The sequence below is a fragment of the Paracholeplasma brassicae genome (assembly GCF_000967915.1).
Taxonomy (GTDB): Bacteria; Bacillota_I; Bacilli_A; order Acholeplasmatales; family UBA5453; genus Paracholeplasma; species Paracholeplasma brassicae.
This window is the reverse complement of the sequence record NC_022549.1, coordinates 1730140-1845482: the sequence shown is the minus strand read 5'-3', so window position 1 is coordinate 1845482 and position 115343 is coordinate 1730140. Positions and strand designations below refer to the sequence as shown.

Annotated in this window: 112 protein-coding genes, 2 tRNA genes, 1 pseudogene and 2 riboswitches (1 of these 117 running past the window's edge); of the genes and pseudogenes, 91 read left to right on the top strand and 24 right to left on the bottom strand. The window is 36.0% G+C overall.

Annotated elements, in window-relative coordinates; genetic code table 11:
- Window positions 1-199: 199 nt before the first annotated feature.
- Together BN853_RS08595 and tnpA are read right to left on the bottom strand one after the other, a co-directional pair.
- Window positions 200-1300: an RNA-guided endonuclease InsQ/TnpB family protein gene (locus BN853_RS08595; protein ID WP_052591405.1), complete on the bottom strand. Its 1101-nt coding sequence runs from the start codon at window positions 1298-1300 to the stop codon at window positions 200-202.
- A complete protein-coding gene (gene tnpA / locus BN853_RS08590) occupies window positions 1284-1697 on the bottom strand; it encodes an IS200/IS605 family transposase (RefSeq protein ID WP_052591504.1) in 414 nt (137 codons plus the stop codon). Before tnpA ends, BN853_RS08595 begins: the two co-directional genes overlap by 17 nt.
- 194 nt (window positions 1698-1891) lie before the next feature.
- On the opposite strand from tnpA, the gene BN853_RS08585 reads away from it, so the two are divergent.
- The 11 genes from BN853_RS08585 to BN853_RS08535 all read left to right on the top strand — a co-directional run bounded on the left by BN853_RS08585 (window position 1892) and on the right by BN853_RS08535 (window position 12118).
- Entirely contained in the window at window positions 1892-2224 is a 333-nt protein-coding gene (locus tag BN853_RS08585; protein WP_030005548.1) for a hypothetical protein, read from the top strand.
- A 494-nt stretch (window positions 2225-2718) separates the two neighbouring features.
- Complete coding sequence (locus BN853_RS08580) at window positions 2719-3333, top strand: hypothetical protein (RefSeq protein WP_030005547.1); 615 nt, start codon at window positions 2719-2721, stop codon at window positions 3331-3333.
- A 68-nt stretch (window positions 3334-3401) separates the two neighbouring features.
- The gene (locus BN853_RS08575) at window positions 3402-4214 is read left to right on the top strand and encodes a hypothetical protein (RefSeq protein WP_030005546.1); all 813 of its coding nucleotides are present in this window, start codon (window positions 3402-3404) and stop codon (window positions 4212-4214) included.
- Window positions 4201-4866 (top strand): ABC transporter ATP-binding protein, encoded by a 666-nt coding sequence (locus BN853_RS08570; protein ID WP_030005545.1) that lies wholly within the window; start codon window positions 4201-4203, stop codon window positions 4864-4866. The genes BN853_RS08575 and BN853_RS08570 overlap by 14 nt, the downstream gene beginning before the upstream one ends.
- Window positions 4867-4939: 73 nt before the next feature.
- A complete protein-coding gene (locus BN853_RS08565; protein ID WP_030005544.1) occupies window positions 4940-6061 on the top strand; it encodes a hypothetical protein in 1122 nt (373 codons plus the stop codon).
- Entirely contained in the window at window positions 6058-7374 is a 1317-nt protein-coding gene (locus BN853_RS08560; protein WP_030005543.1) for a DUF214 domain-containing protein, read from the top strand. The genes BN853_RS08565 and BN853_RS08560 overlap by 4 nt, the downstream gene beginning before the upstream one ends.
- Window positions 7371-8312 (top strand): CPBP family intramembrane glutamic endopeptidase, encoded by a 942-nt coding sequence (locus BN853_RS08555; RefSeq protein WP_030005542.1) that lies wholly within the window; start codon window positions 7371-7373, stop codon window positions 8310-8312. Before BN853_RS08560 ends, BN853_RS08555 begins: the two co-directional genes overlap by 4 nt.
- A 209-nt stretch (window positions 8313-8521) precedes the next feature.
- Entirely contained in the window at window positions 8522-9184 is a 663-nt protein-coding gene (locus tag BN853_RS08550; protein WP_030005541.1) for a DUF6273 domain-containing protein, read from the top strand.
- A gap of 483 nt (window positions 9185-9667) precedes the next feature.
- Window positions 9668-10654: a retron St85 family effector protein gene (locus BN853_RS08545; protein WP_030005540.1), complete on the top strand. Its 987-nt coding sequence runs from the start codon at window positions 9668-9670 to the stop codon at window positions 10652-10654.
- Entirely contained in the window at window positions 10645-11604 is a 960-nt protein-coding gene (locus tag BN853_RS08540; RefSeq protein ID WP_030005539.1) for a retron St85 family RNA-directed DNA polymerase, read from the top strand. The genes BN853_RS08545 and BN853_RS08540 overlap by 10 nt, the downstream gene beginning before the upstream one ends.
- A gap of 307 nt (window positions 11605-11911) precedes the next feature.
- Window positions 11912-12118 (top strand): hypothetical protein, encoded by a 207-nt coding sequence (locus tag BN853_RS08535; RefSeq protein ID WP_030005538.1) that lies wholly within the window; start codon window positions 11912-11914, stop codon window positions 12116-12118.
- 17 nt (window positions 12119-12135) lie between these two features.
- Here BN853_RS08535 and proC read toward each other — a convergent pair whose 3' ends face one another.
- A complete protein-coding gene (gene proC / locus BN853_RS08530; protein ID WP_052591400.1) occupies window positions 12136-12987 on the bottom strand; it encodes a pyrroline-5-carboxylate reductase in 852 nt (283 codons plus the stop codon).
- Between the two features lie 134 nt (window positions 12988-13121).
- Here proC and BN853_RS08525 point away from each other — a divergent pair, with 134 nt between their 5' ends.
- The 6 genes from BN853_RS08525 to BN853_RS08500 all read left to right on the top strand — a co-directional run bounded on the left by BN853_RS08525 (window position 13122) and on the right by BN853_RS08500 (window position 18763).
- Entirely contained in the window at window positions 13122-14075 is a 954-nt protein-coding gene (locus tag BN853_RS08525) for a sensor domain-containing diguanylate cyclase (RefSeq protein WP_030005536.1), read from the top strand.
- 120 nt (window positions 14076-14195) lie between these two features.
- A riboswitch (adenosylcobalamin-variant (AdoCbl-variant) riboswitch) is annotated at window positions 14196-14270 on the top strand.
- Between the two features lie 81 nt (window positions 14271-14351).
- Window positions 14352-15524, top strand: coding sequence for a ribonucleotide-diphosphate reductase subunit beta (locus BN853_RS08520; protein ID WP_030005535.1), 1173 nt, complete (start codon window positions 14352-14354; stop codon window positions 15522-15524).
- Between the two features lie 104 nt (window positions 15525-15628).
- Window positions 15629-17302 carry a ribonucleoside-diphosphate reductase subunit alpha gene (locus BN853_RS08515; protein ID WP_030005534.1) on the top strand — a complete coding sequence of 558 codons (1674 nt, stop codon included), beginning with the start codon at window positions 15629-15631 and terminating at the stop codon, window positions 17300-17302.
- An 80-nt stretch (window positions 17303-17382) separates the two neighbouring features.
- Window positions 17383-17997, top strand: a complete 615-nt coding sequence (locus BN853_RS08510) for a YdeI/OmpD-associated family protein (protein WP_030005533.1) — start codon at window positions 17383-17385, stop codon at window positions 17995-17997.
- Window positions 17994-18407: a DUF1801 domain-containing protein gene (locus BN853_RS08505; RefSeq protein WP_030005532.1), complete on the top strand. Its 414-nt coding sequence runs from the start codon at window positions 17994-17996 to the stop codon at window positions 18405-18407. Before BN853_RS08510 ends, BN853_RS08505 begins: the two co-directional genes overlap by 4 nt.
- Window positions 18404-18763, top strand: a complete 360-nt coding sequence (locus BN853_RS08500; RefSeq protein WP_030005531.1) for a DUF2200 family protein — start codon at window positions 18404-18406, stop codon at window positions 18761-18763. The genes BN853_RS08505 and BN853_RS08500 overlap by 4 nt, the downstream gene beginning before the upstream one ends.
- A gap of 41 nt (window positions 18764-18804) precedes the next feature.
- Here the strand turns inward: BN853_RS08500 and BN853_RS08495 are convergent, their stop codons facing one another.
- From BN853_RS08495 to ppdK, 3 genes are all read right to left on the bottom strand, one after another.
- A complete protein-coding gene (locus BN853_RS08495) occupies window positions 18805-19044 on the bottom strand; it encodes a DUF2249 domain-containing protein (protein ID WP_030005530.1) in 240 nt (79 codons plus the stop codon).
- Window positions 19045-19191: 147 nt separating this feature from the next.
- Complete coding sequence (locus tag BN853_RS08490; protein WP_030005529.1) at window positions 19192-20343, bottom strand: lamin tail domain-containing protein; 1152 nt, start codon at window positions 20341-20343, stop codon at window positions 19192-19194.
- A gap of 160 nt (window positions 20344-20503) precedes the next feature.
- Window positions 20504-23131 carry a pyruvate, phosphate dikinase gene (gene ppdK / locus BN853_RS08485; protein ID WP_030005528.1) on the bottom strand — a complete coding sequence of 876 codons (2628 nt, stop codon included), beginning with the start codon at window positions 23129-23131 and terminating at the stop codon, window positions 20504-20506.
- 174 nt (window positions 23132-23305) lie between these two features.
- Here ppdK and BN853_RS08480 point away from each other — a divergent pair, with 174 nt between their 5' ends.
- The 17 genes from BN853_RS08480 to BN853_RS08400 all read left to right on the top strand — a co-directional run bounded on the left by BN853_RS08480 (window position 23306) and on the right by BN853_RS08400 (window position 37019).
- Window positions 23306-24253, top strand: coding sequence for a DHH family phosphoesterase (locus BN853_RS08480; protein ID WP_030005527.1), 948 nt, complete (start codon window positions 23306-23308; stop codon window positions 24251-24253).
- Window positions 24250-25194: a DHH family phosphoesterase gene (locus BN853_RS08475; protein ID WP_030005526.1), complete on the top strand. Its 945-nt coding sequence runs from the start codon at window positions 24250-24252 to the stop codon at window positions 25192-25194. The genes BN853_RS08480 and BN853_RS08475 overlap by 4 nt, the downstream gene beginning before the upstream one ends.
- A 7-nt stretch (window positions 25195-25201) precedes the next feature.
- Window positions 25202-26077 (top strand): tRNA lysidine(34) synthetase, encoded by an 876-nt coding sequence (locus BN853_RS08470; RefSeq protein WP_030005525.1) that lies wholly within the window; start codon window positions 25202-25204, stop codon window positions 26075-26077.
- Window positions 26070-26594: an MgtC/SapB family protein gene (locus tag BN853_RS08465; RefSeq protein WP_030005524.1), complete on the top strand. Its 525-nt coding sequence runs from the start codon at window positions 26070-26072 to the stop codon at window positions 26592-26594. The genes BN853_RS08470 and BN853_RS08465 overlap by 8 nt, the downstream gene beginning before the upstream one ends.
- Window positions 26595-26611: 17 nt before the next feature.
- Window positions 26612-27139: a peptidylprolyl isomerase gene (locus BN853_RS08460; protein WP_030005523.1), complete on the top strand. Its 528-nt coding sequence runs from the start codon at window positions 26612-26614 to the stop codon at window positions 27137-27139.
- 134 nt (window positions 27140-27273) lie between these two features.
- Window positions 27274-28623, top strand: a complete 1350-nt coding sequence (gene mnmE, locus BN853_RS08455) for a tRNA uridine-5-carboxymethylaminomethyl(34) synthesis GTPase MnmE (RefSeq protein ID WP_030005522.1) — start codon at window positions 27274-27276, stop codon at window positions 28621-28623.
- 52 nt (window positions 28624-28675) lie between these two features.
- Entirely contained in the window at window positions 28676-30418 is a 1743-nt protein-coding gene (dnaX, locus tag BN853_RS08450) for a DNA polymerase III subunit gamma/tau (RefSeq protein WP_030005521.1), read from the top strand.
- A gap of 5 nt (window positions 30419-30423) precedes the next feature.
- A complete protein-coding gene (locus tag BN853_RS08445; RefSeq protein ID WP_030005520.1) occupies window positions 30424-30714 on the top strand; it encodes a YbaB/EbfC family nucleoid-associated protein in 291 nt (96 codons plus the stop codon).
- Window positions 30714-31307, top strand: a complete 594-nt coding sequence (gene recR, locus BN853_RS08440) for a recombination mediator RecR (protein ID WP_030005519.1) — start codon at window positions 30714-30716, stop codon at window positions 31305-31307. Before BN853_RS08445 ends, recR begins: the two co-directional genes overlap by 1 nt.
- Window positions 31308-31321: 14 nt before the next feature.
- Window positions 31322-31600 (top strand): hypothetical protein, encoded by a 279-nt coding sequence (locus tag BN853_RS08435; protein ID WP_030005518.1) that lies wholly within the window; start codon window positions 31322-31324, stop codon window positions 31598-31600.
- Window positions 31597-31941, top strand: a complete 345-nt coding sequence (locus tag BN853_RS08430) for a DUF1934 family protein (protein ID WP_030005517.1) — start codon at window positions 31597-31599, stop codon at window positions 31939-31941. The genes BN853_RS08435 and BN853_RS08430 overlap by 4 nt, the downstream gene beginning before the upstream one ends.
- A gap of 62 nt (window positions 31942-32003) precedes the next feature.
- Window positions 32004-32516, top strand: coding sequence for a DNA-directed RNA polymerase subunit delta (rpoE, locus tag BN853_RS08425; protein ID WP_030005516.1), 513 nt, complete (start codon window positions 32004-32006; stop codon window positions 32514-32516).
- A gap of 124 nt (window positions 32517-32640) precedes the next feature.
- The gene (pyrG, locus tag BN853_RS08420) at window positions 32641-34254 is read left to right on the top strand and encodes a CTP synthase (RefSeq protein WP_030005515.1); all 1614 of its coding nucleotides are present in this window, start codon (window positions 32641-32643) and stop codon (window positions 34252-34254) included.
- 84 nt (window positions 34255-34338) lie between these two features.
- Window positions 34339-35205: a class II fructose-1,6-bisphosphate aldolase gene (fba, locus tag BN853_RS08415; RefSeq protein WP_030005514.1), complete on the top strand. Its 867-nt coding sequence runs from the start codon at window positions 34339-34341 to the stop codon at window positions 35203-35205.
- A gap of 146 nt (window positions 35206-35351) precedes the next feature.
- Window positions 35352-35906, top strand: coding sequence for a hypothetical protein (locus BN853_RS08410; protein ID WP_030005513.1), 555 nt, complete (start codon window positions 35352-35354; stop codon window positions 35904-35906).
- A 274-nt stretch (window positions 35907-36180) separates the two neighbouring features.
- Window positions 36181-36804 (top strand): DUF6088 family protein, encoded by a 624-nt coding sequence (locus BN853_RS08405; RefSeq protein ID WP_030005512.1) that lies wholly within the window; start codon window positions 36181-36183, stop codon window positions 36802-36804.
- Entirely contained in the window at window positions 36801-37019 is a 219-nt protein-coding gene (locus BN853_RS08400) for a hypothetical protein (RefSeq protein ID WP_030005511.1), read from the top strand. Before BN853_RS08405 ends, BN853_RS08400 begins: the two co-directional genes overlap by 4 nt.
- 139 nt (window positions 37020-37158) lie before the next feature.
- Here BN853_RS08400 and BN853_RS08395 read toward each other — a convergent pair whose 3' ends face one another.
- The 6 genes from BN853_RS08395 to tilS all read right to left on the bottom strand — a co-directional run bounded on the left by BN853_RS08395 (window position 37159) and on the right by tilS (window position 45194).
- Window positions 37159-39507, bottom strand: coding sequence for a M6 family metalloprotease domain-containing protein (locus BN853_RS08395; protein ID WP_030005510.1), 2349 nt, complete (start codon window positions 39505-39507; stop codon window positions 37159-37161).
- Between the two features lie 96 nt (window positions 39508-39603).
- The gene (gene lysS / locus BN853_RS08390) at window positions 39604-41091 is read right to left on the bottom strand and encodes a lysine--tRNA ligase (RefSeq protein ID WP_030005509.1); all 1488 of its coding nucleotides are present in this window, start codon (window positions 41089-41091) and stop codon (window positions 39604-39606) included.
- A 67-nt stretch (window positions 41092-41158) separates the two neighbouring features.
- Window positions 41159-41413: an RNA-binding S4 domain-containing protein gene (locus tag BN853_RS08385; RefSeq protein WP_030005508.1), complete on the bottom strand. Its 255-nt coding sequence runs from the start codon at window positions 41411-41413 to the stop codon at window positions 41159-41161.
- A complete protein-coding gene (gene ftsH, locus BN853_RS08380; RefSeq protein WP_030005507.1) occupies window positions 41400-43358 on the bottom strand; it encodes an ATP-dependent zinc metalloprotease FtsH in 1959 nt (652 codons plus the stop codon). The genes BN853_RS08385 and ftsH overlap by 14 nt, the downstream gene beginning before the upstream one ends.
- A gap of 10 nt (window positions 43359-43368) precedes the next feature.
- Window positions 43369-43917 (bottom strand): hypoxanthine phosphoribosyltransferase, encoded by a 549-nt coding sequence (hpt, locus tag BN853_RS08375; protein ID WP_030005506.1) that lies wholly within the window; start codon window positions 43915-43917, stop codon window positions 43369-43371.
- 2 nt (window positions 43918-43919) lie between these two features.
- The gene (tilS, locus tag BN853_RS08370; protein ID WP_030005505.1) at window positions 43920-45194 is read right to left on the bottom strand and encodes a tRNA lysidine(34) synthetase TilS; all 1275 of its coding nucleotides are present in this window, start codon (window positions 45192-45194) and stop codon (window positions 43920-43922) included.
- A 106-nt stretch (window positions 45195-45300) separates the two neighbouring features.
- On the opposite strand from tilS, the gene BN853_RS08365 reads away from it, so the two are divergent.
- The 4 genes from BN853_RS08365 to BN853_RS08350 all read left to right on the top strand — a co-directional run bounded on the left by BN853_RS08365 (window position 45301) and on the right by BN853_RS08350 (window position 50113).
- Window positions 45301-45855 (top strand): Maf family protein, encoded by a 555-nt coding sequence (locus BN853_RS08365; RefSeq protein WP_030005504.1) that lies wholly within the window; start codon window positions 45301-45303, stop codon window positions 45853-45855.
- Between the two features lie 112 nt (window positions 45856-45967).
- Window positions 45968-46145, top strand: a riboswitch (cobalamin riboswitch).
- Window positions 46146-46248: 103 nt separating this feature from the next.
- The gene (locus BN853_RS08360) at window positions 46249-48546 is read left to right on the top strand and encodes an anaerobic ribonucleoside triphosphate reductase (RefSeq protein WP_030005503.1); all 2298 of its coding nucleotides are present in this window, start codon (window positions 46249-46251) and stop codon (window positions 48544-48546) included.
- Window positions 48536-49057, top strand: a complete 522-nt coding sequence (gene nrdG, locus BN853_RS08355; RefSeq protein ID WP_030005502.1) for an anaerobic ribonucleoside-triphosphate reductase activating protein — start codon at window positions 48536-48538, stop codon at window positions 49055-49057. The genes BN853_RS08360 and nrdG overlap by 11 nt, the downstream gene beginning before the upstream one ends.
- A gap of 315 nt (window positions 49058-49372) precedes the next feature.
- A complete protein-coding gene (locus BN853_RS08350) occupies window positions 49373-50113 on the top strand; it encodes a hypothetical protein (protein ID WP_030005501.1) in 741 nt (246 codons plus the stop codon).
- 232 nt (window positions 50114-50345) lie between these two features.
- Here BN853_RS08350 and BN853_RS08345 read toward each other — a convergent pair whose 3' ends face one another.
- The 3 genes from BN853_RS08345 to hslO all read right to left on the bottom strand — a co-directional run bounded on the left by BN853_RS08345 (window position 50346) and on the right by hslO (window position 52921).
- Window positions 50346-51173, bottom strand: coding sequence for an IS3 family transposase (locus tag BN853_RS08345; RefSeq protein WP_030004561.1), 828 nt, complete (start codon window positions 51171-51173; stop codon window positions 50346-50348).
- Between the two features lie 35 nt (window positions 51174-51208).
- Window positions 51209-51928 (bottom strand): helix-turn-helix domain-containing protein, encoded by a 720-nt coding sequence (locus tag BN853_RS08340; RefSeq protein WP_030004029.1) that lies wholly within the window; start codon window positions 51926-51928, stop codon window positions 51209-51211.
- A gap of 96 nt (window positions 51929-52024) precedes the next feature.
- Window positions 52025-52921, bottom strand: a complete 897-nt coding sequence (gene hslO, locus BN853_RS08335; protein ID WP_030005500.1) for an Hsp33 family molecular chaperone HslO — start codon at window positions 52919-52921, stop codon at window positions 52025-52027.
- 95 nt (window positions 52922-53016) lie between these two features.
- Between hslO and dusB the strand changes: the two genes are divergently transcribed.
- On the top strand, window positions 53017-54000 hold the full coding sequence (gene dusB, locus BN853_RS08330; RefSeq protein ID WP_030005499.1) for a tRNA dihydrouridine synthase DusB: 984 nt from the start codon (window positions 53017-53019) through the stop codon (window positions 53998-54000).
- A 92-nt stretch (window positions 54001-54092) separates the two neighbouring features.
- On the opposite strand, the gene BN853_RS08325 is transcribed toward dusB, so the two are convergent.
- The 3 genes from BN853_RS08325 to BN853_RS08315 all read right to left on the bottom strand — a co-directional run bounded on the left by BN853_RS08325 (window position 54093) and on the right by BN853_RS08315 (window position 58902).
- The gene (locus BN853_RS08325) at window positions 54093-54980 is read right to left on the bottom strand and encodes a cation diffusion facilitator family transporter (RefSeq protein ID WP_030005498.1); all 888 of its coding nucleotides are present in this window, start codon (window positions 54978-54980) and stop codon (window positions 54093-54095) included.
- On the bottom strand, window positions 54970-56238 hold the full coding sequence (hflX, locus tag BN853_RS08320; protein WP_030005497.1) for a GTPase HflX: 1269 nt from the start codon (window positions 56236-56238) through the stop codon (window positions 54970-54972). The genes BN853_RS08325 and hflX overlap by 11 nt, the downstream gene beginning before the upstream one ends.
- Before the next feature lie 147 nt (window positions 56239-56385).
- Window positions 56386-58902 carry a vitamin B12-dependent ribonucleotide reductase gene (locus BN853_RS08315; RefSeq protein ID WP_052591398.1) on the bottom strand — a complete coding sequence of 839 codons (2517 nt, stop codon included), beginning with the start codon at window positions 58900-58902 and terminating at the stop codon, window positions 56386-56388.
- Between the two features lie 354 nt (window positions 58903-59256).
- Here BN853_RS08315 and cdaA point away from each other — a divergent pair, with 354 nt between their 5' ends.
- The 9 genes from cdaA to BN853_RS08270 all read left to right on the top strand — a co-directional run bounded on the left by cdaA (window position 59257) and on the right by BN853_RS08270 (window position 65313).
- A complete protein-coding gene (gene cdaA, locus BN853_RS08310) occupies window positions 59257-59994 on the top strand; it encodes a diadenylate cyclase CdaA (RefSeq protein WP_030005495.1) in 738 nt (245 codons plus the stop codon).
- Window positions 59995-60005: 11 nt separating this feature from the next.
- Window positions 60006-60203, top strand: a complete 198-nt coding sequence (locus BN853_RS08305) for a hypothetical protein (protein ID WP_030005494.1) — start codon at window positions 60006-60008, stop codon at window positions 60201-60203.
- A gap of 23 nt (window positions 60204-60226) precedes the next feature.
- Window positions 60227-61801: a PAS domain-containing protein gene (locus BN853_RS08300; protein ID WP_030005493.1), complete on the top strand. Its 1575-nt coding sequence runs from the start codon at window positions 60227-60229 to the stop codon at window positions 61799-61801.
- Window positions 61794-62306, top strand: coding sequence for a 5-formyltetrahydrofolate cyclo-ligase (locus BN853_RS08295; protein ID WP_030005492.1), 513 nt, complete (start codon window positions 61794-61796; stop codon window positions 62304-62306). The genes BN853_RS08300 and BN853_RS08295 overlap by 8 nt, the downstream gene beginning before the upstream one ends.
- A 13-nt stretch (window positions 62307-62319) precedes the next feature.
- Window positions 62320-63435, top strand: a complete 1116-nt coding sequence (gene ispF / locus BN853_RS08290) for a 2-C-methyl-D-erythritol 2,4-cyclodiphosphate synthase (RefSeq protein ID WP_030005491.1) — start codon at window positions 62320-62322, stop codon at window positions 63433-63435.
- Window positions 63436-63437: 2 nt separating this feature from the next.
- Complete coding sequence (locus BN853_RS08285) at window positions 63438-63704, top strand: YutD-like domain-containing protein (protein WP_030005490.1); 267 nt, start codon at window positions 63438-63440, stop codon at window positions 63702-63704.
- 63 nt (window positions 63705-63767) lie between these two features.
- The gene (locus tag BN853_RS08280; RefSeq protein ID WP_030005489.1) at window positions 63768-63995 is read left to right on the top strand and encodes a NifU family protein; all 228 of its coding nucleotides are present in this window, start codon (window positions 63768-63770) and stop codon (window positions 63993-63995) included.
- Between the two features lie 13 nt (window positions 63996-64008).
- Window positions 64009-64446 (top strand): divergent PAP2 family protein, encoded by a 438-nt coding sequence (locus BN853_RS08275; RefSeq protein ID WP_030005488.1) that lies wholly within the window; start codon window positions 64009-64011, stop codon window positions 64444-64446.
- Between the two features lie 15 nt (window positions 64447-64461).
- A complete protein-coding gene (locus BN853_RS08270; RefSeq protein WP_030005487.1) occupies window positions 64462-65313 on the top strand; it encodes a DegV family protein in 852 nt (283 codons plus the stop codon).
- A gap of 97 nt (window positions 65314-65410) precedes the next feature.
- On the opposite strand, the gene BN853_RS08265 is transcribed toward BN853_RS08270, so the two are convergent.
- A complete protein-coding gene (locus BN853_RS08265) occupies window positions 65411-66508 on the bottom strand; it encodes a zinc metalloprotease (RefSeq protein ID WP_030005486.1) in 1098 nt (365 codons plus the stop codon).
- 114 nt (window positions 66509-66622) lie between these two features.
- On the opposite strand from BN853_RS08265, the gene BN853_RS08260 reads away from it, so the two are divergent.
- From BN853_RS08260 to BN853_RS08240, 5 genes are all read left to right on the top strand, one after another.
- Window positions 66623-66946 (top strand): S1 RNA-binding domain-containing protein, encoded by a 324-nt coding sequence (locus tag BN853_RS08260; protein ID WP_030005485.1) that lies wholly within the window; start codon window positions 66623-66625, stop codon window positions 66944-66946.
- Between the two features lie 390 nt (window positions 66947-67336).
- Window positions 67337-67864 carry an RNA polymerase sigma factor gene (locus BN853_RS08255; protein WP_030005484.1) on the top strand — a complete coding sequence of 176 codons (528 nt, stop codon included), beginning with the start codon at window positions 67337-67339 and terminating at the stop codon, window positions 67862-67864.
- Window positions 67861-69177: an anti-sigma-I factor RsgI family protein gene (locus tag BN853_RS08250; protein WP_030005483.1), complete on the top strand. Its 1317-nt coding sequence runs from the start codon at window positions 67861-67863 to the stop codon at window positions 69175-69177. The genes BN853_RS08255 and BN853_RS08250 overlap by 4 nt, the downstream gene beginning before the upstream one ends.
- A gap of 23 nt (window positions 69178-69200) precedes the next feature.
- Window positions 69201-70571, top strand: coding sequence for an anti-sigma-I factor RsgI family protein (locus BN853_RS08245; RefSeq protein WP_030005482.1), 1371 nt, complete (start codon window positions 69201-69203; stop codon window positions 70569-70571).
- Between the two features lie 185 nt (window positions 70572-70756).
- The gene (locus tag BN853_RS08240) at window positions 70757-72076 is read left to right on the top strand and encodes a glucose-6-phosphate isomerase (RefSeq protein WP_030005481.1); all 1320 of its coding nucleotides are present in this window, start codon (window positions 70757-70759) and stop codon (window positions 72074-72076) included.
- A 198-nt stretch (window positions 72077-72274) separates the two neighbouring features.
- Here BN853_RS08240 and BN853_RS09245 read toward each other — a convergent pair.
- Together BN853_RS09245 and BN853_RS08235 are read right to left on the bottom strand one after the other, a co-directional pair.
- Window positions 72275-72427 (bottom strand): annotated as a pseudogene (locus BN853_RS09245) (transposase); the annotation flags it as partial.
- A gap of 33 nt (window positions 72428-72460) precedes the next feature.
- On the bottom strand, window positions 72461-74227 hold the full coding sequence (locus BN853_RS08235; RefSeq protein WP_030005479.1) for an ABC transporter ATP-binding protein: 1767 nt from the start codon (window positions 74225-74227) through the stop codon (window positions 72461-72463).
- An 816-nt stretch (window positions 74228-75043) separates the two neighbouring features.
- Between BN853_RS08235 and BN853_RS08230 the strand changes: the two genes are divergently transcribed.
- From BN853_RS08230 to BN853_RS08070, 33 genes are all read left to right on the top strand, one after another.
- On the top strand, window positions 75044-75889 hold the full coding sequence (locus BN853_RS08230; protein WP_052591395.1) for an IS3 family transposase: 846 nt from the start codon (window positions 75044-75046) through the stop codon (window positions 75887-75889).
- Window positions 75890-76711: 822 nt separating this feature from the next.
- Window positions 76712-77161, top strand: a complete 450-nt coding sequence (gene tsaE / locus BN853_RS08225; RefSeq protein ID WP_030005477.1) for a tRNA (adenosine(37)-N6)-threonylcarbamoyltransferase complex ATPase subunit type 1 TsaE — start codon at window positions 76712-76714, stop codon at window positions 77159-77161.
- Window positions 77158-77745, top strand: coding sequence for a tRNA (adenosine(37)-N6)-threonylcarbamoyltransferase complex dimerization subunit type 1 TsaB (gene tsaB, locus BN853_RS08220; protein ID WP_030005476.1), 588 nt, complete (start codon window positions 77158-77160; stop codon window positions 77743-77745). The genes tsaE and tsaB overlap by 4 nt, the downstream gene beginning before the upstream one ends.
- Entirely contained in the window at window positions 77742-78170 is a 429-nt protein-coding gene (rimI, locus tag BN853_RS08215; RefSeq protein WP_030005475.1) for a ribosomal protein S18-alanine N-acetyltransferase, read from the top strand. Before tsaB ends, rimI begins: the two co-directional genes overlap by 4 nt.
- Window position 78171: 1 nt before the next feature.
- A complete protein-coding gene (gene tsaD, locus BN853_RS08210; protein WP_030005474.1) occupies window positions 78172-79170 on the top strand; it encodes a tRNA (adenosine(37)-N6)-threonylcarbamoyltransferase complex transferase subunit TsaD in 999 nt (332 codons plus the stop codon).
- A 266-nt stretch (window positions 79171-79436) separates the two neighbouring features.
- Window positions 79437-81065, top strand: coding sequence for a glutamine--tRNA ligase/YqeY domain fusion protein (locus BN853_RS08205; RefSeq protein ID WP_030005473.1), 1629 nt, complete (start codon window positions 79437-79439; stop codon window positions 81063-81065).
- A gap of 41 nt (window positions 81066-81106) precedes the next feature.
- A complete protein-coding gene (locus BN853_RS08200; protein ID WP_030005472.1) occupies window positions 81107-83200 on the top strand; it encodes an ATP-dependent helicase in 2094 nt (697 codons plus the stop codon).
- A 31-nt stretch (window positions 83201-83231) separates the two neighbouring features.
- Window positions 83232-84404 (top strand): UvrD-helicase domain-containing protein, encoded by a 1173-nt coding sequence (locus tag BN853_RS08195; RefSeq protein WP_030005471.1) that lies wholly within the window; start codon window positions 83232-83234, stop codon window positions 84402-84404.
- Between the two features lie 116 nt (window positions 84405-84520).
- Window positions 84521-86494, top strand: a complete 1974-nt coding sequence (gene ligA, locus BN853_RS08190) for an NAD-dependent DNA ligase LigA (protein ID WP_231857075.1) — start codon at window positions 84521-84523, stop codon at window positions 86492-86494.
- A complete protein-coding gene (gene uvrA / locus BN853_RS08185) occupies window positions 86484-89321 on the top strand; it encodes an excinuclease ABC subunit UvrA (RefSeq protein ID WP_030005469.1) in 2838 nt (945 codons plus the stop codon). Before ligA ends, uvrA begins: the two co-directional genes overlap by 11 nt.
- A 19-nt stretch (window positions 89322-89340) precedes the next feature.
- A complete protein-coding gene (locus tag BN853_RS08180; protein ID WP_052591393.1) occupies window positions 89341-89835 on the top strand; it encodes a hypothetical protein in 495 nt (164 codons plus the stop codon).
- 7 nt (window positions 89836-89842) lie between these two features.
- Window positions 89843-90787 carry an HPr(Ser) kinase/phosphatase gene (hprK, locus tag BN853_RS08175; protein ID WP_030005467.1) on the top strand — a complete coding sequence of 315 codons (945 nt, stop codon included), beginning with the start codon at window positions 89843-89845 and terminating at the stop codon, window positions 90785-90787.
- Window positions 90774-91757 carry a prolipoprotein diacylglyceryl transferase gene (lgt, locus tag BN853_RS08170; protein ID WP_052591390.1) on the top strand — a complete coding sequence of 328 codons (984 nt, stop codon included), beginning with the start codon at window positions 90774-90776 and terminating at the stop codon, window positions 91755-91757. Before hprK ends, lgt begins: the two co-directional genes overlap by 14 nt.
- On the top strand, window positions 91754-92395 hold the full coding sequence (locus BN853_RS08165) for an HAD-IA family hydrolase (RefSeq protein WP_030005465.1): 642 nt from the start codon (window positions 91754-91756) through the stop codon (window positions 92393-92395). The genes lgt and BN853_RS08165 overlap by 4 nt, the downstream gene beginning before the upstream one ends.
- A complete protein-coding gene (locus BN853_RS08160) occupies window positions 92388-93302 on the top strand; it encodes an NAD(P)/FAD-dependent oxidoreductase (protein ID WP_030005464.1) in 915 nt (304 codons plus the stop codon). The genes BN853_RS08165 and BN853_RS08160 overlap by 8 nt, the downstream gene beginning before the upstream one ends.
- A 1-nt stretch (window position 93303) precedes the next feature.
- Window positions 93304-94233: a DNA-binding protein WhiA gene (gene whiA, locus BN853_RS08155; protein ID WP_030005463.1), complete on the top strand. Its 930-nt coding sequence runs from the start codon at window positions 93304-93306 to the stop codon at window positions 94231-94233.
- A 1-nt stretch (window position 94234) separates the two neighbouring features.
- Window positions 94235-94591: a holo-ACP synthase gene (acpS, locus tag BN853_RS08150; RefSeq protein ID WP_030005462.1), complete on the top strand. Its 357-nt coding sequence runs from the start codon at window positions 94235-94237 to the stop codon at window positions 94589-94591.
- Between the two features lie 76 nt (window positions 94592-94667).
- Window positions 94668-95237, top strand: coding sequence for a hypothetical protein (locus tag BN853_RS08145; protein WP_030005461.1), 570 nt, complete (start codon window positions 94668-94670; stop codon window positions 95235-95237).
- 46 nt (window positions 95238-95283) lie between these two features.
- A complete protein-coding gene (locus BN853_RS08140) occupies window positions 95284-97461 on the top strand; it encodes a Tex family protein (RefSeq protein WP_030005460.1) in 2178 nt (725 codons plus the stop codon).
- A gap of 102 nt (window positions 97462-97563) precedes the next feature.
- Window positions 97564-97656, top strand: a tRNA-Ser gene (locus BN853_RS08135).
- Window positions 97657-97756: 100 nt separating this feature from the next.
- Window positions 97757-98059 carry a PadR family transcriptional regulator gene (locus BN853_RS08130; RefSeq protein WP_030005459.1) on the top strand — a complete coding sequence of 101 codons (303 nt, stop codon included), beginning with the start codon at window positions 97757-97759 and terminating at the stop codon, window positions 98057-98059.
- A 3-nt stretch (window positions 98060-98062) separates the two neighbouring features.
- Window positions 98063-98548, top strand: coding sequence for a DUF1700 domain-containing protein (locus BN853_RS08125; protein WP_030005458.1), 486 nt, complete (start codon window positions 98063-98065; stop codon window positions 98546-98548).
- The gene (locus BN853_RS08120) at window positions 98545-99426 is read left to right on the top strand and encodes a DUF4097 family beta strand repeat-containing protein (RefSeq protein ID WP_030005457.1); all 882 of its coding nucleotides are present in this window, start codon (window positions 98545-98547) and stop codon (window positions 99424-99426) included. Before BN853_RS08125 ends, BN853_RS08120 begins: the two co-directional genes overlap by 4 nt.
- Window positions 99427-99739: 313 nt before the next feature.
- Entirely contained in the window at window positions 99740-100717 is a 978-nt protein-coding gene (gene asnA, locus BN853_RS08115) for an aspartate--ammonia ligase (RefSeq protein ID WP_030005456.1), read from the top strand.
- A gap of 45 nt (window positions 100718-100762) precedes the next feature.
- Window positions 100763-101146, top strand: coding sequence for a hypothetical protein (locus BN853_RS08110; protein ID WP_030005455.1), 384 nt, complete (start codon window positions 100763-100765; stop codon window positions 101144-101146).
- A gap of 109 nt (window positions 101147-101255) precedes the next feature.
- Window positions 101256-101331, top strand: a tRNA-Glu gene (locus BN853_RS08105).
- A 493-nt stretch (window positions 101332-101824) separates the two neighbouring features.
- Window positions 101825-102574, top strand: a complete 750-nt coding sequence (locus BN853_RS08100; RefSeq protein WP_157869956.1) for an adenylate cyclase — start codon at window positions 101825-101827, stop codon at window positions 102572-102574.
- Window positions 102567-103229, top strand: coding sequence for a Pycsar system effector family protein (locus tag BN853_RS08095; RefSeq protein ID WP_030005453.1), 663 nt, complete (start codon window positions 102567-102569; stop codon window positions 103227-103229). The genes BN853_RS08100 and BN853_RS08095 overlap by 8 nt, the downstream gene beginning before the upstream one ends.
- Window positions 103219-103860: a hypothetical protein gene (locus tag BN853_RS08090; protein WP_030005452.1), complete on the top strand. Its 642-nt coding sequence runs from the start codon at window positions 103219-103221 to the stop codon at window positions 103858-103860. Before BN853_RS08095 ends, BN853_RS08090 begins: the two co-directional genes overlap by 11 nt.
- Window positions 103847-105676: a hypothetical protein gene (locus BN853_RS08085; protein ID WP_052591388.1), complete on the top strand. Its 1830-nt coding sequence runs from the start codon at window positions 103847-103849 to the stop codon at window positions 105674-105676. Before BN853_RS08090 ends, BN853_RS08085 begins: the two co-directional genes overlap by 14 nt.
- A 729-nt stretch (window positions 105677-106405) precedes the next feature.
- Window positions 106406-107383: a macro domain-containing protein gene (locus BN853_RS08080; protein ID WP_030005450.1), complete on the top strand. Its 978-nt coding sequence runs from the start codon at window positions 106406-106408 to the stop codon at window positions 107381-107383.
- Window positions 107384-107461: 78 nt separating this feature from the next.
- Complete coding sequence (locus tag BN853_RS08075; protein WP_052591500.1) at window positions 107462-108112, top strand: vWA domain-containing protein; 651 nt, start codon at window positions 107462-107464, stop codon at window positions 108110-108112.
- Between the two features lie 261 nt (window positions 108113-108373).
- On the top strand, window positions 108374-109411 hold the full coding sequence (locus BN853_RS08070) for a hypothetical protein (RefSeq protein ID WP_030005448.1): 1038 nt from the start codon (window positions 108374-108376) through the stop codon (window positions 109409-109411).
- Window positions 109412-109488: 77 nt separating this feature from the next.
- Here BN853_RS08070 and BN853_RS08065 read toward each other — a convergent pair whose 3' ends face one another.
- Both BN853_RS08065 and BN853_RS08060 read right to left on the bottom strand, forming a co-directional pair.
- A complete protein-coding gene (locus BN853_RS08065) occupies window positions 109489-109773 on the bottom strand; it encodes a hypothetical protein (protein ID WP_030005447.1) in 285 nt (94 codons plus the stop codon).
- 1 nt (window position 109774) lies between these two features.
- Window positions 109775-110014 (bottom strand): DUF1475 family protein, encoded by a 240-nt coding sequence (locus BN853_RS08060; protein ID WP_282430945.1) that lies wholly within the window; start codon window positions 110012-110014, stop codon window positions 109775-109777.
- A 354-nt stretch (window positions 110015-110368) separates the two neighbouring features.
- Here BN853_RS08060 and BN853_RS08055 point away from each other — a divergent pair, with 354 nt between their 5' ends.
- Both BN853_RS08055 and BN853_RS08050 read left to right on the top strand, forming a co-directional pair.
- Window positions 110369-111544, top strand: a complete 1176-nt coding sequence (locus BN853_RS08055; protein WP_030005444.1) for a GGDEF domain-containing protein — start codon at window positions 110369-110371, stop codon at window positions 111542-111544.
- 32 nt (window positions 111545-111576) lie between these two features.
- The gene (locus BN853_RS08050) at window positions 111577-111900 is read left to right on the top strand and encodes a DUF1905 domain-containing protein (RefSeq protein ID WP_030005443.1); all 324 of its coding nucleotides are present in this window, start codon (window positions 111577-111579) and stop codon (window positions 111898-111900) included.
- Between the two features lie 59 nt (window positions 111901-111959).
- Here BN853_RS08050 and BN853_RS08045 read toward each other — a convergent pair whose 3' ends face one another.
- Complete coding sequence (locus BN853_RS08045; RefSeq protein ID WP_030005442.1) at window positions 111960-112283, bottom strand: hypothetical protein; 324 nt, start codon at window positions 112281-112283, stop codon at window positions 111960-111962.
- A gap of 141 nt (window positions 112284-112424) precedes the next feature.
- Here BN853_RS08045 and BN853_RS08040 point away from each other — a divergent pair, with 141 nt between their 5' ends.
- The 3 genes from BN853_RS08040 to BN853_RS08030 form a co-directional block, all read left to right on the top strand.
- On the top strand, window positions 112425-113120 hold the full coding sequence (locus tag BN853_RS08040; protein ID WP_030005441.1) for a DUF2161 family putative PD-(D/E)XK-type phosphodiesterase: 696 nt from the start codon (window positions 112425-112427) through the stop codon (window positions 113118-113120).
- Window positions 113117-115018 carry a M13-type metalloendopeptidase gene (locus tag BN853_RS08035; protein WP_030005440.1) on the top strand — a complete coding sequence of 634 codons (1902 nt, stop codon included), beginning with the start codon at window positions 113117-113119 and terminating at the stop codon, window positions 115016-115018. Before BN853_RS08040 ends, BN853_RS08035 begins: the two co-directional genes overlap by 4 nt.
- Before the next feature lie 135 nt (window positions 115019-115153).
- Window positions 115154-115343 carry the 5' portion of a hypothetical protein gene (locus BN853_RS08030; RefSeq protein ID WP_030005439.1) on the top strand. It continues 308 nt past the right edge of the window, so only the first 190 of its 498 coding nucleotides appear in the window; the start codon lies at window positions 115154-115156; its stop codon lies off the right edge, out of view.

The window sequence follows — 115343 nt, the reverse complement described above, 5'->3', positions numbered from 1 at the left end:
ACACAACCAATGAAAAGCTTACGATTACATCTGTTAATTACGTAAGAAAACATACCGGTCTTAATCAAGGACTTTATCCCTTGATTGCTAGTAGTGAACTACCCACCACTTAATCGAAGTGGGGGCTTCCTATCCAAACCGATGTACCCACCAGTGACTCAATAGGCTATCCCCGTAGTCCCTACGGTTCTGAATCCTTTTATAACTGAAATGCTAACTTATATTGTCTTAATCCTTCTCTGTTGATATTGATCGCTGCGTTATGATCTCTATCAAGATGTAACTCACAATTTGGACAATAATAGACTCTCTCAGATAACTTCAAATCTGTTTTGATGTCCCCACAACAACTACATCTCTTAGATGATGGATACCACTGATCCATCATCATCAGGCTTTTACCCTGTGTTTCTAACTTGTACTTTAAGAAGGATACAAATCTAGTCCAACCAAATCTAGATATCTGTTTGGCGTAATATGGACTTGTTTGAGACATATCTATCAGATTCAAACCTTCTACACTCACCAAATCATAACGCTTGGCTATCGCGTTAGATAGTTTATGTAGGAAGTCATCTCTTTTATGTTTGATTCTTTCATATAACAAGGCGATTTCTAATGCCTTCTTATCATAGTTACTAGACCCTTTGACTCTTCTAGATAAACTTCTTTGAAGGACTCTAAGTTTGTTAAAGTCTGTTTGTATGACTTTAGGATAGTCCATCTTGAATCCTTCACTATCGACATAAAAATGAGTCATTGAGAAATCTAGTCCTATGGCATCTTTGACTACTTGTTTCTGAATCTCTTTTTGGTATTCATATAGAATAGAGACATAATACTTACCTGTACTACTCTTTGATACAGTTACGCTTTTGAGAATCATCTCACTCGGTATGGTTCTGTGTTGTTTGATCTTCACTTCACCCAGTTTAGGTAACTTGATATAGCCTTTTAATAGAACGATATTATTATTCACTAGATTGGTTGTATACCCATAGTCTTGTTTCTTAGAACGAAACTTTGGTCGTTCTTGTTTATGATTGAAGAACTGTTTAAAGGCTTTTTCTAAATTGAGTTGGGTATTGGCTAAAGATAACGAATCGACATCTTTTAAAAAGGGATAGTCATTCTTATACTGAGCTGGTGTAAGATGAAGGCTATTTTTAGTGAGTTCATAATGTCTCTGTTTATCTTCTAACATCTTATTCCATAAAAAGCGATTATGGCCTAAGGTCATATGAATCAAAATCTTTTGAGATTCATTGGGATAGATACGAAACTTAAAGGCTTTGTTCATCCGGTTCACCCTGACTTTCGATATACTGTTTGATTACTTCAATCGGTGCACCACCCGAAGTTAACAAACAAAAACTTTGACTCCAAAAGTAAGACTTCCATAGTTGTTTACGAACGGATTCAAATTCTTGTTTGATTAATCGAGATGAAGCGGTTTTGTAAGCATTGATGAATTTGGATAATTCTGTTTTAGGATGACTTCTAAATAGAATATGAACATGATCAGAATCGTGATTCCACTCAATAAGTGTAATATGATAGTTAGAAGCGATATTTTCAAAAATCTCTTTAGCGCGATTAGAGACTTCATCATTGAAGACTCGACGTCTATATTTGGTGACTAAAATCAAGTGATACCATAACATAAAGACTGAATGTGCGTTGGTGTCTAATTTTATCATAATAAGGCCTTCTTTCATATTACATACCAAGTGTATAAGATATTTATATTATATCATATTTTATATATAATAATCAATCTCAAAAATAAAAAGAATCAATTCATCCAGCTACTTGTAGAGGAAGGGGACTTCTTGATTGTGTTGTTAAAAATGACGATGGATCGACAACACCGTCCAATTTTGACAAGTCAATGATTCTTGCTTTTGAACCGATATTTCTTAGTCAGTCATCAGAAAGAGAAATCAAGAAAATAGCTTTCTTAGAGGCTTATAAGGCGTATAGGTATTACATGGTACTAAGAAATGACATGGGGTTACAAACAGCTGAATTTAATGAAGATGAACTCTCATTATTTAGTACTGACTTTGATGCTGGGGAAATCACCGAATCAACAATAATCCATCAACTAGCTAATCAGTATTCGAAGAAGCTTCTTAGTGAAATTAGTAAGAGTAATCTGACTGCCAGTAACCTCATTAAGAATTACGACGGCTTATATAACACAAGAGAAAGAAAACACTAATCAAATCAGTATGACCACACGAAGAAATACCATCTTTGTGTGGTTTTCTTTTTATTTTAGTGATACGATCACTTCTTATTGTCAATAGCGTTTCGATAAAATGAAAATAGTGACAAATACGCCCTACCAATTTGTTTCAATTAAAGAGATAATGTGAGTATGTAAGACATATTTACAAAAAGTAATATGCACACTCGCATTAGGAGCTGCTTATTCGTTGTTGGAAAAGAGAAATAATTAGTTTATGTGCATCCAACGATCACAGAAGACGCGAACTACATATTATACGAGGAGCAATAGCCACACAATTAGATAATAAATAATAGAGGCATATGAGCTATAGTTAACATTATCAACTATGGACGTGTGTATGACGATGATTTTTACAACATTAGTTAAATGATTGGGGTGATGGATATGTCCAAATTAAGGGTAGTCTGACGAGGATGAATCTTTAAATGAATTATCAAAAATGACATAAGGGAGATTAAAAAATGAAACGTTTTTTTGATATTTACAAGAAGTTCTTTTTTACGCTTGTGATGTTATTCACATTGGTTTCTTTTGGAACCCTGATTAATAGCACAGAAGTATATGGAAATGTGCCTGCAGAAGTAGGGTCAGAAACATATTTTGACAACTATCAATGGTTGTTGATGGTTCAAAAATGGAGAGACAAGAATGTGGTCATCAAACGTAGTGACTCAACTGTAATGACTGAAGTCAACAAAAAATATATTACTTCAGGAGACAACGCAACCTCTGTAAATCAGAGTGTTGGTTATAGTTATACAGCACGTGTTGGGCATCAAATCAGTGCGAAAGTGAAAACAAAAATAAAAGTATTTGAATTAGAAGCGGGCTATACATTTTCCGCAGAAGTGTCACAAACCTATTCTGCCACATTGAATATTCCGCCAAAATCAATGATTGTCTTATACACGTACGACAAACGTGTCCGTAATACGCGTTTAACAGTTGATAAGACACAACAGCAGTATTATCTAAAAAATTGGGTTCTTGGTTGGCATGATGACGGCTATATTGGGCAATCGACAGAATATGTTTATGAATTTGATGGCGTCACATTCTTATTTGTACAATCTTAAATTAATCAGTGTTAAGAGGGGGATGATTACCCCCCCTCTTAACTCACTTTATTTGAACGGAGAAAGCTATGAAATCAAAAATAGTATTTACATCGATTATTACAATCAGTATTCTCGCTTTGATTATTACAGGTATTGCTTTGTTACAAAACGATAAAAACCCATGGACCCAAGGAATTTACTTTAGAGAGCAATTTGGATATTCTGTTTTCATTGATGAAACACCTACCATTGAAATCTACTATTTTAATGTTCAAACAGCCGAAGATCCACTTAAGAATAGAAGTGTAGTCTTGTTTACGAATCAACAAGAGCCACTTTCGACCACCTTGATTGATTCAGAAGTGATACGTGAGAATAAACATTTTGTAGAACACAAGTTAGTAGTTCAAATTGATATGGTTAATCAAGTAAAGATCATCGATAGTATACGCTTCTATCAAGGATCAAACTACGAGGATTATCCGATTGGTAACTATACAGTTCAACAGGTAGAAAGAACTGCTGAAATACCAAGGCATTTAGAGTTATCATACGGGATGTCGATGGTTGATGGGTATGACTTAAGTATTAAAAACATTTCAAATGAAACACAATCCGTCACAATCATAAGCAATCATGAGCTCTATACGCCAAAACAAATAACACTAAATATTAATGCGGATGATACCGTATTGACAACCATTTCGCTGACACAATATGCTGATAATCCCTATGCTATTTATCATCTTCGACCGCTCATTACATTTAAATCGACGACAACTGAAGTTGTTTATCAAAACACGGTGATTGTTCCAGGTATCGAGATGTCAGTGATGAATATCAAAGACGTACTAATGTTTGTGAATCAGAAAATTGAGGGAAATCATGATAAAAATTGAACGGGTCAGTCATAAATATAATCTTGGTTTAAGCAATGAAGTAAAGGCATTGAATAATGTTTCTTTTTCGATAAATGATGGCGATTTCATCGGAATTATCGGCCATTCTGGTAGTGGGAAAACAACCCTGTTAAATGTGATCAGTGGGTTATTAAAGCCCAGTGAAGGTAGTGTTACCTATGACGATAAAGAAATCTACCATCTAGCGATGAATCACACATCACAATTTCGTAATCGAAACATCGGGTTTATTTTTCAAGATTACTATTTAGAGCCTAAGTTCACAGCATTTGAAAATGTCAGTATACCGTTGATGCCACAAAAAGAATGGTCATTAAAAGAAATTGAATCTAAAGTCAATGAAGCGTTAGACTTAGTTGGACTAGCACATAGAAAACACCACAAAGCATACCAACTTTCAGGTGGTGAGAAACAAAGGGTAGCAATCGCAAGGGCGATTGTGACAGATGCGAAAGTGCTTTTCGCTGATGAACCGACAGGGAACTTGGATTCAAAGAATAGTCACGAAATTATGAATCTACTTAGAAACCTGAATAAACAGGGGAAAACCATCGTTTTAATCACACATAAAAATGAAGATACGATCGGTTTATCCAAAGTTTTGTTCCTAAAAGACGGGACAGTTCAATAACATGAGAAGACAATATTATGCAAAACTTATGCTAAGAAAACTTTTTCGTAACGCCCCTTTTCTGGTGTTTCAAATGATTACCATGATGATTCTATTTTCGTTTGGATTAGCGATTTTTTCTTTCGGTTTAAATATGGTTTCGTATACGAATGATTTTTTGTGGCATCATCGTTATTATCAATCCATTACCTTCGAGGGGTCAAATGACGCTCTAGCGTCCATCCTTTTTGATTTGAAACTATCTTCGTCTGAAGAAAAACGGATCATTTATAGCACTGCTTTTGAAGCACAAGATGGTTTAGAGATAGATTTACCTGATGATATCCATACGATCGGTGTTTTTGATAATACTACCTTTATGCTAGATGCAGAAGAAAACGAAAAGTTTTATAGCTTGGTTGATAAAACTCAATCTACTAGTCCTTATGTAGTAATTAGTTATGATATGGCATTGCTAATCAGTCATCAAATGTCTGTGTCAATAATGGATTTAAGTCAAAAAAAATTGACAATTACCAACAAAACTGAGATTAAGCACTATCCGATTCAACTAATTTTAAATGAAGATTATACACAACGTATCAGACAATTCACACCATTATCGATTTTTGTTAATGATGTTGACATTAAAGACGACATGAATTATATCACCATTCAATATCATACAATCCAAGATTTAATAGAGGCGAAACGTCACGCATCTGCCATCGATGTTGATATGCATGAGTCTGTCGATACGATACTTAACATGGCGTCTTATGCTCAAATCGTATTAATCATCACAGGCGTTGTTAGCTTTATCTTATTGATCGCCATCAGTGGTTTAATGTATACCTCAATTCATGCGAATTATATTGACGACATGCCCTTTTATACCATGTTAAAACTGTTGGGTATCTCAAATACGCAACGCACATTCTTTTTGATTTTTAAATCATACATGGCAGGATATCTATCTTTCGTGTTAGCCGTGTTTAGCGCTAGTACATTATTAAAGTGGGTTAATCACTGGGTTGATATGTCAATTTTATTTGGTGATTTGGGATATGAGATGCTATCCTTAAATTCAATAAGCGTGTTCAGTTCATTCTTACTGATTACAGTGGTATACGGCTTCCTGTTTAGAGGCGTTTATAAACGATTTGTGACAACAACAATTGATAGCTATTACATAAGTGAGTTGAGTCGATTATGAAGAAAATGCTCTGGATTTCCAAAAAAATCAACCAACGTTATAAAAAATCCACTCGTAACTTTAGCATTGGGATGATTCTATCATCAATCATGGTTTTATTGCTTATATCAATTAGCATCGCGACTAACCAAATATTTTCCCAAATCAGTGAAGATAATTTGGATGCGAAAGAAATTCGTATATTCAATACCAAAAAAGATGACTTTGGCAACACAGTCCCGTCAGAGATTGATAGACAGTTATTAGTGTCTATGAATATTCATCCAGATATTGATCAAATAGTACATCAAACCCAACTACTTGGTGAACCTTATTCTATCGGTATCGACGGATATGATATTCAAGCAGGGATCTATATTAATGGGATTGATGTAGATTATCATTCATTCACAAAAAAAGAACGGTCAAATTTAACATCCAATGTTATGAATAGTCCAATCATTAGCGGCAGAGACTTTGAGTCATTAGATACCAAAAAAGCACTTGTCGATGAAAATTTTGCAATTAGTATTGGGTATGAACAGGTTTCCTCAATCCTAGGGAAGACTTTTACATTATCAATGGGTGCTGTTGACATCACGCAAATTGAAATCATCGGGGTATATACCTATCAATTGGGTACAGTTCCAACGTTCTTAATGTCCTATAATTTGGTTGATTTTCAAAACGACATTTTAGTATATGGGTATAATAGTCCGTTCTTATATAGTGACGATATCATTCAAGAGATGAGGTTATTAGTCACTGATGAAACAACCTATAACGAACGAGCGATTATCGATGTAAAGTACATTAAACGTGTTATTAATGTGTATGAGTGGATCGATGGACAAGTAGACAACACGCTTTCTTCTATACTACAAGAAACTCAAAAAATGGTCGATCAAATGAGTATTGTGATTATCCTCTTAAGTATTGTCATTATCGCCATAGTGTTAATCTCATTATTAAGTATAATTAGCCATACGCTAGCGAAACTGATTGCACAAAGACATTTTTTAAGGATGTTAATATTGATGGGGTACAGTTTTAAACAAATTATTTTAATCTACACGTTAGAACTATTGTATGTCATGATGAAAATCATTGTGATATATACCACAATCACTTACTTATTCAGCTTAATCATAGAGTTCTTGTTAAAACCATCCTATCAAGTACTTGTTCCGAGTCTAAATAATGTATTCATTCTTGCTCCAATTTATTGGGCTTCATACACGCTATCCATAATTATATTAACGTCCACCATGATAATGTCGATTACAGCAGTAACTTTAATCCGATTTAATCGAAAGAAGGCGTATCTACAATGATAATTACTCGAGAACCCAAAATCAAAATCATCGGTTTAGTTGTCTATTTAATAGTATCCATTATAATGTCAAAATGGGTGATTCCTTTTTACCTAGATACGACAAATCCAAATAGCGACTTATCCTTCTTTACCGTAACATTCATTGGTCAAATCTTTGCATTTGGATTGCCGTTATATGTATTAGTCAAGTGGGTTAGAATAACAAGAAACCATTCGATAGAAAAAAGTCAAATATATGAGATACCGAACAAACCATTAATTAATAAGCAATCATTAAAGTATATTTTATGGGTAGTCCCCGTCTATTTGGTGGTCAAATTATTGAGTGAATCCTTGATGCTAGGTCTCTATTATTTCAATGGGTCTAGTAATCTAGCAGTCGATATACAGCACCCTAACGCTCAAAGCTTCTTCATCATTGTATTATTAGTTGCTATTATCCCAGCGATAATTGAGGAAATCACTTACCGTGGGTTATATTTTGACACTTACAGAGATGATAAGTTTAAATTTGTTTGTATTTCGACACTTGTGTTTATGTTTTCTCATAGCAATCCAATATCCATCTTTACGGCATTGATTCTTTCTAGTTATTTTAGTGTGGTAATCATTCGAACTCAAAGTATCAAACTGGTGATTATACTCCACTTCTTATTTAACTTGATTTCATTATGGGTTTCGAATTATGTGGTGTTCCCATTGTCGTTGTTAAGTGCAATCAAAAATGTAGTTACACCTCAAACAGTATTAGGTTATGGACTCATCAATTTGGGGCTTGGGTTAGGCATCATTTGGATGACGTTTCTTTTGAAAAAGAAACGTCATGTATTTACACGCATTCGATCATCAAGTAAATTAGGTTTTAAGTTTAAGTATGAGGATTTATTGAGTATTTTATTAAGCGTAATCGCAATCAGTGCTTACATTGTTTTTTAAGCGTCAAGCAAGGTCATTAATATAAGATAGAACTATCGAAAAAGGCTTATCCCTATTTAAAATGTACCCTATAGAAGGTCTTTTTTCAAAGTTTCCGTTCTATAGGGTACATTTTACATTTTAATCTTTGTGTGGTTTTCTTTTTATTTAAGTGATACAATTAGGTTATATTAGACGTTTATTTTAACAATGTCATACGGTTGCAAACCATGAGAATGAAAAATATTGATACATTTAAAAATGAAAGGATCACATACATGAACATAGGTGACGTCATCAAATTCGGTAACTATGAATGGAAAGTACTAGACATCGAGGAAGGTAAAGCACTAATAATCACAAAAGAAATCATTATGCAAATGCCTTACCACCTTAAACATGAAGCAGTTTCATGGGAGACTTCATCGTTAAGATACTATTTAAATACGGATTTTTATGAAACATTTTCGATTGATGAGAAAAGAAAAATCATCCCTACACTAAACAATAACAACGGTAACCGGTGGTATTTTCTTGAAGAGGAGAATAAAACGTTAGACAACCTATTTATTCTATCATTAGAAGAAATGGTTGGCCCTTACTTCAACGATAGTCGACACCTTTTAGATAATAAAGGTAGAAACCAACGCTATTGGTTTGAAAGAAAAGACATAAACAATGAATTAAGAAAATCAACCTACTTAGGACGTACTTGGTGGTATTGGGTAAGAACTAACGGTAGATTAAACACAAGTGCTGTTTATATTCATGGGGACGGCAATATTGGAATTCAAGGTAACAAGGCATCCAAAAAAAGCTATAACACGATACATCCGATAACAAAATCCAATGAAGGGGGCGTTCGCCCTGCGTTGTGGCTTAGAATAGAATAAGTCTATGTAATTAAACTGTGTGATATAGATCCAGAAGGATTTGTACGTAAATTGCAAATAACATGAACAAACAAAAATAACAAATCGATTGATACTGATAAAAAGATACTCTTCTAAAGAAAAAATGACAAATGATAACACTTGTGTTTAGGATTGCTTTCTGTTGTTATTAGCAAGATATGTAAAACAACTTAGTTGATTATAGATTATTTTTGAATTCATTGAACAGATAATAATTAAGTAAACGATTAAGTTTAATTGAACAAAAATAAATAATGTGATAGAATTATATTGAGCCCTAGTAATTAGATGCTGGAATCGGCACCTTGGTTTGTGTAGATCAAACTTTGCGAATTACGTTAGTAACACGGCGTGCGAACTATTAAAACTGTCATTCTTAAAACTGCAGACAGTTTCAAGAATGCCAATTTCAACATTTCGCACTAACTTTTTAAGTAGGGCTCTCCTTTATGGAGGGAAATCATGCTATCAACTAATGAAACTAGAATTGTTAAAGCGATATTGAATAATAAAAATGAAATAAAAAGCAATCATACCAGTCTAGGAAACTACTATGATTTTATTTTTTTATGTGGAGGAGAAAAATACGAAAAAGATAATAGGAGTATGCTCGTACAGCATATAAACAAGTCAAAAAAAAGGAGTTCGCTATATTCAGAGGACTTATTTTCATTTTTGAAGGACATAGATTTATTGACATTCGAAGAAATACTACTTGAAATAAGCACAGCAGTGATTATTATACTCGAAAGTTGGGGTTCTGCTTGTGAATTAGGCGCTTTTTCGTATGTGAACAGTAACATAGACAAACTTTTAGTGATAAACGATATAAAACACAAGGATTCCCAATCGTTTATTAACGATGGACCGTTACGAAAAATAGAAAAACATAGCGAAAAGAAAAAAAGAGTTTTTTTTGAAAAATTTATCGATAATAAACCAAGAAACACTTTAGTTATTTCCTCAGAATTATCAGATGAAATAGATAATATTCAACCCAAAAAGACATTCAAATCAGCTACTTTTAATGTTACAGCTTCAAAGACTATTGAGATTCTTGACATAAGTTACCTAATGTGGTTAATTGTCGATATAATTAAAATCTTTGGAACTATAAAAAAGAAAAATACCTATACCCTGATCCTAAATATATTTGAAGTAGAAACTATTATTCTAAGAACGAGCGCTGAAAACACAATATCTAATCAAAATGAAGTTAGAAATATAATCGATTTTTTAATTACCGTGTTATTGAAGTTTAAATTAATTAAGGAAGTCAAAGATAATTGCACATTAAATTTAAGCTTTCTAAGACAAAATGGAGTCAAAGTAAAAGAGTTCTCCAGTGTGTTGTTTAAAGAATCATTTTTAAGAACTAGAAATGCAATAAAAATGAAAGCGGAAATATTGAATAAAGCTAAGAAAGATGGATACATTATATGGGAATAGTTCGAGAAGATATTTCAGATACATTTAATATGGATATGAAAAGAGTAAGTATTTATGTTAATAAATCAAATCAATTCTACAAGAAAATAGCGATACCCAAAAGAAAAGGTGGAACAAGAGAGGTCTATTTACCATCTTCAGACATAAAAATGCTGCAGCATTATATTTCAGAAAAATATTTCTCAAAAATTCAATTATCATCAAATGCCACAGCGTATATCAAAAGTAAATCAATTATAGATAATGCACGACCACATATAAAAAATAAGCATTTTTTATTTACAGATATATCGAACTTTTTTGATAATATTAAAAGAAATTTATTTTCTGAAATCTTACTAAAAGAATTGCCATTTTTAAGTCCATACGATGTTGAAGATATTTTGAGTATTTGCACATATAAAAATAGATTTGTTCAGGGGGCAGTTACGTCACCAATTATTTCAAATATATATTTAAAGAGTTTTGATGAGTTTCTTCAAGGAGTCGTTAAAAACATTCCTAATGGAGTGTATACAAGGTATTCTGACGACATAACGATATCATCAAGTGAATTTTTGAATGAAAATATAACTAAAATAATTGCTGATGAACTCTCTAAATTAGGACTTTTTGTTAATAACACTAAGACATATTTTTCATCATTTGTAGATGAGATAGAAATAACAGGTTTGAAAATTTCAGGGAATCGAATTAGTTTAAGTAACAAAAAGAAAAGAGAAATTAAGAATATGATTTATCATAAATTTAACAAGAAGTCGAACTCATCGGAAACTGCCGAACAAATTATCGGACATATGTTTTATTTGAGGCAAATTGAACCTCAATATTATAACACTTTAAATTTAAAATATAAGAAAAAGAAGAAGTTACTAATTGACAGACTTTTTCTCTTAAAAAATGAAGAAAACATCCAAAAGTGTACCGCAACAAGTAATATTCAAACTTGACTATAATCTTCATAAATTCAGTTAAAGTATCAAATGACGCCTTGGGAGCTCAAAAGGTTTTGAGGATACATTAGAACGCTAAGTTCATTGCTAAAGATTACTTTTTAATTTTGTAACTTTCATTTTCCCAAACATCAGAATAATCAATTAAACTAGCTCAGTCAATCTTAATTTCATAATAATTATTTTCGTCTTGCACCACAAAGTTAAGAGAAATAAGGATATTAGTTCATAAAAGATATCTTATACAGCGAATCTCCCTTATCTAAAACTACCAACTGCATATATACTGAACGAGCTGCAGATTATGGTAGATTTTGCTTACACGCTTCCTTCTGGATTAAGTGAAGTACTACTTCAAAAGCTTTATCATAAGGGCGCATTTAGTGAATTTAAAGTCTTTATCCAAAGGCACTTAATTGTTAATGATTGGTACGACTATAAAAAACAAGCCTTTATAAAAAAGCTTGTTGAGTGGGCTGTTATAAACAACATAGAACTTGAATACGAATGAAAAAACTAGTATTTTGACTAGTTTTTTTCTTTCATCATCTCAAGAAACCGTTTGGTTGTTTTATCAAGCGCTTCTTTAACGAGGTTCTCTAAGTGGTTTTCTTGTAGTGAATTAACGCCTTCAATGGTAGATCCACCCTTTGAACAAACGTTATTGATGAGTGTCTCGATTGGAAAGTTCTGTGTGCTGACCATCTGACTTGCCCCAACCACAGAAGTCGAAATGAGCTTAACGGACTCTTCTAATGTAAATCCATTGGCGAGTCCATAATCAACAAAAGCTTTCATAAATAGGTAGCTAAATGCAGGCGATGAACCACTTAAACTGCTTAGTATTGGAAGTTTATCTTCGCTCACAATCATTACCTCACCAAAACTACTAAAGAGCTCTATAATAAGATTTAACGTCTTTTTATCCACCGTTTCTTCGTGACTAATACCAGTCATACCTAGACCGACTAAAGAAGGTGTATTTGGGATGGTTCTTATGACGTTTGTTTTATGATCAACTAAGGCGCCAAGCGTCTTTAGTGTAAAAGAAGGCGTAATTGAAATCACCGTTTTTGATTGGTCTAAAACGTCTTTGATTTCTTGAATGACTTGTTCGTATCGGTCGGGTTTCGTAGCTAAAAAGAGGATGTCTGCTTGTGCTGCGACTAAGTGGTTGGAATTTTCTATGTTTATTTGATAACGTTTCTTTAACGCTTCACGACGTTGTTCTGTTTTTGTGTGAACAAAGATTTGCGAAGCATCAACAACGTTTGATTCTAATAAACCTTTTAGAATTGCCTCGCCCATATTGCCACACCCAATAAAACCGATTTTCATAAAATCACTTCTTTCTATTCTTTGATGGTTATATTTTAACATATCAAGGCTTCTTTTATTTCATCTTTGACAGTGTTCGGTTCTTTTATGTGATTGATTAGATAGGTTTGATTTTATTTTTTAGATGACAGCTTTCTATGGTAAAATAAGTAAAGAATCAAGAAGAGGTGTATCTGATGAAATTAAATGAAAAAACCATATTGGCCTATAATAATTTTCAAGTACTAAGCGATGGCGTATTAAAACTTGCAAAAGAGATTATGCCTGATAAAATCATCTACATCAATTTTCTTAACGATGACGTACAAGTCACCATGAAAGTCTCAAAGCACGACACGCTAGTTAAACTAGACGAAGGACTAACCATTCCAGTTGAAGAAGCGATTTGTCACCGAATCAATTATGAGGAGAAAAAACCACTCGTTATCAATGATTTCGATTTAGTTGACTTTGGCTCAAACGTATCAAAAACAATTAAAAACAGCAACATGAAATCCTATTTAGGAATTCCAATCACGTTTAAAAATGGGGACCGCTTTGGTGCTTTATGTTGTGCACATCACGATAAAAGTGCCTTTGACGCACACGAAATTGAGCTTTTAGAAAAGTTAGCGGATTTATTCTCTTATTATTTAGAACTTGAACAAATGGCGTTTAAAGATAATTTGACCGGCCTTTATAACACACACTTTTTAAATCAACTTGAACAAAAGATACTGTCGATGGGTGGGTTATCGATTATGATTGACCTTGATCATTTTAAAGACATTAACGATCGCTATGGACATCATCAAGGCAACCACGTATTAAAAGAGATTGGCCATATCGTTAATGAGTTTTCAGACTCATTTATGGAAGCTTATGGCATCAGACTTGGGGGCGATGAGTTTTTCATCTTTGTCAACGACATCAAAACAAGCGATCAAGCAAAGGATGCACTTACTCGTCTTTTAACTAATTTAAACATTAGATTGAAAAAAGACGTGGATTTGAGTATTTCTGCCAGTGTTGGGGCATATTTGTATGAACCAAATCAAGTCAGTTCTTTAGAGGAATTACTGAAACGAACGGATCAACAACTCTATCAAGCCAAAAAAGATGGGAAAAACCGTTATGTGCTTCTAACTTAACAACGGATTAAATCAACTTAAACGATTAGAATAACGTGCATTTTTGCACTTTTTTCTTTTTATGTCATGAGAGACAAATGGAAAGCTTATTCGTTTGAACGGATAACGTAACGTGATATAATGTCAAATACAAGGTGAAGTTTGGTGAAAATCCAACACTGTCGCGCAACGGTAAAGTCCGATCCCTTGTAACGCCTGGATATCAAGGCGAATGATGCTCGCGTAAAGCTCTTTTTTTCTTTATGTGAGGATAATAATTGTAAGGAGAAGAAGCTAATGAAACTAGAATGGGTATTAAAAAGAGATGGCAGTTTGGTCGCATTCGACGATCAAAGAATTACACAGGCAATTTATCTTGCAGCAAAACAAACGGGTGAATTTGAACAAATTGAAGCGAGGGAGTTGGCAAATAAGGTTAAAGAAAAACTAAGAACACAAACCGCTGATGTCTTAAGTGTTGAACTGATTCAAGATTATTGTGAGGAAGTTTTATTGAGCTCAGTGTATAAGCAAACGGCAAAAGCGTTTATTTTGTACAGAGAAAAACGAAAAATAAACCGAGAAAAGAATATATTTAAACCAAGACTAAGTTTGAAACCATACGAATACAAAGATTTGGTTGAATACGTCGATGCGATTAGGCATTCGTATTGGATACACACGGAGTTTAATTACACCTCGGATATTCAAGATTTTAAAGTACTTGCGAACAACGTTGAACAAGAAGCGATTCGAAGATCCATGCTTGCAATCGCACAAATCGAGGTCTCTGTAAAAACGTTTTGGGGCGATATTTTTAAACATCTGCCAAAACCTGAAATTGGCTCTGTCGGTTATACGTTTGCAGAAAGTGAAGTAAGGCATCACGATGCGTATTCGCATTTGCTAGAATTGTTAGGATTAAATGATGCCTTTGAAACCATTAGCTCGGTACCGGCCATGATCAAACGAATAAATTACCTAGATTATATGAATCAAACCTCAAAGCAGTTTGATGAAAAAAGTTATACCATATCAATATTACTTTTTTCGTTATTCATCGAACATGTCTCACTGTTTTCACAGTTCTTGATTATTATGTCCTTTAACAAGTATCAAAATCGATTTAAAGGTATTTCCAATGTCATAGAAGCCACATCGAAAGAAGAACAAATACACGGGCTATTTGGAATTGATGTCGTAAATATCATTAAACAAGAAAATCCAACTTGGTTTGATGAGTCGATGTCTTACCGGATAAAGAAGCGTGTCTTTCTGCATTTGAAGCGGAAAAAGAGATTGTTGAGTGGATATTTGAAGAAGGTGAACTTGAGTTTCTATCAAAAGAAGTCGTCATCGAGTTCATCAAAAACCGATTCAACCAATCGCTCGTTCAAATCGGTGAACCAACCTTATTTGATATTGATGAAGCCTTGGTTAGTAAAACCAATTGGTTTGATGATGAAGTGATTGCCACCAAACATGGCGACTTCTTTGTAAAACGATCGATCAATTACAACAAACGTTCAAGAAGTATTACCGAAGATGATTTATTTTAAAAGGAGATGAGTAAAATGAGATGGTTAAACGATTTAAGTAGACAATTTTTAAGTAAAGGATATCTAAGCGAAGGACAGACGGCAGAAGACCGAGTGATGGTCATCGCAAAACACGCAGAAGAGATATTGGGGATGCCAGGATTTTCAACGAAGTTCTATGAATACATGTCAAAGGGTTTTTACTCTTTATCTTCGCCTATATGGGCCAATTTTGGTCTTGAAAGAGGCCTTCCAATTAGTTGCTTTGGCGGTACAGTGTTAGATGATATGAGTCAAATATTATATTCGGTTGGTGAAACTGGAATGATGAGTAAATACGGCGGGGGCACCTCAGGATTCTTCGGCGACTTACGTCATCGAGGTGCACCAATCAAAGACAACGGTGTCTCCTCAGGATCCGTACACTTCATGCAGTTATTTCAAAGTGTGATTGATGTGGTGTCTCAAGGATCAACGAGACGAGGTCATTACGCACCATACCTCCCGGTTGAACACAAAGACATCCATGAGTTCTTAGAAATAGGGACTGAAGGTAACCCAATCCAAAACCTAACACACGGGGTAACCGTCAGTGACCGATGGATGAAAGAAATGATCGACGGCGACGTTGAAAAACGACGACTGTGGGCAAAAATCATTCAACGAAGAGCAGAAATGGGGTATCCATATTTGTTATTCACTGATACAGTTAATCGCAACACAGTGGATTGTTATAAAGATAAACAGTTACAAATCACACACAGCAATTTGTGCACAGAAATCATGCTGCCCGATAATAGTGATTGGTCATTCGTTTGTGATTTAAGCTCAATGAACTTACTATATTACGACGAATGGAAAACAACCGATGCGGTAGAAACACTTACCTACTTTTTAGATGCTGTGATGACGGATTTCATCACTAAACTAGAGAAACTGATGAACTCAAGGTTAAAAGAAGATCAAGAAGCCTTTTTTTACATGAGAAGAGCTTACCAATTTGCCAAAGATAACCGCGCGCTTGGTCTTGGTGTCCTGGGTTGGCATTCGTATCTACAATCTAAAATGATTTCATTTGAATCACTAGAAGCAAACAAGTTGAACGTTGAAATATTTAGATTCATCAAAGAACGCGCTTATCAAGCCTCAATCGAATTAGCGACTTTGTTTGAAGAAGCGCCCGTGACCAAAGGTTACAGACGTCGAAACGCGACACTTAATGCCGTGGCACCTACAACCTCTTCTTCATTTATCTTAGGACAGGTATCACAAAGCATTGAACCGATTTGGTCTAATTGTTATGTTAAGGATATTGATAAAGTCAAGGTGACCATTCACAATCAGAAGCTAAAAGAATTGTTGAAACAAAGAGACATGGACACGAAAGAAATTTGGCAATCCATTAGAGACCATGACGGGTCTGTTCAACATTTGACGTGCCTAACAGACCAAGAAAAAGACGTTTTTAAAACGTTCGCTGAGATAGATCCTTACGTCATTATCGATCAAGCTGCGTCGAGACAACATTACATCGATCAAGGGCAATCATTAAATCTAATGATTAGTCAAAACACCTCAGCAAAAGAGATTAATCAGCTCTATATCTACGCTTGGGAAAATGGAATCAAATCGCTTTACTATCAACATGCAACAAACGCTGCTCAAAAGTTCAATCAATCTAAGTTGTGTCAACAGGCGTGCGAAGCGTAACAAAAGTTTTTTAATAGAAGTGCTTAATTGCACTTTTTTAATTTTATCGTGTATACTAACCTTAATAGGAGGAAATTCATATGATAGATAAACTAATAAAGGATAAAACACATATCATCATTGATTTTAATAAAGATGATAGTATCATTGAAGAAAAGAGATTCTATCAAGTTGTCGTTGGTTTTGTAGGCGAGTTGAGTCAAATGAAACAGGCAATTTTATATGCAAATAAATGCTTACATGAAGATGGTATGTTGTATCTAATATATCCCAAACTAAACAACAAAATCTATTTAAAAGGCATTCATAGAGACCACATTTTCCCCTATCTAATGGTCAATGAAGACTCAGGCTATGTCAACGAAACTGATTTAAGATTTAATCAAATGCGCGCTTACGATATCAATCAGACATTGTTTGGTCTCAAGAAAGATAAAACAAGAAAAGAGCGAATAAAAGCTAAGAAAGACAACGTTGATTATTCGAAAAAAATCAGTGAGGTTAGAACGCTACTTAAGGACTCTCTAAGCCTTAATTTCTTTGATTCGCTTGCCCCTGGGTATCAAAAAGCGTGGGCTAGATACGTATTCGAAGCTGCTTTAGAAGAGACTCGAAAAAGACGTATAGAAGAGATGAAGCACTTATTAAATCAAGGGATTAAATCAAAAAACTTAGAAAAGAGGCCGTCAAAATGAAACTAAACGATGATGTATTAGGCTACCTTAATACGTTAGATCCAAAAAGAAAACAAGACATGGTAGTACTCATGGAATTAACACATCAGATTACGGGCTATGATCCAACCTTAGTAGGAACAATCCTATACTTTGGACATTTGACATACAAATATAAAACAGGACGATCGGGGGTTATGCCTCTTGTAGGTATTTCTAGTCGAAAACAAGCAATCACTATCTACATGTCTTATGATATTAATCAATATGAGGATTTGAATCTACTTGGGAAATACCAAACAGGTAAAGGTTGCCTTTACATTAAGAAAACAGAAGACGTGTCACTTGATGTCTTAGAAGAACTAATGAGAAAAGCAATCAAAGATACGCTAGCGCTTGATTTCATCACAGTAAATGAGGTGAATGTATGACCAACAATGAAAAACTCTTTAACATGCCTTTTTCTAAGATCTATGACCTCTACGTTAAAAAGGTCGAGCGTAAGAATCAAGACAAAGCTAAGATCAATGAACTTCTTTTTTGGCTCTATGGGTATGAAAGTGACTCGATTGATCAATTAGTAAATTCGGACATAACGCTTGAAGCCTTTATAAGTCAAGCGCCAAACAAAAATGAATCAAGACATTTAATTAAAGGTGTCATTTGTGGCGTCAGAATTGAAGAAATAAAAGACCCGATGTATCAAGAAATCAGGTACTTAGATAAGGTAATTGATGAACTAGCAAAAGGTAGAGACATCAACAAAATTAAAAGAAAAAAAGACTAAGAAAATGAACTTAGTCCTTGACTAGGTAGCCTTTAAAAAGGTTACTTTTTTTCTACCTCTTTGATTTTTGTAATCAGTACTTCAAACGTATTTGGGCCTTCAACCAAATATTGCCAAGAAAAACAGTCTTTGTGTTTAAACAAGAACTGATAGTATAGCGGTTTAGGGTCATGGTCGTTAATCAATTTCATGGTCTCATTTACCTCTAAACCATAAAACATATCAAATATGGCCTTATGTCTATCTTTAGGCATGTAGTCTGGTGCTACAATTGTTTTCATGTTATCAACTCCTACATTTAGGATAGTCTATTTTGATAAAATAATCAAAGAAAGTCCCTTGGTACAGCTAACTAGACCAAATATTTCTAAATAAGGTGAGTCATCTAATGAAAAAACACCTCGCGATAGAGCGAAGTGTTTGTTTGACTATCTAAAGGTCAGGTCGTAATAACATGTTCCTGGTTTTAATTTATTTGTCTCATAGTTCCAACATGGATCTACTTCACCGTGTAAGGCAAACCCGTTAGCTTCTGCATAATGCTCAGCATTTTTAAGGAACCCATAATACAACACACTGCGATACTGTTGAACATAGTCACTAGCGGCTTTGGATAGACCGTTTTTTATAACAAAGTGAGAAACAAGATTACCGTCAACCCAGACATTAAATAAGTAACGTCCAAAAGTATCTTTTAGTGCTTGTCCTTCAATGCTTTGAAGCTCAATTTTTGTACCGTTAAGTATGTTAGATGTGAATAGACTGGCTGGTTTACCAAATGGTTTTTCTTGTCCTGGAATAACTTCAGGAGTATCGATATAATAAAAGCGTACTCTATGCACACCAAAGGGGATAATAATCAGCTCACCGGAAACAATGTTATCTTCAATCCTAAAGTTTGCAGTATCACCATCGCCAGTACTGGCCAGTGTGACTTCAATCACACCGCCACCACCCAGGTTAGCGTCGTTTGGATCGACAAATGGTTTGTCGTAGTCTGCTTGTGTGAGCTTAGGTCCTTTTAGTAACTCTTCTTCAAGAAGAATACCTTCGGTTGTTTTTAGCAATTGAAATGATTCGGCATGATACATCACAAAATCACTATAAACGAATGTTTTTCTTGCTTTCATTTGATCGACTTTACGAACAAGTGCTAGGTTTGTTCCAAAATCGGCGTTAAACCCAGGTGTGCCAATCGCATCAATGGTTGTTTTGCCTTTTTTTAGTAGAACTGGATCGTTTCCATTAAAGACGAGATCTTCAGATTGCATATCTGAGATGTCAATTAAGTCTTGGTTTGATGCGCTATCTCTTGATATAACAAAGTAGTCATTACCTTTAATTTCACCGGATAGTGGAATCGTAATTAGGTTGTCTGAAAATCCGTTAATGTGAATTTCAAGTTTGTAATCGCTTAATTTAACGGACTTACTTGAGGTATTATAAATTTCAATGGCGTTGTTTCCACCACTGATGGCTTCATAATACTTTGAAATAAGAAGTGGTGATTTTGAACTTGAACAAGCAGCAAGTACGCTTGTAGAGAAAACCACGAGTAGTAATACAAGTATTTTTTTCATTTGTTTTAAAACCTCTCTTTTAATATCTGTAGTTATTATACCATAGGATTTAATCAGGATTCAAAAGAATCGGGTTGATACAACTTTAAAAATTAAAGCAGAAGTGACAAGAAAAACTGCCTTTGGTCAGAAATGACGATAGGCAGTTTTTACATGGTTGTTATTTTCTTGGATTTTTGATGTTCGCTTGAGCCGCTGCAAGTTTTGCAAGAGGGACTCTAAATGGCGAACATGAAACGTAGGTTAATCCGATGTTATGGCAGAATTCGACCGATTGAGGGTCGCCTCCATGCTCACCGCAGATGCCTAGTTTGATGTCTTTACGAACACTTTGGCCTTTTTCAACGGCCATCTTCATTAAGCTACCCACACCGGTTTCATCGATGTGTGCAAAAGGGTCTGCTTCAAAGACTTTTGTCTTGTAGTAGTCACCTAAGAACTTCGCGGCGTCATCTCTACTAAAGCCAAACGTCATTTGAGTTAAGTCGTTTGTTCCAAAGCTGAAGAATTCGGCTTCTTTAGCAATGGTATCTGCCGTTAGACAAGCCCTAGGGATTTCAATCATGGTACCAACAAGATAGTCGAGTTTATGATTGTGTTCTTTTTGGACTTTTTCAGCGGTTTCAACCACAACTTTCTTGACGTAGTTAAATTCTTTAATGTCAGCAATCAACGGAATCATGATTTCTGGTGTGACGTTGCCGCCTTCTTTATTGACGGTAATCGCTGCTTCTATGACTGCTCTTGTTTGCATTTGTGCAATCTCTGGGTAGGTGACAGCGAGTCTAACCCCACGGTGCCCAAGCATTGGGTTGACTTCGTGAAGGCTATCGATGGTTTGTCTTAATTCATCAAATTCGATACCCATTTCCTCAGCAAGCACTCTGATTTCTTGGTAAGTATGCGGTAAGAATTCGTGTAGTGGTGGATCTAAGTAACGAATGGTGACGGCGTAGCCTTTCATCGCTTTATATAGACCGATGAAGTCTTCTCTTTGCATTGGAAGTAATTTATCAAGGGCGCGTTTTCTTTCAACAGCGTTATTAGATACAATCATTTCACGCATGGCTCTGATTCGATCTGCAGCAAAGAACATGTGTTCCGTACGGCATAATCCAATCCCTTCAGCACCAAAGTTATAAGCAACCTCAGCGTCTTTCGGTGTATCAGCATTTGTTCTTACTTTTAGGACTCTATGTTTATCTGCCCAAGCCATTAGGGTAGCAAAATCACCAGAGACGGTGGCATCCACGGTCTTGATTTGTTCACCGTAAACTTTACCAGTAGAACCATCAAGTGAGATGTAGTCGCCTTCTTTAAAGCGTTTGCCTTCGATTTCAAAATACTTATCGGTTTCATTTACTTTGACTTTATCAGCACCCGCGACGCAGCAGGTACCCATGCCTCTTGCAACGACGGCTGCGTGAGAAGTCATCCCACCGCGTGAGGTTAAAATACCTTTAGCGACAACCATACCTTCGATGTCCTCAGGTGAGGTTTCTTGTCTAACTAGGATGACTGGTTTGCCATCGGCTTTAAATAATTGTGCGGCACGTTCTGCCGTAAATACGACGCGACCGGTCGCAGCCCCTGGGGATGCTGGAAGCCCAGTTGTCAGTGGTGTTGCATGTAGTAGTGTTTTTTGGTCAAATTGAGGATGAAGTAGTTGATCTAATTGAGCAGGTTCTACCTTCATCAAAGCTTCTTTTTCAGTGAGTAAACCTTCTTTAACCAAATCAATGGCAATCTTTAAAGCCGCTTGCGCGGTACGTTTACCATTTCTGGTTTGTAGCATATAAAGTTTGCCTTTTTCTATGGTGAATTCCATGTCTTGCATATCATGGTAATGATTTTCTAGTTTCTTAGCGATATCTTCAAACTGTTTATATAACCCTTCGTTATCTTTTTTAAGATCTGAGATTGGTTTTGGTGTTCTAATACCAGCCACGACGTCCTCACCTTGTGCGTTAAATAGATATTCACCGAACAAGACGTTCTCACCAGTTGCTGGGTTTCTTGAGAATGCCACCCCGGTACCGGAATCGTTACCCATGTTGCCAAATACCATGGATTGAACGTTGACTGCGGTACCCCAAGAATAAGGAATTTGATTAAGCATACGGTAAGTATTGGCTCTTGGGTTATCCCAAGATCTAAATACCGCACTTATTGCCTCAATTAATTGGACTTTTGGGTCTTGCGGGAACTCTTCTCCCTTGAGTTCCTTGTATTTGGCTTTGTAAGCCTTTGTGATTAAAATTAAATCGTCAGCGTCTAAATCGGTATCAAGTTCGACACCTTTTTTGTGTTTTTGAGATTCCAAGATGGCTTCAAAGTTTGATTTTGAGATGTCCATAACGACATCGGCAAACATTTGAATAAAACGGCGATACGAGTCATAAGCAAATCTTGGGTTGTTCGTTAGTTTTGCTAAGCCTTCAACGGCCTTGTCAGTTAAACCCAAGTTTAAAATTGTGTCCATCATCCCTGGCATTGAAGCTCTAGCACCAGAACGAACCGATACTAAGAATGGATTTTCACTCGATCCAAACTGTTTTCCAGATGTGCTTTGTGTGGCCTCTAGTGCAGCAAGGATTTGCTCCACAATTTCAGGTGCAATCATTTTACCGTCTTGGTAGTACCTGGTACAAGCTTCTGTTGTTACCGTGAAGCCTTGTGGAACTGGCAAACCGATGTTTGTCATTTCCGCGAGGTTGGCTCCCTTACCACCAAGCAGGTTTTTCATGTCTGCACGTCCTTCTTTGAACAAATAAACGTACTTAGTCATATTCTCTTCCTTTCGTAAAAACGCTTTTATTTATATTATTATTATAACAATAACTTAAATAAAAGACAAACATTCTTTTTTCGTGTAATTTGTCTCTAATTCTTTATATGAATTAAAAAAAGTGATATACTAATATAAGGCACCAAAAATAGAAGAAGAAAACGAGGTATTTCTATGAGTTATCAACCCATTTTAGATAAGATTAAAGCTTATGACACCATCATTATTCACAGGCACACAAAACCTGATTTTGACGCGATTGGTTCACAGGTTGGATTAAAAGAGATTTTACAAGAGAACTTTAATGACAAGACGATTTACGTTGTTGGCGATCAAAACCGTTTTGATAAAGACAACGACATGCAAGAAATAGAAGACAATGCATTTGTTGGCGCGCTATCAATCATTGTTGATGTTGCGGTATCGCACATGGTAAGCGATGAACGTTACTTAACTGCTGCTGAGGCTATTGTCATTGATCATCACACCAACGATTCGACAATCACAAACGCAAGCTTAGTAATAAGTGACGCAAGTTTTTCATCCGCTGCGGAGCTAATCGCAACCATCGCACTGGATTTGAATTTAGTGATCAACGAAAGAGCGGCATCGTTTTTATACGCTGGTATGGTCACGGATACCGGGCGCTTTCAATGGTTAAAAAATCCAAAGCACACGTTTATGATTGCCTCAATCCTTACCGGATTAGGTGCAAAAACAACAGAGCTTTATGATTTCTTATACGTGGAATCGCTTGAACAAAAGATGATGAAGATTGATTTCCAATCCAGGTTTGTTTTTGAGGACGGGATTGCATATTTAAAGAACGATCAATCGGTCTTTGATAAATACAACGTCGATGTCTTTACTGTCTCAAGAGGTATGGTCAATTTGGCCAGTGGGATTGAAGAAATTAAAATATGGTTGAACTTCACCTACGACAAAGAAAGAGACGTTATTCTTGGTGAATTTCGTTCAAGAGGCATTAAAATTGTCGATATTGCCAAGAAGTTTGGTGGCGGTGGACACGAACAAGCGTGTGGCGCCTCATTAAAGACTTGGGAAGAAGTCGACCAAATGATTACAGAATTTAAAGCATTAGCAAAAGGAGAAAAGATATGATTAACCCAGTAATTATTAAAAAGATACACGAATACGACACCATTATTATCCACGGACATAAACGCCCGGATGGGGATTGTTATGGGGCACAGTTTGGCCTAAAAAGCATCTTAACTGAAACATTTAAGAATAAGAGAGTTTATGTTGTTGGTGAAACAAGTGACTTTGTAAGCTTTGTTGGTACACCAGATATCATTGAAGATGAGGTTTACGAAAACGCGTTATCGATTGTGGTTGATACCGCAATTGAGGACCGTATTAGTGATTCTAGATACAAATTAGGAAAAGAGATCATTAAAATCGACCACCACATCCCTGTGGATGATTATGGTGATTACCGCTGGGTAGATACAACCTACCCATCGTGTGCTCAAATGATCGCAACCTTCTATAAAAAATACAAAAAAGAATTAAAACTCGGTTACGAAGGCGCACTTGCGATGTATGTGGGTATTCTAACCGATACAGGTAGATTCAGATTCCGTGGTGTTTCAAGAAAGACACATGAGATTGCAGGTATGTTATTAGACTTTGGTGTGGACGTGGAATACGTTGATCAAAAATTATCGGTTGAAACGATGAACATGATACGCTTAAAAGGCTATGTGTTATCTAATTTTGAAACGACAAATGAAGGTTTTATCTACATCAAAGTCACAAGAGATGTGATTAATCAATTTGGTGTGACCGACGAACAAGCCGCATCGGTCGTGTCTCACTTAGGTGGGATTGAAGGTTACCCAGTTTGGGCGATTTTCATCGAATACCCAGGCGAAATTAGAATCAGACTTCGCTCAAGAGGCCCAGTTATTTCGACACTTGCCAATGAATTTGGCGGTGGTGGACATGCCAAAGCTTCAGGCGCAAAACTAAACGACTGGTCAGAATTAGAACACTTTAAATCACGCGTCGATGACGTCTTAAAAGCATACAAAGGTTAATTGATTTATGGAAATAAGACAAGAATGCGCTAGAATCGTTGTTACCGAACCCTTGTTACCTTTAGAAGACATCGAAAGAAGTTTATTAAAGACGTACCGTAAGGACGTTTGGGCAAAATTTATTAAAGCAATTAAAAACTATAACCTCATCGAGCCAGGCGATAAAGTTGCTGTTGGTATCTCAGGTGGAAAAGACTCACTTTTAATGGCCAAGTTATTTCAACAACTTCACCGTTACAGTGACATCCCATTTGATGTGGTCTATCTTGCGATGGACCCTGGGTTTGCTAAAATCAATTTAGAGTTATTAGAAACCAACTGTAAGTATTTAAATATCCCACTTGTGATCAAAAAGTCAAACGTATTTGCTGTGGCTGGAAAAATCGCAAGTGATAACCCATGCTACATGTGTGCACGTATGAGAAGAGGTTTCTTATATAACGCAGCCAAAGAACTGGGTTGTAATAAACTTGCGCTTGGGCATCACTACGATGACGTCATTGAGACGACCATGTTAAATGTCCTATATGGCGGTCAATTTAAAACGATGGTCCCTAAGATTAAAGCCGATAATTTTGAAGAGATTGAATTGATTCGTCCATTATTTTACATTAAAGAAAAAGATATCATTCGATTTACTAAATCCAGTGGCATTCAATCAATGAATTGTGGCTGTACCGTTGTTGCAAGTAGAACATCATCTAAACGAAGAGAAATCAAAGAAATGATCAATAAACTAAGAGAAATCAATAAAGAAGTCGATCAATCGATTTTCAAAGCGGCAGAGAATGTCAATATCAACGCCGTCCTTGGTTATCAATACAAAGATAAGAAATACGATTTTAACGAAATATACAAAGAAAGGAATGAACTAGATGACTGAATTAGAAATTTTAAGTCAAATTGATTTTATTGAAGTAATCTTAATGCCAGCAATCGTAACGATAGTGATATCTTCACTTCTTGGACTAGAAAGACAAAACATCGGTAAATCCGCAGGAATTTCGGCGCATATTTTAATTGGAGCCGCAACCATGATGGTATCGATCGTTCAACGTTTCTTCTTTCTTGAAACGGGTGCTACTGATGTTGCAGAAAACCAACGCTTGATTGCACAAATCTTACCTGGGGTCGGTTTTATTGGCGCCGGTGTGATTATGAAGGGTGAAAAAACCATTATTGGACTTACCACCGCAGCGACCATCTGGGCGGTTGCGATTATGGGGTTAATTGCGGGTAGTGGTTACTGGCGATTAGGTGCCGCATATGGGTTGTTCTTGGTGTTGTTTATCTACATCAGAGACTTTAAACGTGGCATTAACCCATTTGTCCCACACGTCCATTTTGACTTCACTGACAATGAAATGGTCAGAGAAGATGACAAGCGTAGACACGCCTAAGAAGGAGAATTTTAATAATGAACGCACAAACATATTTAAAAGAAACAAACCCAGTAGTCACAATTAACGTTAAAGATCACGGGTCAATTGAGCTTCAATTATTTAATGAAGTCGCGCCAAACACCGTTGCTAACTTCATCGAAATTGCTGAAAAAGGTCTTTACAAAGGCTCAATTTTTCACCGTATTATTCCAGGGTTTATGATTCAAGGTGGTGCCGTTAATCAAGCGGTTTTACCAATCAAAGGCGACTTCATCGCTAATGGTGTAAATAACCCATTATTACACACACGTGGTGTCATTTCGATGGCAAGAACCAACGTCAAGGATTCAGCGACGTCACAATTCTTTATCATGCATAAAGACTCACCGCACTTAGATGGGTTATACGCCGCTTTTGGTGTCGTTACAAACGGCATAGACGTGGTTGATGCCATCGCAAAAGCAAGAAGAGACGCCTACGACAAACCATATGAAGATATTGTCATTGAATCGGTTACGGTCGATTTGAAGGGTTCTTTGATCCCAAAAACAATTCGTTTATAGTCGAGCAGTAAGCTGATTTTAGCACTTAGATAAAACCAACGGGATTTTATTCCCCTTGGTTTTCTTTTTAGCTTATGTAATAGACTATTTTTACAGGCTGTTTAATGGTATAATTTTGACGTGGAGTTGATACGATGATATACGATACAATTGCAGCAATCGCTACCCCATTTGGGACAAGCGGCTTAAGTATTATCAGAATCAGCGGCGATGAAGCAATCGAAAAAGCAGCCGCTATTTTTAAAGGAAAGAACTTAATCAAAGCCAAATCGCATACCGTCACTTATGGACACATCATCGATCATCACAAGAAAGTGATTGATGAAGTCCTAGTCACGGTTTTTAAAGCACCGAAAACATTTACAAAAGAAGACGTGGTGGAAATCAGCTGTCATGGGGGCATTTTAGTGACTCAAAAAGTCCTAGAACGCATTTTAGAACAAGGCATTCGTTTAGCTGAACCGGGGGAATTTACCAAACGGGCGTTTATAAATGGCCGGATTGACTTGGCTCAAAGTGAAGCAATCATGGACCTCATTCACGCGAAAAACGTCAATGCGATGAAACTAGCTGTCAGCGGGCTTAAAGGTGACTTGTCGAAACTAATCAACGAATTAAGAGAAGAACTTCTTTTTCTAATCGCTCAAATTGAAGTTAATATTGACTATCCAGAATACGACGACGCAACACAAATGTCGGTCGAGTTAATCAAACCGCATGTTCTAAATTTGATCAAAAAATTAAACACATTACTCGATGATGCCAATAAAGGAAAACTCATTAGAGACGGTGTTAAAACGGCCATTGTTGGTAAACCAAATGTCGGTAAGTCTAGTTTATTAAATGCGCTACTTAATGAAGAACGTGCCATTGTTACAGACATCGAAGGTACCACAAGAGACACCATCGAAGCGCAAATCAATATTGGCGGTATTACCTTAATTCTAATGGATACCGCAGGCATCAGAGAGACCAAAGATATTGTCGAACAAATCGGTGTGAAACGGTCTAAGAAAGCGATTGACGAGGCTGAACTAATCATCTTAGTACTCGACCAAAGTAGACAGTTATCAAAAGAAGATTTAGAGTTACTAGAACAAACCAAAAACAAACGACGCATTGTCGTTGGTAATAAAAACGACCTCACTAAAGCAATCGATTTAGATATCCACATGCTAAGTTTATCGGCCCTTAACCGTCAAGGGTTAAGCGACCTCGAACATGAAATCACAACGACTTTGGGCATTACTGATCTTGAAGAAAAAGACTTTAATTACTTATCGAATGTGAGACACATCAATAAAATCAAAGAAGCCATTTCATCAATGAATGAAGTCGTTAATGCCATTGACTTAGGGCTTCCAATTGATATGGCCGAAATTGACTTAAAGAAAGCTTGGCAATACCTAGGCGAAATCACAGGTGATTATCACCCAGAAGACTTATTAAACGAACTATTTTCCAAATTTTGTTTGGGAAAATAAAGAATCCGTCATATCATTTATGATATAATGGTTTAGAAAAGGAGTGCATGCAATGTCTTATCAAGCGTTATATCGAACCTACCGACCAAAAACCTTTAGCGAAGTCGCTGGTCAAGAAGTGATTGTAAAGACACTTCAAAATGCATTAATTCACGATAAAATAGCGCATGCTTATTTATTTAGTGGACCAAGGGGGACAGGGAAGACCTCAATCGCTAAAATCTTGGCTAAAGCCGTTAACTGTGAACAATCACCAACCAAAGAAGCTTGTGGGAAGTGCCCAACGTGTTTGGCCATTCAAGCAGGCTCTATTTCAGACGTGGTAGAAATTGATGCCGCTTCCAATAACGGCGTTGATGAAATCAGAGACCTTAGAGAAAAAGTCAAGTATTTACCAAGTATGGGCAAATACAAAGTCTACATCATCGATGAAGTTCACATGCTATCGACTGGCGCATTTAATGCGTTACTTAAAACCTTAGAAGAACCACCAAAACACGTGATTTTTATTCTAGCAACGACGGAACCTAATAAGATTCCTTCAACGATTTTATCGCGTTGCCAACGATTTGATTTTAGAGGCATATCGGTAGCCGATATCGAACGAAAGTTAAAAGAAATTAAAGACCAAGAACAAATTCAAATTACCGATCAAGCCATTCGTGAGATTGCAAAGTACGCCGAAGGTGGCATGAGAGACGCGCTTTCATTACTTGACCAAGCCGTGTCGTTTTCTGATGACGTGGTGACTGAGGAAGATATTTATCAAGTCAGTGGCTCGGTTTCAAAACAAAACCTATTAAACCTCATCACATTTTTATTTGAAAAAAACACCGCCGATGCGTTTAGTCTTTTAAATGACATGGTCGAAGACGGTAAAGAAATCAGTAAAGTGGTGTCTGACTTAATCAGCTTATTAAGAGATATTTTGATTGAGAAGAATGTTGTGTTTGATAGCGACCGACCAACAAAATACTTAGAGGTTATCGCTAAGAAATTTTCAAATGAACGCATCTATTTTTACTTAGACATACTCAATCAAACCCAAAACGACATCAAGTGGAGTTCACAAAAAAGAGCTTACTTAGAACTGGCGTTTATTAAGATGATTGATCATAAAGAGTTAGACCGTGTCGTTCAAAATGAAACGATTGAACTCTTAAGTAACCGACTCAAACAATTAGAGTTTGAACTCGATAAACTTAAAAAAGAAGGCATTCAAGTCATCAGTAAAGAGGTTAAACCAACACCTAGTCAAAACGATGCTGAAAAAGAAGTAGAAACACCAATCAAAAACATCGAAAAACCAAACAAGCGAAAATACGTCAGTGCAAAAGACGTTGAGCGTATCTTAATTAATGGTAATTTAGATAAGAAGTCACTCTTGTTAAAAGGGTGGCCGCACTTAAACAAAATATCCGAACCAAAATTAGAAACCACAGCAAGCATCCTAGCCCAAGGCAATTTAGTTGCCGCAAGCGATACGGAGATGTTATTAGTCTATAAAGACCGTATGAGTTGCTTAATGATGTTAAAACCACAAACCAAACAACTGGTGTTTGAAATCTTAAATAAAAAACAACCACTGGTCGAAGACTATATTTGTATTGATGAATGTTCTTGGCAACAATTCTATCAATCGTTTATTAACCAATGGAAACAAGGTAACAAAAAACCAACCCTAGAAGAGATTGACATGGACATCTTTGAAGAACAAGAAGAAACTTGGCAACCAGGCTCTGTCGCCTTAGCAATCGACTTTTTTGGTAAAGATAAAGTAATGATAAAGGAGTAATACAAATGAACGCAAATATGATTAGAAAGTTACAAAAACTACAAAAAGAAATGCAGGAGACTCAAGAACGTCTTCAATCCACTGAATTTACCGGTACCGCTAGTGGGGTTAAAGTGATTATGCTAGGCTCACACCAAGTCGTTGACATCAAAATCGATCAAGAGCTTTTAGACGACATTGAAATGCTTCAAGACGCAATTTTAGCGGCAGTCAATAACGCAGTTGAGGTCGTTGATACGACAACTAATAGTGAAATGAGCAAATTTACCGCTGGCATGGGTATGGGCGGGTTCTAATGAAATACCCGACCCGTTTTTTAGAACTAATAGAGGATTTTAAAAAACTACCTGGTATTGGAAAGAAAACCGCGGAACGTTTGGCACTTCACGTGATTACAACAATGGACGATGAAACGGTATTGAAATTTAGCAACGATTTAACGGCCATTAAAAAAGAGATTACCAACTGTCCGGTTTGTGGGGTATTACAAGAAGCGGCATGCCCGATTTGTAGTGATACCACAAGAGACCAAGAAACACTGATGGTCTTAAGTGAAGTTAAGGACGTGTTTGTGTTAGAACGAACCAATATTTATCATGGCAATTACCACATACTTGGGGGCTCAATCGACTTTTCAAGAGGTGTCATGCCAGAAGACTTAAACATGGATGGTTTATTTAAACGTTTAGAAGGTGTTTCAGAAGTGATATTATCTTTAAACGGGACCGTTGAAGGTGAACTAACTTCTAATTACATCAAAGAGATGTTAAAAGACAAACCAATCAAAGTCACACGGATTGCCTATGGCATTCCGGTGGGATCTGATCTTAGTTATGCCGATGATCAGACGATATTTAGAGCATTAGAAAATAGACGTAAGTACGAATAGGGGAGGGAACTAAGATGGCATTTTTTGAACGTATTTGGCAATGGATTTTGGATTTATTTGGCAGTTTTGATCAGTTCTTAAAAGAAACAATTAATTACGACCAGTTGGTGCTTGATTTTTACCAAAATGTGGTTGCACCTTTACCGGAATGGATGAAAATCTTAGGGACATTGGCGCTTGTAGTCGTTTTAGTCTTTGGTATCTTCTCGATCGCAAAGAAATTACTAAAACTCGCCATATTTATTGCCGTCGTCCTACTCATTATCGTGCTTGCTAGAACACTATTGACATGATATTTCAGTTAATTAACGATGGTGTGTTAAACGAGTATCACGTAGAGGCAAGCAAGACCGCACTTGGATTGACCTTTAAAGACCCGATTGCTGATGGCGATTTTCATCTTTACTTCAAAAACGATGAAGTGATGATCAAAAGAACCGGCAACATCGAGATGCAAGAAATCTATAAAGCGGGATTAAAAACCATGGGATACTATAAACAAGAAGGCATTACGTTTAAATCCGTCATCGAAACCACTCTTTTAATCATTGATGAATCAAAAATTAAAATAGAGTATCTGCAAACCATTGAACACCATAAAAGTCAAAAAACGATGGTATTTTGGTTAAAATAAAATAATACTTGCAAAAAAAGCGAGTATCGTATACAATAATATAGTATTTTTAGGAGGGCTCTATGGCTAAACAAATAGATACAACTAAATCAATGGTTGATATTGCTGAAATCATTATCAGACAAGAAGGCAAGAAAAACATTTACGAACTTTTAGAACAAATTACAACGTTAAAAAATATCTCAATGGATGATACGGAAAAACTAACACAGTTATATTTAGATATGACAATGAGTGCAAAGTTTGTTTTTTGTGGTAACGACACTTGGGATCTTAAGGAAAATAACTTAGATCTTTGGGACAAAGATGGTTCTTACTTTAATCAAAACGATGATGTGGTTGAAGACGATGAAGACGATAACATCACAGTCGATGATTATTACATCCCAGAAGAAAATGAACTTGAATTAGATACCGACGACGAAGACGAAGACGTTGAAAAAGACGAAGAAGATGACGTGATTATTTTAGAAGATGAAGACGACATCGTAGCATTTGAAGAAGACGACATCGACTTTGATGACGACGATTATAATGAAATCATGGACGACTATGAGGACATGTACGATAAATAATCAAATTTATTATTGAGTTTGTCATAACCGTTTGATATAATAAAAAAGGGCAACTCATAAAAGGTCTCCTGTAAAGGGAGACCTTTTTTATATTTTTATACAAATTAGATGGGGTGAAAGTAAAATGAAGACAAAGTTTATTTTTGTTACTGGTGGGGTAGTTTCTTCACTAGGCAAAGGCATCATGGCATCAACAGTTGGACAGCTACTTAAAAGCAGAGGATTAAAAGTCTTCATGCAAAAATTCGATCCATACATCAACGTTGACCCAGGGACAATGAGTCCATATCAACACGGTGAGGTGTTTGTCACAGACGATGGGGCAGAAACCGATCTTGACTTAGGTCACTACGAACGCTTTATTGATGAAAATTTATCGAAGCATTCAAGTGTCACGACAGGGAAAATCTATCAAACGGTCATTGATAAAGAGCGTCGAGGCGATTATTTAGGCGCAACGATCCAAGTGATTCCACACATCACAAACGAAATCAAAGAACGATTAAAGGCGGCCGCGAAGAATTCAAAAGCAGACGTGGTCATTACCGAAATTGGTGGGACAGTTGGGGACATTGAATCGCTGCCATTTTTAGAAGCGATTAGACAAGCAAGAAGGGATTTTGGGTATGAAAACACACTCTATATTCATAACACCTTACTGCCATATTTAAAAGCAGCAAACGAAATCAAAACCAAACCAACGCAGCACTCCGTAAAAGAGTTACGCTCACTAGGAATCACACCAGATTTAATCGTTTTACGCAGTGAAGTACCGGTTAGTAAATCAATCAAAGAAAAGATTGCCTTATTTTGTGACGTTGAAGCAACGGAGGTTTTTGAATCAGTCGACGTGGATATTTTATACAAATCGATTTTAAATCTAAAAAAACAACGAATCGACGATAAAATTTTAGAACACTTTAAATTAGAAGCGAAACAAGAAGCTGATTTATCCTTGTGGGAAGACCTAATCCATAAAATCAGTGGGTTAAAAGAATCGGTCCGTATTGGTCTAGTTGGTAAATACGTCTCACTTCATGACGCCTATTTATCGGTAACCGAATCCTTAGAACACGCGGGCTATCACCTTGGTAGAAACATTGACCTTGTTTGGTTGAATGCAGAAAAAATAAGTGATGAAAATGTACATGAATCATTGAAAAATGTTGATGGGATATTAGTCCCAGGCGGCTTTGGCGAAAGAGCAACCGAAGGAAAAATCGCAGCAATCAAATACGCAAGAGAAAATAATATTCCTTTCTTGGGCATTTGTTTTGGGATGCAACTTGCGGCCATCGAGTACGCAAGAAATATGTGTGGTCTAAAAAATGCGACATCAACAGAACTAGACATAAATACAACAACACCAGTGATTGATATCATGAAAGATCAAGACTTATCTAAAGACCTTGGTGGCACACAACGACTTGGGCTTTACGATTGTGAATTAAAAGAAGACACACTTGCGTTTAAGCTTTATAATAAAAAGGAAATCAAAGAGCGTCATAGACACCGCTATGAGTTTAATCGTGTGTATAAAGCAGTACTTGAAGAACAAGGCATTGTCTTCTCAGGAATGAATAAAAAGCTTGATTTGGTTGAGATTTTAGAGCTACCTACAAACGATTTTTTCATCGCTAGTCAGTTTCATCCAGAGTTTTTATCAAGACCGTTAAGACCACACCCACTCTTTAGTGGGTTCATCGAAGCGGCAAAGAATTACAATATACGAAAATGATAAACGTTTTCATTGTTATTGATTTGTTTTTATCATATAAAAAGCGTATAATAAATATGGAATAATTACAGGAGGTAATAACAAATGGCATTAGTTTCAGCAAAAGAAATGTTACAAAAAGCAAGAAAAGAAGGTTACGGTGTTGCTCAAATCAACATCAATAACTTAGAGTGGATTAAATCTGCTTTATCTGTGGCTCAAGAATTAAATTCACCAATCATTTTAGGTGTATCTGAAGGCGCAGGAAAATACATGGGCGGCTACAAGAACGTTATGGGTATGGTTTCAAACCTTATTGAATTCTATAACATCACAGTACCAGTAGCAGTTCATTTAGACCATGGTAGCTATGAAGGTGCATACAAAGCACTAGCTGCAGGTTTCACTTCAATCATGTTTGATGGTTCACACTATCCAATTGAAGAAAACGTTGAAAAAACAAGAGAAATCGTTGCTGCTTGCCACGCTAAAGGCGTATCAGTTGAAGCAGAAGTTGGTTCAATTGGTGGCGAAGAAGACGGTGTTGTCGGCGCTGGTGAAATCGCTGATCCACAAGAATGCGCATTAATCGCATCTCTAGGTGTTGATTTATTCGCAGCAGGTATTGGTAACATCCATGGTAAATATCCAGCAAACTGGAAAGGCTTAGACTTTGAAGCTTTAGAAGCAGTTAAAGAAGTTACTAACGGAATTCCACTAGTATTACATGGTGGCACAGGTATTCCTGCAGACATGATCAAAAAAGCCATTTCATTAGGTGTTGCTAAGATTAACGTAAACACTGAATGCCAATGGGCTTTCCAACAAGCAACTAGAGAATATATCTTAGCCGGTAAAGACCTTGAAGGTAAAGGTTTTGACCCAAGAAAATTATTAGCTCCAGGTGCTAAAGCAATCGAAAACGTTGTTAGAGAAAAACTAACTTTATTCGGTTCAGTCAACAAAGCTTAATTAACAAAAAAAACAATTGAAACGTCCATACTTGCCTTCAACTGTCAAGTATGGCGTTTTATTTTTTGATAAATGACGTAATTTATGTAAATCTATTGCTAAATATCGATTAATTTGTATAATATTAATAAGTCGGAGGTGTTCGTATGAAAGACGTCGTATTTCACGATTATGCAAACTGGTTAGTTGAAATCAGTGATTTAACAGAAGAGCTTAAACAAAAAGAATCGATATTAATCGAACGTTTTAAGTATGTCTTAGATGTGTTAACTTTTTTGTATGAAAAGAAAATCAACGAGAAAGAACTGACTCAAGAAGAAGAAAACATATTTGAAACCGGCTTTTATTATGTCTTTGAACAATTTGAAAGTATCAAACTAATCTTAGAGCACGATTATCATGGGGATTTAGAGCGTATGAATGAACAAGCAAAAACAGTCATACTACTTCTAAACACCATTGAATTTCAAAACGAGATCATTGGAAGTATTGAACAACCAAACGAAGCACATATGCAATCGTTAATTGATATTGAACAGGAAATTCTTAGTTTACTAGAGAAGAAGGTGGATGCGCCTAGTGATCTGTTTGTAAAACTTGATACCGTAACAGAAGGCATATATAAAGAACTTGAACTTGATTACTACCCAATTCATGACATTTTCTTTGAAATAGCCGATGAGCTTGGCTTAATACTATAATATAAAAGGCACTTATCCAATTGGATAAGTGCCTTTTTGTTTGTACTTATTGATAATCAGCGGTTAAATCGACACCGTTTGCCGTGATTGAATGAATATTTAAGGTTAAATTCAAATATGACCCATCAGACCAGCGGTAGTTAGATAAATGGCTACCGACTTGAAACAAGTCACTGTTTTCACTATATACATACGATGAGTTTAGGCTCGAGTGCTTTTAAATAGTGTTGAATATTTGCCACAAAAAGTATATAATAAATGTGGCGGTGATTGTATGGATAAAATGAGCACAGAACAAAAAATATTACAGAGGATGGATCAAGAAAACACAGGAAGCATTTTTATTAATGCTGATTTTTTAGATATAGCAAAGTCTAATACATTAAGAAAATCTCTAAAAAGATTAGTTGACGATAATAAAATCACCAGAATTCTTGATGGAATGTATACTAAGCTTGAGTTCAGTAGATTATTGAATAAACAGATTTATCCCTCACCTGTGAGTGTGGCTCACGCGATAGCTAGAAAATTTAATTGGTACATATTTCCATCTAAAAATACCGCTTTGAATATGGTCGGACTTTCAACACAAATATCAAACACCTATGAATTTTTAAGTGATGGTCCTTATCGAAATTACACTTATATTAATAGCGAAATCATTTTTAAAAAATCGGCTAATAAGAAAATAAAAATTGACTCAGACTCATTAGTGACACTTGTTGTTGCGCTGGATTCATACGGTAAAAGCAACATTAACCTTAAGGAAATTAACATTATTACGTCGTATATAATTGAAAATAAAATCACAATTAAAATTTTAGAACAAAATAAAACAATACCTGGCTGGATGTATCAATTAATTAGCGATATCTTAAAAAGGGAAGCAGAAAAATGATAGAGATAGCCTTACTAGAATTAAATGAAAGAGATTTACTATTTAGAGAGACTGCACAGGAAAGTCGATTGAGTGAAGCAATCATAGAAAAAGATTATGGTGGAATGAAACATATGTTCTTCGATGAGATACCTAGTTTTAAACAAATCATTAATTTTCTCAAAGAAACAGAATCAATTTATAATGAAAAAATTAGATTAAATAAAAACAAATAGCGAGATAAGATAAATTCGCGCAAATAAAAAATGTACCAATTAGAAAGGACACGCTACTAAGCAGCCTTGACTAAGGGTACATTTTTACTTCAATGATGGATATATAGAATTAGGAGTATCATTGATTATTACAATAAATTTATTGAAAATCAACGGTTAAATCGACACCGTTTGCCGTGATTGAATGAATATTTAAGGTTAAATTCAAATATGACCCATCAGACCAGCGGTAGTTAGTTAAGTGGCTACCGACTTGAAACAAGTCACTGTTTTCACTATACTCACCATAGTCTGAATTTAATGTACTTTCAATATCATTACGCATATCAGCCTCTAATAGTTTTAAAAGCTTAACCGTCGTATCGGTGTTGTTTTGTCTTGGAATGCTCCACATGTTGTAGATATTAGACGTCGTGTTTAAAGTTGAATTAACGTGATAAATTCGAATACCAGGTAGTGTGAATAACCCATTATAACCTTGTTGGAGTTGGTATAAGCCAGTAGGAGTGTAGAAATCAATGATTAAATATTCTTGAAAAACACTGTTTAGTGGATTTTTAGGAATGATCAGTACATCACCAGAAGAAACATATGGTTTAAGTGTTAAGGTTAAATCCTCACCATTAGTGACGTATGGGTCAATCCAACCAAGTAAAAGCTTTGAATACGGGTTATGATCACCGACGGTCGCATCCATCATGTCAGAGCCACCAATACCACCAGCAGGTCCGTTGTTTAAATCGTAATCGTAATAATCATCTAGACCAAGTAAGTGACCAGTTTCGTGAATAAAGGTCAGTGCATTTAACTCTAAGTACACATTGTCGTTGACGACCTCATCAATGAAATCATAACCCATAAAGATATAGTAGTCGGCTTTCACACCATCAAAGTATTTAACTGGGCTACTTTCGTATTGATACGTATATGCCCACCATAAATCTGAACCGCTGTTAAATGACACAGGGGCAGTATAAACCATCATAATTGAATCAATGTAACCGTCGTTGTCGCTGTCATATTGACTGTAGTCAACACGGCTATTATGGTAATTTAAGGCCATTTCCAGTAAATCATAATCAACGTATTCATTACCGTTTTTATAATCTCTTTCGTAGTAGCCTGATGTGTTAGGCGCAACGAATGGTTCTAGCACATCCCCATCGATGGATAGATTACCATAGCTAGACTCTAAGTAGTAGCTTTGTAGGGAGTGATACCCTGTTTGTTCTTTTGTACCAAAAAGTACTTTTTCTAAGTTTGATACCATTTCATAAGGTGCAGTGTAATTCGTAAATGCGATTGGTAACACCAACATCTTAGGATTACCAGTGGATGGTAAACCTGTGGTTAAACCAAGTGATTTAGAAACGTCTTTGACTGATTGTAATGTGGTTACTTTTTCTATCTCGCCTTGGTAGTTGATGACATAAGACGATTGTTCGTCATAGATTAGGGTGTCACTAGACTTGACAAGCAAGAGTGAAAAGGTGATAATGTCTCCTTTTTTAAACTGATCGAGTAATGATAATTCGGATTCATCGAATTTGATTTGAATCGATTTTTCAAGTTTATTGATGATTAGGTAGTCACTACCAATCTCATCAATAGAGAGTGTCGTATTAATTAAAGAACCAATCATTAACGTCTGATTAAAGACGTCATTGATGTCATAGATTGGAGCTTCTATGACCCCATCGACCCCAGATTCAAAAGGTCTAAATAAAAGGTCATCGGATGTTTTCTTGTGAATAAAGGTGACTGAGTCCATAAACGATAACGTACTAAAAAAGGAAAGATGATCGTAAAACGTGTAATTTTTTTCACCTAATGTCACTAAACTGACCTGAGTTTCCGTTAATTCGTTGAAATACGCATAAGAAATCAGTGGCAGACCTTGGATGGTTTGATTATCCTCATAGGAAGATACTTCAAACGGCTGTGTATCTAAGATTGCTGAAATGATACCCTCATAGGTTTTAAATGTAAATGTAATGACCTCGTTGGCAATTTCTGCGGTGATTGAATCTAGATTTTCATCGTCAAATTCAATCGAGACATTACTTGCAGTTAAGTTACCTTTTAGAAAATTTAGTTCATCGATTTGATAGGTGCCTAAAGATTCTTTAAAGTTAGAGTCTCTAAATGCATCAAGGTCAATTAAAAATATATCCGTTAAGTAGGCGTCATAATAACTAGAATCTTTATTAATCAAACGGTAGGATTCGTCGTTATAAGCGATATAGAGCCCCTCTTGGGTTAAATACCCATGCAAAGTATCCGTCGTTGATGTGATCTTAAATTCATATTGCTCATTTAAGTTAGCTACCTCATAAGTAGAACCATCTTGTTCATAAAGATAGCTTACCCCACCGATTTTATCTAATTGATCGTTTAGGGTAACGCTTGAAACATCGCAAGCCTGTATCACAAAAAGGGTGCTTGCTAAGACAAACAAACGTAGGACAAGTTTTCGAAATTGTTTCATAAAATACCTTCTTTCATGTAGTTCTATTATAAGTGTAACTAGTAAATAAGTAAAGTAAAATAAAAGACGGCCAGCTTGGCCGTCTAACATAGGTCTTTATTTATGTTTCATGTGTGGGAATAATAAGACGTCTCTGATGTTATTGACGTTTGCGATTAACATGATGAAACGGTCAATCCCAATACCGAGTCCACCAGTTGGTGGCATCCCATATTCGAGGGCTTCAACGAAGTCCACGTCCATTTCGTTTGCCTCAACGTTACCAAGCTCTTTTTCCTTGAGTTGGTCCATAAAACGTTCTCTTTGATCGATTGGATCATTTAATTCACTAAATGCATTGGCGTATTCTCTAGCGTCAATAAAGAGTTCGAAACGATCGGTAAAACGAGGGTTTTCGTCGTTCTTTTTAGCCAGTGGAGAGACTTCAAGTGGGTGTCCGTAAACAAAGGTCGGTTGGACGATGGTTGGTTCAACGAATTCATCGAAGAAGGATTGAATGATGTGTCCAATGCCGTGATGTTTTTCTACTTTGATGTGTTTTTCTTTTGCGATTTGTCTGGCTTGTTCGATGTCGGTGATTTCTAAGAAATCAACGCCAGTCACTTCTTTAATCGAATCAACCATTGAGACACGTCTAAAGCCTGGGGCTAATGAGATTTGTTTTTCCCCATAAGTGATGTCGTAAGTACCTAAAACGTTCATGCATACGGTTGAAAGGGTATCTTCAACTAAATCCATCATCCCTTCCATATCAGAATAGGCAAGGTATGCTTCAATGGTGGTAAATTCTGGGTTATGCTTAGCACTCATGCCTTCGTTTCTAAATAGACGTCCTATTTCATAGACCGCTTCAAGTCCACCAACGATTAAACGTTTTAATGGTAATTCAGTAGCGATTCTTAGATAAAAGTCCATGTCTAGCGTGTTGTGGTGTGTAACAAACGGACGAGCGGCTGCGCCACCTAAAATCGGTTGTAAGACCGGTGTTTCTACTTCGATGAAGCCACGGGAGTCAAAGAAGTTTTGAATTTCTCTAATGATTCTTGGGCGAAGTTTTGCGATACGTCTGGCTTCTTCATTGACGATTAAATCGACGTATCTACGACGTCTAGCTTCCTCTTTATCTTGTAGACCGCTCCATTTGTCAGGTAGTGGTCTTAAGGCTTTGGTTAAATGCGTATATTTGGTTGCTTTTATGGTTAATTCATCGGTTTTTGTCCGGAAGACTAACCCAGTAATTCCAACGATATCGCCTAAGTCACCAAGTTTAAAAATTTCAAATGCTTCTTCACCAATCATGTCTTTTCTAACGTATACTTGAATGTTGGAGTCTCTATCTTGGATGCTGATAAAGCCAGCTTTCCCTTGGTCTCTTTTACGCATGATACGACCGGCAATCGTCACTTCTTGTTTCATTTCTTCGAGTTGATCGTGGTTATATGCTTCATAGGTATCTCTTATTTGGATGGTCGTGTGGGTACGAGTAAATTTTTGACCAAATGGATCAACACCTTTTTCTTTTAATTCTTTAAGTTTCTCTCTTCTGATCACTTCTTGTTCGGTTAAGTTCTCTGTATAATCCATTGTTATACCTCCTAAATATCATAATAATTATATCATATTTTCATCATTTAAAAAGCCATAACCGAAGTTATGACTTTTTTTCTTCACTAATCAGTTCATACATTAAGTAATCATCCATTCGTTTTGGTGGAATTAAGGTGGTTACCTTGACGGTAACGACCTTTAATCCAAAGTGAATCGTGATGATGTCATTTTCTTTTAGTGTTTGGGAAGGCTTAGCGATTTTATCGTTGACTAAGACACGCTGTCCATCACTTGCGTTTTTTGCAACCGTACGTCTTTTAATTAGACGAGAGACTTTTAAGTATTTATCGAGTCTCATCCAGAGGTGACTCCTCTACTTTTTCGTCAAGTGGGTTTGTTTCAATTGGCTCTTTTGGGGCTAATTTCTTTTCTTCCCACCAAGCGACTTTGCCGGTACGAACGATTTCTTCGATGTCTTGTTTATTGAGTGTTTCAATTTCTAGTAAGTAGTGCGAGATGGTATCAAGTAGGTCACGGTGTTCTAAGAGTAATGCTCTTGCTTTATCGTAACAGCCTGTGATGATGTCTCTAACTTCTTTGTCGATTTCAGTTGCGATGTGATCAGAGAAGTTTTTGTCTTTTAGGTAATCTCTACCTAAGAAGACAGAACCGCCATGACTTTCGTATTGGATTGGCCCAAGGTTACTCATACCATACTCGGTGACCATAGCACGTGCAATTTTCGTTGCGGTTTGGAAATCCCCATAAGCACCGGTAGTGATGTCTCCAAAGATTAATTCCTCAGCGACGCGTCCACCTAAATAACCAGTAATACGTGCGAGTAAGCTTTGTTTAGATTCTAAGAAAGTTTCTTCCTCTGGCATCATTAGGTTATATCCACCGGCGTTACCTCTAGCGACAATCGTTACTTTTTGTACGACGTTGGCATTTTCGAGTTTGATACCGATGACTGCATGGCCTGCTTCGTGATAAGCAATGATTTTGCGTTCTTTGTCGGTGACTTTTCTTGTGCGTTTTGCTGGCCCCATCATCACACGGTCAACGGCTTCGTCAATGTCTTGTAGCTCAATGACTTTACGGTTTGCGCGTGCGGCTAGTAGTGCAGCTTCGTTTAATAAGTTTTCAATATCAGCACCAGAGAAACCAGGGATGCGTTGTGCGACTTCATTGTATTTGATTTGATCGGATAATTTCTTGTTTCTTGCGTGAACTTTTAAGATGGCTTCACGACCGATGACGTCTGGTAAATCAATCGTGATTTGTCTGTCGAAACGACCAGGTCTTAATAACGCTGGGTCTAAGACGTCTGGGCGGTTGGTTGCAGCCATAATGATGATGCCTAGGTTTGGATTAAAGCCGTCCATTTCAACCAGTAATTGGTTTAGGGTTTGTTCACGTTCGTCGTGACCGCCACCCATACCAGCGCCACGTTGTCTACCAACGGCATCAATTTCATCAATGAAGATGATACAAGGTGAACTTTCTTTTGCGACTTTAAATAGGTCTCTGACTCTTGAGGCACCAACACCGACGAACATTTCTACGAAGTCAGAACCTGAGATTGAGAAGAATGGGACGTTTGCTTCACCGGCAACGGCCTTAGCTAATAAGGTTTTACCTGTACCAGGTGAACCAACAAGTAAGATTCCTTTTGGAATTCTAGCGCCCATTTCTTTATATTTTTTAGGAAACTTCAAGAAGTCGATGACTTCAACAAGTTCCTCTTTTTCCTCGTCACAACCAGCAACGTCTTTAAACGTGACTAGCTTAGAGTTAGATAGACGTGCTCTTGATTTAGAAAATTCAAAGGCTTTGTTGTTTGCGCCGCCACCACTCATTGACTTGAATAAGAAGAAGAGAAGCGCTAAGACTAAACCGATTGGAATAATCACTGAAATCAAGATGCTCCAAAATGTAACTGTGGATTTTTCGACGTATTGAACGGTGATGTTTGATGCGTCTGGAATGTTGCTTAGTACCTCGTCGAGTTGAGGGTATAAAATCGAGAATTCATAGATGACTTTTGAGCCTTCTAGAACGGTGACTTTATAAGCGTTTTGATCTTCGCCGCCAACTGGCGTCCATTTAATTGTGGTGCCATTAAGGCTACCATCAACAACCATGGATTGGAATTGAGATGGTGATAGTTTTTCAGGTCCTTTGGCTTCAAAGAGTTGACTTAAGAAGACAAAGCTACCAAATAAGATGATCGCAAACAGCACATAGACGCCATAATTTTTAGCGGGTCTTGGGGCTTTCTTAGGATCTTTTTGTGGATTCATTTGTTATACCTCACTTTGTATAAATTTCAGGTTTTAGGATTCCGACGTAAGGCAGGTTACGATAGATTTCTTCGTAATCAAGACCATAGCCAACCACGAATTCTTTCGGGATGGTTACGCCAACGTACTTTGGTTCAAATGGGATGACTCTGCCCGCAGGCTTATCTAAGAGTGTGACAATTTCAACGGATTTTGCCCCGCGGTGTTTTAATAACTTGACGATGGTGTCTAAGGTTCTACCGGTATCAACGATGTCTTCAGCAATTAAGATATCTCTACCTGCAACAGAGGTATTCATGTCTTTTCTGATTTTGACATCACCTGAGGATGAAATGCCGCCATGGTAAGATGAAACGTCCATGTATTCGATTTCAATTGGTAAGTCGATATGTCTTGCTAAATCCGATAAGAATGGGACACAGCCCTTGAGTAAACCAATCATGATTGGTCTTTCTTTGGATTTGTAATCGTTCGTGATTTCTTTACCCAAACGTTCACAAATTTCTTTGATTTGTTGCTCATTTACTAAGATGCTTTTGATGTCTTTTGCTAAACTCATGGTTAAATCCCCCTCTTGTAAACCAGTGTTAGTTGTTCGTTATTGGTTTCTACTTTGTTGTAATACCTACCAAGGACGGCAAGGATCTGATTGTTACAATCGGTAATGATTAAATCCGTGTCTCTTAGGTATTTTGGTATTTTATGATCAATGTAGAAATCCTTTAGTTTTTTCTTCCCGTATGGAAAGATGAGTGTATCTCCATTTTCTCTACTACGTACGTAGAGTGGTAACGCTAATTTATTATAACATAATTTTATTTCATAATTCGAAGAATTGAATTGGTCTTTTAAAAATGTGATATAACCCATATTCGGTAAGATATTTAATGCATTAAGATCTAGTTGCATTTTAAATGGTTTAGGTGAGCTTTTCTGCCTTATCTGGGCTTGGTTGTAAACCCGTTGAAGGACATAGTCTTTTGATAGGTCAAGGGACTGATTTGGTCCACTGGTGCTCAAAAAGTGAATCGCATCTTCGAGTTTCTGATTGGTAACTTCAATGTTGTTTTGTTCCATTTTCTTACTTAGAATGGCTTTTTTTAGGACCACGTCTAAGGTGTTAAATTCGGTTACATTTAACTTGTCTTTTGTGAGGTAAGGTTTTACTTGTTTAAGGATGTAATTGCTTGTTTCATTGATTAGATTAGAAAACTGTAAGGTCTTTTCTAAAAATTGATTATTTTCTTTTTCTAGCGCGACGACAATGTGGTTACGAAATCGATTCCTTGTGTAGGTGTCTGCTTGATTACTTGCATCCTCAAAATACATGAGGTCATGTGCTGTTGCGTAATCGTATAGGGTTTGTTTTTTTTCATGAAGTAATGGTTTTAGATAAGTCATCTCTTTTTCTTGATGGGCAATTTGCATACCAGCGTAGCCATAGAGGTTTGATCCTCTAGATAATTTCATTAAGATAGTTTCGGCCAAATCGTTTAGGTGGTGTGCGGTAATAATATGTGTAGATTGGTATTTTTTGGCAATTTCAATGAGGTGTTTTTTTCTTAATTTATGAGCCTCAGCTTGAAAGTTATCGTTTATTGGTTCTAATTGGATGTATTCAAAGGGTATGTTTCTTTTGGATGTGTAGTCTTTTAAGGCGTTTGCTTCTGCAAGAGACTCTAATCGTTTGTTGTGGTTAAAATGAACCACAATGATTTGGTAGTTTTCTTTGATTAAGAGATCGAGTAAGACCATGGAGTCGACACCGCCTGAGATTGAGGCAATAAGCGGGGTATTTTTAAGTTCGTTTAGACCTAAGAGTTTGATATTGTTCATTTCAATCACCTACTATCAATTAATCATTATATCATATATGATATCATTTTTTAGACTACAAAACACCTTAAGTTATGCTATAATAGATTGAACTGGAGGAAATTATATGCTTATTTTAGCCAGCAATTCACCACGTCGTAAAAAGTTATTAGAGGACGCGGGTGTGCGCTTTAAAGTGGTTTCTAAACCAACGGATGAAACCGTTAAAGAACGTTTAAAACCAGAAGATTACGTCATGCATTTATCGCTTAAAAAAGCAAACGAGGTGTTTGTCGATTACACCGAGGACGTGGTAGTCGCTGCCGATACCATTGTGGTTTATAATGGTGAAATACTAGGTAAACCCGTGGATGAAGACCACGCGTTTAAGATGTTAAAGATGCTTAAGGCGGAAAGACATGAAGTATATACGGGTGTGACGATCATGAGTAAAGACAAACAAAAGACATTTTATTCGGTGTCTGAAGTTTGGATGAAAGAATATAGTGAACTACAAATTTTAGAATACATTAAAACTGGAGAGCCATTAGATAAGGCTGGGGCTTACGCCATTCAAGGTCTTGGTGAACAACTTGTTGATCATTTCTCTGGGGATTTCTTTACGATTGTTGGGCTACCCTTAAAACAGTTGTTAACTGAACTAAAAACATTTGATTACTAGACAAAAGGCAGTTGCATGAGCAAGCGCCTTTTTTTCTTGCTTGAGTCTTAAAAAAATGTAAATTAGTTTCATTGGTATTTCATATTGACTTCATGTTGTTTAGAGTTATATAATGAATTAAACACAAATAGGTGTGCGTATTTTCACTTAATAGAGGAATTAGGTTTAAGGCCTAAGCTGTCCCAGCAACCGTAGGGTGGACGAAGTTTCATAACCACTGTGACTTGTCACGGGAAGGGAAACTAAGAATGAAACCGAGCCGGTAGACTTGCCTATTGTAAAAGTTAAGATTCTCCTGGGGTTTGAGATAGAGGTCCTTTTTTAAAACGGATATTTTCTATTTTATGCTGTCCTCATGGATAGTTTTTTTTGACGAATTTGGAGGGAAAAAGGATGAGAGAAGTATTAAAAAGAGATGGTCGGACGGTATTGTTTGATGAGGCAAAAATCAGTCAAGCGGTGTTAAAAGCCATGGAAGCAACCAATCTTGAAGAAGAAGGGCTACCGGCGTTAGTCACAAAGAAAGTCAACGAACGAATTGATGTTTTATACAAAGACAGGCTTTGTAGTGTTGAAGACATTCAAGACGAGGTAGAAAGCGTCTTAATTGAACTTGGGAAAGATAAGCTTTCTAAGAATTACATTTTGTATCGCAACGAGCGAAACCGGATCAGAGATTCAAAGTCATTATTGATGAAGCAAATCAGTGACATCACACTAAAAGACAAAGATGAAGTTGATGAAAAAAGAGAAAACGCGAACATTGATGGCGACACTGCCATGGGTGTGATGTTAAAGATGGGCAGTGAAACAGCCAAATCCTTCTATTTGCAAAGCGTGATTGATAAGCGTTTTTCAAGCGCACATAAAGAAGGGCTAATCCATATCCATGACCTTGATTTTTACACTTTAACGATGACGTGTTGTCAAATCGATTTGATTAAGTTGTTTGAAGGTGGGTTTTCTACCGGTCATGGGCATTTAAGAGAACCTAAAGACATTAGAAGTTATGCGAGCTTGGCTGCCATTGCAATCCAAGCCAATCAAAACGATCAACATGGTGGACAAAGTGTACCAAACTTTGATTATGCGATGGCAAAAGGTGTTAAAAAAACCTACAAAAAGACGCTCATTAAGAACCTCTATCATGCGTTAAGTTTAGATAAAAACACACATAAATCAAGCGTGGAATTGTTTGTTAACGGCTTAGAAGAAAAAGATATTGAGGTTTCTTTGTCATCGAATGAATACGTTGTTGAACTATTAAAAAAATACGAAAAAAACTTAGGTGTTGATGCAAAATCAAGGATTGAACGCATCATTACAATCACCAAAGAAGAAACCGAAGAACAGACCCTACAAGCCATGGAAGCGCTCGTGCATAACTTAAACACCATGCATTCTAGAGCTGGGGCTCAAGTACCATTTTCATCCCTCAACTACGGAACCGATACGTCGGTTGAAGGTCGTATGGTAATTAAGTGTTTACTAGAAGCGACACAACGAGGCTTAGGGGATGGGGAAACACCAATTTTCCCAATTCAAATATTTAAAGTTAAAGAAGGCATCAATTACGAAAAGACCGATCCAAACTACGATTTATTTTTATATGCGATGCAAGTGTCATCTAAACGTTTATTTCCAAACTTTTCTTTCTTAGATGCGCCATTTAATATCGCTAGCTACGACAAAAATGATTACGACACCGAGATTGCTTATATGGGTTGTCGCACAAGAGTCATGTCAAACAGACATGCAGAAAAGAATACCGTTGGTGGCAGAGGTAACTTGAGTTTTACTTCGATTAACCTACCAAGGCTTGCGATAGAGTCAAAGTCAAAAGAAGCGTTTTTTGTTTCTTTAAAAGAGACCATGGATTTAGTTAAAGACCAACTCTTAGAGCGGTTTAATATCCAAGCATCAAAAAAAGTCTATAACTTTCCTTTTTTAATGAAAGAACACATATGGAAAGACTCAAACAAATTAGGTATCAATGATGAAGTTAGAGACGTGATTAAACACGGTACACTCGGGATTGGCTTTATTGGTCTAGCAGAGACGTTAATCGCATTAACCGGTGATCATCACGGCAGCAATCAAAAGGTTCAAGCACTTGGCCTAGAAATTATAGCCTATATGAGGGATTTAACCGATCAGTATAGTGAGACTTATGATCTTAATTTCTCTGTGGTTGCAACACCTGCTGAAGGTTTAAGTGGCAGATTCATCAAACTCGATCAAAAGAAATTTGGTGAAATTAAAGGCATCACTGATAAAGGGTTTTACACCAACTCATTTCACGTACCGGTATATCATGAAATCGATGTGTTTGATAAAATTTCGATTGAAGCACCATACCATAATCTTACCAATGGTGGACACATTAGTTACGTTGAGGTCGATGGTGATATTTCAAAGAACTTAGAAGCCTTTGAACAAATTATAAGACACATGAAAGAAACAGGTATCGGTTATGGGTCTATCAATCATCCGATCGATCGTGATCCAATTTGTGGTTATCAAGGCATCATCGATAACATTTGTCCAAAATGTGGTAGAGATGAAACGGATTATCCGTTTGAGCGAATCAGACGTATTACGGGTTATTTAGTGGGCACACTCGATCGATTTAATGATGCAAAAAAAGAAGAAGTTATGAAACGTGTGAAGCATCTAAAACATGAAAATTAGACTCGCACAAATCTATGCTAACTCCATTGTTGACGGGCCAGGCATAAGATATGCCATTTACACACAAGGCTGTCTGCACGATTGTAAAGGCTGCCATAACCCTGGTACACACGCATTAAATCAAGGGTACTTAATGGATACCCAAGCCATTATTGATGAAATCAAAGGAAAGCCGCACCTAAACAAGATTACCTTTAGCGGGGGAGAACCACTCTTACAAGTAAAGGCAATCAATGAGATTATCGAAGGGTTAGAACCGGGCTATCAAATCATCGTCTACACGGGTTTTACATATGAATTCTTAATTTCAAGTGCGGGCGGCAATACCCATTTGATGCGGTTACTGCATCAAATCGATTACTTAATTGACGGTAAGTTTATCCTAGAACAAAGGGATTTAACGCTTTTATATCGTGGGAGTAAAAACCAACGAATCATTGATGTCAAACAATCACTTTCCAAAAGGAAGGTTGTTACAACCGAAACAATGAAAAATAATTCATCCGTTTAATGGTTTCTTACCGATGAGGCTTAGAACATAGATACATGGACTTTTTACGAGGTAATATTACTGAGTAAGAAGTCTTTTTTTCTTTATAGAATACCTTTGACCATTCATTATAAAAAATTAGAATCGATATGGTTTGTTAATTGGTTAAATTAAAATCAAATAACTAAAAAAGTAGGCAATCTGATTTGAGTATCAACGAGTAACATGAAATGTCTTTCTTAAAATAGAACAATATAAAAAAAAGATTGACATTAATAAATTAATATTATAAGATGTATATAATAATTAAGATGATTGGATCAAGGAGGGAATTAAATGAAAAAATTATTCATGAATTTATACGTCGTTCTTTTAAGTTTATTGATGTTTTCTTGTCAAACAAAGACAGTCATTCAAGAAGTACCCATTTCGAAGGTCTATCATGATACAATCATTGACAACAACAATAATTTTGATACAAATTATGTCATTTTAAGTGATATGGATGATTATCGTTCGTATAAGTTGGTTGCCGAGCGGTTTAATCGTGTCTACGATGAGTCATTTTTTGATTCTCATCAGGTGGTGTTTGTCAAAATTAATCAGCCTGGGGTAAAAAAATACGTCGATCTTCAATTAAGGGATCTTCTCGTATTTGACGGTGAGTTGATGATTACTTACGTCACACCGGCTTGTTACTTAGCCATAGAACCAGATCCGATGATTTTATTAATTGAACTTGATAAAGAAACGTATCCTTCAAGTATTGATTCCGTTAATTTGAATGGTGGATCTGACTTCTTATTCCGATATGAAAATGAGAACGACTACATTGAGGTATCCTTGATGAAATATCACAATCAAGCAAGTATTAAGCTTTATATACAAGGTGTTACAGATAGGCTTGTCGCGGATTATAAGGAAACACCTGAAACGATGGATGATTATGAATTTACGATCAAGCATTCAGATACACTAGACATTAAGGATTTTAGTATTAGAGATGGTATATTGATTGTTGATGGTACGTCCTATACGAGAGTTTATAATGAATATGAAGGTGGCTGTCTTGAATAAAGTCAACTGATCGAAATGAATCTTGTATTTCTTAGACTAACGATATAATAAAATATGCATGGGTAGCCAGTCCTAAGACCTAATTAGTTGTCAGGATTGTTTTAAACGAAAGCCACCATTTTGGTGGTTTTTGTCTTTTATATAATTAATATTAAACGTAACTGTGATAAACAACTAAAAAGCCCCCAGCGCAATTATGAACCGCCCCCTGTCAAGTAGACAGTGGAAATAATTAAATAACTGATTCAATTTTTAAGGCTTGATTCCGAAATTCCATCGGAGTTAAGCCTTTTAGTTTTTCTTGGTACCTTTGTTTATTATAAAACTGGATGTATTGATCAATCGCTACTTTGAGTTGATTGATGTCGTGAAACTGGGTTAAATAGTACATTTCTGATTTAAGTGTACCCCAAAAACTCTCCATCGGTCCATTATCAATACACCTACCAACTCTAGACATACTGACTGTCATGCTTCTAGAAGTGAGCTTCTTTTGAAACACTTTATTCGTATATTGATACCCGCGGTCACTGTGTACCATCGGTTTGGCTTCCGGATTAAGTTGGAATGCTTTCTCGAAGGTTTCATTTACCAGTTGGTTATTATTCGATATACCCATTTTGTAACTGATAATACTGGTATCACACAGATCGATGATGGCACTTAAGTATAACTTAGTATTCGATCCAATCACCTTGAACTCGGTAACGTCTGTTAACCATTTCTCATTGGGATTATTAGCCTCAAATTGTCTGTTTAAGACATTCTCTGCTGTGATCTCTGGTCTTACTTTAATATACCCCTTACGCACTCTACGGATAACCGACGATACACCTAATTTCTTCATCAATCGTCTGATGCGTTTTACATTATAGTTCGTTTGATTCCGCTTATTAATCCATAAAGTCATCCGTCTATAGCCTAAGATACCTTTAAACTCATCATGATATTCAAGAATCAATTGAGATAACTCATGATTAATCTTTTCTTCATTTGTTTCTTCATGTTTTAACCACTTATAATAGCTGCTACGAACAATCAAAAGGATTTCACATAACACCAAAATAGGATAGTTTTTTGCCTCATGAAGCCCTTTTATCGTTTTGTATTTGGCTTCTTGGCGGATCTTGCTAAAATATCCCTCCTTTCGATCTCCTGGAATTTTTTTATGACTTCAGCCTCCATCTCCAGACGTTCATTCTTCCGTCTTAGAAGCTCAACTTCACGTTTTAGTTTCTCAATTTCACTTAGATTCTCTACAGGCTTTCTCTTGCCTCGTTCGTCCTTTAAACCAGCTTCACCTTCTACGTTGTATTTTCTGACCCAGTTATACACTTGTGAGTAGGCTGTCTCAAACTTCTCCGCTGCGAGTTTATATTCAAAGTTATGTTCAATCGTCCATTTCACTATATCTAACTTTTCTTCATAACTCACTTTTCTTGATTTCGCCATATAAACATACCCCTTTGGATCATACGCTTTGATCTCGTTATGTCTATTATACTTGGAAACCCAACTCTTAATCATTGAGTCTGATGTTATTTGATATTGTTTGGCCAGTTCTGCGTATGATCCTTTGCCATCGTGGTAAGCTTTAATCACCTCTAATTTGAATGATTTCATATAACTTTGGTTTCTTGGTTTATCCTCAAATGCCATACTTCCCATCGATTCATAGTTCCTGACCCATTGTTTAACACTGGATACGTCACATCCTAATTCACATGCGATTTCTAACATTGACTTGATTCCTGTTTGATATGCTTTGATTGCTTTGATTTTTGTTTCTTTACTGAATCTTGGTGTTCTTGACATAAGAAAAATCCCCTCTCTGTACACTTCTACAAACTTTAATTATTTGTAGTGTCTACTTTAAGGGGATCATATCATTATACGCTGGAGGCTATTTATTTAGTCTGCAAGTTTTGTTTTACTACGTTTGATTTCTTCTAGGTCACATTCATTAAAGTGGTATCCTTTTTTACAGAAGTGACAAGTAACCTCAGCGCCCTTATCTTCTTTTATAAACTGATCAAGGGTTTGATCATCAAGTTTAGCTAAGGAGAAGGCAAATTTGTCTTTACTACAACTACAATGATAAGTAATTTGTCTTTCTTCCAATATTTTTGCTGTATTGTTAGAAAGAAGATTAGCAATGTCATAGATCGTGAGTCCTTCTTCAAATAGATCAGTCATGGCCTTAATGTGACTAAGCACATGTTCGATTTGTACGATGGTTTCTTCGCTTGCGCTTGGTAGTAGTTGGATGATAAAACCGCCAGCTTGTTTGACCGTTTGGTCTTCATTGACTAAGACACCAAGACCAACGGCTGATGGGGTTTGTTCACTTGAGGTAAAGTAGTAGGTAAAATCGTCACCAATTTCACCAGTTTGGAGTTCAACCGTCGAGGTAAACATATTTTTCAAGTTCAAGTCTTTAGTGACGTGAAGGTAGCCATCACCAACAGCTTTACCCACGGCCAGTTTGCCTTTTTTTGGACCGCTTTCGTATTTTAAGTAAACCTCAGGGTTTTTTAAGTCCGCACGAACTTCGCCTTTACCGTTTGCCTCAGCAAGCATAAACCCAATTGGGCCGTCCGCCTCAATCTTTAGTGTGATTGACTCATCGTCTTTGTACATTAAGCCCATCATACCGGATACGGTTAGAAATCTGCCAAGTGCGGCCGTAACGGTTGGCCATGTTTGGTGGATTCTTCTGGCTTCTTCAACCATCTCTAGTGTGTTTGTTACATAAATTCTAGCTTCATTATTATAAGCAGTTGTAATTAATACGTTGTTTGTTTTCATAAGTTCACTCCTGTCTTTTCTATTGTATCATATTGCGTATTATTGTAAAATGAATATGTTTTTGTGATAATATGGATAAGGAAAGAAGTGAGTGTATGGCATTTAAGATAGGAACAATCGAAATCGATTCAAACGTGGTTTTAGCACCAATGGCTGGTGTTTCAAATGCTGCGTTTCGTGTCATCTCAAGAGAACTAGGCGCAGGCGTTGTTTTTGCTGAGATGGTCTCAGACAAAGGTCTGATGTATGACAATGAAAAAACCAAAGACTTGCTTAAGAGTTTAAGTAGCGAACACCCTTACGCACAACAAATTTTTGGTTCGGATAAAGAATCCATGGTTAAAGCGGCAATATATATTGATCAACATACGGATTGTGACATCATTGACATTAACATGGGTTGTCCAGTCCCTAAAGTGGCTGCCCGTGCGCAAGCGGGTGCCGCATTATTAAAAGACCCAGATAAGATTTATGAGATCGTTAAAGCGATTCAAGAAGCGGTAACGAAACCCGTGACGGTTAAAATTAGAACCGGTTGGGATGATGCTAGTATTAACGCAGTAGAAGTCGCTAAAAAAATCGAACAAGCAGGCGCGAAAGCCATTACTGTTCATGGCAGAACAAGAGCTCAAATGTATTCAGGCAGAGCCAATCTTGATGTCATTAAGGCGGTTAAAGAAGCGGTATCCATCCCTGTCATCGCAAACGGTGATGTCACCAATGGAAAAGAAGCGAGATACGTACTGGATTACACGAAAGCCGATGCAGTCATGGTCGGAAGAGCAGCACTTGGTAACCCATGGGTATTTAAAGAAATTGACCGCTATTTAAAATACCAAGAAGAAACACCAAAACCAAGTTACAAAGAAATCAAAGACATGATTCTAAGACACGCGGATATTTTGATGGAACTCAAAGGTGAACACTTAGCGATGTTACAAATGCGAGGGCAAAGCACGTGGTATTTTAAAGGCTTACCACACGCGTCACACACGAAGTCGTTATTATCTAAGGTATCAGATTATGACACGTTTAGAAGTATTGTCGATGACTATTTTAATTTGATTATGACAAGTTAATCAAAAAAATGGTATTCAATCAACCAGGGTTTTATCCCTCATTGTTTGAATACCATTTTTATATATTTCTCTTTATAGAGCTATAATCTGGACTATTTTTTCTTTTTGGGTACACCAGGGTTGACGTGAACCATACAATGAAGCACGTCAAGGTAGGTTTCTTCAATCGTGTCATGGACGTTTTCTGCGATGTCATGAGCTTCTTTTAAAGATAAGCGCTCATCGACACAAATCTCAACGTCAACGTAGTAGTGTTTCATATGTTTTCTGACTTTCAAATCATCAATTCGGATCACACCTAAGACGGTTTTTATGGTTTGATTGATGTTTGAAACAACTTCTTTTTCTGCTGAGGCATCGACTAAAAATGAAATGGCTTCTTTTAATATTTCAACTGAGGAAAGTAGAATCAGTAGGGCAATTAGTATAGAGGCAATCGAGTCAAAGTAGATTAAGTTAAACTGTGCTAAGGTAATACCAATCAACGAAGCAGAGGTTGCGAAAACGTCGGTTAAGTGATTGACGCTATCGGCTTTTAACGCAGGTGCCTTATATTTTTTAGACGCTGTGATGGTCAAATAACTTAGCAGTAGTTTAAGTAGAATCGCAATGACTGCGACGTATATGGTTGAGGTGCTAGGTTTAATAAAAACACGTTTATGAATGAAATAATCGTATAATTCTGAGATGCCGTTGGCACCAATTGAAAATGCGGTTAAGACTAATACTAGACCAAGCAGAAAATACATTAATCCTTCAAATTTTTCATGTCCATAGGGATGATTCTCATCTGGTTTTTTATGTGCGATTTTTAATGTAATCAAAATCATGATTGATACGAATACGTCCGATAGTGAGTTAAAGCCATCGCTTTTTAATGAACCTGCGTTACCTTTAAAACCATAGTAGAGTTTTAAAACGGATAGTAAAATATTAATGATTAAACTAATCCATATAACGGTATTTATTTTATTTTTCATTGCTTGGTAGTTCCTTTTGAAGTAATTGATTTTGATAAGTCACTAGTTGAGATTCTCTAATGATGGATTTCACTCTAATTTCATCTTCTAAGTAACTGATATCAATGATCTTTGAGGACTGATAAAGCGCATTAATCAGGGATTTTTCTTCGTAGGTAAAGGATAAATCAACTTCGACTTTTTGTCCAAACAATCGTGTATATATTTCATCAATTAAAAAGTCAAGATTTGTCTTTGTTTTATTAGAAATACTTAGGTATTTGAAATCGGTTATTGGGGTTTGATTAATCATTAAATCTAACTTCGTTAAAACGTTGATTGTTTCAATATGACTTGCTTCAATTGAATCTAAGACGTCGTTGGTGGTGGTCATTTGATGTTGGTAATTTGGGTTTGAACCATCAATGATATGCAGAATTAAATCGGCTTGTTTAACCTCTTCTAGGGTCGATTTAAATGAATTGACTAAATCGTGAGGAAGGCGAGATACAAATCCAACGGTGTCGGTTAAGATAAAGCTTGGTTCGTTATAGTAGTTGATTTGTCTGGCTTGTGTTTGTAGTGTCGCAAACAGCATGTTTTTCTCGAAGACCTTTTTTTCTTCGTTTCGCATTAACTTCATGAGTAAAGAATTCATGGTCGAGGATTTGCCGGCATTCGTATAACCAACCAGGGCGACGATTGGGATTTGATTGGATTGTCGTCTCTTTTGATTGACTTTCTTTTCTAGATGGACTTTTTTGAGTTGATCTTCTAGTTTTGTGATGTTTGATTCAATGCGTCGTCGGTCTAGTTCTAGTTTTTTTTCACCAGGCCCTTTGGAGTTAAACGAACCACCACCCTGCCTAGAGAGGCTTGAGGAAAGACCGATCAGTCTTGGTAGTAAGTATTTTTGTTGAGCCAAATCAATTTCTAAGCGAGCTTCTTTTGTTTTTGCTCTTTTCGCAAAGATTTGCAAAATTAAAAAACCGCGATCAATGACTTGCGTGTCTAAGGCTTCTTCGAGATTTCTAATTTGAGCAGGACTTAGTTCGGTATCAAACACACAAACATCTATTTTGAGAACGTCAACCGTTTTCTTGAGTTCGACTACTTTCCCACTACCGATGTAATAATTACTGGTCGGTTTATCGAGTTTTTGTGTCATTGAGTCAAGGACATTCAGTTCTGCAGCAATTGCTAAATTTTCGAGTTCTTTTTTAGATTCGGCAAGATCGTAAAGTCCGAGATCTAAAAAGACTAGTAATGCGTTATCCATAATAATCCTCTTTTTCTTTAGTGTCTTTATAAATTATACTACAAATAAGATAAATCATAAAACGTAAACCACGATTTTATGTAGAAGTTTTCCTAATACATAAAAAATAACACGAAGGCAACTTGCCTTCGTGTTGAATCAAATTAATTATAAACCACACTTTAACTGTGCACCACAGTTAGTGCAGGTATGACAGCCACCGATGTCTTGGACAATGCCTTCACGACATACTGGGCATAGGTTTCCAACCTCAGCCCCGATTTCGCGGTCTTGTCTATCGCCTCTTAAAGGCGTTTTGATTTCATCGTTGTGTGTCGGTGTTTGTTTTTCGTCTAGTTTAATACCAAGGTCAGTAATGTCGACTTGGACTTCTTTAGACTCTTTTTTGAGTGATAAGACTTGAGAGTCTCTTGAGCCATCAACGTAAACTGTACCACCTTTAGCGCCACCTTTATAAAGACGCATGTAAACACGTTCAACGTCTTCGACGGTATAACCTCTTGGGGCATTAACGGTCTTAGAGATAGATGAGTCAACCCAGTTTTGAATGATGCATTGCACGTCTGCGTGTTCCTCTGGTTGAAGTTCCATAGCAGCTACAAAGATGTCTGGTAGATTTTCTCTAGTGTGTTGTGGGTTTAATTGTAAGTAGGTTTCTACGATTGGGGCATTTACTTCAATGAATTTGCCTAAACGGCCACTTCTAAAGTAGGTAAATGCAAAGTATGGTTCTAAACCAGTAGAAACACCGACCATGGTACCAGTCGAACCGGTTGGTGCGATGGTTAGAAGATGCGAGTTTCTAATGCCATACTTAAGAATGTCTTGTTGTAAGGATTTTGGTAATTTTTGAATGAACTTACCTTTGACAAAGGCTTCTCTTGAACCAAATTGCTCAAGGAAAGGGAAAGACCCTTTTTCTTTGGCAATTTCAACGGACGTTTCGTAAGCTTTGATTGCAATAAAACGGAAGAGTTCATTGACTAAAAGGTTACCCTCAAGCGAACCATAGCGTTTGTTTGCGTAAATTAATAAATCATGTAACCCCATGACACCCATACCGATACGGCGTTCGCCAAGGGCTTGTTGTTTGTTTTGTTCAAGGAAGTAATAGGTTTGATCAATGACGTTGTCTTGCATACGTACGGCATTCTTGATGGTCGTTGCTAGTTGATCCCAAAGCACTTCATGGGTATGTTTGTTTACCATCGTTGCTAGGTTAATAGCTGCGAGGTTACAAACTGAGTATGGTGCTAGTGGTTGTTCGCCACATGGGTTCGTACAAACGACACTTTGGCCGTATGAAGTGGCGTTGGTGTAGTCATTGGCGTTATCGATAAAGAAGATGCCAGGTTCTGCTGAATAGGTGGCACAAACGTTAATTAGGTTCCACAAATCTTTGGCTTTGATTTGGCGGTAAACCTTACTTGGATAGCCAAGGGCTTCGAATTTTCTAACGTCACCGATGTTTTTCCATTCCTGATCATAAAACGCTTTTTGTTCTTTGGTGTAACCATCTAAGTCCGGGAACTTAAGGTCATACATGGCGTCGTTTTCTACGGCATCCATAAAGTCTTTAGTGATGGCAACAGAAATATTTGCACCTGTTAGGAAATCTGGATTGTTAACTTCATAGCGTCCACCATCCGATAGAAGACGTCTGGCTTCATCAATGCTAGATGAGTTAAACGCTTGTGGGTTTTGTTCACTGATTTCAATGATTTTTTCATACATTTGGAACTCATCAAAAGACAGTGGTTTGAATTTTAGCTTTTCTTTTGCAAGTGACTTAATGAAGTCATTATCCGTTTGTTCGATGATGAATCTAAGGATTCTTGGGTTTTGCATTTTTGAGATGATGAACTCAATGATGTCAGGATGCCAATCGGCAAGCATGATCATTTGTGCGCCTCTTCTAGAGCCGCCTTGTTCAACTAAGTGTGTTAATTGGGCTAAATCGTGAAGCCATGATACGGAGCCGCTTGATTTACCATTCACACCTTTAGCAAGTGCGTTTTTTGGTCTTAGTGTGGAGCCGTTGGTTCCAACACCACCACCTCTAGCCATGATTTCCATGACTTCTTTTCGGTGGTTTGCTAAGCCTTCTCTTGAGTCTTCAATAAAAGGCATGACATAGCAGTTAAAGTAAGTCACTTGAGACTGTGAACCAGCCCCATACAAGACACGTCCGGCAGGGATTAACCTTAAGTTTTTAAGTTCTTCAACAAATGCGTTTTGACGGTCCATTGGTTCGCCTTCGCCTAGGTTTTTACCGACACGTTTTGCGATTTGTTCATAGTAAATTTCAAGTGGTTTTTCGATTTCTCTATAATTACGTTTGATGACACCATCCACGTGATCATCGCCGATTTGTCCAATGAATTCATCCTCTACTTTGATTGTAACAGAATCTTTTTCAAGGGCGATCACATAACCGATCCCGCGTGCTGGGAATTTTGGGTCGTGCTTGATAACAGCAACGACTAAGTCACCAACCGATAAGGTTTTTAGTGAAAGGTCTTTTTGAGTGTATCTATCAAGCATTACAAGTCTAGAAACACCTTCAAAACGCATGTGCATGTCAGGCGTAATCGGGTGTAGGTGTTTAAAGTGAGTGGTAATATCTTGATTCAGTTTATCTACTAATTTATCTTCGTATTTCATCTTACAACTTCCTTTCCTTGTAATATGCATTATATCGGTAATAGGTCTTAATTACAAGGGCTATTTTGTAAAAATTAATACCGTTTTATAAGGACATAAAGTCGATAATTTCTTATGTAAGCCATTAATCGAACGTTAAGGTCTAGATTAGATTAATTTTAAATTGAGTATTTCAATTCATAAGCGAATTTTTAGCAATTAGTCAATCAATTCGCTTTGCTAATTTTTTATTTTTTAAGCTTGATGCTTATAAAACGTTTTGGTTTTATGTAAGCATAAGTCAGTTGATTTCAATTAGTTTGTGGCGATATTCACAAATAACTATGTTATAATATTTTAAAAGGATGTGGGCGTATGACCGAATGGGTAAAAATTCTACTCGATGGGTATATCGTGTGGATTGTCGTTTATTTTTTAATTAGCTTTTTTATCGGTAGTAAGCGGGTTTTTAAAATCTTCTTATCCGTTGTTTTTATTTATTTGATTACATTCTTTGCCAAACACTTTAAACTTGAGGCGAGTTATGAGATATTGACCTATGTAGAAACGTGGTTACCACTGGCGCTAATTGTCATTTTAGCACCAGACATTAGACGCAGTTTTGAAACGGCATGGTTACTTGATAATAAAAAAGATATGGCGGTCTTGGGTTCTCAAGAGACAAAAAACCACATCGTTGAAGCGGTTATGTATTTGTCGAGCCAAAAAATTGGGGCACTGATTACAATTGAAAAACACAATTCGCTTGATCAGTACGCGGATCGTGCGATTATCATGAACTCGTTAGTTTCCAAAGAGTTACTCATTAATATATTTACACCACTCACACCACTGCATGACGGTGCGGTTATTATTCGAGGTGATTCCATCAGATGTGCTGGGGCTTATTACGTATTATCCGAATCAACCAAATACGATAAGACGATGGGTTCAAGACACCGAGCTGCACTTGGTATCTCTGAGGTTACGGACTCATTTACGATTGTGGTTTCAGAAGAAACAGGGACCATTTCAATTGTAATGGAAGGTATTATGTTGAAGATAAATGACCGTGAGAAGATTTATGAGTATTTAAATATGTTTATGAAATAAGGAGGCCAAGTATGTTAAGAAAAGTCATTATCAATTTGGGGGCATTATTAATGAACCCAGTGAAAAAAGCAGGCAATGCTGATTTATCCGAAAAAATAGTTAATTTTTCTAATAAGAATCCTTGGTTTAAAGTACTGTTGTCGTTTTTTGTGACTGCTATGGTATTGGTTGCGGTTTACTATCTAAATAAAGTCATTTCGATTGGTTAGTTTAAAAAGAAGGGCGTGAGTCTATGGGTATTGAATTGATTTACCCGATGATTGTTTCACTACTGGGATTGTTGTTTTTACTTTTAGTGGCGATCATGGATGAAAAAAATTATAAAGTGTTTTTCATCATATTAAGTCTTAATGTGATTTTGTTTGTTGGTTTGGGCATTTTCTATGAACAAATCAATCAAATCGTATCACTTAACGATATTTATCCGATTGTGGCCTACATCAATTTAGGCATATTCTTGATCATTTCAATGATTTCTTTCTATAAAGGAATTTTTTCTAAGAATCACTACCAATTGTTCATTAAGTCAATTAAAAAGACCAAATGGAATGCGTATTACGTAGTTGATAAAAAATCAAGAATTAAAGAGATGTCTGATGGGTTATGTATGGAGTTGGGTTTTACAAAAGACCAAGTCATCGGTAAGCCACTTTTTGATGTTTTTAACCGAAGCATCAGAATCACCTCGTTTAACGGTGTCGATACAAACAACCGGGCACTTGAGACGTATTACGATGAATACGAAAAAAACGTACGCTCGGATCAAAAAGACGAGAATGAAATTCTGTTTCAAAATTATAACGGCAAGACGGTTATGCTTCATACGGTCGAACAACCGGTATTCATTTTTGGGAAATACAAAGGACGAATTAGCATCGGTGAAATCCGTAGCGACTTTGACTTGTTGAGTGTTGAGAAAACACTTAAAGAAAAACAAGATGAACTTGAAAGTTTAAGGTTAAAATACATTGCGACACTTGAACTGGTTGAGGATGGGCTATTCTACATTGATTTGGATCAACGCTACCTTTGGGGAAGCCAACGATTTGTTCAAATGACAGGGCTACAAGACCAAACCATCGATATCACGGATTATCATAAATACATCCATGAGGATGATTTAAATGCGTATTTGGCTGTTTTAAGTAGCTTAACACAGCGAAAACAAACCTATAAAATGACGTATCGTTTCTTATATCAAAACAGGTACATTTGGATTAAAGAAACCGGTAAACGAATTTTTGAGGATAAAACCTCTAATATCATTTTAGGTAGTCTCAGTGTCTTAACGCAATCAAGTTATCAAAAAACAGGCGTTGAGGAAATGGATCAGTTACTTGGTGAGAGTGAACTCTATGTACATTTAGACGGCTTAATTGAAAAAAAGAAACACTTTCAGCTGGCGCTTTTTGAACTTTCGAACATACCTCAAATTAATAAAGAGGCAGGGCGTGTGGTTGGTAATATGTTAATGGGTGAGTATTTAAAAAAGATGCGTCAAACATTCATGAGTGAATCTTCATCAATCTTTCGAATTTCAGGGTTGGTATTTGCAGTAACGTTAATCGACCCAAGAAAAATGGAAATATTAAGACAAGGGGTCAATTCGAATAACACGTTTTTAAATTTGACAATGAACTATGGTTCAATTAAAACCGAGCTTGAAGTGATGCTTGGGGTTTCTGCCTCATACAAAGACGCAAAGACATCTAAAGAGATGGTTGGTTGCGCCTTAGAAGCATTGAATGTTGCAAAAAATCCGAATTACAACAAGAATAGTTGTTACTACATGGACATTCATGACTAAAGAATCAATTAGAAGAGATATGCTTTTAAAACGAAAAAGCTTGGATCATACTGAACTTGAGGTCCTAACAAACGAGTTATTAGAACGCATTGAATCACACCCAAGGTTTACTAAGGCCACAAGGATTGGTCTTTACTATCCAATCAATCAAGAGCCAAATTTGCTCAGATTAATGACAAGACATAAAGACAAGCGGTTTTATTTTCCAAGGGTAGTTGACAATCAAATATCGTATTTTTTAGTCAACGATTTAAATGACCTAGAGAAAACAGTATTTCAATTATTTGAACCGAAGTTGACCTTACCTAAGTCGAACGACTTAGACCTCTACTTAATCCCGTGTGTTGCAACCACGGGGTGTTACCGTATTGGTTATGGTAGGGGCTATTATGATCAGTATTTAAAACGAAATAAAGGGTATACGATTGGGGTAACGATGCCTTTTGCAAAATTTCAACAAGGGTATGAAGAATCACACGACATCGCTCTTGATGAAATCTTATAATGGAGGATAAATTATGTACAGTAGTATTGTGTTATGCGCAGGTTTGGGGTCAAGAAGCGAACTTGGGTATAATAAAGTAACGCATTTATTTAACGGAAAACCAATCTTTTTACATTCCGTTGATGTTTTCTTAAAACGAAGCCACGAGGTAATCGTGGTCATCAATCCAAACGATGAAGCCTTTATGAAAGAGGCATTACCAAAAGAAGTTAAGATTACTTATGGTGGTAATACCAGAGGCGAATCCGTTTTATCGGGTTTGAAGTTAGTAACCAACCCAAATGTGTTGATTCACGATGGGGCAAGACCATTTATTAATGAAGACATGGTCATTCAGATTGAAGACCAACTACTTGAATATGATGCCGTGATGTTAGCCAAATCGGTAATCAACACGATTTATGAAAAACAAGACGATGGACTACATGTCTTAGAAAGAAACAAGCTGTTTGAGGCCGAAACCCCACAAGGATTTAAGACCGATAAAATCAAGCTTGCTTATGTCAAACAACAAGGCTTATTTACGGATGATATATCACTTTATCAGGCGTGTTATAAAGACGAGGTTGGGCTGATTTTTCATGGTTATGACAACCATAAAATCACAACCAAACAAGATTTGTTGAACTTAGATAAAAAAGGAAATGGTGTTATGTATAAAATCGGACACAGTTACGACATTCATCAAACAGATAGCAATCGAAAATTAATCTTAGGTGGCTTAGAAATCAAAGCGGATAAAGGATTGATGGGTCATAGCGATGCCGATGTCTTATTGCATGCGGTAGCCGAAGCCATCTTAGGCGCGTTGGGGCTTGGTGATTTAGGCACGATTTACCCTGATACGGATCCAAATAATAAGGACTTAGATTCAAAAGTGATTGTTGGGTTTGTCGTTGATAAAATGAAGCAAACAGGCTATCAAATTTCAAATCTAGACGCGACGGTTTTTTTAGAAAAACCCAAACTAGCACCGCACATTGATGACATCAAGCAAAGCGTTGCAAGACTCTTAGAAACGGAGTTAAGTAACGTCAATATTAAAGCAGCAACCAATGAAAAATTAGACGCCATCGGCGAAGAAAGAGCCATTGCCGCTTCTGCGACGGTGCTTATAAAGAAGGGATAATTATGATCATTGAAACCCAATTTGGTAATTTTACGTTAATCGATCAAACCAAAGACGCGTTTGATATTGTGAAATTTCAAGAACGCTATGTACCAGAAACGTTTGATAAATACGACTACATCGTTGGTGATGTGGCCTCAGACCTACTTCGAATCAAAGGTTTTTTTGATAATACCAAAGAAAAAAGAAACCTAAAAACCATTCCAGATTACATCAACGAAACGTGTAATTTCGCGTGTGGTTATTTCATACTAAAACGCATCAAATAGTAATATGATTGATAATATTTGACGTATCAAGTATACTTATATCGAAAGAAGGAGGGGATTTCTATGGATGAAACAACGAAATTAGTTCATGAATTAATCGATAGAGTTAGACCATACCTACACCGTGACGGTGGGGACATTGAAATCGTATCAGTTGAAGATGGGATTGTCTATGTAAAAATGTTAGGCGCTTGTGATGGTTGTGGCTTAATTGACGTGACTTTAAGACAGGGTATTGAAACCATGTTACTTGAAAATGTGCCAGGCGTTATCGCAGTAATTAACGTATAATAAGGAGTATTTTATGAATCATGCAAACCAAATCATCTTTGATTCTCTTTTTGCGATGACGTTAGCTCAACTGCTTAAATTTGTCATCAGCAGTTTTAAGAATCGAAGCATTTACACAAAAGCATTAGTGTCAACCGGAGGGATGCCTTCTTCTCACAGTGCGCTTGTCTCAGCGATGAGTTTTAGCATATACCTATACGAAGGGGTTAATCTCTATTTTGCGATTGCACTTGTTTTATCGCTTGTGGTCATTCATGATTCAATGGGCATCCGTTTAGAAGCATCTAAACACGCCATCCTACTTAATAAAATAGCAGAAAAAATAGAATTACCAACCGATGAAATTAATGAGGGTAGACCGTTAAAAGAACCACTTGGCCATCTACCGATTGAAGTACTAGCTGGGGTTATCCTCGGTATAGTCATATCCTTATTCAATTTTTACGTATAAGGAGGTAAAGAAAAAATGAATAATAAGAAAATCGGAATCGTTGTGGATTCCACATTTAAATTAGACAAGGACTTTCAAGAAAAAGAAGCCATCGAGGTGGTTTATCTTGATATTATTGTCGACAACCAGGTCTTTAAAGATGGCGAGGTCTCAAATGAAACAATCTATGAGGCAATGAGCCATAACAAAAAAGTGACGACAACACAACCAACCCCGGCAAGGTTTAAAGATGCATTTGATAAATTGCTAAATGAGGGGTACGAACATGTGATTTGTTTAACGATTTCTGCTTCGCTTAGTGGGACAAACAACAGCGCCAACCTAGCGAAATCAATGCTTGATGATCCAAATCGTGTGACCGTGATTGATACAAGAACCGCAATTTGTGGTTCAGAGTACATTGCAGAGTCGTTAGTAAAACTAAGAAGTCAAGAAACAGAGCTTAACGTTATCTTAGAAAAATTAGAACAAAAGATGGCACAAGGCTCTGTGATATTTACCGTCGATGATCTTGGAATTTTAGTCAAAAGTGGACGTTTATCGAAACTTTCAGGCATGATCGGTAATTTATTAAAAATCAAACCGATTTTACGATTTGATCAGGGTAAACTTGAGGTTGAACACAAAGTTAGAAGTAGCGACAACGTGATCAAGTACTTAGTTCAAGAAGTCGGTAAGTTACAAGAAAAAGCAAAAACAATCGTTAAGATCGCCTACACCACCACAAGTGATTTAGGACTCCAACTAGAAAAAGAAATTAAAGCTAAGTTTGAGGACGTTAAAGTCAGCTTTAGTGGAAAAATCAGTGCGGTTGTCGCGGTTCATGTGGGAAGTGCTGGTTTAGGTATTTACTTGACCAACGAGTAATCATCAAAACATAGAAACAAAATCCTTCAAAACTAAAAAAAACAGTTCACTATATTAGTAACTGTTTTTTCATTTTATTATTAGGGCATCATGCAATCTATATTGATTGTTCTATTGATTCTTGTTTCTTTATCACGTCATCAATCAAGAATGATTTGAATGCTAAGTATGGCTCAATGACACCCTTATTTGGTGAATTTTTCAAGTTCTTTTGAAAAAGTTCATCCAAATCCGTTGGGTATTGCCCAGTATTCAAATAGGTGATGTAAAAATGAAATAATGCGATGCCGGGATCGGTGTTTTTATCAGAAAAAATGAGTTTAAGTCGTTTGTCTTCTGTTTTTTCGGCCACTTCAAAGTAATAATCTTGAAAATGCTTGTTAGCTAACCACATGCTACCAAGAATGGATTGCTTGTGAGGGTAGTTCGTTTCAATCGAGTCAACGAGCGTTTTTGCTTTATCCATTTGAAAGGTCAGGTGATAATATAAAACCAAAAACATGGCGTAGTTCACTTGTATGTTCTTTGATAAATCAAGACTATCTTCAGCAATAGTAAATTCAACGTTTCTAAGATCATCGCCATTTGATAACAAATGGTTGATCCTAAGCAGTTGGTAGTAAGACGCTTTAGATGTTGGATGCTTTTTTAGTTCACGATAGTTATTGCCATCGTTCGTAAGACCTGGTGTCTTTGCCCAGTTGATATAGGCAAAAAGCAAATTAAGAACAATCGTAAATAGTAGTGGTAGAAATAAGAGATTGCTTTTTACAAAAAATAACAGTGGAATCAAAGAAAAAAAGATGATTAGATTGAAGAAAACACCACCAAAATTATACCAAAAAGGATGATTAAGTGACTTTTCGGTGGGCAATAGTAAACATTGTCCAAGTGTACCTTTCAAACTGAATTTTTTAATAACTAGCCTGTCATCTTCTTTTTTTATCAAACGGTTAAGCACACGAAAACTAACAAACTCATAACCAGTGAGTAGACCAAGGATCAAGTGACCAAGTTCGTGGAAGAAAACGGTAAGGAATAATGCGGGTAAGAACCACAATAGCATCATCAAAAAGCCAGACAATGCAAAAGGGTTCTTTACAGGCAGATTAAGCCTAGCAAAACCAAAACCGATTAAAAACCCAAAGACTAACAAGAGAAGATAGACAAAAAAAAGTTTTAATAATTTTTTCATAACGATTTACCTCGATTAATTTATTAATGATAGAATAACACAGAATAACGGATTTGTCTATTTATTGGGCAGATGAAAGGAAATTTGATATAATACTATTAATGAGGTGGTTTTATGCATAAAAAAGGACAAATCGTCGATTGTGAAGTAACCGGAGTTGTCCCTTATGGTGTGTTTGTCAAAGTTGGCGAGTGCAGCGGGTTGATTCACATATCAGAGATTTCGGATAAATACGTTAGAGACATTCAAACGTTTGCTTGTGTGGGTGACATCATCAAAGCTCAAATTATTGAGTGTGACGAAGAAACCAATCAGCTAAAGTTGTCTTATAAGAAATGCCAAAGAGCCAAGCGCATCATCGTAGCGAAGCCTGAAATCGGCTTTGACTCACTTAAAGCGGCAATGCCTGGTTGGATTTCTAAGAAATACACTAAGTAGCACTTTTACTCAAAATAAGTATAAAAGTAAATCGCGAAATAAGGGCATTAACCAATCAATCATCCATGGATTTCTTATGAAATCTTTGGGTGATTTTTTTTGTATAAGTCAATATAGAAACAATAAACTATTTCTTAGCGTAAAGCATTTAGATGACAAAAACTTAAGCAGACAATATTATGTATTGAACTTGCAAATACTACATGTGCGTGAATAAAAACAATTAGAGGTGAAAAAATTATATTTAAGTATGTGTTTAAGCAAGTCTTATTTTTATTATCTTCGTTCACGCGTATAATATAGGTAAGTAATAAAATTCTAATTTTACTGTTCAAACAGGCACCTTCAATTGTTATATAGGTGCAAGAAAGAAAAGCTAGGTGATGTTTAATGTTTGATAATCAAAAATTATCAAAAGCGATGAACAGCCTTAAAAAGGGAAACAAAGACGCCATTGAGGTTATCTATGACCAAACCAATCGTTTGGTATATTATCAAGTGTATCAGATCTGTCACGATCACAATTTAACCGAAGACTTGATGCAAGACGTCTATATGAAGGTAGTGAATCGAATTGATTCGTATCAAGACCAACAGTCCCCAAAGGCCTGGATTTTAATGATCGCTCGAAATGAAGCACTGAATTTAATCAAAAAAAGACAAAGAGAAGTGATCATTGAAGACAACAAGATCAGTTTTATTCAGGCAGAGGAAGTTGAACAAACACCGCTGATTAATCTTGCACATGAGGTATTAGATGAGCAATCATTCCTCATTGTGATGTACTGTGTCGTTGAAAATAAAACCAGAAGAGAAGTGGCTGAAATTTTCAATTTATCGACCTCAGGCGTCACATTTAAACTAAACGAAGCCTTAACAAAATTAAGGGGTTACTTGGAAGGAGGTGCCAATCAATGAACAACAGAAAATTAAAGAAGATGTTAAAAGCTGAAAAAGCGTATTTCGTTAGAGATACCAAAAACCGCGTTCTTTCTTGCATACAAGAACCCATCACTAAAAGGCGATTCTCATTTTCTTATAAGCTCGCACTCATGGGGGTATTAATTGTTCTTGGGGTGATTGGCATTCTCCAATCAAGACCAGATGAACCTGTTAATTATTATAATAGTTATTTATTAATCGACATTAACCCATCCATTGAATTTGAAGTTGATAACGACGGGTTATTGGTTGCCTATACCCCATTAAATGAAGATGCCGTTGTCTTATTATCAGGCATTCAATTGACACTAAATTCACCATACGACATTGAAGTAAATAAAATAATTGAAGAAGCGAAAGTCTATGGTTATTTGGTTGACAAACAAGTGACCATCAATGTCATTAATGACAATCAAACAATTGAGACAAACCTACGACAAGAACTCATTGAACGATTTTTAAATAATCCCAAAGTGACTGTTAATGAGAAACCAAGTAATATCGAACAAATCTCTACAGGAAAACTTGTGCTCATTGAACGTTTACTTGAAAGACAACCTAACTTGAGCTTTGATCAACTTTCAAAAGAATCGGTTAGTAATCTAACGAAGATGTTAAGTGCACTTGATCAAGATAAGATGAGGCTAGTTAAAGAAATGATTGATCAGTTTAAAGATGAACAAGAAATCGAAAAAGAACAATTGATTGAATCTATTGAAACAATAGAGAAGGACGTAAAAACGTACTTAAAAGCACTTGAAAAATCCATTGATGAAGATTTTGATGAAGCCTTAGAAAACTATGAAAAACTAAGAAGTCTTTTTCCATCACTAGAGATAGTAGAATCAAAAGAGATGTTAGAAATAATCATTGAAACGCTAGAGGATGATTTAGAGGACTACCTAGAAGAGCGAATAGATGAACTCGATAACGGATTTGATATGGATATTAAATCAAGCATTGATTCGTGGAAAAACCTCAATTATGAGGGAGAACTTACGATTAAATCAAACTATAATGAATCGTTTGTTGATCAAGTCAAGGCGGGATTTAGACCTGCTCAAACGACTTCAAAAAATGATCGAGCATTCTATATTTTATTAAACCGATTAGAAAATCATTTAAGGGTTTATGAAAAAACAGGGTCGTTCATTCATCGAAGCTTAGTTCAATCAATCCACAGTGAGATACAAAGTTATATTGACTCTGAACTTGTCTCAGAAGACATATTAGAGAGCGACTATTACGAATCAGTCATGGATTTCTATGAAGATTTGATGGAAGATTGAGTTTTAAAGGAGGTAACATAAGTATGAAAAAGTATTTTATGATAGCAACACTTGCTTTAATTGTGTCTGTTGGTTTGACGCTTTTATCGGCTTGTCAAACAAGCGAAGACACCAACTACGAGAGTTATGTTGCAGTAGACATTAACCCATCTTATGAACTTATGGTTAATAGCGAAGGTAAAGTAACGGGTTTTTATAAAACCAATGAAGACGCACTTGTCGCTATGAACGAAAAGACAGTGGTTGGGATGTCTATTGATTTAGCAGTCGTTACGTTGATTGATGAGGCTGAACAACAAGGGTATTTTAAAGGCGATGAAAAACACGTTTTAATCACTACTTTAGCTGAAGATGAATCAATCAAAAATAGGGTTGAAGCTAAAATTGAGAAAAAAATACAATCGTATGAAAATGAACACCAAGCGGCTATTGAACTTTCAAAAGATCACCAAGAACCAAATGCGTTTGAGATAAATAGAAGTGTTCAACTTCAAGTATCCATTGGGAAACTAAGACTTATTGAGGCGTTAATGGCATTTGAAATTGAATTAACTTATGAAGAAGCAAAAGCAATGAGCGTCAATGAGATTATGTCTCGCTTAAGTACTCATCAAACGCAGTTAAGTGATGGATTACCAAAGAACTATCAAAACATGTATCAAGCTGTCATCGCAAGACGCTACATGACCTTTAGATTAGCAAAAGTGAATTTGATTGCTGCACTTGCTCAGTCAAAGCTATTATTAGAACCCACGTTTTATGACGATTACTTAAAAGAAACCAGTCTGACAAAGACCGCTTTGGTTGATTTATATAAAGACTATCAAAACGATTTGCGTCTAATCGATACGACTTCTAGCATTACCGCTGAAACAGAAATTAATCAAATGATTTTACTTGATACGGTAATCATAGAGAAGACGGATGCGCTAAACGCAATTGATTTAGAGATAAAAGCATTGTTTGATTCTTATCATCAAGAGAAAAAAGCACAGGTTATCACTGAATTAAAAGCGAAGTTAGTCCTTAGAACTGAAATTCTTGATCAACTCAACGAACGTGTTTATGAACTCATAGAGACGAATTATGAAGCCTACCTTGATTACTACATCTATGTGAATTTTGAGGTAAAACTATTAACGTCAAAAGAAATGGCATTAGAGTATAAAGCAATTTATGAGACACATAATGAAATCTTTAAATCCTATGGGTTATCGATTGAAGGCTTTGAAGCACTTTTTGAATGGAGCTTAGAAGAGCAAATGAACACCATTAGAAATCAACTCTTAACACAAATACAACAAACAAAAGAAACGATATTTGAATTAAAAAATAGTGTTTCAGTTCGAATTAATATCGAAGTTGAGATGCGTAAACAACATGGGAGTAACTAAAACATAATTAGACCGTGTCTTAAGTCAAAGACAGGGCAGAAATCAGTATTTATAAAGTAGTGAGATGTTTTTGACATCACACTACTTTTTTGATATCTTGATCGATTGTAAACGGTTCAAACAATAAACGGTTTTGATAATGCGGATTAAGTGATATAATAAATAAATGAAAAGGATGTGGAACAATGATTAAAGTAAATGATAAATACGCGTTACCTTTTTTGACAGGTGATGAGCAATCACTCAATGAACGTGTGGCTAAAATTCACAAACAAATTCATGAAAAAACAGGCAAAGGTAATGACTTTTTAGGCTGGTTAGATTTGCCTAAAACCTACGATAAAGAAGAGTTCTCAAGAATCAAAAAGGCAGCACAAAAAATTAGAAACCAATCACAAGTTTTAGTGGTGGTTGGGATTGGTGGCTCATACTTAGGTGCTAAGGCAGCACTTGAAATGTTGAATTCACCGTTTAAGAAAAAAGGCGATGTTGAGGTTATTTTTGTCGGCCATCAATTATCCGCACAATACACGAATGAACTGCTTTCATATTTAGAAGACAAAGAGTTTTCGATCAATGTGATTTCAAAATCAGGCACAACGACTGAACCAGCAATTGCGTTTCGAATTATGAAGAACTACCTAGAATCACGCTATGGTAAAGTGGCTTCTAAAGAACGTATTTTTGTGACAACCGATCAATCTCGTGGGGCACTTAGAAGCCTAACCACAGAAGAAGGCTACGAATCTTTTGTTATTTCAGACGACATTGGCGGTAGATTCTCAGTGCTTACGGCTGTTGGTCTATTACCAATCGCAGCTAGTGGTGTAGATATCGATCAAATGATGCAAGGGGCACTAGATGCTTACAATCACATGCTATCGCTTGATAATGAAGCGTACAAATACGCGAAATTAAGATACCGTCTTTACAAGAGTGGTAAAAAGATTGAAATTTTGGTGAACTATGAACCAAGCTTAAGTTTCTTATCCGAATGGTGGAAACAATTGTTTGCTGAATCTGAGGGTAAAGAGAATAAGGCACTATTTGCAGCAAGCGCTAATTTCTCAACCGATCTTCACTCAATTGGACAACTCATTCAAGAAGGTGAACGTAACCTATTTGAAACGGTGATAAAAATTGGAAAAACCGAGAAAGACCAACAAATCCCAAGTGATCCAAACGACTTAGACGGTCTAAATTATTTAGCGGGTAAATCCATTCAGCACGTGAATGATAAAGCATTCTTAGGGACGCTACTTGCCCACGTGGATGGCGGTGCACCAAACATCATCTTAGAAGTGCCTACCATTAATCCTTATTACTTTGGCTACACGGTTTATTTCTTTATGAAAGCCGTGGCTATGTCCGCTTACCTACTTGATGTTAATCCATTTGACCAACCAGGGGTTGAAGCCTATAAGAAGAACATGTTTGCACTACTGGGTAAAAAAGGGTTTGAAGAGTTAAAAGAAACCTTGTTAAATAAACTAGAAGAAAAATAGTTCAAACAATTGTTTTCTTATTGGATAATAAAGAAAATAGAACAATATAAGGATCTGTAACGAAATGAGGATTAAAAGACTTTATAAAATCTAGGTTGTGATTGGGGTTTTCGACCTGTCAAATCTAGGTTGTGAATAAAAAAAACACAGAAAATCATTAGATTTCTGTGTTTTTTTATGTGTCCACACACAATATCCTTACCCTTTGATAGGCGTATCTTTGTTTAAACTGTATAAGATTCGATTTCTTAATCTTCTGAAATCTTTATAGCCATTTGATGTTTTAATAATCGTCTTTATTTGAGAGTTCATATTTTCTATCGGGCCATTCGATAAACGCCTTTTATCATATTTTTCTAATAGATTTTCATTCTAAAGTATTATTTACTTATAATTATTAGCTTGTAAGTTATACATTTCAGCATACTTACCTCCTGACATTTTTATCAACTCTTTATGATTACCTTGCTCGATAATATTACCGTTTTCTATCATAAATATCTTGTCAACGTTTTTTGTGATTGACAATCTATGAGATATAATAATTACGGTTTTATCTTTAAAACTATCTAAAAGCATATTATTAATCTTATGTTCTGTATATGGATCCAGAGCGCTCGATGCTTCATCTAAGATCACAACATCTTTATTGATTGAATAAAGTCTAGCAATTGCAACTTTTTGTTGTTCCCCACCAGATAAAATAGTGCCTTGTTCACTAAATTCTTTTGATAAAATAGTTTTTTCCTTCAAAGGTAAACTGTTTACTTTGTCTGCTAACTCTACTAAGTTTAATGATTCCCATAAAACGTCGATTCTTTCGTCGCTATTAATAGTTCTTAATAATATATTTTCTTCTATTGATAATGAATAAACTTGATAGTTTTGGAAAATAACCCCAAAGTGATTACGGTAACTATTTGCATTATATAATTTTAAATTTTTATCATTTATTAGTATAACACCAGTTACTGGATCAAAAAATCTTAAAATCAATTTGATTAAAGTGGATTTTCCCGCCCCATTATGACCAACAAGTGCAATTTTACTACCCTTATGGATAGTAATATTGATATTATTTAGTGAATTTGATTGAGTATTTGGATAGCAAAAAGATACATCTTTAAATTCAATTTTGTCAATTGTCGTTAAATTTTCGCCGTTATTAGTTTCTATTTCACCTTTATACTCTAAGAAGCTTTTCATATCATTAATATACCTATTGTGTTCCTTTAAGTTTGGTATAATTAATAGAAAAGACACTAATGACATCCCTAATTGTTGCGTTGAGTTCATTAATGCTGCAAAATCACCGACACTACTTCTATTGTTACCGATTTCAATAACTAAGAAAATAATAACGAATCCCATAAAAGATACATCTATAACATTATTTAATACATTATATATATTTTGTTTACCTTTAAATTTCATCTTCATTAATAATCGTTGGTTACTTTCATCTATATGTTTTTGTCTAATAACGTCCTCTAAAGGAAATAACTTGATTTCATTAATGAAAGTCGGTAATCTAAATAATCTAGTAAAATAGTCAATGTATCGATTACTTCTTGTCAAGCTGATATACTCATCAAATGTTAACTTCTTTATTAATGAGGAGATTATTATTTTAAGGACTACAAAAATCAGTACAGAATATATTAACGTTATATTTAATACTATGATTAGTGAGGTTAACCCAGTAATCACCAAAATACTTCCGAAAAAATTAAAGAATGTATCCGATACAGCGATATATCTAGAATCCCCATTTGCCATAGTTCTAGTCATTACATTGTAATACTCGGGGTTTTCATAAGCTGAGTTGTCAATATGTTTGACTTTGTCACAAAATTTTAACTTTAACTTATCCTTTAATTTTGTGGATAAAATCTCGTTTAAGTATTTTCCTAGTATTGTTTGTAGTATCTCTATTGAAGAAATCAATAGGAGATAAAGTAAAATTACATTTAAATTTTCCCTTAACTCAACATCTTCAATTAACCCATCTATTACAATTTTTATTACTAAGGCTGAACTAATAGGCTTCATGGAAGCAAAAACCACGTAAAAAAAATTAACAACCAAATATGATTTTTGTAATACATATATTTCCTTTAAAACGAACAAGAAATTTTTAATTGTTCTCACTATTTTACCTCCTATTTGTTATTAGAAAATTATCCACAATATTTATATAGTATTGTGGATAATTTTTATGATTTCCTAGCTATATGTACATAAACATTTTAAAACGTTTATCTCACAAGAGCATTTTGGTACTATATTTATTCCCATTGGTCGCATCAATCCAGAAAAATTTTGCATACTTTCACCTCCTTTATTTAATAATACTAATTTATAATACTTCTAAATACAGCCTACATTTGTCGTCCCACCACATCCAGGGAATGCATTTATTGTGCAATCACATACAGGATAAAAGTTTACAAATTCTTTTGGTGACACAATGTTAAAATTGTTCATATATTCTCCCTCCTTTCCATTTTGAATAATTATATGAACTTAGAAATATAGCGATATTAATCTTAAAAAATATCTTCTATTGTGAAATATTGAGTAATTTAAGGGCATTCAGTGCACTTAGGTTGCATAAAGGATAAGCATTTATGAATTGGATATCATCGTTCGATCATTAATAGTTAACCAAATTACTGACTATAGGACAAAAAAAACGTTTAACAACACTATATTTACTGACTTAGTATAGATAGGTTATACTTAGTTGGACAGTTTTAGAATAGACATGTTAAAATTAAACAAACACTAGAAGAGATTATCATGTGACAAGAACAACGATTCATAAGTGGATTAAAGACTCAAACACTACAGGTTCATTTGAGACCAATGATAATTTAACCGATGACAAAGAGAGCTAAAAGCACTTAAGAAACGCATGGCAGAGCTTTAAGATGGAAAATGATATTTTAAATCAAGCAGCGCTGAATGTGGGTGTTAATCCAACTCATAAGCCGCAATACCCATAAGTATTCAATCACAAAAATGTGCCTTCTTTTAGGTGTACCAAGATCAAATTATTACTATGAGATTAACCGAATCCAAACAGAGGTAGAGACAATAGAAGATAAAGAAATCATTCAAATATTTGAAGAATCAACAAACCGTTATGGTTCTAGAAAAATCAAGTTTGAATTATCTAAGAAAAATATCATAATGTCTCGGAAGAAAATACGAAAGATTATGGAAAGAAACGGGTTAGTAAGCTGTTATATAGTCTTTAGGTATAAGCCAACCAAATCTTCAACTAATGAACAAAAAATTGAAAGTATCGTATCCAGATCATTTGACAACTACGAAAAACATGAAGTCGTTGTCAGTGATTTAACCTACGTTAACGTGGCTGGTAAGTGGAATTATATTTGTATACTAATTGACTTATTCAATCGTGAAATCATCGGTTATAGCTATGTAAAACATAAGGATGCAAATCTAGTTCAAAAAGCATTTTATAGTCTAAGTATTCCCATAAAGAATATCAATATATTCCATACCGATCGAGGAAAAGAATTTGATAATCAGATCATTGACGAGATACTAAGTGTATTCGAGATTATAAGATCATTATCTCGTCCAGGCAATCCTTATGACAATGCAGTAGCTGAATCAACGTTTAAATCATTTAAAATCGAGTTTGGTAGGAAAAGATTCGATTCATTTGAACAATTAGAAACAGAACTATTTGAATATGTTTACTGGTTTAACAATAAAAGGATTCATGGCAGTTTAGGGTATTTATCACCCGTTGAATATAGAAATGCGATGTCTATTTAAATTTTTTTTCTAAAAAACAATTGCCGTTTCAACACTTATAAATTGAGTTGCACGAAATTTAAATTCATCTCCACGAGAAAATGCTTACATCATTCTATTAAAATATATCATACAAAATATAAATTGTAAACACATTATTCAATATAAATATATAAATTATGTTTTTCTTTAAAAAATAAAAAATTGACATGTAATTTAATTGATTTTGTGAACGTAATGCAAGTATTAATAATGTTTTTGAAGATGATTTATATTCTGAACACGATTTTATATGAAATTTTATAATTTTATAAATAGTTTAGAATAAACTAATCAATAGTTACTATAAAATTAGAGAAGCTACAATAAATATCAGGATTTAATATGTATAAAAATGGTAGTCGAACACATCAAGTTAGTATTTTCAGATTTAATTAACAGGCCATATATTATTTCGTATAAAAAGGTATTCAAAGTAAGACTAATTTATGCACGAAACATCAGTCTAATTTTATTATTTATCCAAAACAGCAAAATTAATAGAGGTTTAATCACTTGAAATCAAATCTCAATAATTATTATGCTTGGCACCAATGGTTAATTCCTATCATATTTGTCAATGCTTTATCAATCTTTGGATTAGATTAAATCGTGAGAGTTTGTTCTCAAAAATTCAGTCCCTGGTTGATTATTCACAATGATTAGATTAAAACGTATTATACAGGTGTTTTCTACTTTAAAAAAGGCGATGATTGTAGTATACTATCTAAGTTATTAGCGAAAAAACACAAGCGAACTATTATACATTTTTGTCAAAAATGTTAAAATAGATGAGGTGATGATATGATAAGAGAAAAATACACATACAACTCAAAAGAAACCGAACATTTAGGGTTTCAAGTGGGGTTGTTACTACAAAAAGGCATGGTGCTATTATTAGAAGGGGATTTGGCAGCGGGGAAAACGACGTTTACCAAAGGCATTGGTAAGGCGCTTGGTATTTCGCGTACGATCAATTCGCCAACCTTTACAATCTTAAAGCGTTACGTCCATGATGAGAATAAGTTATACCATATCGACCTATATCGTTTAGATGATGAAGGGTCTGATTTTGATTTAGAAGACTACATCAATTCCGATGGGGTTTCTGTGATTGAATGGCCGTTTAAATTAAAGTCTTTATTGCCATCGTCTTATTTACTAATAAAGATAGAGACCTTAGGTGAGAATGAGCGTAAGTTTAGCTTTGAGGCCAAAGGCTTAATATATGAGGGTGTGGTGAAGTACCTATGAATCAATTAATGTTTGATTCGTCAACCGGGGTTTTAATTGTTGCTCTTGCCAAAGATGGACGAATGATTGATTATTCGGTTCGCATTGGCAAGAAGGATCATGCAAAACACATTGTCGATCGTATCGCTCAAGTACTTGAGAGAAGACACATGACGCTTGATCAAATCGATGAGCTCGTTGTGGGCAGTGGGCCAGGCAGTTACACAGGTATTCGAATTTCTGTGATGGTTGCTAAAATGCTAGGATACACTAAAAAAATAAAAATAAAAGAAGTTTCAAGCCTTCTATTTCTGACAAGTGGCTATGAAGGTGTGGTTGCGCCAATGATTGATGCTCGAAACGGTAATGTATTTGGCGGGATTTATTCTAAAGAACGTTGTCTCTTAGACGATAGGTTAAGAAGTTTAGAAGAGATGAGAGAACTTGCAAAAACATATCAAGCAAGACCTGTTATGATCGATGAATATCATTATGAAATTGACACTAAAGTGATTCAATTATTTTCAACCGACGTGCTTGATGTGATGCGGTTTATTCCTAATTATTTACGAGTTACTGAGGCAGAAAGAAACCTAGAAAAATGATTCGATTAATGACAACAAAAGACATTAAAGCGGTTGTGTTGCTTGAAGAAGAGGCCTTTAGCGAGAGTTTAGGCTATGATTTTATCGAAAAAGAAATCAAAGAACATCCGTTTGCCTATTATTATGTATTAGAAGAAAACCATGAGATTAAAGGGTATATCGGGTTATGGATTAACGATGAGGTTGGACAGGTCGTTAATTTCTTAGTTAAAAAGGCGTATCAACGTCTAGGGTTTGGCAAAGAATTACTAACGTATGCCATGGGTGTGTTTAAAGAACACAGGGTTGGTGTGATTACCTTAGAAGTTAGAGAATCAAATCACAAGGCAATTTCGCTTTATGAGTCGTTTGGCTTTCATCAAAGTCATAAACGAAAGAACTATTACAAGGACGAAGACGCACTGGTCTTGTTATGGAGGGATTAAATTGATAATTTTAGCGGTAGAAAGTAGTTGTGATGAAACGAGCGTTGCGCTAGTAAAAGACGGTAAAGAAGTCTTAAGCAACGTGGTGTTATCACAAATCAATATACATACGCTTTATGGTGGTGTGGTTCCTGAGATTGCCTCAAGACACCACGTTGAAAATATGACGATTGTGTTTGATGAAGCAATTAAAGAAGCAAATGTGACAATCGATGAAATTGATGCGGTCTCGGTGACGGAAGGTCCGGGTTTGATTGGTTCGCTTTTGGTAGGCATTAACGCAGCTGCAGCATTTGCGTTTGCAAACAATAAACCACTGATCGGAGTCAATCATTTGGCTGGTCATATTTACGCGGCAAACATTGAAAATGATATTCAATTTCCACTGGTGGCACTTCTTGCCTCAGGTGGGCACACGGAACTCATTTACATGAAAGATCATATGAGTTTTCAACTACTAGGTGAAACCTTAGACGATGCGGTTGGTGAAGCGTATGATAAGGTTGGTCGTATGATGGGATTGCCTTACCCAGGCGGGCCAATCATAGACGAACGTGCTGTGCTTGGTAAAGATACGTATCATTTACCAAGACCTTACCTAGACATTAATGGGTATGACTTTTCATTTTCTGGGTTAAAGAGTGCCGTTAATAACTTAATCTATCATGCCAATCGTAAGGGTGAAACCATTGATGTGAATGACCTGTGTGCGTCTTTTCAAGCAAGCGTAATTGACGTACTAAGTTTTAAGTTAGAAAAAGCAGTGAATGACTTTAAGGTTGATCACATTGTTCTAGCTGGTGGTGTGGCAGCAAACCGTGGCTTAAGAAATAAAGTCAACGAACGATTTAAAGATAAGCATGTTTTAATACCAAGTTTGAAGTATTGTACCGACAATGCAGCGATGATTGGGGCAGCAGCCTATTTCACTTATTTGAAAAAAGGCGCATTAAAGGATTATCGCCTTGGGGGACATTCTTCACTTGATTTAGAAGAATAAGCGCTAACGAAAACGATTAAATTACAACCATAGAAAACCGCATAAAAAAGCGGTAATTCGATGGTTTTTTTCTTTATCTGACAACGTTGTTTTTCAAGCATCATGCTTGCAGCTTATAACGGTTGTGAATTAATTAAAATTAAAAGAGACCACTTTGATGACTAGAAAGCATTCCAAGAGCAGAACAGAGGACTTAAGAGTTCTTGATTTTTCTTGTTGTTGGACCGATATTATAGTATAATATTACAAGAATAGGATGTGAATTTATGGAAAATCATTCGAATTTTATTAAGACGATTATGATACAGGATTTAGAATCAAAGAAACACGATGAAATTATCACGCGTTTCCCACCAGAACCCAATGGCTATCTACACATCGGCCACGCCAGAGCCATTGTGAATAACTTTGAGTTGGCTGCCTCTTTTGGTGGTAGAACAAACCTACGATTTGATGACACAAATCCAGGAAAAGAAGACGTTGAGTACGTCAATTCAATTAAAGAAGACATCGCATGGCTTGGGTACACACCAAACCAAATTTACTACGCATCGGATTATTTTCAAGAAATGTTTGATCGTGCAATCATTCTAATCAAAAAAGGAAAGGCGTTCGTTGATGATCAAACGGCGGATGAAATTTCAAAAGGTAGAGGCAGTTTAACTTCTAAAGGCATTGACTCACCGTTTAGAGACCGAAGCGTTGAAGAGAACCTAACACTCTTTATGAATATGAAAAATGGTTTATACAAAGAAGGCGAAAAAGTGTTAAGAGCGAAGATTGACATGAGCTCACCTAACATGAACATGAGAGACCCAGTCATCTACCGCATCAGCTTTGCACATCATCACAACACAGGGGATAAATGGTGTATTTATCCAATGTATGATTACGCACACCCGTTAGAGGATGCGATTGAAGGCATCACACATTCACTTTGTAGCTTGGAGTTTGAAGACCACCGCCCACTCTATGATTGGGTAGTCAGAGAAACAGAAATGCCTCTCGTACCAAGACAAATCGAGTTTGGAAGACTAAACATTGAAAACACCGTCATGTCCAAACGTTATTTAAAAGAACTTGTGGATTCAAAGCTTGTCGATGGATGGGATGACCCAAGAATGCCAACACTTTCAGGGATGAGAAGAAGAGGTTACACGCCATCGGCCATCAGAAACTTTATTCTAGGTACTGGTTTATCAAGAATGAATTCAACGGTTTCAACTGAAATGCTTGAATCGTTTGTTAGAGATGACCTACAAGCACATAGTGCTAAAATGATGGGTGTTATTAACCCACTTAAAGTGACGGTTTTGAATTACGACAAAGGCTTAGAAGCCATTGAAGTACCTCTAGATCCAAACGACGCCTCTATGGGGACAAAGACAATCTACTTTTCAAAACATTTATACATAGATCACGATGACTTTATTGAAGAAAAGCCAAACAAACACTGGAAACGTTTAGCAAAAGGCATTGAAGTAAGGTTATTTCACGCGTATTTCATAAAATGTGAAGAAGTGATTAAAGATGATGAAGGAAACATAATTGAACTTAAAGTTACTTACGATGAAAAAACAAAGAGCGGAACCGGATTTGATGAAAGAAAGCCAAATGGCACCATTCATTTTGTTGAAGCCACGACAGCGGTAAAGGCACAGTTTAATCTGTTCGGTCCACTGGTTTTTGATGGTGATGCACCACTTGTTGAGCGTCTTAACAAAGACTCTTGGGAAAAACGTATGGGGTATGTTGAACATGCCTTTAAGCAATTAGAATTAAAGGAAGGCATTCAATTAATGCGTGTGGGCTTCTTTAAAAAAGATAAACACAGCACCGATGAAGTCATCCACCTAAACCGAATTGTGGAGCTCAAAAGCTCATTCAAAAAATAGAACAAGGGGATTTCCCCTTTTCTAATTTCTAAGGAGGGACTATGGATTTAAGCATCTTAAATGACAATCAATTAAAAGCCGTAAAACATATCAAAGGTCCACTTTCGGTGGTGGCAGGTGCCGGTTCAGGAAAAACCCGCACCCTAACGTATCGTATTGGTTATTTGATTAACCAAGGGGTAAATCCGTTGTCCATTTTAGCGGTCACGTTTACGAATAAGGCAGCAAGAGAGATGAGAGAGCGCGTTGTAGAATTGGTCGGTCCAAAGGCACTTGACGTAACCTTATCCACATTTCACTCCTTTTGCGCAAGATTTCTAAGAAGTGAAATTGAGTATTTAGGTCAAACCTATAACCGAAGGTTTTTAATCATCGATGAAGACGATAGTAAACAAATCATTCGCGACACGGTAAAAGAACTCAATTACGACCCTAATCGTTACAATTCTAATCGATTGAAATCACTCTTTTCAAAATACAAGAATGGACAGTACGATGAACTTGAAACGATCGAACAAGAAATATATCTAAAATACAACGACTACTTAGCATATAACAACTCACTTGATTTTGATGACTTGATTAATTATACAATCAAGATACTAAAAGAAAATCCCAGTGTGTTAGCTTATTATAATCAATATTACGAGTACTTATTAATTGATGAGTTTCAAGACACCAACAGTGTGCAGTACGATTTAATAAAACTGTTATCAAATAAGGAAAAGAATGTGTTCATCGTTGGTGATCCTGACCAAAGTATTTATGCATTTCGTGGGGCAAATTATGAGAATCACGAACGCTTTGTTAGAGAGTTTAAGGCAGAAGTGGTCATCTTAGATCAAAACTACCGTTCGACTAAAAATATCCTAGATGCTGCCAATCAGTTGATCGGACATAATAAAAATAGACAAGGTGAGAAAAACTTAAGAAGCAGCTTTGATGAAGGACCAAAAGTGATTTACGAACAAAGAGACTCAGATAAGGATGAAGCTTATTACGTTGCACGAGCGATTGAAATCATTCACCAAGGGCACACACCTTATCAAAACATTGCGGTACTGTATCGCTCAAATGCGCTAAGCCGAATTTTTGAAGAAGCGTTTTTGAGGTATAACATTCCTTATACCGTTTATGGCGGGATCTCCTTTTTCCAACGGAAAGAAATCAAAGACATGCTATCCTACGTTAGGGTATGTTTGTTTCCACAAGACAACATCTCCTTGAAACGTATCATCAATGTTCCAAGACGTAAAATCGGTCAAACGACAATCACTAAGATTGAAACCTATGCGACGATCCACAAAATTTCAATGTGGGATGCGATTGACCAAATGGACATCAAAGGAACCACAAAACAGAACCTGCTCGATTTTAAAGAGATTATTATAAAAATGCAAAATGAAATTGCCCGCTTAGATGATTTAATCTACGTCGTCGATTTGGTTTTAGCCATCTCAGGGTATAAACAAATGTTAAACGACGAGGGTAACGAAGGCAAAGATCGTTATGAAAACATACTCGAATTAAAAAGCGTCTTTTATAATGGCGCAATCGACTACAAAGGAACCAATCTTGAAAAAATCGAACAAATCTTGGACGACATGGCATTAAAAACCGACCAAGACATCGTTGAAGATAAAGACACCGTTAAGCTCGCGACGATTCACCAAGTCAAAGGGTTGGAATTTGATTGTGTCTTTGTTGTGGCACTTGAAGAAGGCATTTTTCCAAGCGAAACAGCGTTTAATTCAGGCGAAATAGACGAAGAAAGACGCATCTGTTATGTGGCAACCACCAGAGCGAAAAAAAGGTTGTTGTTATCCTGTAGTAGACAACGGTTCCGTTTTGGTCAACTTCAAATGAACGCGCCATCAAGATTCATTGAAGAAATGAACTTAGAAGACGATCGCATTCAAAAAAGAAAACAAGTCATTGTTAAAGAGGTCGCGCCAAGTGACTTTATGACAAGTTCAGATGACATTAAAATTGGCGATAAAGTGACGCATGAGAAATATGGGTTTGGTACGGTCGTCCAAAAAGACGACAATGTAACACGTGTCGCATTTTCGATTCATCATGGGATAAAACTATTTACGAATGGGCATCCGGCATTAAAAAAAGTAATTAATTGATACTGGGGTAACATAAGTAGAGGTGATCTACTTGTTAAATAAAGAACAACAGCAAGCGGTCGATGCCAACGACCGCTTTATTTTTTTGCTTGCAGGTGCAGGCTCAGGTAAAACGACCGTATTGATTTCTAGAGTTAAACGGCTAATCGAATCAGGCGTCAATGAAAAAGACATGTTACTCATCTCTTTTACGAGAAAAAGCGCACAACAACTAAAAGCACGTTTAGGAACAAATAACCAAGTAACAGCCACGACGTTTCATGGGTTATGTTATCAGCTATTAAGAACGATTCGTGAGGTTTCATTAGTCACTGAAGATGAGCTGATTAAGGCATCTTTTTCTAAAGAAGTGATTATGAAAATTGGCCTAAACAAGCAGTTTAACAAAAATAGAAATAATGAACTGAATAAAAGATACGATACGTATTTACAAGAAAAAGGGCTTATGGATTTCATCGATTTAGAACAACAAACGCTAAACGCTTTTAATGACAATCGTTTTTGTGAAGTAAAGAATTTTCACTATATTTTCATTGACGAATTTCAAGATACATCCTTAGTTCAGTTTGAACTGCTTAAATGCTTGATTCAACCTTCTTCACATGTTTTTTGTGTGGGTGATCCTGATCAAAGCATTTATGCGTTTCGTGGGGCGTCTAAAGAAGTCATTGATCATTACATAAAGACGTATCAGGCAACACGCTACACGCTGTTTAATAATTACCGATCAAAAGCATTCATCATTAAGTACGCCAACCGATTAATCGATAAAAACCCTAAAAGACTTAAAAAGGAACTTCATGGTATCAAAAAAGAACAGGGGTCATTGAGTTTTAAAAGTTACGATACCACATTTGAACAAATGGTCACAGAGGAAGTGGGGCGTTTTTATAGCATGGGTTATCAACCACATGAAGTTGTCGTGCTTTATCGAAGCCACCATCAGGTCGCAAAATTAATCAATCAAAAATCAGGGTTTAGAGCACTTAATACAATGAGCATTCACCAATCCAAGGGGCTTGAATTTCCATGCGTTCTTGTGGTGGGATTAGAAAAGCATCAGTTTCCGCTAAAAGATGAACCAGTACCTGAAGAACGTCGCTTATTTTTTGTGGCTATGACTAGAGCAGAAGAACACTTGGTGCTGTTTTTTCCAAAACAAAAGAAAAAACGCTCATTGTTCTATGAGGATTTATTAAGATAGATTACTTATCTAATCAAGCAAACTTTTAATAACATAGAGTCTAAATAGTATAAAAAGCACGGGTCTTTGTGTTACAATATTCATGGTGATTTGATATGGAAATGATAAGAAAAAGAATGATAGAATTAGAACAAATCATAGATCAAGCTAACTATGATTATCACACCCTAGACCAGCCCACAATGAGTGATCGCACTTACGATGAGTTGTTAAAGGAATTAATCGAATTAGAACAACAATACCCACAATATAAAAGTCTGTATTCGCCTACCTCTAAGGTTGGCGGTCTCGTGTTAGACGGCTTTAAAAAAGTGGTTCATGACCAACCAATGATGAGCTTGTCAAACGCATTTGATGAGTCTGATTTAAGCGAGTTTTACGAACGCTTAAAGAAGACAACCGAACAGTTTGACTTAACCACGGAACTCAAAATTGATGGACTTGCGATTAACATCAAATACGAACAAGGGATTTTTAAAAGCGCGTCAACGAGAGGTGACGGACTCATTGGTGAGGACGTGACTGAAAACGTAAAGACAATCAAAAGCTTACCTAATAGACTAAAAGAGCCAGTGACGCTTGAGGTTAGAGGTGAGGTTTTTATGCCTTACAAGAGTTTCCTTAAAGCTAATGAGGAAAGAGAACAACAAGCAGAAGAGCCATTTAAAAACCCTAGAAATGCCGCAGCAGGCACGCTAAGACAGTTGGATTCCAGTGTGGTATCTAAACGTGGTCTTGACGTGTTTTTGTATACGTTAGTTAAACCAGAATCTTATGGGATAAGTACTCAAAAAGAGGCACTTGACTACCTTAGAAAATTGGGGCTAAAAGTTAACCCACATGAAGCGATTATCTCTAGTTTTGAGGCGCTTGTAGCTAAAATAGAAGCTTATGACAAGCTTAGAAAAGAATTAAGCTACGACACCGATGGCGTCGTAATCAAGGTGAATCAATTAGCCCTTTATGATGAGATTGGTTATACCGCTAAATACCCAAAATGGGCAATTGCGTATAAGTTTTCACCAGAAGAAGTTGAAACTAGACTAAAGGCAATTACCTATCAGGTTGGACGTACAGGTGTAATTACACCGGTAGCGGAATTAGAACCGGTACTCATTTCTGGTTCGATGGTATCACGTGCAACACTACACAATGAAGAGTTCATTAAGCAATTAGATATTGAGTTAAATGATGTCGTTGTGGTCCGTAAAGCAGGAGAAATCATCCCAGAAGTTGTCAGACCAGTGCTTGAAAAACGAAAAGACACTACGGTGATTCATATGATTGATACATGCCCGTCCTGCCAAACCAAACTGTATAAAGATGAAGCGTTTGCGGATTACTATTGCATCAATCCAAATTGTGATGCACAACAAGTTGGCAAGTTAATTCACTTTTCGTCTCGGGTCGCGATGAACATTGATACCTTAGGTGAGAAAGTCATCACTCAACTTTATGACATCGGTCTATTAAAAGACATCAAAGACATTTATTTGTTAAAAGAACATAAAGATGCGTTATTGAAACTAGAACGTATGGGCGAAAAGAAAATCGAGAATTTACTTTTTGCGATTGAAGAGTCAAAGACAAGAGAATTAGATAAGTTAATTTTTGGTTTAGGTATTAGACACGTTGGTCAAAAGGTGGCTAAAACCATAGTCAAAGAATTTGGATCATTAAAGGCACTAAGTGTTGCCTCCTACGATCAATTAGTTCAAATTAATGAAGTAGGCGACCGAATCGCTAGTTCGCTTGTGACCTATTTTTCTACCGATTATGCAAAAGAGTTAATCGATTTTTTTGAAGCTGCTGGCTTGACTCTAACGAGTGACAAACCATTAATCAAATACAATGAAAACTTCAACGGGAAAACATTTGTTTTAACGGGGAAATTAGAAATATACACAAGAGAAGAAGCTACCCTTCTGATTGAATCCTTAGGTGGCAAAGTCAGTAGTTCAGTCAGTAAGAAAACAGACTATGTGCTTGCTGGTATTGACGCAGGATCTAAACTAGATAAGGCAAGAACATTAGGTATTAACGTATTAGACGAAGCGTCTTTTAAGGAGATGAGCAAAGATGGCGAATAATGATTACATTGTCATTCGTGGGGCAAGAGAAAACAATTTAAAAAACGTGGATATTGATATTCCAAAAAATAAACTGGTTGTCATGACTGGCTTATCAGGCAGTGGAAAATCATCTTTAGCGTTTGATACACTTTATCAAGAAGGACAACGTCGTTATGTGGAATCTTTGTCGTCCTATGCGAGACAGTTTCTAGGGTCATTTGAAAAACCGAACGTGGATAAAATTGAGGGCTTAAGTCCGGCAATTTCAATTGATCAACGAACGACCTCTAAAAACCCACGATCAACGGTGGGAACAGTCACGGAAATCTTTGACTATTTAAGGCTGTTATACGCAAAAGTCGGTAAGGCGTATTGCCCAGGCACTGACATTGAATTAAGCAAACAAACGGTTGAAGAGATGACCAATCGTGTGCTTGATTTAGAGGTAGGTTCTAAGGTGATGATTTTATCGCCGGTGGTCAAACTACAAAAAGGGTCTCATAAAAAATTAATTGAACAGTTCATGAAAGACGGGTTTATCCGAGCGAAAATCAACGATGAAATGGTCGATTTAGAACCAATCATCGATTTGGATAAGAATAAAAAGCATTCCATTTCACTGGTCATTGACCGTTTAGTCATTAAAGACGACATACGTTCACGATTGTTTGATGCGATTGAACTCGCCTCAAATAAATCAGGTGGTTTTGTTGATGTCGAGGTTATTGGCAAAGAGACGCTTCATTTCTCAGAGCACTACAGCTGTCCTGATACCGATTTTGTGATACCAGACTTAGAACCAAGATTGTTTTCATTTAACAGTCCGATTGGGGCATGTAGTGAATGTAATGGGCTTGGTAATAAACTTAACGTTTCTGAGGATTTGGTTTTAAACATGGATAAACCAATTCTAAATGGGGGGATTATCCCATTTAAGAATTTCGATGATAATAACCTTCAAGGTGCAGAGATTGAACAAACGTGTCAGTACTACGGGATTGCCTTAGATAAACCACTAAAAGAATTGTCTAAAGAACACTTAGCGATTCTTCTTTATGGCTCGAAAGACATCATCCACTACAAGATGAAGTCCTCTAGTGGCAGAGTTCATGAGTCAAAAAAGAGTTTCGAAGGGGTAATTAATAATTTAAACAGACGCTACATCGAAACCACCTCTGCGTGGATTAGAGAGTGGATTGAAGGCTTTATGTCGGAACGTACATGCCCGGTTTGTGAAGGCAAACGCCTAAATGAATCGGCATTATCGGTGCGTGTGGGCGGTCTTCACATTGCAGCGCTAACTAATTTGTCGATTGAAGATGAAATTGCGTTTTTTAACGGTCTAACGTTAAATCAAACCGACACCATCATCGCACAAAATATTGTCCAAGAGATTAAATCAAGGTTATCGTTTTTACACGACGTCGGACTGGATTACTTAACCTTATCTAGAGAAGCGGCCACGCTTTCCGGTGGTGAGGCACAGCGTATCCGCTTAGCCACACAAATCGGCTCTAGACTCTCAGGTGTCTTATATGTCCTTGATGAACCATCGATTGGTCTACATCAAAGAGACAATCATAAGTTAATTGATACCTTAAAGAAAATGAGAGACTTAGGTAATACACTGGTGGTCGTTGAACATGATGAAGAGACGATGATGGCTGCGGATTATTTAATCGATATTGGGCCAGGAGCCGGGGTGCATGGGGGCAATTTAATTGCCTTTGGGACACCACAAGAGGTTAAAAATAATCCTAAGTCGATTACAGGCTTATATCTGTCTGGTAAACTTAGAATTGACGTACCAGAAAAAAGAAGAACTGGCAATGGTGAGGTCATCAGCGTCATTGGCGCAAGAGAAAACAATTTAAAAAACATCAGTGTGGATTTTCCACTTGGAAAAATGATTTGTGTGACGGGTGTTTCTGGTAGTGGTAAATCCACCCTGGTTAATGAAATCTTATACAAGGCGTTACATAAAAAGCTTTATAAGACTAAAGACGAACCAGGCAAGCACGATAAAATTCATAATTCGAAACTCATTAAGCGAATCATTGATATTTCACAGTCACCAATTGGTAGAACACCTAGAAGTAATCCGGCGACCTATACTGGTGTATTTGATGACATTAGAGATGTATTTGCGATGACGAATGAAGCGAAGATTAGAGGTTATCAAAAGGGTAGATTCTCATTTAACGTCCGCGGTGGTCGTTGTGAGAATTGTAGTGGTGATGGGGTAACGAAAATTACCATGCACTTCTTACCAGACGTCTATGTGGCTTGTGAGGTGTGCGGTGGCTCAAGATACAACCGTGAAACATTACAAGTGAAATACAAAGGCAAGTCGATTGCCGATGTGTTAAAGATGAAGGTTGAAGACGCCGTCGTTTTCTTTGAGAATGTACCAAAAGTGAAAATGAAGCTTCAGACGTTATTCGATGTGGGTTTAGGCTACATTGAGCTTGGACAATCGGCAACCACCCTTTCTGGTGGGGAAGCACAACGGGTAAAACTGGCCTCAGAACTTTATAAAAAGATTTCACCGGATACGCTCTATATCCTAGATGAACCGACCACTGGTTTGCACATTGATGACGTTAAACGGTTAATGGAAGTGGTTAATCGTATCGTGGATGAAGGCGCAACTGTGATCATTATTGAACATAATTTAGACGTTATCAAATGTGCTGATCATATCATTGATTTGGGCCCTGAGGGCGGCGATAAAGGTGGAACAATCGTTGGGGTTGGAACACCAGAAGAGATTATTAAAATCAAAGAAAGTTATACTGGGGCGTATCTTAAGAAAATCATGGACGGCTCTTATTACAATAGCTAATTAAAAGGAGGTCTTATTTTTGAGGGATGACGACGATAGAAATCAAGAAGACATTGAAAAAGAGTTGCATGATTTGATTGAACAATTAAAGCATCAGCAAAAAAAAGATAAGCTTTTAAGTGTGACAACTTATGGGCTTCATAAGAACTTCGGGCTAAACGTTCTATTGATGTATTTGGTCAATTTACTTCTCTTTATGGTCACCACAGGTCTAACCTCTTTATTAAAAGTAAGTGAAGTGCCTGGGTTCTTTATTGGTGTGTTGCTGTTTACATTATTGGAAATAATCGTTAAAATGATGGTATTCAGGTATTTATTAAAATACGTCTTACAGTCGTTTGGGTTACTCTTATTGGTGCTGTCGGTTGTGTTAATGTATGCATCAGTGAGTGTCACACCTGGACTTGCGTTTATCAAAGTAACGGATTTAATCGGATTTTCGATTGTGTTTTTAGGTCTTCGTTTTATGTTGACCTATTACGTTAAGATGCATCAATTTAAACTAAGAAAGTAGGGCTAGGATGAGAGGAATTAAAGTCGCGCACTTGGCAAAGGATAATCAACTCGAGTGTGTCTCAGGACACGCCGGCATGAGTTCGTTTATCACGGAACAAATGATATCAAGACCAGGCATTGAGCTGGCGGGATTTATGGATTTTTTTGACAACAACCGTGTCATTTTAATTGGGAGTAAGGAAAATTCGTTTTTCTTATTATTCGATCAAAAGATTCAAGAGGTACGTTTAAGACAAATTATGAAGTTAAAACCACCGGCAGTCATCTTTTCAGTTAACGTTGATGTCCCTGAGGTTTATAAAAAATTAGGGGATGAGTATGGGGTACCGATTCTAAAAAGTCAGCTTAGAACCACGGCACTCAATTCCAAACTATTTTCCTATCTACAAGATTATTTATCACCAAGAAAAACCGTTCATGGGGTGTTGTTAGACATTGGCGGTCTTGGGGTTCTAATTACCGGAAAAAGCGGCATTGGTAAATCAGAAACAGCGCTTGAATTGATTAAGCGCGGGCATATATTGATTTCGGATGACCGCGTGGATATCTATCAAAAAGACGTCGGCATTTTGATTGGTCAGGCACCAAAGATATTAGAAAGATACCTTGAGATTAGAGGGATTGGTATCGTCGATGTCATTTCGATGTTTGGTGTAAGTGCGTTTAGAGAAACAAAGAAGATACGCATGGTCGTTGAGCTAGAAAAATGGGAAGAGAATCGTTACTATGACCGACTTGGGTTGGATTTAGAAACGACAAAGTACTTTGATACTGAAATCCCTAAGATTGTGATTCCGGTGTTACCTGGCAGAAATGTGGCCACACTCGTTGAGAGTGCCGCAAGAAATCAAAAGCTTAAATACATGGGGTATCACGCGGCGTTTAACTTAACAAGAGAAATCACAAGAAGTATGAAACGGAATGAGAGGGAAGAAAATGAATCAAATTAAAGCACATTTCTTTAAATATCGCATGGGTTATGGTTTAGGGTTTGGCATGGTCCTTTGGTTTTTATTCTTACTTTTAATGGCAACCATTGGGCAAGAACCGCCATTTGATAGCGTAGCAATCGCCATTGGTGGTTTTAGTATTGCCTGGTACGCCGTCTTTATTATTTCTGGTATTGTGTTTGCCTCGATCTTGGGGTTTTATGAAATCAAATTTATTGGGATAAACAAAGACGATTTGTATGATGGGATATTATTTACTGTCCCTCTAGCCATTGTTGGCGCTAGACTTTACTATGTGATTTTTGACCCACATAACAACTACACTTCTATTGCAGAGGTATTTGATATTGCTGGTGGTGGCCTAGCTATCCACGGTGCGGTAATCACCACCATTCTCTTTTTAATCTTCTTTACAAGATACAAACAGATGAATCTATGGAAAGTATTAGATATTTTAGCCCCAGGATTTTTGATAGGACAGATTATGGGTCGTTGGGGAAATTTCTTTAATCAAGAAGCGCATGGCGGAGAAACCACAAGAACCTTTTTAAAAGACACACTTCACCTACCTGAGTTCATCGTTGAAAACATGAACAAAGGTGGCGTTTATTATCACCCAACCTTCTTATATGAAGGGTTATGGAATTTATTAGGTCTTGCGATCATCTTAGTGCTTAGACGAAAAAAAGTCTTTAAGATTGGCGATTTAATTGGTGTTTACTTAATCTGGTATGGGTTAGGTAGAGGTTTCTTAATTGAACCTTTTCGTACAGACCCTCTTTGGATTGGAAAGCCAGTCGAAGGGGCTGCGTTCAGCTTATTTAAAGTCAACATATTAATGAGTTTATTATTGTTTGTTGGTGGTGGTGTGGTCTACTTAGTCTTGAAAAACTTAGTATTCTTCAAAGAACTACCTTATTACATTGACGTCTATAATGATGGAAAAAAAGAACTAGAGGCAAACAAGTGATAGATACTGTGTTATTTGATTTGGATGGGACTTTGGTTGATACGAATGAACTCATCATTGATACTGTGGATCATGTGTTTAAAACGCATCTTAAACAACATCAATTAGAACGAGAAGACTATATCAAATTTATTGGTCCTACCTTAAGAGAATCGTTTCTCAATTACGCTAAAAGCGAAGCGGAAATTGATTATTTAATCAAAGCTTACAAAGAAAAAAACTTAGAACTTCACGATCATTACGTCAAAGCTTTTGAGGGGGCATCGTTACTGCTATCCGAACTAAAAAAAGAAGGTTATCAGTTAGCCATCGTTTCTTCAAAGATGAATCATATGGTCAGACGCGGGTTAGCGGTGACCAACCTTATTTCTTTTTTCGATGTGATTATTGGGTCAGATGACGTTATCAAACACAAACCAGACAAAGAACCGATTCTAAAAGCATTGAGTTTCTTTAAAGAAGTCAAAAAAGCAATTTACGTGGGGGATCATCCAAACGACATCATGGCGGCAAAGAATGCCAATATCATGAGTTGTGGGATGAACTACTCACTACATAAAGAAGCGTTACTAAAAGCAAACGCGGATTTTTATATTGATTCGCTAATCCAATTAAAAGAGGTGCTACAACATGTATGATTTAATAATTATTGGTGCCGGTCCTGCGGGGATGACGGCAGCGATTTATGCTAAAAGAGCCAACTTAAATGTGGTTCTAATTGAAAAAGGCGCACCAGGTGGTCAAATGGTGAACACGTGGGAAATTGAAAACTACACAGGCTTGAAAAAGCAAAGTGGCGCGGATATTTCGATGGCCATGTTTGATCACGTGATGAGTTTAGGTGTTCAATATGAGTATGGCAACGTTCTAAAAGTAGAACAAGAAGGCAATGTTAAGAAAGTAATTACAGAGGATAAAACCTATGAAACCAAGTCAATCATTGTTGCCTCAGGTATGTTACCAAGACGCCTAGGGTTAGAACACGAAGATATGCTTGCCTCTAATGGGGTCAGTTGGTGTGCCATTTGTGATGGACCGATTTATAAAGGCGAAGACGTGGTGGTTGTTGGTGGCGGCAACAGTGCGGTTGAAGAAGCAAGTTATCTTGCCACGTTATGTAAGCACGTGACTGTGGTTCAAAACTTAAAAGAGTTAACGGCCGATAAAAAGGCTCAAGATATTTTAAGAAAACAAAAAAACGTGACCATTCATTTAGAAAGCGTCGTAACCGAATTCATCATTGACGAGAAAGACAAACTTAAAGCGGTTAAGATTAAGTCGGATCAAGGGGATGAAAACGTGATTGAAACCAAAGCGGTCTTTGAATACATTGGTGCAATTCCAGTGACTGATTTCTTAAAGGAAACGGGCGTTTTAAATGCGTATGGGTTTATTGATACCAATGAAAAAATGGAAACCAAAGTCGAAGGCATCTATGCGGCTGGAGACGTTAGAACCAAACAAATTAGACAAGTGGTTACGGCAACCTCTGATGGGGCAATTGCGGTACAAAACTGTTTAAAATATTTAGAAACTTGGGAATAATATGTCGTTTGCGAAAAGTGTTAAAGATGAACTTATTAATTTAAAATCAAGTGACGCTGAACAGCTTGCAGAGCTTTCGGCGCTTCTTCATTTACACACATCGATTTCGATTAATAATGAGGGAATGAGCCTTCAGTTTACAACGAATAATGCAGGGATTGCCAGACGCTTTGTCGTCATTCTAAAGCATTTGTATCAAAGTGAAATTGAATTGCTTTCAAAGTCATCTTCAAAGCTTCGAAAACGAGGTTACATCGTTAATATTAAAACGAATGTTAAAAAAATCGTAGAAGATCACTCGATGTTTGATCAAAACATTGGGGTATATGAAAAAATGACTCAAACGGATGTTGAGAAGAGAGCCTATATTAGAGGGTGCTTCTTATCAAGTGGATCGATTAATGACCCATCCAAACCAACATACCATCTTGAGATTTTCACGGAAGATAAAATTGAAGCGATTTTCATACAACGTTTGATGAATCACTTTGATTTAAATGCGAAAATTACAAAGCGACGTAAAGGGTTGATTATTTATTTAAAGGAAGCAGAGGCAATCAGTAATTTCTTAAGCGTCATTGGCGCCAATGAATCGATGTTTCGCTACGAAGATATACGAATCAAACGGGACTTTAATAACTCAATTAATCGCTTAATCAACATTGAGATTGCCAATGAAAGAAAAACCCTGACGGCAGCAAATAAAATGCTAAAAGACATTGAGTTCATTAGAGAAAACCGTGACTTTGACCTATTAGATCAAAAGTTAAAGGACACCATCGTTCTTAGGGAAAGTTTTCCGGATGCGTCTTTGAACGAATTAATCATCGAATATAAAAAAATGACCGGCGAACCCTTATCTAAGTCTGGGATGAATCACCGCTTAGTAAAGATTAAAGAACTTGCTGATCAAATAAGAGAAGGGCGATAATGTGTTTGAAGTTGGCATTGATTTGGTGGATTTAAAGACACTGGAATCGAAAATAAGTGAAGCGTTAATTCATAGACTTTTATCGGTTGATGAATTTAACATCTATGAGGGTATTACTGACAAGGTGCGAAAACTGACGTTCTTGGGTGGTCGTTTTGCTGCGAAAGAAGCGCTATTTAAGGCATTTAAACAAGGGGATAAAACCGCGAACTATCGTGATTTTACAGTTTTGAATGACCTCGCTGGTGCGCCTTATTTTGTGCAAAATGCTTTCTTAGAAAACGTCACAATCAAACTATCAATTACACACACAACGACTTACGCAAGTGCGGTTGTGTTACTAATAAAAAACAAATAAATTACATAATTCTTGATAGTCTTGTATAACAACCAATTTTTATGTATAATAACTAAGGAGTTAGGAGTGTTTATAAATGCCTAGAGTAGAGAAAAAAGCGGTAAACAAACAACCCGCTAAAAAGAATCAAGTGAATCAAAAGAAACAAGTAGATGCTAAAATCATTAAAATAGGTGCGGTCATTGGATTGCTTGCCATCCTTGGTGTTTTAGCGTATTTACTATTAGACAAGTACGTATTTACTGAAAAAGAACCAAACTACAATCGTTTTGAAACCTTAGAACACTTAACCTTAGATGAGTACAAATACTTAATTGGTACAAACGAAGATCAAGACGATGCAATCACAGATGTTTTTCACGACATTTATATTTTTGTATATAACGGAAATTACGATGAATGTACAACCTGTGAAGATTTAGAAGAAATTGTTAAAGATGCAGCAAGTAAAGCAAAAGAAAAAGGTTACTCTTTCTTTGTCTTAAACTATAACGAATACAATGAAATCCAAACTGAAGTATCAGGACTTCAATTACCAAGCCGTCCAGGCTTAATTCACATCGAAGGTGAAGCGATTGCAGAAACCGAAGGTGTTTTAACCGTTAAAACTCAAATCGAGTATAAATTAGCAACAATTTCAAAATAATACCAAGAGGCCGATAAGGCCTTTTCGTACGAAAAAGGGTGAAACTATGGATCAAAATTTAATTAAAGAAATCAGTCAAAATCTATCGATTAAGGGTGCACAAGTCGAGTCCGTTTTAAAATTACTTGATGAAGGCAATACCATTCCGTTTATCGCAAGATACCGTAAGGAAGTTACCGGCGGGCTAGATGAAGAACAAATCAACACCATTCACAAAGAGTGGGAATATGGCGTGAACTTGGCAAAACGTAAAGAAGACGTTATTCGTTTGATTGACGAAAAAGGCATGTTAACCGAAGCGCTTCAAATGCAAATTATGAGTTCGACCAAATTAATCGAAGTTGAAGATTTGTATCGTCCTTACAAAGAAAAGAAAAAGACCAAAGCAACCGAAGCAATTAAAAAAGGCCTTCAACCGCTAGCGGATCTGATCTTTAGCCAACCAAACCAAGTGGATATTGAATTAGAAGCACAAGCGTTTTTAACAGACGAAGTCTTAACGATTGAAGACGCGATTACTGGTGCGAAATACATCATCAGTGAATACGTAAGTGATAACGCTGAGTATCGTAAGCATTTAAGAGAGCTCGTTGAAAAAACTGGTTTGATTGTTGCAAAAGAGAAGAAGAATGCCAAAGAACTTGATGAAAAAGGCGTTTATGTCAATTACTATGACCATAAAGAATTAATCAATAAAGTCGCACCGCACCGTGTGCTTGCGATGAACCGCGCAGAGAATGAAAAAATTATTTCAGTTTCTCTTGACACGGATCAAGAAGTAATGTTACAATATCTCGGTTTGAAAGTGATCAATAACCAAAAATCACCAGTCGTCCATTTGATTAAAGAGGCGATTGAAGATGCACTTAAGCGTTTGATTTACCCAAGCATTGAAAGAGAAGTCCGTTCGGATTTAACTTCAAAAGCTGAAGATCAAGCCATTGACGTGTTCTCAATTAACTTAAGAAACTTACTCTTACAACAACCAATGAAAGATAAAATCGTTCTTGGTGTTGACCCAGCGTACCGCACGGGTTGTAAACTATGTGTGGTTAATGAGCAAGGCACTGTTTTACAAAAAGGCGTCATTTACCCACATGAGAAATACATTGGGGAAAAAATGTCGGACGAACGAGTCAAACTATCTGAAAAAATCATTAAACAGTTTATTGCAAAATATGGGGTTAACTTGATTGCCATTGGTAATGGAACAGCCTCAAGAGAAACAGAAAGTTTTATTGCGAATTTACTTAGAGAAAGCAATCTTGACGTTAAATACGTCATTGTTAACGAAGCGGGTGCTTCAGTTTACTCTGCAAGTGATTACGCAAGAAATGAATTTCCAGATTTCTCTGTTGAAGAAAGAAGTGCGGCATCGATTGCCCGTCGTCTTCAAGACCCACTATCAGAGCTTGTAAAAATTGATCCAAAATCCATTGGGGTTGGTCAATATCAGCATGACGTCTCACAAAAAAAATTAAGTGAATCACTTGATTTTGTGGTGACAAATGCCGTCAACCAAGTAGGGGTTAACATCAACAGTGCTTCACAAGCATTATTAACTTATATTTCTGGTCTGAATAAGACCGTTGCAGAAAATATTGTCAAGTATCGTGACGAATTTGGCGCATTTAAGAGTCGTAAGGACATCAAAAAAGTACCTAGACTTGGCGATAAAGCCTTTGAACAATCGGTTGGATTCTTGCGTATTGCTGATGGGTTAGAACCATTAGACATTACCTCAATTCACCCAGAGAGTTACGATTACGCAAAACAAATCATGGCGATGTATCAAATCACGCCAGAGATGTTTGGCAAACCAGAAATAAAAAAACTCATTGATGCCATTAACCGTAACGAACTGGTTAAAACACTTGGCATCGATAAGTACACCTTAAATGACATTCTAGATGCATTTATTGCTCCATTAAGAGATCCTAGAGACCAATTTGACGCACCAGTGTTAAGAAGTGATATTCTTAACCTAGAAGATTTAAAACCAGGTATGCAATTAGAAGGCACCGTACGTAACGTTGTTGACTTTGGTTGCTTTGTTGACTGTGGTTTGAAAGAAGATGGTTTAGTACATATTTCTAAATTATCAAAATCATTTGTTAAACATCCTAAAGATGTTGTCTCAGTCGGGGATATTGTTAAAGTTTGGGTATTAAGTGTAGATGAAAAACGAGGGAAAGTCTCTCTCTCCATGATCGAACCTCGTTAATATAAATAAAAAAAGCATTCTCTCTCCAAGATGCTTTTTTTATTTTTCACGGTTTTGTGTTGACAGTTTTGCTAAAATAGGTTATCATATAATAGCGCATTTGGAGTAGTACTCAAGAGGCTGAAGAGGCGCCCCTGCTAAGGGTGTAGGTCGGCTAAAACCGGCGCGAGGGTTCAAATCCCTCCTGCTCCGCCACGAAATAACGACAAAATCAAACATCATTACGAATGTTTGATTTTTTTATTGACTTTTCATACTATGCAATGTATAGTATATCGTATGAGGGGGTATCTTTATGGATGCGCAATTAAAAAAAGGGTTTCTTGAAGTACTTGTGCTTTCTGCGATGAAAGAAGAGCCTTCATACGGGTATAAAATTATCACCGACTTATCGAACTTAATTGACATTAGTGAATCGACATTATACCCAATCTTAAAGCGGTTAGAACAACAAAAGTATTTAACAACTTACCAGGAACAACACCAATCAAGATTAAGAAAGTATTACCGAATCACGGATTTAGGTATGGCCGTCATTAATGCGGCGTATAAGGATTTTAAAGAGATTGAAACCATCTATAAATACATATTGAGGTAGCTTATGACAAAAAAACAGTTTTTAAATGAATTAAAACTAGCCCTGGGAAATGACGTTGAGCAACAAGATATCCTTAAGTACTATGAGGAATTAATCGATGAAGCTGTCTTAGATGGGGAATCAGAAGAAGAAATGATCAAACGGTTGGGCAGTGTCAAAGAAATCATTCAGACGATGGGAAAAACATACCCAGCGAATTTGTCAAAAAAGCGTGAGTCAGTCACACTTTTTAAGCAAGTCTTATTAATGATTGTTTCGGTTATCGCGTTATTCTTCTTTATATCTTTGATTAGTTCAGGGGGGATCTCATTTTTTACGACATTGCTTCGTGTGGGGCAATACGAGAGCCTCTATTTGGACTTGTATTTTCTATCGGAAGCATTAATCGCTGTTGGGGTAATCTTTATCTCAAGTGCGTGTATCTATTTTACACTAAGACGTATTAAGCAACTAATGACTTATTTTGAGGAAAGAAGGAGCCGCTTATGAAACTCGTACTAAAATTTGGTATTGTATTTGTTATTCTTGGGATGATTGGGGCAGCCACATTCTTATTTCTCTCAGGCAATGATGCCGATAGATTATTAGAAGAAAAAGTACTGAAGTATGAGAGTGATCGTTTTACTAAACTCTATCTTAGTGTGGAGGATGAAAAAATCGTTCTTAAACCATCCCTAACAAACGAATTGATTATCACCATCATTTATGAAGATTATGAAACACTGACGATCAAAGAGCTTGAAAACGAACTCAATATAGACGTTCGTGCCCCATTTTTAACTCGATTTACTCGAGGCATTCAAGTCTTTAATTTGGCGCGCATGATGAACCCAAAAGAAGTCATTATTGAACTGCCAGAGGCAATTGAAGACGTGTACTTAAAAACATCAAATGGAAAGATAAGTGTCACTGGTGTAAATCTACAACAAGGCTCATTTGTCACATCAAATGGTAAAATTGAGATTCAAGAAAGTCGCATTACGCTTTTAGGAGCAGATACCTCCAATGGGGATATTTCTTTAGAAGGTGTTACAGCAACAAAAGCAAACCTCGATACCTCTAATGGTGCTATCGAACTTCAAACCATCACGATTGATGAAATAGACGCACAAACGTCTAATGGACGGATTACGGGTTCTAAAATCACAACCAATCGTCTTAAAGTACATTCGTCTAATGGCTCAATCAACTTAAATGTTTACGGTCAATTTATGGATTATAAAGTTAAAACAAAGACGTCTAACGGGACCGTTAGAATCAATGATGCGGTTTATGGGTCTTCAACCTACAACCCAAACAAAACACCATACATTGAAGCCATTACATCAAATGGCTCAATCGACTTATCCTTTTATGGGGATGAATAAGCGGTTATTAACGATAAAATTGACATTTCAAAGTCTTTTCGCTATAATGAGTTAAATCGATGATAAAGATGTGACTTGATCTGGTTTTAAAAGCGACTTAGTGAGGGTGAAAGACTAAGATAACCACCAAGAAACCAACACTTTTGATGAGGTAAAAGAACGAGCTTGCTCTAGTAGACTTACACGTAGGATGGCGTTAACATCAAATGAGCTAGTTTTGATTTACTAGAACTAAGGTGGTACCACGGAATATTTCGTCCTTAAGATTTTATGATCTTAAGGATTTTTTTTATTTAATTGGAGGATAAATCATATGTATCAAAGTAAGTTATCATTAATGCAAACCGAAGATGCCATTAAGGCAATCAAAGATCTGTTTGAAAAAGAACTTTCAAAGGCACTCAAATTAAAACGGATTTCATCGCCGTTGATTGTCGATAAAGACAGCGGTATTAACGACTATTTAAATGGGGCAGAGCCGCCCGTAGGTTTTTCATTTCAAGAACAAACCTTAGAGATTGTTCAATCCCTTGCCAAATGGAAACGCATGGCGCTTAATCGCTATGGTTTTTCTTATGATGAAGGGCTATACACCGATATGAATGCCTTAAGGCCAAATGAAGTCTTATCGCCAATTCATTCAATCTATGTGGATCAATGGGACTGGGAGAAGATCATCTCTAAAGAAGAACGACAAGAAGCTTTTTTAATCTCGGTGGTTAAACGCATTTATGAGGCGTTAAAACAGGTCGAAGATGAAATCAACAAGCGTTATGCTAAATTAACTAAGAAGCTGCCAGAATCAATCTATTTCATCTCTTCTGAGGCACTATTGATGAGGTATCCAACACAGACACCAAAAGAAAGAGAATACTTAATCACAAAAGAAAAAGGTGCGGTCTTTATTACACAAATTGGCGGGTTATTATCCAACAATGAAGCACACGATGGCAGAAGCCCAGATTACGATGATTGGTCATTAAATGGGGATTTACTGGTTTATCATGAACCACTAGACATCGCCTTAGAATTATCAAGTATGGGTATTCGAGTCGATGATCAAGCGCTATTATCACAACTAGAGTTAAGGGGAAATTTAGAACGTCTAAATTACCCATATCATCAGGCAATCATCAACAAGACATTGCCGCTAACCATAGGTGGCGGGATTGGACAATCAAGGCTATGTTTATTTTACTTAGAAAAACGCCACATCGGTGAAGTACAGGCAAGTCATTGGCCAGAAGAAATGAAAGAAAATCTAGCAAAAGAAAACGTCTATTTGTTGTAAAAGAAAAATGGGGGTATAATATAAGTGTCTGGGGGGGGGGCTTATATGAAAGCGAGAGATAATTACATCAAGATAGGCTTGTTTTATGTTTTATCTGTTTTGTTGATCCGCTTACTGTTAGGTATCTTACTTGAGCATGTGATATTTAAGTCAAGTAGTGATTCCCGTATCATCGTTGATACAACCTATTTTTTGGCTTCAATCGGTGTGGTTGGGCTCGGGTATTTCTTGCAGCGCTATAGCATCCTAGAAACCATTGAAGAGACGTATCAAATTAGTTTTTATTGGACCATGAGTCTGTTGTCACTTGAGGTTCTCGTTATGATCATTTTTAGAGACGTAACACCATTTAAAACTTTGGGGTTCTATTTTTACTTTATCTGTTTTTACTTTAGCCCGATTTTATACCGGTTCTTTAAAAGAGTCTAAGGGTTATTACGGTATTTCTAAGACACACAATAAAACGTGTGTCTTTTTTTTGAAAAAGTGTTGCAAAAAAGTTTTAAGTATAGTATACTAAAAAAGCTGGTAAAAATATGGCCCGTTGGAGAAACGGTTAACTCACATGCCTTTCACGCATGCATTCACGGGTTCGAATCCCGTACGGGTCACCAATAATGATATGAAACGCTCTTCTCACCCGTGGGAAGGGCTTTTTTTCTAGACATTTATGTAGAGTTTTTAAACTCATTATCAGGCAAATATTAGTGGAAATTTGAAATTAGGTAGGGTTTAATCAAAATGAGAAAACTTTTTAAAACTTATGTCGACATAAGCAAAAATTACACCTCTTTTTGAAAGTCCATGACAAATTATTGATTTATGCTATAAAAGCCAGTTTATATTGGCATAAGTTTTGTCATTTTTATTATTCGACTGATAAATAATAAGCCTTGTCAAGAATTTAGTTCAGTTTCCATTTACTCCAAATATAATAAACTGTGAGTCACATTGCAGTCGTTGAGAAACTTATATATCTTTAGGATATTGTGGATATATTTATATACAGTAACCTAGCAATGTAATTGAAGCTTCATGAAAATTACCAAAATTCTTAAATTAGTGCTATAATAAAAATAAATTGTACGGGTATGGGGGATAATGACATTGAAATATAAATATAAGGATGGGAAAAGTAGAGTCATTCAAATATTAGATAATGATACTTCAATAAATGAAAGAAAATCAATTCCCATTAATGACAGTGACTTTAAATATGATAACGGTATAAAAGCGTGGACTAGTGCAATATTTGTTGACTTAAGAAATTCATCACAAATGATGGAAGAAGAAGAGTTCATCGAAATGTCAAAAATATTACGATCATTTATTTCTGAGACATTAGAAATATTAAATTTGGAAAAAGATTTAGTAAGAGAGTTAGGTATTAGGGGGGATTGTGTTTACGGTATATATTCAACACCAAAAGATTCAGATGAATTGAAAATCTTTGATCTGACTATCTTAATAAATACATTGGTTTATATGCTGAATTCTTTATTTAGTGAGAAAGGATATAGGAAAATCGATATTGGTATTGGGTTTTCCTGTGATTACGAGTTTATCGTTAAAACTGGTCGAAAAGGAACAGGTGCTAATGATAAAGTTTGGATAGGAGACGCAATACATATTGCATCTAAATTATCAAATTGTATGAGCAAAGCTGGAAGAAAGGCTATCGGTATTAATGCCAACAATTTGGAATTCATTATTGACAAGATAAAAGAACGCAATCCAAATAAGAATGTTGATAGTTGGTTTTCTACATTTAATTATAAGAATAGAGAATATGTGCAATGTGGTATTGTCGATGTGGAGTTTAATAATTGGGTTGCAGGAGGAATGAAAGATGAATGATATTTTAATCAAATCTTATGACATCATTAAAGAGGAGCAAAGAAACTCAGATGCTAAGGCTAATATTTTTATAGTTATTATTTCTGCCTTTTTTGCCTTTATTTCTGACATACCAGCCACTCTTTATACTCAAGAGCAACTAAATGGAATGCAATATTTATTCTTATTTTTATTATTACCATTATTGCTGTTGGTATGGTCTTTAGTTCCTATATACTCTAACAAGTTCAACTTTAGAAAGAAAAAATCTGATGAGCTAAATATTTTTTATTGGAAATCAATAATTCAGTTTGTTGATTGTGATGTATTTATCGAAAAATACAGCGAAAAATACAATACAAAAAAATCAGAAAAAGATGAAATAGATTTATTAAAGCAAATATATGTAAATGCAAATATTCTTGAAAATAAAGTATATACACATAAAATCGCATTTTACATTTTGGGACACATTGTACTTATAACTGTTTTAGGTTTGATTGCTGAATACATTTCTGGATATAATTTCTGGATATTTTTAATATTCATTTTTTTTGAACTTGTATACACTAATAAAGTTTTTGGCATACTAACTAAGCTAAATCATATTAGTAAAAAAAAAAATTTTCCAAAAAACAAAATTAATTGTGAAAAAGGTAAGATTAATGATTTATAGAGCATTGGTTTATTTTTTTAACAAAATACATATTGGCATTTCTAGGGCAATGTTTTCTTACTGGTTTTTTTTGGTTGCTATTTTTATTATGCATATTTTGATGGCTTTTGGTGATTCCATCAAGTTTAACTTTTTAAATGACGATGAGTTGTATCTTCAAAGTGTGTTTTCTGGAATTATCACTATATCAGTGCTATCGATGACAATACTTTCAATATTAACCAATTCTAATAAAAAATATTATGGCATTGCTTTCCATAGGTATAATTCTTTTAATAGTTTTCCAATCAAGTTTAATCAGTTATCAAGTCTATCTTTTCTTACAATGCTTTTATCCTATTTAGCATTTATGACTAGTAACATTTATATTTTAGGATTATATTTTATTTATATTATTGTAGTATTAGCAGTAAGTGCAGTGATATATTTTAACTATGTTATGAACGATGATAAGATTAGGAAGTTCTTGCTCAATAAAAAGACTTTAAGTGAGAATGGTTATCTAATATTATATTCAAGCTATAATTATTTTCTTGAGGGATGGATTGATAGAAGTCTGGAAGAAAACAATCAAATTTTAGATTTTATAAAAAAAGTTAAAGAAGAGGTGGAACACGATGAAAAAGACTAACTCATTTGCCCCCTTGATATTAGAAACTGAGAAGAAAATATTCCATGAAATAGTATTTAATAAAGGATTTTCCTTTGCATTCGAAACATTCGTTAATAATATGTATAGCCAGAATGAAGATTTTAATCGAATTCGACAATTACTATTTGAAGAATTTGACACTATTGAATACAGCTCGGTAGAAACATATTTAAAAAGTAACATTATGAAACAAGTAAAAGATGTTATTTATTCTAAACAAATTAAAAGTTCTTTAAAAATAACAATTTTATACAATATGTTTAGTAGAACAGCAAGAAATATAGCCTTACGTGAATATCGAAATCAGTTTTTAAAGCAAATGATGACTGATTTATTAAATGTTTTTGATCCAAAAAACGATTATATAGAGGTTATTGTTCCTACCTTTAGAAATATTTATAAAAATTTAATCTGTTTTAATGAAAACAACGATGTAGCAAAAATTCTTTCAGAAGCAACATTGGTAAGTTTACATAATTATCCAATGACAATATCGAAAAACATTCAAAAGCTTGTATTAGCCAATATTTTAATTTTAAGTTGGGGATATACAAGAATGGATCAATCAATAGATCAGGTACATTCCTCGTTGGTATATAATACCTTAGAAAAGAAAGTATCAATTGATTTTATTGATCAAAAAGCATCCTTAATTGATTTGATGAAAAGAAATATAAAGGAGCTTTTCAGTTCTTTTCAAGATTTTGATTTTCTGAGTTCAGACCTTATGGATTTAGAGTATTATTCTAACAATTACTCAGTTCTCAAGAGTACTGTATTTACAGAACATATGATGATAGATTTGTATATTTCAATAATGTTAATTAATCCTCGCAGCAGAAATATAGAGGAATTTTTTAAGTTTAAGCAGTTAAGCATAGATAAACGAGTACTAGTTCTAAATAGAGTTCTGGAGGCTTTTACTTTCAAAAATGATGAACTCCAAATTGCAGAGACCCATATAACAAGAACGCTGGAGTTACTTAAGTTTCTCAAGTGGAATAAGAACATCGAAGCTCAGGGTTTTGTTGATTATTTCAATTATGTAAATTCTGAGTTGATTAAATTGGAAAAAGATGGACATCAATGCAACAACACATATACAATTGGATCAGACACAAAACTGGATAAAGAGTTCATTGAAGAGGATGGGATTATTTCATCAACAAAAGAAATTGATAGCGAGAAATATTTTGCTGGAAATAATTCTCTTGATGGAGAACGAAACAAGTTGGTTGTGATCAATTTTGGGATAAATAATATAACTGAAATGAACAATGAAGTTTTAATTTATCTCCTCGATACTACTTTGGAAAATCACATAGTCAACATGATATTTGAAAAACATCTTGAATCAATTAAAATTGGAACTAGTTTAGAAGAGTACGAGAAACTAAAAGAAATCATTGAAAACAATCAGTTAAATATGACTACTAATATTGAAAGTCTGAAATATGATTTAAACCCCTATATTGAAAAAGATTCTATAGGATTAGGAGAAGATGATAAATCATCAGGCTTTCATAATGTAATTATTAATAGCAATAAATTCTCTTATAAGATATTGCCACTTGAAATATATAGATATAAATTGAGTGATTCAGAGATAGTGGAACACTTAAATGAAAAAGTTAGAGTAGCAAATAATCTATACAAGATTGAAGATTTATATTATACATATGACCAAGCCTATGAGATAGTTAAACGTGATTATCGAAAAGATGAAATTCATGTTTTCTATGTAGTGAATCAAAGTGAAAAACCTGGCTTTTATTTGACTCCAAAAGAAGTTTAGAGTTGGATTAACTATGTATAATAAAAGTTTTTATTAGGATGCATCATATAAATTGCCTCGCTGAGTATCCAAAATAACACATTAACTAAAGATATCCATGCCAGACTAGACTGGCAAACACTGAAAAAAATGTGAACCCCTACGGGTCACCATAACTAATATAGAATGCTCTTCTCTTTTTTGAGAAGGGCTTTTTTGTACTTAAACATAATCGTATAAATCCTTGATATGATTAATACAAGAAAACATATAAGAAAACATACAAGACAGGTTTTTTTTGTACTCATAGATGGATTACGGCACCTTAAATATTTTTTGTAAGAATAATAAATCAAACAAAATTCGATTGAAATGAGTATACCTTCAGGCAAAATCGTATTTCTAATCGAAAGAATAGCCTCCTATAAAAAATAAGTGATCGAAGATAAAGAAATGATGATTTCGTTTAAGCTTAGTTGCCTTACATTTTTTAGAACGTTATTGCAATTTCTTATAATCTACTAGTTCATGAATTTAGCGCTAATTCATCCTAAACACCTAAGACTGAGTTCTATAGGAAGGCATGTTCGTCCTATGGGTTTAACGGTTTATTTACCTAGAGTTCATATTATGGTAAAATTATTTAAAATAAAGAAAAATTAAAAGTGCGGGAACAACTATGAAGCGATTTTTAACGATATCTATTATTAGGTTTTACATAAGCTTTCATTAGTGATTGGAGTGAGATAAATGCCTTTTGAAATTTTAAGAAGTGATATAACAAAAATGAAGGTGGATGCGATTATAAATCCATCAAGTATACATCGAAACGTTAGTGATGGTGTTGAATTCGATATTTATCAGGCAGCTGGCCCTGGTTTGCAAGAAGAAAGAAACGCCTATGGTGTAATCAAAGCTAAAGAGGCTGTTCTTACTAAAGGCTTTGATTTACCTGCAAAGCATGTGATTCATGTGGCATCACCGGTTTATAAAAACGGATCACATCATGAAACACAAGCATTACGCCAAGCGTATAAGGCTTCCTTAAAACTAGCAAGCACACACCAATTTGAGTCGATTGCATTTCCATTAATCGCCTCAGGTGCCAACAGATTTCCAAGAGGAGAAGCGCTAGAAGTAGCGCTTTCTGAAATTAAACTGTTTTTAGAAAAACACGAGATGATGATTTATTTAGTGGTTTATGATGAGGCGTCGTATCAAGTCTCTTTAGACCGCTTCAATGAGGTAAAAAATTACTTAAGTGATTTGGATGAATCAAAGACAAACAGAGTTTTCTTTAAAATGGATTTGGTGGATGCATATGAACGTCCAGTGGCTAGAAGAATTTTAAGAACTAGAAAGCTATCAGAAATTGATTTAACCTTAGACGAGACATTTAGTTCGTGTTTGTTTCGTTTGATTGATGAAAGTGATTTAACTGACGTTGACGTCTATAAAAAAGCGAACATTGATCGCAAACTATTTTCAAAAATTAAAAGTAACGACGATTACCAACCAAGTAAACTGACAGTCATTGCCTTTTCAATTGCCTTAGAACTGAATCTAGATCAGACAAAAGATTTACTGAATAAAGCGGGGTATTCGCTATCACCTAGTTCAAAGTTCGATAAAATCATTTCGTATTTTATTGAAGATGAAAATTATGATTTGTATGAAATTAATCAAGTGCTTTTCGCATTTGAACAAAAAACCATCGGAGGCATCTAATTTTATTTGTCGCTTTCTAGGCGACCAAATGGATTCAATATTCGTGTATCCTTAAGGTATGAAAGAGGGTAGATGAATATGAAAAAAGATTTAGTCGAGTTAATTTTTATCTTAGACCGCAGTGGCTCAATGGCAGGCTTAGAAAAAGATACCATCGGTGGGTTTAATTCAATGATCAAAAGACAAAAAGAAACTAAGGGACAAGCACTTGTGACAACCGTTTTGTTTGATGATCATTACGAATTAATTCATCAAAGAAAACGAATCAGTAACGTTAATGACATGACAACAAACGAATATTTTGTTAGAGGAACCACCGCGTTACTAGATGCGATTGGTCGAAGTGTCACACAAATAATTGCATGTCATAAAAAGCTAAAAAATGATGAAATACCGGAGAGAACTGTTGTTGTTATTACAACCGATGGAATGGAAAATGCAAGTAGAGAATATTCAAGTGCGAAAATTAAACAAATGATTGAGTTCCAAAAAGAAAAATACCAATGGGAATTTATTTTTTTAGGCGCCAATATGGATGCGCTTAATACCGCTAAAGATTTCGGGATTTCAGAAGACCGAGTGGCTAATTATCACGCCGATGAAGAAGGAACAGAGTTAAACTTTAGAGTGATTGCTGAAACAATCAGTGAACTTAGGGTAAAAAAATCAATCAGCTCCGATTGGAAAAATGAGATTGATGAAGACTATCAAACACGTCATAAGAAGTAGCGTTAGTTTGATTTGGCTTGGTTGACTATCCTATTGCTACCGGCTTCAAGTCCTAAGGATTATATGAACAACGATTAATTAAAAGACATTATTTAGTCAAATAAGTATCACTTGTTTGCCTTTGTTAGGTGATTTTTTTTACTCGACCTTATCAGTTTTAAAGATGATGAGCAAAAGACTTAGTTTGATTTAAATGGAAGTTCATCACTTTGACACATTTTCACGTATAATGATAAATAAAAGAGATGAGGTTGATGACAAATGAGAAAACCGATACTAGTCAAACTGACGATGGTGATTTTACTACTTTTTCTACTTTCGGCATGCGACGGTGGTAACGTTAGTTTTAAACAAAAAGCCGCTAAAATGAAGGTTGAACTTGATGGCTACAGCATCGTGACTCGAAAATACATCCAAACAAATCAAAAGAAAACGAACTTTGATGCGTTGATTATAGAGGCGCTAGACGATTTAGACATTACTTATCACAAAGACCGTTTCATTCGATACCAAGTAACATACAAAGACAAACACGTGATGTTTACATACAAACTAAGAACGGACAAAGAGGATCCAAGAAAATCACATTACGTCTTAGGTTTTATTGATACCACCTCATTAAAGGTAAGCATACTTAGAACGTTTGGCGCATATGGTGTAACTGATATACAGACGTTTGTTGATCTATTTGATCATACCCACGCGTTAATCAAAACTAAGGATGCGATAGAGTACGTCGTATTACAAACCAACGAGGTTATAAAAACCTTTGAGGTAGAACCACTAGCTAGTGATGGAAAAGACCAACGATTTGCCTACATCGATGAAGAACTAGTCGTTGTTTCATTTGATGGGCCAACCATCACAGAAACACGATACGTGACAGATGAGGTCATCTACAATCAAATCAAGGGAGACTACTTGCTTAGTATACGTGATAAAGTGGCCTATAACTATAAAACAGGAGAAACTAGTGATTACGATCAAGTGTTTAAAGACCCTTTTTATCTTGATGAGTACACCTATGAAATCACATGGCTGGGTAAGACGTATCAATACGATGATTTTATGGGACTTTCAAATTCATTAAAAGAGATTCATGGGTATGCGAAAGAAGGCCAGTTTGTCTTTAACGAGACGTATTTTGTTGAAAATTCAAATGGGTCATTTTTAGTTCTTCAGGGCTATTTTGGTGGCTTGATGTTTATGCAAAGTTATACACCGTATTATTACTTTAAATACGAGGATGAGACGTTTAAATACCTAGGGTATGGTGATTTTTTCTTTGACGCTTATTAAATGAATATCAATCAAAAAGGACGATCAAGTCGATAAAAGATGGTTTTATCTTTTAGACTTGATCGTCCTTTTGTTTGTTAGAAGCCTCTTGTTTGACCACGAAACGGTGGTTCTTTCTTTTGAATGAACTCGTCGATGCCAGGGCCTTTTAGTTTTCTTAATCGGTAGATGCCGTAGATGTAGCTAGTTACTAAGATAAGAAATAAAAGCGGATAGCCAACGACCGACGTGATGATGGCCGTATTAAGGTCAAATAAGTTTAAAGTAAGGATAAATATCAATGGCGTAATCAGTGTGTCTAAGGTCTTTCCTTTTAAGACCAACGTAAGTTCTTGAAGAAGTTCTTTAAACAATTTTTTCATCCTAAGACCGATTTTTTATGCTTTGTTTGAGCAAACGTTCTTTTTGATGACCTAAGAAAAACGATAACCAATCACCTTGACTGCGGTAGAGTTGAATTAGTACGTAGAGTGCGCCTGTGAAAAAACCGAAAACCATCAGTAGGATAAACCAAAGGATTTTCAAGTAATTTTTCTCTTCACGAAATAAAATCCATAACGCCATTAAAAAGAATCCGACGTATAGATCAATAAAGGAGATCAACCCTCAAGGGTTTGCAAGTAAAGTTTTACCATCACTAAAGAAGTTTTCATTGATAAACCCGTGAAGTAAAACGGGAGTCATTGAGATTAAGCCAAGCCATGCGATGATTTTTACGAATTTCATTTTTCTTACCTCTTTCTTATTTGTCGTGATCGTTCATACATGAGGATAAGGTCATTATACCGCCTGAAATGTTGTTTATTGATATTTGAAGCTCAAAGAATGACTTAAGAAAGAATTTTGATGTCTAAGTTCAATGAATCACATGGTTATCGTCATTGCATCTCTTAGTGATTCGTGGTATATTTTTGCTATAAAGGTAACTACCTTAGGAAGGCTGTGAGAATAAATCATATGACAACTGAACTTGAAACCGTCTTACGATTACTTGGCTCTCACGCGTTCATCGTTTATTTGATGTTGGTGATGATACCACTTAAAGAACCTGTAAGAAACAATCAACGAATTGTCGTTGCTGGGGCGATACTCATTACGGTAATCAACGCTTTTTTGATTAGCCTTTACGGGGTTAAATTCTACGTTAGGTTTTATTTTTTGACGCTGACGATACCACACGTATTCATGTTTTTGATCTTTTCTTATTATCGTGGGGCTAAAGTCATTTTTGCACTACTGTCGGTGCAAATGGTTGGTAACCTAACGATAATCAATGGGCTACTGACGTCTTATTTACTTTTTGGTAAGGATGCCCCACTATTTGATTTATTGGCTAGAATCTTGACTTATCTGATGTTGTTATCTGTGATGTTTAAATATGTAAGACCCACATACTTAAAAATGGCGAATCGTTTGGATAAGGGGTGGTGGGTGTTAAACGGGGCGATGATCCTATCATACGCGCTTCTTTATTTTATTTTGTTTGTCCCAAATGCGATATTTCAGCGACCAATCTATTTCATCCATGGCTATATAGCGATTGGACTAACGGTATTTATTTATGTGATTATGTCATTTTTATTTAAAGAAATTGAAAAGAAGATGAAAACCCTTGAAGACAAAGAACAACTTAGTGCTCAAGTAACTACGCTAGCAAAAGAGTCAAAGACAATCTCATCGATTGCCTACACGGACACCTTGACGGGAGTGAAAAATAGGTATTCACTTTATAGTGACATCGATTCTTTGATTAAAGAAGCTAGACCGTTTTTATTGGTTTTCATGGACCTCGATCAATTAAAAGAAATTAACGACCGTTATAGTCATCAAGAAGGTGATCAATATTTAAGATCGTTTGCTGAGGCGGTAAAAAGGGCCATAGGCGATTATGGTGAGTTTTACCGGTTTGCCGGTGATGAGTTTATTGCGATCGTCAAAAATCATATTGAGCAGTTTGACATCAAGTCCTGTCGTTTATTAGTTGAAGCTAACCTTGACAATGGATTACCATTTTTAGGATTTAGTTGCGGGCTTTCCTATTTTCCGACGGACGGGTTAACGAGTGATGAACTTATTAGTTTGGCCGATCAATTGATGTATTTAGAGAAAAAAGAGAAAAAACAAACACGCTAGAATAAGTGAATTCTTTAAAGGAGGAAAGACAAGTGAAACTGATTATAAAAAATGAACCGCTCATCTTAACCTACAAAGAAGGGTTTGGGGCTTGGACTTATCACCTTAGAATTCCTAACACAAAAGATTTAACGGGTACTTGGGGACGAATGAAGGTGTTTGGTAAGATTGATGATTATGAAATTAAAGAGTTAAATCTTGCCCCAAGAAAAGACGGGGATAAACTGATATCGATTAATCAAACAATTCGTCAGGCGATCAATAAAACCGGTGGCGATTGTGTGAGCGTTACGTTATACTTGATGGAATGGACCGATAGTGAAGAAATGATTAAAGAGGTCTTAGATTCGTTATAAAAGACGATAAAAAATGTGTCTCTCTTTTTAGAGAAGCACATTTTTTTTAGTAACTTTGTTTAATCTCGGTTGAGTATGGTTAGTAATAGGCTAGAAATAGAGCCTATGATCGATAAAACCAGTGCGATGATTAGGCCACTTCCAAAGAGCCAATCAATGTTTAATGGCGTAACGTTATCAAAAAGTGTGGTTGTTACGGTTGTAAATGATGGAATGAAATACAGTAAGATTGCACCAAAACTAAAAAGAATTGAAGAGAATAGGTAACCCTGTTTTGATAAGAATAAAGATAGACTTGCCAAAATAGGTAAGCCATAGGTAATTAAATTTAGAGCACTAAACTCGATTTGTGCACAAACCAGTATTTCATTAGATGCAATCATAGTGACAAAACCTTAAGCTTCACGTAGTCTATTTACCACTTCTGTTGAGGTGGTTTTCTTTATTTTTTGTGATATTAGATGTTTACAAACGAATAAAATAGGTCTACAATAGAACTAATCAATCGAAAGATAGGTGATTAAATGAAAGAAACGGACCTTTATGAACCTTGTCTGGTGCTATTAGAAGACCAAGGATTTGAGGTAAAAGCTGAGGTGGGTAGTTGTGATATCATGGCTATCAAAGACGACTATGTGGTGATTATCGAACTAAAATTAAGTATATCACTTAAGCTAATCTATCAAGCGATTGATCGCCAGAAGTTCGCAGACAAAGTTTATGTTTGCCTGCCAAAGAAAGCAACAACAAGCAATCGTTCGAGTCTTAAATCATTTATTTTATTATTAAAACGCTTAGAGATTGGGTTAATTGTGGTTGACGAAGGTTTCGCAGAGGTGAGGCTTGAAACGTTTGGCTTTGATTTTAAAAAAAGCATGGCACAGTCAAAGAAGAAAAAAGTCAAACTGTTAAATGAATTTGCCCTAAGGAAAACAAACCAAAACGTTGGGGGCACAAACGGAAAAAAGATGACCGCCTACAAGGAAAAAGTCATCGAGATTGCCAAATATCTAGAGGAATTTGGTGAAAAGTCTCCAAAAGAAATCATTAACTATACCGGGATTAAAGAAGCACCAGGGATGCTAAGAAAGAATTATTATGGGTGGTTTTTAAACCCAAGAAGAGGCAGTTACACACTATCTGAGCTTGGTAAGAAGGATTTAGACTCGTTGACAAAGGAAATTAATGATAAAATTGAAAAAGGAGAGGTGAATTTATGAACAAAGCATTAATAAAGAAGAATTTTTATGAGGCAGTCAATAAAGACTGGCTAGAAAAAGCAGAGATACCAGCGGATCAACCATCCATGTCGGCGTTTTTAGAACTGCATTTGGGCATTGAAAAAACACTAATGGATTTAACTAGCGTATGGGAGAGTAACAACAAAGAATTAAACCCACAACTAAAGAAGTACATTAAGTATTATCAAATGACTAAGGATTTTGAGAAACGTGACTTATTAGGCTCAAAACCATTTGAAGTAATCAAAAATCGAATTAATGGTCTAAAAAACCTAAGTGATCTTGAGGCCTCCTACGTGGATTTAACACTCGATGGGATTGAAACCCCATTTGGTTATTACGTCATGCAAGACTTTATGAATAGTAATAACCAAGTACTCTATTTTGGTGCCTCCGATTTATTTTTACCTGACACCAGTTACTATAAGGATGAACAATCCAAAGAACAAATGCTTGGGTTGTTTACACAAACATCAAAAGCGCTCTTAGCCCTATTTGGTTATAATGAACAAGACGGACAATCCATTATCGATGACGCAATTTTGTTTGATTCCCTTTTAGTCCCAGTAACGAAATCGAGTGTGGAGAAAGCCGATTACGTGAAAATGTATAACCCGCTTAAAAAAGAAGAGGTTAACCAAAAGATTAATTCGTTTGGTGTGATAAAAACAGCAGAGAAACTAGTTAATCAAAAAGTTGATGAGTTAATTGTTTTAAATCTGGATTTCATTAACGCATTTGATTCAATCATCAATGAAGAACATTTTAGTTTAATGAAGTCGTGGATGATTTTATCAAACGCTATGGCATTTGCAAGCGATTTATCAGATGAAATCCGAGTCGCAAGCGGTGCGTTCTCACGCGCGCTATCGGGGATTAAGGAAGCCAGAAGTAAAGAGAAGTTCGCATTTTATCAAGCCTACAACCGTTTTGGACAATCGGTTGGTCTTTACTACGGCAAGCATTACTTCGGTGAGAAAGCCAAGAATGACGTGAAGGCAATGGTTCATGAAATCATCGGAATTTATGAAGAACGAATTAGAAAGAACGATTGGTTAAAAGAAGAAACCAAAGAAAAAGCAATCAAAAAGTTGTCAACACTCTCAGTACACGTTGGCTACCCGGATGAATTGCCACCATACTTAGATCAAATTGACATCAAAAACTACGACGAGGGGTCAAACCTTGTTTTAGAAAAGATTAAGATGAACCGATTGATTAACGCATTTAATTATCAAAAATACAATCAAGCACCAAATCGTAATTTATGGGGTATGCCTGCAAGTATGGTCAATGCGTATTATAGCCCAACAAATAATCAAATTGTATTTCCAGCGGCCATTCTACAAAAACCTTATTACAGCCTTGAACAAAGCCCATCAGAAAACTACGGTGGCATTGGTGCGGTAATGGCACACGAAATTTCACATGCGTTTGATAATAATGGAGCTAAATTCGATGAATTTGGTTCATTAAACAATTGGTGGAGTAAAGAAGACTTAGACGCATTTAATCAAAAATCACAAGACATGATTAAGCTGTTTGATGGCGTTGAAACGGGGGTAGGTCCATGTAATGGGACCCTTACGGTCTCAGAAAATATCGCCGATAGTGGCGGGTTACGTTGTGCGCTAGAAGCAAGTAAGAAAAAAGACGATCATAACTATGACGAGTTCTTTCAAAACTGGGCACGTGTGTGGCGTAACAAGTCATCCAAAGAATACGCAGAACTACTACTTAGAGTAGATGTTCATGGGCCAACGATTCTAAGAGCGAATCGCCAGTTAAGTAATCTAGAAGAATTCATCAACTTCTATGAAATAAAAGAAGATGACCCGATGTATTTAAAGAAAGAAGAAATGGTGAGTATTTGGTAGAATCAACGCTAAGACATGACCGGGTGACTGGTCGTGTTTTTTTGTTTTATTACGAAAAAAATAGAAAAAATTGAACAAAGTATACGATTTTATGGTATATTAACGATAGATATCATCTAAATTGGAGGGGTTTTTTTGAAAAAAATTAGCGATAAAGTATATCACTTGATTGGCTTTGGTTCACTCTTATTGACTGGTGTGTTGTACTATCTATTAACATTAAACATTAAAGATGCGTCTTATGATCGTTTTTCAAGTGCACCCAATATTCTATATCTTTTAATCGGCTTTATGTCACTAATGACACTCATTGGATTTTCGAGTT

Excerpts from the sequence above, each read along its gene's own strand:
- BN853_RS08340 (WP_030004029.1), bottom strand. The coding sequence starts at position 51,928 with ATGTCAAGAACACCAAGATTCAGTAAAGAAACAAAAATCAAAGCAATC.
- BN853_RS08365 (WP_030005504.1), top strand. The coding sequence starts at position 45,301 with ATGCTTATTTTAGCCAGCAATTCACCACGTCGTAAAAAGTTATTAGAG.
- mnmE (WP_030005522.1), top strand. The coding sequence starts at position 27,274 with ATGATATACGATACAATTGCAGCAATCGCTACCCCATTTGGGACAAGC.
- BN853_RS08400 (WP_030005511.1), top strand. The coding sequence starts at position 36,801 with ATGATAGAGATAGCCTTACTAGAATTAAATGAAAGAGATTTACTATTT.
- BN853_RS08265 (WP_030005486.1), bottom strand. The coding sequence starts at position 66,508 with ATGAAAAAATTATTAAAACTTTTTTTTGTCTATCTTCTCTTGTTAGTC.
- BN853_RS08480 (WP_030005527.1), top strand. The coding sequence starts at position 23,306 with ATGAGTTATCAACCCATTTTAGATAAGATTAAAGCTTATGACACCATC.
- BN853_RS08035 (WP_030005440.1), top strand. The coding sequence starts at position 113,117 with ATGAACAAAGCATTAATAAAGAAGAATTTTTATGAGGCAGTCAATAAA.
- hflX (WP_030005497.1), bottom strand. The coding sequence starts at position 56,238 with ATGGATAACGCATTACTAGTCTTTTTAGATCTCGGACTTTACGATCTT.
- BN853_RS08470 (WP_030005525.1), top strand. The coding sequence starts at position 25,202 with ATGGAAATAAGACAAGAATGCGCTAGAATCGTTGTTACCGAACCCTTG.
- BN853_RS08350 (WP_030005501.1), top strand. The coding sequence starts at position 49,373 with ATGAAAAAATTATTCATGAATTTATACGTCGTTCTTTTAAGTTTATTG.
- tsaE (WP_030005477.1), top strand. The coding sequence starts at position 76,712 with ATGATAAGAGAAAAATACACATACAACTCAAAAGAAACCGAACATTTA.
- ftsH (WP_030005507.1), bottom strand. The coding sequence starts at position 43,358 with ATGAATCCACAAAAAGATCCTAAGAAAGCCCCAAGACCCGCTAAAAAT.
- BN853_RS08110 (WP_030005455.1), top strand. The coding sequence starts at position 100,763 with ATGAAAGCGAGAGATAATTACATCAAGATAGGCTTGTTTTATGTTTTA.
- whiA (WP_030005463.1), top strand. The coding sequence starts at position 93,304 with ATGTCGTTTGCGAAAAGTGTTAAAGATGAACTTATTAATTTAAAATCA.
- asnA (WP_030005456.1), top strand. The coding sequence starts at position 99,740 with ATGTATCAAAGTAAGTTATCATTAATGCAAACCGAAGATGCCATTAAG.
- BN853_RS08070 (WP_030005448.1), top strand. The coding sequence starts at position 108,374 with ATGAGAAAACCGATACTAGTCAAACTGACGATGGTGATTTTACTACTT.
- BN853_RS08280 (WP_030005489.1), top strand. The coding sequence starts at position 63,768 with ATGGATGAAACAACGAAATTAGTTCATGAATTAATCGATAGAGTTAGA.
- BN853_RS08045 (WP_030005442.1), bottom strand. The coding sequence starts at position 112,283 with ATGATTGCATCTAATGAAATACTGGTTTGTGCACAAATCGAGTTTAGT.
- BN853_RS08580 (WP_030005547.1), top strand. The coding sequence starts at position 2,719 with ATGAAACGTTTTTTTGATATTTACAAGAAGTTCTTTTTTACGCTTGTG.
- BN853_RS08145 (WP_030005461.1), top strand. The coding sequence starts at position 94,668 with ATGCCTAGAGTAGAGAAAAAAGCGGTAAACAAACAACCCGCTAAAAAG.
- ppdK (WP_030005528.1), bottom strand. The coding sequence starts at position 23,131 with ATGACTAAGTACGTTTATTTGTTCAAAGAAGGACGTGCAGACATGAAA.
- proC (WP_052591400.1), bottom strand. The coding sequence starts at position 12,987 with ATGTTAAAATATAACCATCAAAGAATAGAAAGAAGTGATTTTATGAAA.
- BN853_RS08260 (WP_030005485.1), top strand. The coding sequence starts at position 66,623 with ATGCATAAAAAAGGACAAATCGTCGATTGTGAAGTAACCGGAGTTGTC.
- BN853_RS08085 (WP_052591388.1), top strand. The coding sequence starts at position 103,847 with ATGAAAAAGACTAACTCATTTGCCCCCTTGATATTAGAAACTGAGAAG.
- BN853_RS08055 (WP_030005444.1), top strand. The coding sequence starts at position 110,369 with ATGACAACTGAACTTGAAACCGTCTTACGATTACTTGGCTCTCACGCG.
- BN853_RS08535 (WP_030005538.1), top strand. The coding sequence starts at position 11,912 with ATGGTAGATTTTGCTTACACGCTTCCTTCTGGATTAAGTGAAGTACTA.
- BN853_RS08505 (WP_030005532.1), top strand. The coding sequence starts at position 17,994 with ATGAAACTAAACGATGATGTATTAGGCTACCTTAATACGTTAGATCCA.
- BN853_RS08140 (WP_030005460.1), top strand. The coding sequence starts at position 95,284 with ATGGATCAAAATTTAATTAAAGAAATCAGTCAAAATCTATCGATTAAG.
- lgt (WP_052591390.1), top strand. The coding sequence starts at position 90,774 with ATGAATCAAATTAAAGCACATTTCTTTAAATATCGCATGGGTTATGGT.
- rimI (WP_030005475.1), top strand. The coding sequence starts at position 77,742 with ATGATTCGATTAATGACAACAAAAGACATTAAAGCGGTTGTGTTGCTT.
- BN853_RS08410 (WP_030005513.1), top strand. The coding sequence starts at position 35,352 with ATGAAAGACGTCGTATTTCACGATTATGCAAACTGGTTAGTTGAAATC.
- BN853_RS08230 (WP_052591395.1), top strand. The coding sequence starts at position 75,044 with ATGTGGGTGTTAATCCAACTCATAAGCCGCAATACCCATAAGTATTCA.
- BN853_RS08520 (WP_030005535.1), top strand. The coding sequence starts at position 14,352 with ATGAAACTAGAATGGGTATTAAAAAGAGATGGCAGTTTGGTCGCATTC.
- BN853_RS08595 (WP_052591405.1), bottom strand. The coding sequence starts at position 1,300 with ATGAACAAAGCCTTTAAGTTTCGTATCTATCCCAATGAATCTCAAAAG.
- BN853_RS08200 (WP_030005472.1), top strand. The coding sequence starts at position 81,107 with ATGGATTTAAGCATCTTAAATGACAATCAATTAAAAGCCGTAAAACAT.
- BN853_RS08475 (WP_030005526.1), top strand. The coding sequence starts at position 24,250 with ATGATTAACCCAGTAATTATTAAAAAGATACACGAATACGACACCATT.
- recR (WP_030005519.1), top strand. The coding sequence starts at position 30,714 with ATGAAATACCCGACCCGTTTTTTAGAACTAATAGAGGATTTTAAAAAA.
- BN853_RS08075 (WP_052591500.1), top strand. The coding sequence starts at position 107,462 with ATGAAAAAAGATTTAGTCGAGTTAATTTTTATCTTAGACCGCAGTGGC.
- BN853_RS08360 (WP_030005503.1), top strand. The coding sequence starts at position 46,249 with ATGAGAGAAGTATTAAAAAGAGATGGTCGGACGGTATTGTTTGATGAG.
- BN853_RS08270 (WP_030005487.1), top strand. The coding sequence starts at position 64,462 with ATGAATAATAAGAAAATCGGAATCGTTGTGGATTCCACATTTAAATTA.
- BN853_RS08490 (WP_030005529.1), bottom strand. The coding sequence starts at position 20,343 with ATGAAAAAAATACTTGTATTACTACTCGTGGTTTTCTCTACAAGCGTA.
- BN853_RS08295 (WP_030005492.1), top strand. The coding sequence starts at position 61,794 with ATGACTAAAGAATCAATTAGAAGAGATATGCTTTTAAAACGAAAAAGC.
- BN853_RS08385 (WP_030005508.1), bottom strand. The coding sequence starts at position 41,413 with ATGAGACTCGATAAATACTTAAAAGTCTCTCGTCTAATTAAAAGACGT.
- nrdG (WP_030005502.1), top strand. The coding sequence starts at position 48,536 with ATGAAAATTAGACTCGCACAAATCTATGCTAACTCCATTGTTGACGGG.
- BN853_RS08435 (WP_030005518.1), top strand. The coding sequence starts at position 31,322 with ATGGCATTTTTTGAACGTATTTGGCAATGGATTTTGGATTTATTTGGC.
- BN853_RS08510 (WP_030005533.1), top strand. The coding sequence starts at position 17,383 with ATGATAGATAAACTAATAAAGGATAAAACACATATCATCATTGATTTT.
- BN853_RS08430 (WP_030005517.1), top strand. The coding sequence starts at position 31,597 with ATGATATTTCAGTTAATTAACGATGGTGTGTTAAACGAGTATCACGTA.
- BN853_RS08130 (WP_030005459.1), top strand. The coding sequence starts at position 97,757 with ATGGATGCGCAATTAAAAAAAGGGTTTCTTGAAGTACTTGTGCTTTCT.
- BN853_RS08395 (WP_030005510.1), bottom strand. The coding sequence starts at position 39,507 with ATGAAACAATTTCGAAAACTTGTCCTACGTTTGTTTGTCTTAGCAAGC.
- BN853_RS08545 (WP_030005540.1), top strand. The coding sequence starts at position 9,668 with ATGCTATCAACTAATGAAACTAGAATTGTTAAAGCGATATTGAATAAT.
- BN853_RS08240 (WP_030005481.1), top strand. The coding sequence starts at position 70,757 with ATGATTAAAGTAAATGATAAATACGCGTTACCTTTTTTGACAGGTGAT.
- hprK (WP_030005467.1), top strand. The coding sequence starts at position 89,843 with ATGAGAGGAATTAAAGTCGCGCACTTGGCAAAGGATAATCAACTCGAG.
- BN853_RS08250 (WP_030005483.1), top strand. The coding sequence starts at position 67,861 with ATGAACAACAGAAAATTAAAGAAGATGTTAAAAGCTGAAAAAGCGTAT.
- BN853_RS08555 (WP_030005542.1), top strand. The coding sequence starts at position 7,371 with ATGATAATTACTCGAGAACCCAAAATCAAAATCATCGGTTTAGTTGTC.
- BN853_RS08205 (WP_030005473.1), top strand. The coding sequence starts at position 79,437 with ATGGAAAATCATTCGAATTTTATTAAGACGATTATGATACAGGATTTA.
- BN853_RS08445 (WP_030005520.1), top strand. The coding sequence starts at position 30,424 with ATGAACGCAAATATGATTAGAAAGTTACAAAAACTACAAAAAGAAATG.
- tilS (WP_030005505.1), bottom strand. The coding sequence starts at position 45,194 with ATGAACAATATCAAACTCTTAGGTCTAAACGAACTTAAAAATACCCCG.
- cdaA (WP_030005495.1), top strand. The coding sequence starts at position 59,257 with ATGACCGAATGGGTAAAAATTCTACTCGATGGGTATATCGTGTGGATT.
- BN853_RS08080 (WP_030005450.1), top strand. The coding sequence starts at position 106,406 with ATGCCTTTTGAAATTTTAAGAAGTGATATAACAAAAATGAAGGTGGAT.
- pyrG (WP_030005515.1), top strand. The coding sequence starts at position 32,641 with ATGAAGACAAAGTTTATTTTTGTTACTGGTGGGGTAGTTTCTTCACTA.
- BN853_RS08065 (WP_030005447.1), bottom strand. The coding sequence starts at position 109,773 with ATGAAAAAATTGTTTAAAGAACTTCTTCAAGAACTTACGTTGGTCTTA.
- BN853_RS08575 (WP_030005546.1), top strand. The coding sequence starts at position 3,402 with ATGAAATCAAAAATAGTATTTACATCGATTATTACAATCAGTATTCTC.
- ispF (WP_030005491.1), top strand. The coding sequence starts at position 62,320 with ATGTACAGTAGTATTGTGTTATGCGCAGGTTTGGGGTCAAGAAGCGAA.
- BN853_RS08560 (WP_030005543.1), top strand. The coding sequence starts at position 6,058 with ATGAAGAAAATGCTCTGGATTTCCAAAAAAATCAACCAACGTTATAAA.
- BN853_RS08565 (WP_030005544.1), top strand. The coding sequence starts at position 4,940 with ATGATTACCATGATGATTCTATTTTCGTTTGGATTAGCGATTTTTTCT.
- BN853_RS08460 (WP_030005523.1), top strand. The coding sequence starts at position 26,612 with ATGAACGCACAAACATATTTAAAAGAAACAAACCCAGTAGTCACAATT.
- BN853_RS08245 (WP_030005482.1), top strand. The coding sequence starts at position 69,201 with ATGAAAAAGTATTTTATGATAGCAACACTTGCTTTAATTGTGTCTGTT.
- dusB (WP_030005499.1), top strand. The coding sequence starts at position 53,017 with ATGGCATTTAAGATAGGAACAATCGAAATCGATTCAAACGTGGTTTTA.
- BN853_RS08500 (WP_030005531.1), top strand. The coding sequence starts at position 18,404 with ATGACCAACAATGAAAAACTCTTTAACATGCCTTTTTCTAAGATCTAT.
- dnaX (WP_030005521.1), top strand. The coding sequence starts at position 28,676 with ATGTCTTATCAAGCGTTATATCGAACCTACCGACCAAAAACCTTTAGC.
- hslO (WP_030005500.1), bottom strand. The coding sequence starts at position 52,921 with ATGAAAACAAACAACGTATTAATTACAACTGCTTATAATAATGAAGCT.
- BN853_RS08300 (WP_030005493.1), top strand. The coding sequence starts at position 60,227 with ATGGGTATTGAATTGATTTACCCGATGATTGTTTCACTACTGGGATTG.
- BN853_RS08125 (WP_030005458.1), top strand. The coding sequence starts at position 98,063 with ATGACAAAAAAACAGTTTTTAAATGAATTAAAACTAGCCCTGGGAAAT.
- tsaB (WP_030005476.1), top strand. The coding sequence starts at position 77,158 with ATGAATCAATTAATGTTTGATTCGTCAACCGGGGTTTTAATTGTTGCT.
- fba (WP_030005514.1), top strand. The coding sequence starts at position 34,339 with ATGGCATTAGTTTCAGCAAAAGAAATGTTACAAAAAGCAAGAAAAGAA.
- hpt (WP_030005506.1), bottom strand. The coding sequence starts at position 43,917 with ATGAGTTTAGCAAAAGACATCAAAAGCATCTTAGTAAATGAGCAACAA.
- lysS (WP_030005509.1), bottom strand. The coding sequence starts at position 41,091 with ATGGATTATACAGAGAACTTAACCGAACAAGAAGTGATCAGAAGAGAG.
- BN853_RS08160 (WP_030005464.1), top strand. The coding sequence starts at position 92,388 with ATGTATGATTTAATAATTATTGGTGCCGGTCCTGCGGGGATGACGGCA.
- BN853_RS08540 (WP_030005539.1), top strand. The coding sequence starts at position 10,645 with ATGGGAATAGTTCGAGAAGATATTTCAGATACATTTAATATGGATATG.
- BN853_RS08515 (WP_030005534.1), top strand. The coding sequence starts at position 15,629 with ATGAGATGGTTAAACGATTTAAGTAGACAATTTTTAAGTAAAGGATAT.
- BN853_RS08550 (WP_030005541.1), top strand. The coding sequence starts at position 8,522 with ATGAGAATGAAAAATATTGATACATTTAAAAATGAAAGGATCACATAC.
- BN853_RS08285 (WP_030005490.1), top strand. The coding sequence starts at position 63,438 with ATGATCATTGAAACCCAATTTGGTAATTTTACGTTAATCGATCAAACC.
- BN853_RS08525 (WP_030005536.1), top strand. The coding sequence starts at position 13,122 with ATGAAATTAAATGAAAAAACCATATTGGCCTATAATAATTTTCAAGTA.
- BN853_RS08255 (WP_030005484.1), top strand. The coding sequence starts at position 67,337 with ATGTTTGATAATCAAAAATTATCAAAAGCGATGAACAGCCTTAAAAAG.
- ligA (WP_231857075.1), top strand. The coding sequence starts at position 84,521 with ATGATAGAATTAGAACAAATCATAGATCAAGCTAACTATGATTATCAC.
- BN853_RS08315 (WP_052591398.1), bottom strand. The coding sequence starts at position 58,902 with ATGAAATACGAAGATAAATTAGTAGATAAACTGAATCAAGATATTACC.
- BN853_RS08465 (WP_030005524.1), top strand. The coding sequence starts at position 26,070 with ATGACTGAATTAGAAATTTTAAGTCAAATTGATTTTATTGAAGTAATC.
- BN853_RS08090 (WP_030005452.1), top strand. The coding sequence starts at position 103,219 with ATGATTTATAGAGCATTGGTTTATTTTTTTAACAAAATACATATTGGC.
- BN853_RS08095 (WP_030005453.1), top strand. The coding sequence starts at position 102,567 with ATGAATGATATTTTAATCAAATCTTATGACATCATTAAAGAGGAGCAA.
- BN853_RS08275 (WP_030005488.1), top strand. The coding sequence starts at position 64,009 with ATGAATCATGCAAACCAAATCATCTTTGATTCTCTTTTTGCGATGACG.
- BN853_RS08040 (WP_030005441.1), top strand. The coding sequence starts at position 112,425 with ATGAAAGAAACGGACCTTTATGAACCTTGTCTGGTGCTATTAGAAGAC.
- rpoE (WP_030005516.1), top strand. The coding sequence starts at position 32,004 with ATGGCTAAACAAATAGATACAACTAAATCAATGGTTGATATTGCTGAA.
- BN853_RS08405 (WP_030005512.1), top strand. The coding sequence starts at position 36,181 with ATGGATAAAATGAGCACAGAACAAAAAATATTACAGAGGATGGATCAA.
- BN853_RS08305 (WP_030005494.1), top strand. The coding sequence starts at position 60,006 with ATGTTAAGAAAAGTCATTATCAATTTGGGGGCATTATTAATGAACCCA.
- BN853_RS08325 (WP_030005498.1), bottom strand. The coding sequence starts at position 54,980 with ATGAAAAATAAAATAAATACCGTTATATGGATTAGTTTAATCATTAAT.
- BN853_RS08570 (WP_030005545.1), top strand. The coding sequence starts at position 4,201 with ATGATAAAAATTGAACGGGTCAGTCATAAATATAATCTTGGTTTAAGC.
- BN853_RS08585 (WP_030005548.1), top strand. The coding sequence starts at position 1,892 with ATGATTCTTGCTTTTGAACCGATATTTCTTAGTCAGTCATCAGAAAGA.
- BN853_RS08495 (WP_030005530.1), bottom strand. The coding sequence starts at position 19,044 with ATGAAAACAATTGTAGCACCAGACTACATGCCTAAAGATAGACATAAG.
- BN853_RS08120 (WP_030005457.1), top strand. The coding sequence starts at position 98,545 with ATGAAACTCGTACTAAAATTTGGTATTGTATTTGTTATTCTTGGGATG.
- uvrA (WP_030005469.1), top strand. The coding sequence starts at position 86,484 with ATGGCGAATAATGATTACATTGTCATTCGTGGGGCAAGAGAAAACAAT.